Origin of the sequence: Pseudoduganella sp. UC29_71, assembly GCF_042693265.1 — a bacterium.
Classification (GTDB): Bacteria; Pseudomonadota; Gammaproteobacteria; order Burkholderiales; family Burkholderiaceae_D; genus Rugamonas.
The window spans coordinates 1,476,670-1,592,012 of the sequence record NZ_CP170549.1 but is presented as its reverse complement, the minus strand read 5'-3'; the positions used below and the strand labels follow the sequence as shown (position 1 = coordinate 1,592,012).

The 115,343-nt window shown below is 67.0% G+C and carries 71 protein-coding genes and 5 pseudogenes (2 of these 76 only partly in view); 29 read left to right on the top strand and 47 right to left on the bottom strand.

All coding sequences use genetic code 11. The features are described 5' to 3' along the window. Positions 1 to 574 carry the 3' portion of a family 43 glycosylhydrolase gene (locus tag ACFJI2_RS07035; RefSeq protein ID WP_377704358.1) on the top strand. It extends 470 nt beyond the left edge of the window, so 574 of the gene's 1,044 nt are visible here — the last part of the coding sequence; its start codon lies off the left edge, out of view; its stop codon occupies positions 572 to 574. Here the strand turns inward: ACFJI2_RS07035 and ACFJI2_RS07030 are convergent. The 7 genes and pseudogenes from ACFJI2_RS07030 to ACFJI2_RS07000 form a co-directional block, all read right to left on the bottom strand. Continuing rightward, positions 553 to 2,943 (bottom strand): glycoside hydrolase family 127 protein, encoded by a 2,391-nt coding sequence (locus ACFJI2_RS07030; RefSeq protein WP_377704357.1) that lies wholly within the window; start codon positions 2,941 to 2,943, stop codon positions 553 to 555. The two genes, ACFJI2_RS07035 and ACFJI2_RS07030, sit on opposite strands and share 22 nt — an antisense overlap. A gap of 13 nt (positions 2,944 to 2,956) precedes the next feature. Next, on the bottom strand, positions 2,957 to 5,707 hold the full coding sequence (locus ACFJI2_RS07025) for a heparinase II/III family protein (RefSeq protein ID WP_377704356.1): 2,751 nt from the start codon (positions 5,705 to 5,707) through the stop codon (positions 2,957 to 2,959). Positions 5,708 to 5,720: 13 nt separating this feature from the next. Beyond that, positions 5,721 to 8,540 carry a TonB-dependent receptor domain-containing protein gene (locus ACFJI2_RS07020; RefSeq protein ID WP_377704355.1) on the bottom strand — a complete coding sequence of 940 codons (2,820 nt, stop codon included), beginning with the start codon at positions 8,538 to 8,540 and terminating at the stop codon, positions 5,721 to 5,723. Positions 8,541 to 8,597: 57 nt separating this feature from the next. After that, a complete protein-coding gene (locus tag ACFJI2_RS07015; protein WP_377704354.1) occupies positions 8,598 to 10,994 on the bottom strand; it encodes a hypothetical protein in 2,397 nt (798 codons plus the stop codon). Between the two features lie 76 nt (positions 10,995 to 11,070). Next, positions 11,071 to 12,022: pseudogene (locus ACFJI2_RS07010) on the bottom strand (LacI family DNA-binding transcriptional regulator). Positions 12,023 to 12,203: 181 nt separating this feature from the next. Continuing rightward, positions 12,204 to 15,359: a glycoside hydrolase family 2 TIM barrel-domain containing protein gene (locus tag ACFJI2_RS07005; RefSeq protein ID WP_377704353.1), complete on the bottom strand. Its 3,156-nt coding sequence runs from the start codon at positions 15,357 to 15,359 to the stop codon at positions 12,204 to 12,206. Between the two features lie 84 nt (positions 15,360 to 15,443). Further along, entirely contained in the window at positions 15,444 to 18,392 is a 2,949-nt protein-coding gene (locus ACFJI2_RS07000) for a TonB-dependent receptor (protein ID WP_377704352.1), read from the bottom strand. A gap of 274 nt (positions 18,393 to 18,666) precedes the next feature. On the opposite strand from ACFJI2_RS07000, the gene ACFJI2_RS06995 reads away from it, so the two are divergent. From ACFJI2_RS06995 to ACFJI2_RS06980, 4 genes are all read left to right on the top strand, one after another. Continuing rightward, entirely contained in the window at positions 18,667 to 20,841 is a 2,175-nt protein-coding gene (locus ACFJI2_RS06995) for a LamG-like jellyroll fold domain-containing protein (protein WP_377704351.1), read from the top strand. A gap of 251 nt (positions 20,842 to 21,092) precedes the next feature. Beyond that, positions 21,093 to 25,826, top strand: a complete 4,734-nt coding sequence (locus tag ACFJI2_RS06990) for a discoidin domain-containing protein (RefSeq protein WP_377704350.1) — start codon at positions 21,093 to 21,095, stop codon at positions 25,824 to 25,826. Between the two features lie 11 nt (positions 25,827 to 25,837). Further along, positions 25,838 to 26,530 carry an NF038129 family PEP-CTERM protein gene (locus tag ACFJI2_RS06985; protein ID WP_377704349.1) on the top strand — a complete coding sequence of 231 codons (693 nt, stop codon included), beginning with the start codon at positions 25,838 to 25,840 and terminating at the stop codon, positions 26,528 to 26,530. Positions 26,531 to 26,778: 248 nt separating this feature from the next. Then, positions 26,779 to 28,302, top strand: a complete 1,524-nt coding sequence (locus ACFJI2_RS06980; RefSeq protein ID WP_377705806.1) for a S8 family serine peptidase — start codon at positions 26,779 to 26,781, stop codon at positions 28,300 to 28,302. Between the two features lie 80 nt (positions 28,303 to 28,382). Here the strand turns inward: ACFJI2_RS06980 and ACFJI2_RS06975 are convergent, their stop codons facing one another. Continuing rightward, a complete protein-coding gene (locus ACFJI2_RS06975) occupies positions 28,383 to 29,351 on the bottom strand; it encodes an AEC family transporter (protein ID WP_377704348.1) in 969 nt (322 codons plus the stop codon). A 135-nt stretch (positions 29,352 to 29,486) separates the two neighbouring features. On the opposite strand from ACFJI2_RS06975, the gene ACFJI2_RS06970 reads away from it, so the two are divergent. After that, complete coding sequence (locus tag ACFJI2_RS06970; protein WP_377704347.1) at positions 29,487 to 30,416, top strand: cupin-like domain-containing protein; 930 nt, start codon at positions 29,487 to 29,489, stop codon at positions 30,414 to 30,416. Between the two features lie 11 nt (positions 30,417 to 30,427). Here ACFJI2_RS06970 and ACFJI2_RS06965 read toward each other — a convergent pair. From ACFJI2_RS06965 to ACFJI2_RS06950, 4 genes and pseudogenes are all read right to left on the bottom strand, one after another. Further along, positions 30,428 to 32,008 (bottom strand): annotated as a pseudogene (locus ACFJI2_RS06965) (Na/Pi cotransporter family protein); the annotation flags it as partial. Between the two features lie 133 nt (positions 32,009 to 32,141). Further along, a complete protein-coding gene (locus tag ACFJI2_RS06960; protein WP_377704346.1) occupies positions 32,142 to 32,639 on the bottom strand; it encodes a TPM domain-containing protein in 498 nt (165 codons plus the stop codon). Positions 32,640 to 32,641: 2 nt separating this feature from the next. After that, a pseudogene (locus ACFJI2_RS06955) lies at positions 32,642 to 33,587 on the bottom strand (TPM domain-containing protein). 1 nt (position 33,588) lies between these two features. After that, the gene (locus tag ACFJI2_RS06950) at positions 33,589 to 34,200 is read right to left on the bottom strand and encodes a LemA family protein (RefSeq protein ID WP_377704345.1); all 612 of its coding nucleotides are present in this window, start codon (positions 34,198 to 34,200) and stop codon (positions 33,589 to 33,591) included. Positions 34,201 to 34,410: 210 nt separating this feature from the next. Between ACFJI2_RS06950 and ACFJI2_RS06945 the strand changes: the two genes are divergently transcribed. From ACFJI2_RS06945 to ACFJI2_RS06935, 3 genes are all read left to right on the top strand, one after another. Beyond that, entirely contained in the window at positions 34,411 to 36,654 is a 2,244-nt protein-coding gene (locus tag ACFJI2_RS06945; protein WP_377704344.1) for a carbohydrate-binding protein, read from the top strand. Between the two features lie 12 nt (positions 36,655 to 36,666). Then, on the top strand, positions 36,667 to 37,188 hold the full coding sequence (locus ACFJI2_RS06940; RefSeq protein ID WP_377704343.1) for a hypothetical protein: 522 nt from the start codon (positions 36,667 to 36,669) through the stop codon (positions 37,186 to 37,188). Between the two features lie 108 nt (positions 37,189 to 37,296). Continuing rightward, a complete protein-coding gene (locus ACFJI2_RS06935; protein ID WP_377704342.1) occupies positions 37,297 to 37,935 on the top strand; it encodes a hypothetical protein in 639 nt (212 codons plus the stop codon). 103 nt (positions 37,936 to 38,038) lie between these two features. Here the strand turns inward: ACFJI2_RS06935 and ACFJI2_RS06930 are convergent, their stop codons facing one another. The 4 genes from ACFJI2_RS06930 to ACFJI2_RS06915 form a co-directional block, all read right to left on the bottom strand. Beyond that, positions 38,039 to 38,458, bottom strand: coding sequence for a DoxX family protein (locus tag ACFJI2_RS06930; RefSeq protein WP_377704341.1), 420 nt, complete (start codon positions 38,456 to 38,458; stop codon positions 38,039 to 38,041). 174 nt (positions 38,459 to 38,632) lie between these two features. After that, positions 38,633 to 39,727 (bottom strand): S41 family peptidase, encoded by a 1,095-nt coding sequence (locus tag ACFJI2_RS06925; RefSeq protein WP_377704340.1) that lies wholly within the window; start codon positions 39,725 to 39,727, stop codon positions 38,633 to 38,635. A 19-nt stretch (positions 39,728 to 39,746) separates the two neighbouring features. Beyond that, complete coding sequence (locus ACFJI2_RS06920; protein WP_377704339.1) at positions 39,747 to 40,499, bottom strand: LytR/AlgR family response regulator transcription factor; 753 nt, start codon at positions 40,497 to 40,499, stop codon at positions 39,747 to 39,749. Continuing rightward, positions 40,496 to 41,527 carry a sensor histidine kinase gene (locus ACFJI2_RS06915; protein ID WP_377704338.1) on the bottom strand — a complete coding sequence of 344 codons (1,032 nt, stop codon included), beginning with the start codon at positions 41,525 to 41,527 and terminating at the stop codon, positions 40,496 to 40,498. The genes ACFJI2_RS06920 and ACFJI2_RS06915 overlap by 4 nt, the downstream gene beginning before the upstream one ends. Before the next feature lie 388 nt (positions 41,528 to 41,915). Between ACFJI2_RS06915 and ACFJI2_RS06910 the strand changes: the two are divergent. After that, positions 41,916 to 42,379: pseudogene (locus ACFJI2_RS06910) on the top strand (transposase); the annotation flags it as partial. A gap of 120 nt (positions 42,380 to 42,499) precedes the next feature. On the opposite strand, the gene ACFJI2_RS06905 reads toward ACFJI2_RS06910, so the two are convergent. After that, positions 42,500 to 42,898, bottom strand: a complete 399-nt coding sequence (locus tag ACFJI2_RS06905) for a VOC family protein (RefSeq protein WP_377704337.1) — start codon at positions 42,896 to 42,898, stop codon at positions 42,500 to 42,502. 241 nt (positions 42,899 to 43,139) lie between these two features. Between ACFJI2_RS06905 and ACFJI2_RS06900 the strand changes: the two genes are divergently transcribed. Beyond that, positions 43,140 to 44,474: an MFS transporter gene (locus tag ACFJI2_RS06900; RefSeq protein WP_107871570.1), complete on the top strand. Its 1,335-nt coding sequence runs from the start codon at positions 43,140 to 43,142 to the stop codon at positions 44,472 to 44,474. Between the two features lie 188 nt (positions 44,475 to 44,662). On the opposite strand, the gene ACFJI2_RS06895 is transcribed toward ACFJI2_RS06900, so the two are convergent. From ACFJI2_RS06895 to ACFJI2_RS06870, 6 genes are all read right to left on the bottom strand, one after another. After that, positions 44,663 to 46,198 carry a tryptophan halogenase family protein gene (locus tag ACFJI2_RS06895; RefSeq protein WP_377704336.1) on the bottom strand — a complete coding sequence of 512 codons (1,536 nt, stop codon included), beginning with the start codon at positions 46,196 to 46,198 and terminating at the stop codon, positions 44,663 to 44,665. A 1-nt stretch (position 46,199) separates the two neighbouring features. After that, positions 46,200 to 49,076 (bottom strand): TIM-barrel domain-containing protein, encoded by a 2,877-nt coding sequence (locus ACFJI2_RS06890; protein WP_377704335.1) that lies wholly within the window; start codon positions 49,074 to 49,076, stop codon positions 46,200 to 46,202. 13 nt (positions 49,077 to 49,089) lie between these two features. Beyond that, on the bottom strand, positions 49,090 to 50,763 hold the full coding sequence (locus ACFJI2_RS06885) for a DUF5597 domain-containing protein (RefSeq protein WP_377704334.1): 1,674 nt from the start codon (positions 50,761 to 50,763) through the stop codon (positions 49,090 to 49,092). 105 nt (positions 50,764 to 50,868) lie between these two features. After that, the gene (locus tag ACFJI2_RS06880) at positions 50,869 to 53,853 is read right to left on the bottom strand and encodes a TonB-dependent receptor (protein ID WP_377704333.1); all 2,985 of its coding nucleotides are present in this window, start codon (positions 53,851 to 53,853) and stop codon (positions 50,869 to 50,871) included. Positions 53,854 to 54,069: 216 nt separating this feature from the next. Further along, the gene (locus tag ACFJI2_RS06875; protein ID WP_377704332.1) at positions 54,070 to 55,728 is read right to left on the bottom strand and encodes an alpha-L-fucosidase; all 1,659 of its coding nucleotides are present in this window, start codon (positions 55,726 to 55,728) and stop codon (positions 54,070 to 54,072) included. A 52-nt stretch (positions 55,729 to 55,780) separates the two neighbouring features. Further along, positions 55,781 to 57,274: a tryptophan halogenase family protein gene (locus tag ACFJI2_RS06870; RefSeq protein WP_377704331.1), complete on the bottom strand. Its 1,494-nt coding sequence runs from the start codon at positions 57,272 to 57,274 to the stop codon at positions 55,781 to 55,783. Positions 57,275 to 57,445: 171 nt separating this feature from the next. Here ACFJI2_RS06870 and ACFJI2_RS06865 point away from each other — a divergent pair, with 171 nt between their 5' ends. Further along, positions 57,446 to 59,551, top strand: coding sequence for a glycoside hydrolase family 2 TIM barrel-domain containing protein (locus tag ACFJI2_RS06865; RefSeq protein ID WP_377704330.1), 2,106 nt, complete (start codon positions 57,446 to 57,448; stop codon positions 59,549 to 59,551). Between the two features lie 108 nt (positions 59,552 to 59,659). On the opposite strand, the gene ACFJI2_RS06860 is transcribed toward ACFJI2_RS06865, so the two are convergent. Continuing rightward, positions 59,660 to 61,225, bottom strand: a complete 1,566-nt coding sequence (locus tag ACFJI2_RS06860; protein WP_377704329.1) for a beta-xylosidase — start codon at positions 61,223 to 61,225, stop codon at positions 59,660 to 59,662. A gap of 190 nt (positions 61,226 to 61,415) precedes the next feature. On the opposite strand from ACFJI2_RS06860, the gene ACFJI2_RS06855 reads away from it, so the two are divergent. Genes ACFJI2_RS06855 through ACFJI2_RS06845 form a run of 3 tightly spaced genes read left to right on the top strand, consistent with a single transcriptional unit; the run spans position 61,416 to position 66,365 of the window. Next, complete coding sequence (locus tag ACFJI2_RS06855; protein WP_377704328.1) at positions 61,416 to 62,339, top strand: alpha/beta hydrolase; 924 nt, start codon at positions 61,416 to 61,418, stop codon at positions 62,337 to 62,339. Between the two features lie 31 nt (positions 62,340 to 62,370). Continuing rightward, positions 62,371 to 64,740 carry a TIM-barrel domain-containing protein gene (locus tag ACFJI2_RS06850; protein WP_377704327.1) on the top strand — a complete coding sequence of 790 codons (2,370 nt, stop codon included), beginning with the start codon at positions 62,371 to 62,373 and terminating at the stop codon, positions 64,738 to 64,740. Continuing rightward, on the top strand, positions 64,740 to 66,365 hold the full coding sequence (locus ACFJI2_RS06845) for a family 43 glycosylhydrolase (protein WP_377704326.1): 1,626 nt from the start codon (positions 64,740 to 64,742) through the stop codon (positions 66,363 to 66,365). The genes ACFJI2_RS06850 and ACFJI2_RS06845 overlap by 1 nt, the downstream gene beginning before the upstream one ends. A gap of 35 nt (positions 66,366 to 66,400) precedes the next feature. Here the strand turns inward: ACFJI2_RS06845 and ACFJI2_RS06840 are convergent, their stop codons facing one another. Further along, positions 66,401 to 67,321 (bottom strand): galactose-1-epimerase, encoded by a 921-nt coding sequence (locus ACFJI2_RS06840; RefSeq protein ID WP_377704325.1) that lies wholly within the window; start codon positions 67,319 to 67,321, stop codon positions 66,401 to 66,403. A 238-nt stretch (positions 67,322 to 67,559) separates the two neighbouring features. Between ACFJI2_RS06840 and ACFJI2_RS06835 the strand changes: the two genes are divergently transcribed. Both ACFJI2_RS06835 and ACFJI2_RS06830 read left to right on the top strand, forming a co-directional pair. Continuing rightward, the gene (locus tag ACFJI2_RS06835) at positions 67,560 to 69,236 is read left to right on the top strand and encodes a sodium/solute symporter (protein ID WP_132138628.1); all 1,677 of its coding nucleotides are present in this window, start codon (positions 67,560 to 67,562) and stop codon (positions 69,234 to 69,236) included. A 46-nt stretch (positions 69,237 to 69,282) separates the two neighbouring features. Continuing rightward, on the top strand, positions 69,283 to 70,320 hold the full coding sequence (locus ACFJI2_RS06830; RefSeq protein ID WP_377704324.1) for an ABC transporter substrate-binding protein: 1,038 nt from the start codon (positions 69,283 to 69,285) through the stop codon (positions 70,318 to 70,320). 91 nt (positions 70,321 to 70,411) lie between these two features. Here the strand turns inward: ACFJI2_RS06830 and ACFJI2_RS06825 are convergent, their stop codons facing one another. The 8 genes from ACFJI2_RS06825 to ACFJI2_RS06790 all read right to left on the bottom strand — a co-directional run bounded on the left by ACFJI2_RS06825 (position 70,412) and on the right by ACFJI2_RS06790 (position 82,544). Continuing rightward, on the bottom strand, positions 70,412 to 71,626 hold the full coding sequence (locus ACFJI2_RS06825; protein ID WP_377704323.1) for a XylR family transcriptional regulator: 1,215 nt from the start codon (positions 71,624 to 71,626) through the stop codon (positions 70,412 to 70,414). Positions 71,627 to 71,678: 52 nt separating this feature from the next. Next, positions 71,679 to 72,275 (bottom strand): PEP-CTERM sorting domain-containing protein, encoded by a 597-nt coding sequence (locus ACFJI2_RS06820; protein ID WP_377704322.1) that lies wholly within the window; start codon positions 72,273 to 72,275, stop codon positions 71,679 to 71,681. A 17-nt stretch (positions 72,276 to 72,292) separates the two neighbouring features. Beyond that, on the bottom strand, positions 72,293 to 74,770 hold the full coding sequence (locus tag ACFJI2_RS06815; protein WP_377704321.1) for a cellulose binding domain-containing protein: 2,478 nt from the start codon (positions 74,768 to 74,770) through the stop codon (positions 72,293 to 72,295). Positions 74,771 to 75,021: 251 nt separating this feature from the next. Beyond that, positions 75,022 to 76,236: a helix-turn-helix domain-containing protein gene (locus ACFJI2_RS06810; protein ID WP_377704320.1), complete on the bottom strand. Its 1,215-nt coding sequence runs from the start codon at positions 76,234 to 76,236 to the stop codon at positions 75,022 to 75,024. Between the two features lie 114 nt (positions 76,237 to 76,350). Next, complete coding sequence (locus ACFJI2_RS06805; protein ID WP_377704319.1) at positions 76,351 to 77,559, bottom strand: cation:proton antiporter; 1,209 nt, start codon at positions 77,557 to 77,559, stop codon at positions 76,351 to 76,353. A 10-nt stretch (positions 77,560 to 77,569) separates the two neighbouring features. Further along, on the bottom strand, positions 77,570 to 79,852 hold the full coding sequence (locus ACFJI2_RS06800; RefSeq protein ID WP_377704318.1) for a glycoside hydrolase family 3 C-terminal domain-containing protein: 2,283 nt from the start codon (positions 79,850 to 79,852) through the stop codon (positions 77,570 to 77,572). Then, the gene (locus tag ACFJI2_RS06795) at positions 79,849 to 81,117 is read right to left on the bottom strand and encodes an acyltransferase family protein (protein WP_377704317.1); all 1,269 of its coding nucleotides are present in this window, start codon (positions 81,115 to 81,117) and stop codon (positions 79,849 to 79,851) included. Before ACFJI2_RS06795 ends, ACFJI2_RS06800 begins: the two co-directional genes overlap by 4 nt. Before the next feature lie 14 nt (positions 81,118 to 81,131). Then, positions 81,132 to 82,544: a cellulase family glycosylhydrolase gene (locus tag ACFJI2_RS06790; RefSeq protein ID WP_377704316.1), complete on the bottom strand. Its 1,413-nt coding sequence runs from the start codon at positions 82,542 to 82,544 to the stop codon at positions 81,132 to 81,134. Positions 82,545 to 82,800: 256 nt separating this feature from the next. On the opposite strand from ACFJI2_RS06790, the gene ACFJI2_RS06785 reads away from it, so the two are divergent. Further along, the gene (locus tag ACFJI2_RS06785) at positions 82,801 to 84,963 is read left to right on the top strand and encodes a beta-galactosidase (protein ID WP_377704315.1); all 2,163 of its coding nucleotides are present in this window, start codon (positions 82,801 to 82,803) and stop codon (positions 84,961 to 84,963) included. A 32-nt stretch (positions 84,964 to 84,995) separates the two neighbouring features. On the opposite strand, the gene ACFJI2_RS06780 is transcribed toward ACFJI2_RS06785, so the two are convergent. From ACFJI2_RS06780 to ACFJI2_RS06770, 3 genes are all read right to left on the bottom strand, one after another. Further along, positions 84,996 to 86,000: an alpha/beta hydrolase gene (locus ACFJI2_RS06780; RefSeq protein ID WP_377704314.1), complete on the bottom strand. Its 1,005-nt coding sequence runs from the start codon at positions 85,998 to 86,000 to the stop codon at positions 84,996 to 84,998. Further along, positions 85,997 to 88,048: a glycoside hydrolase family 97 protein gene (locus tag ACFJI2_RS06775; protein ID WP_377704313.1), complete on the bottom strand. Its 2,052-nt coding sequence runs from the start codon at positions 88,046 to 88,048 to the stop codon at positions 85,997 to 85,999. The genes ACFJI2_RS06780 and ACFJI2_RS06775 overlap by 4 nt, the downstream gene beginning before the upstream one ends. Before the next feature lie 85 nt (positions 88,049 to 88,133). After that, on the bottom strand, positions 88,134 to 89,450 hold the full coding sequence (locus tag ACFJI2_RS06770) for a GDSL-type esterase/lipase family protein (protein ID WP_377704312.1): 1,317 nt from the start codon (positions 89,448 to 89,450) through the stop codon (positions 88,134 to 88,136). Positions 89,451 to 89,668: 218 nt separating this feature from the next. Between ACFJI2_RS06770 and ACFJI2_RS06765 the strand changes: the two genes are divergently transcribed. Both ACFJI2_RS06765 and ACFJI2_RS06760 read left to right on the top strand, forming a co-directional pair. Further along, positions 89,669 to 91,426 carry an alpha-L-fucosidase gene (locus tag ACFJI2_RS06765; protein ID WP_377704311.1) on the top strand — a complete coding sequence of 586 codons (1,758 nt, stop codon included), beginning with the start codon at positions 89,669 to 89,671 and terminating at the stop codon, positions 91,424 to 91,426. Positions 91,427 to 91,478: 52 nt separating this feature from the next. Beyond that, a complete protein-coding gene (locus tag ACFJI2_RS06760; protein ID WP_377704310.1) occupies positions 91,479 to 94,400 on the top strand; it encodes a TIM-barrel domain-containing protein in 2,922 nt (973 codons plus the stop codon). Between the two features lie 16 nt (positions 94,401 to 94,416). Here ACFJI2_RS06760 and ACFJI2_RS06755 read toward each other — a convergent pair whose 3' ends face one another. After that, positions 94,417 to 94,791: an L-rhamnose mutarotase gene (locus ACFJI2_RS06755; RefSeq protein WP_377704309.1), complete on the bottom strand. Its 375-nt coding sequence runs from the start codon at positions 94,789 to 94,791 to the stop codon at positions 94,417 to 94,419. 115 nt (positions 94,792 to 94,906) lie between these two features. Between ACFJI2_RS06755 and ACFJI2_RS06750 the strand changes: the two genes are divergently transcribed. Next, the gene (locus ACFJI2_RS06750; RefSeq protein WP_377704308.1) at positions 94,907 to 95,824 is read left to right on the top strand and encodes an FCD domain-containing protein; all 918 of its coding nucleotides are present in this window, start codon (positions 94,907 to 94,909) and stop codon (positions 95,822 to 95,824) included. Here ACFJI2_RS06750 and ACFJI2_RS06745 read toward each other — a convergent pair. Genes ACFJI2_RS06745 through ACFJI2_RS06720 form a run of 6 tightly spaced genes read right to left on the bottom strand, consistent with a single transcriptional unit; the run spans position 95,808 to position 101,411 of the window. Next, positions 95,808 to 96,572: an SDR family NAD(P)-dependent oxidoreductase gene (locus ACFJI2_RS06745; protein ID WP_377704307.1), complete on the bottom strand. Its 765-nt coding sequence runs from the start codon at positions 96,570 to 96,572 to the stop codon at positions 95,808 to 95,810. The genes ACFJI2_RS06750 and ACFJI2_RS06745 overlap by 17 nt on opposite strands. Continuing rightward, the gene (gene fucP / locus ACFJI2_RS06740) at positions 96,565 to 97,866 is read right to left on the bottom strand and encodes an L-fucose:H+ symporter permease (RefSeq protein ID WP_377704306.1); all 1,302 of its coding nucleotides are present in this window, start codon (positions 97,864 to 97,866) and stop codon (positions 96,565 to 96,567) included. The genes ACFJI2_RS06745 and fucP overlap by 8 nt, the downstream gene beginning before the upstream one ends. 53 nt (positions 97,867 to 97,919) lie before the next feature. Then, complete coding sequence (locus tag ACFJI2_RS06735) at positions 97,920 to 98,786, bottom strand: fumarylacetoacetate hydrolase family protein (protein WP_377704305.1); 867 nt, start codon at positions 98,784 to 98,786, stop codon at positions 97,920 to 97,922. A 54-nt stretch (positions 98,787 to 98,840) separates the two neighbouring features. Next, entirely contained in the window at positions 98,841 to 99,854 is a 1,014-nt protein-coding gene (locus tag ACFJI2_RS06730; protein ID WP_377704304.1) for an aldo/keto reductase, read from the bottom strand. Position 99,855: 1 nt separating this feature from the next. Further along, positions 99,856 to 101,076: a UxaA family hydrolase gene (locus tag ACFJI2_RS06725; RefSeq protein WP_377704303.1), complete on the bottom strand. Its 1,221-nt coding sequence runs from the start codon at positions 101,074 to 101,076 to the stop codon at positions 99,856 to 99,858. Continuing rightward, the gene (locus tag ACFJI2_RS06720) at positions 101,073 to 101,411 is read right to left on the bottom strand and encodes a UxaA family hydrolase (protein WP_377704302.1); all 339 of its coding nucleotides are present in this window, start codon (positions 101,409 to 101,411) and stop codon (positions 101,073 to 101,075) included. The genes ACFJI2_RS06725 and ACFJI2_RS06720 overlap by 4 nt, the downstream gene beginning before the upstream one ends. A 184-nt stretch (positions 101,412 to 101,595) precedes the next feature. Between ACFJI2_RS06720 and ACFJI2_RS06715 the strand changes: the two genes are divergently transcribed. The 6 genes and pseudogenes from ACFJI2_RS06715 (at position 101,596) to ACFJI2_RS06690 (ending at position 110,552) form a co-directional block, all read left to right on the top strand. Continuing rightward, entirely contained in the window at positions 101,596 to 102,606 is a 1,011-nt protein-coding gene (locus tag ACFJI2_RS06715) for a zinc-binding alcohol dehydrogenase family protein (RefSeq protein WP_377705805.1), read from the top strand. A 1-nt stretch (position 102,607) separates the two neighbouring features. Further along, on the top strand, positions 102,608 to 103,771 hold the full coding sequence (locus ACFJI2_RS06710; protein ID WP_377704301.1) for a mannitol dehydrogenase family protein: 1,164 nt from the start codon (positions 102,608 to 102,610) through the stop codon (positions 103,769 to 103,771). Continuing rightward, positions 103,768 to 104,614, top strand: a pseudogene (locus ACFJI2_RS06705) (amidohydrolase family protein). Before ACFJI2_RS06710 ends, ACFJI2_RS06705 begins: the two are co-directional and overlap by 4 nt. Beyond that, positions 104,611 to 105,309 carry a FadR/GntR family transcriptional regulator gene (locus ACFJI2_RS06700; protein WP_377704300.1) on the top strand — a complete coding sequence of 233 codons (699 nt, stop codon included), beginning with the start codon at positions 104,611 to 104,613 and terminating at the stop codon, positions 105,307 to 105,309. Before ACFJI2_RS06705 ends, ACFJI2_RS06700 begins: the two are co-directional and overlap by 4 nt. A 48-nt stretch (positions 105,310 to 105,357) precedes the next feature. Beyond that, on the top strand, positions 105,358 to 108,030 hold the full coding sequence (locus ACFJI2_RS06695) for a glycoside hydrolase family 2 TIM barrel-domain containing protein (protein ID WP_377704299.1): 2,673 nt from the start codon (positions 105,358 to 105,360) through the stop codon (positions 108,028 to 108,030). 41 nt (positions 108,031 to 108,071) lie between these two features. After that, positions 108,072 to 110,552: a glycoside hydrolase N-terminal domain-containing protein gene (locus tag ACFJI2_RS06690; protein WP_377704298.1), complete on the top strand. Its 2,481-nt coding sequence runs from the start codon at positions 108,072 to 108,074 to the stop codon at positions 110,550 to 110,552. Positions 110,553 to 110,577: 25 nt separating this feature from the next. On the opposite strand, the gene ACFJI2_RS06685 is transcribed toward ACFJI2_RS06690, so the two are convergent. The 3 genes from ACFJI2_RS06685 to ACFJI2_RS06675 form a co-directional block, all read right to left on the bottom strand. After that, positions 110,578 to 111,582 (bottom strand): alpha/beta fold hydrolase, encoded by a 1,005-nt coding sequence (locus tag ACFJI2_RS06685; RefSeq protein ID WP_377704297.1) that lies wholly within the window; start codon positions 111,580 to 111,582, stop codon positions 110,578 to 110,580. A gap of 14 nt (positions 111,583 to 111,596) precedes the next feature. Beyond that, positions 111,597 to 111,968 (bottom strand): DsrE family protein, encoded by a 372-nt coding sequence (locus ACFJI2_RS06680; RefSeq protein WP_377704296.1) that lies wholly within the window; start codon positions 111,966 to 111,968, stop codon positions 111,597 to 111,599. A gap of 95 nt (positions 111,969 to 112,063) precedes the next feature. Continuing rightward, complete coding sequence (locus ACFJI2_RS06675; RefSeq protein ID WP_377704295.1) at positions 112,064 to 112,999, bottom strand: LysR family transcriptional regulator; 936 nt, start codon at positions 112,997 to 112,999, stop codon at positions 112,064 to 112,066. A gap of 131 nt (positions 113,000 to 113,130) precedes the next feature. Here ACFJI2_RS06675 and ACFJI2_RS06670 point away from each other — a divergent pair, with 131 nt between their 5' ends. Both ACFJI2_RS06670 and ACFJI2_RS06665 read left to right on the top strand, forming a co-directional pair. Beyond that, the gene (locus ACFJI2_RS06670; RefSeq protein WP_377704294.1) at positions 113,131 to 114,060 is read left to right on the top strand and encodes a pyridoxamine 5'-phosphate oxidase family protein; all 930 of its coding nucleotides are present in this window, start codon (positions 113,131 to 113,133) and stop codon (positions 114,058 to 114,060) included. A 10-nt stretch (positions 114,061 to 114,070) separates the two neighbouring features. Further along, positions 114,071 to 115,081: a PDR/VanB family oxidoreductase gene (locus ACFJI2_RS06665; RefSeq protein ID WP_377704293.1), complete on the top strand. Its 1,011-nt coding sequence runs from the start codon at positions 114,071 to 114,073 to the stop codon at positions 115,079 to 115,081. A 35-nt stretch (positions 115,082 to 115,116) separates the two neighbouring features. Here the strand turns inward: ACFJI2_RS06665 and ACFJI2_RS06660 are convergent, their stop codons facing one another. Beyond that, positions 115,117 to 115,343, bottom strand: partial view of a glycoside hydrolase family 105 protein gene (locus ACFJI2_RS06660; RefSeq protein ID WP_377704292.1) — the final stretch only. Its footprint extends 1,195 nt past the window's final position; 227 of the gene's 1,422 nt are visible here — the last part of the coding sequence; its start codon lies off the right edge, out of view; its stop codon occupies positions 115,117 to 115,119.

Below are 115,343 nucleotides of genomic sequence, written 5' to 3'. Positions count from 1 at the left end.
CTTCGAGCACAAGGGCAAGCGCTACTTCGTGTGGGTGCAGTGCTGCCGCACGCCGAACGAGCCGATGAACACCAGCATCTACATGGCGGAAATGAACTCCCCATCCACCATCACCGGCAAGACCGTGCTGCTGACGCGGCCCGAATATGCGTGGGAGAAGGTCAAGCACGCGGTGAACGAAGCGCCGGCGGTGCTGGTCCGCAACGGCAAGGTTTTCCTCACCTATTCGGCCAGCGCCACCGACGCCAGCTACGCGCTCGGCATGCTGACGGCGGACGCGGATGCAGACCTGCTGGACCCGGCCTCCTGGAAGAAGTCGGCCGAGCCGGTGTTCAAGTCCAGCGCGGCCAACAGCCAGTACGGCCCGGGCCACAATAGCTTCACCACCACGCCGGACGGCAAGACCGACATCCTGGTCTACCACGCGCGCAACTACCGCGACATCCAGGGCGACTCGCTGTACGACCCGAACCGCCACACGCGCGCGCAGGTGATCAAATGGAAAGCCGACGGTAGCCCGGACTTCGGCGAGCCGGTGCCGGACCGGCGGCGCTACGCCACGCGCACGCCGTAGACCGACGGTCCCCGGGTTCCCGGCTGCGGCGCCAGCCTGACCCGGATGCTGGCCTTGCCGCTGGTGAGCGCCTGCGGAATGGCATAGCGGGCCTCGAAAAAGTCGCCCTCCTTCTCACGGTTCAACCTTTGGGTGGCCAGCAGCTTGCCGTCCACGCTGATGTCCAGCATGCCGCGCTCGGCCTCTCCCCAATACGTGACATACAAGGCCAGCGGCCGCGCGCTGCTGCGCAGGTCCGCCTCGATAAAGCCGCCGCCGGACTTGATCAGCCGTCCCTTGCGGCCCCGATAAGGGGTGGTTTCGGTGCGCGCATCGGCGTAGCGGTGGGCCGCTTCCGAGGCCTCGTCGCCGGGCAGCAGCTGATCCAGCGTGCCGGCCGCCAGCGCGGCGCGCTCCGCCGCCAGGCGCGCACGGCGGCGCGCCTCGGCCGGCCAGGCAGCCGGCGTGAAAAACGGGAAATAGACCGCCGTGCGCCGGTCCCACAGGCTGTAGTAGGGGCGCAGCGTGAGCGCGGCGCCCGCCGTCCGGCTCAGCACGAAGCCGCCGTCGCCGCGCGCCCGCAGCAGTTCGGGGCCGGCGCCGGCAGCGGCCACCACCGGCGGCGCCTGGTCCGGCAGCAGCGGCTCGCCGCCGCTGCCCAAGTCTGCGGCGAGCAGCAGCGGACCGTGGAAGAAGGCGCGCACCTGCGGATTGTCCGGCGCCGCTTCCTGCCGCACGGCCATCGGCAAGCTAAGTTCGACGCGGTCGCCGGGCTGGAAAGCGCGCGTCACGCTGGCATAGCCGGCCTCCAGCGCCAGCGGCACGTGCTGTCCGTTCAGCTTCAACGCGGGACGGCCGCACCAGCCGGGGATGCGCAGCTTCAGCGTCACCGGCGGCGTGGCCGATGCCGCCTCGATCACGATCGACTCGCCGTGCGGGAAGCGCGTCGTCAGCGCAAAGCGCCCGGCGCCCGGCCAGTCCGCCACGGATGGGATGTACTCGTTCACGTACAGCGTCTTGCCGTCGCTGCTTTCCCAATAGATGGAGTCGCCGTGCTTGGCGTGCGCCTCCATGCCCGAGCCCATGCAGCACCAGAACTGGTTCTGCGGCTCCGACCAGACCCGCTTCGCCCCCGCCATCATCGGCGCCATGTAGGCGAACATGCCGCTGCCCGGATGCTGCGCGGCGAGCGTGTGGTTGATGTGGGCGCGCTCGTAAAAGTCGAACCACGACGCCTGCGGCTCCCACTGGAACAGGTGGCGCGTCATCTTGAGCATATTGTAGGTGGAGCAGTGCTCGCAGGTCTGGTCCGTGATGTAGTGCGACAGCCGGCCTTTCGGATAGAACCACTCGCGGTCGCCGTTGCCGCCGTTGACGTAGCTGCGGCCGGCCGTGACGGCGCGCCAGAAGAAGCGCGTCGCGGCGGCGTTGTCCTCGCCGCCGCCCACTTCGTACAGCCGGGCCGCCGCCACATACTTGGGGATTTCGGTATTGGAATGCAGCTTGTCCAGCTCATCGCGCTCCGCCGCCACCGGGCGGAAAGTCTTGTCATGCCGCAGGCGGCGCGCCAGCGCGAGCCAGCGCCGCTCGCCGCTCCTGGCGTACAGTTCGGCGATGGCTTCCTGCAGGCCGCCGTACTCGCAGTCCAGCACCAACTGGGTCTGCGCCTCGTCCAGGCGTGCGAACACGCGCTCGAGATAGCCCGCCATGCCCAGCGCCACCTGCAGCGCCTGCCCGTTGCCCAGCAGCGCGTGCGCCTCCAGCAATCCCGCCAGCTGCTTGTGGATGTTGTACAGGGGCGCCCAGCCGCCATTGAGGTTGCCGAAGCGCGGATCGATTTTCCCGGCCATCACGTCGTCGAACAGGGACTTGCCGTCGGCCAGCACGCGCTCGTCCAGCCGCCGGCCCAGCGCCGCCACGTAGCCGTCGGCGGACTGCGCCTGGCAGCTGGCCAGCTCGGCGACGATGTAGTCCGCGCGGCGCTTGCACTCGGCATCCCCGGTCTGCGCGTGCATCAGCGACAGCGCGCTCAGGTAGTGGCCCAGCGTGTGGCCGGCGATGGTGTCGCTCTCCCAGCCGCCATACACCTCGGCCCTGGGCGCCAGGCCCGCATTCTCGCGAAAGCGCGCCAGCAGCCGGTCCGGCTCCAGCGACAGCAGGAACTTCAGGTTGGCGTTCACGGCACTCAGCCAGGGGGAAGGAGTAAGCCGCACCTGCGCCAGCGGCAGCGCGCGCACCCGGACCGCCGGCGCGCCCTCGCCTGCCCCGGCAGCGTCCCCCGCCGCCGCCCCGGCCACCGCAGGCCACAGACACAGCGCGCCGGAGCGCTTCAGCACCCGGCGGCGCCCTTCTGAAAATGGTTGTTTCAACGATGGTTGATTCGTGCTCATGCTTGCTCCCTGATCAGTGTATCTGCGCCGCAGCCATGGCGGGCATGTCGTAGATCCGCATGGCGCGGCCCTGGACCTTGACTGCGCGGCCCGCGACGCGCACCAGGCGCTCGCCGATGCGCAGTGCGAGCACGCCCGGCCAGCCTTCGGCAGGCAGCTGCAGGCGCGCGGCATGGCTGGCCGTGTAGTGCCAGTGTCCGCCGCTTTGCCACAGTGCGGCCGAAGCACCGGCGCTGGCCGCTGCAATCGCAGCGCCGTGTGCCGCCACTTCGCGGCCATGGCCCAGGAACAGGAAGTCCAGCGCACCGCCCCTCATGGCCGCGATGCCGTAGCGGCCCACCAGGCGCAGGCCGTCGTGCATGAACGCCACGCCGTCGCCGTCATTGGACATGATCGTCTGTTGCCGCCCGCCCGCCGCCGTGACGCGCAGGGCCACCGAATGCCCGCCGCCAGACGCCAGTTCCTCCACCCCCAGCACGCTGCCGGGCGCGCCGTCGCGCACTGCCTCCAGCACGGCGGTGAACGGGCGCGACCACGCCTCCCCCGTCTGGCGTATCACCAGCGTCGGCAGCGGCGCGCGTTCCACCTCCGCCGGCAGCAGGCCGGGCGTCCACGCGGTTGACGGCGGCGCCAGCACCGAGAAGAACTCGCGCTGCCGGCCGCCCTGCAGCCAGGCCGTCATGGCCACGCTGCGGTCCGGCAATTGCAGCTCGAAGCGGGCGCGCAGCGGCCGTTCCGACTTCAGCGATGCGCGCCCGCTCCAGTAGTCATATCCGAACAGGTCGCCGTCGGCGAAGGCCAGCCGCTGCGACGGCGCCGTGGGCAGCGTTTGCCCGTCCGCGCCGATAAAGCGCATGGACTGGCCCAGGTTGTGGTAGATGTAGTCGTGATACTTGTCCTTGCCGTCGCGGCGGCGCGAACGGAATATGTCCACGAAATAGCCGTGCTTGTCGTCCAGCCTTACCGTGCCAAGCACACGGCGCTGGTCGGCGCCGGTGGCCGGCTCCACGAAGGACACGTCCGAGAACGTGGCCAGCGGGAAGGCGGACGCGGCCCCGCTTCCCGGCTGCGGGTAGACGGCGTCCAGCGCAAACGGATGGTCGGTCTTCATGGATGGATAGGTCGATGCGCCGTCCACCACCACGGTGTTATGCGCCGGGAACTGCGCGTAGTACTGCAAATGGTCGTTCTGCAGATAGCCCGAGCCACGGCCGCTTTCCGGCGCCAGGCTCAGGCCCTGCGCGAACAGCTCCATGGCGATGCCGTTGGCATGCGCGTGGTTGCCCGCCGACGCCGCCTGCGAGATCACCAGCGCCTTGTCGCGCGCGTCGGCGCCCAGGTAGCCGTTGCGCTGCACCAGCCAGCTGGCGTTGGGCGCGTGGAAGGTGGGCGTCTGGTAAGCGCGCGCGTCTCCGGCGCGCAGGGCAGCCAGCAGCGCGCCCCAGGCCTGCGCCTCCTCGCTGCGGCCTTGGCGCTGCGCGCGGGCTTGCAGCTTCTCCACCGCGCCGGTGCGCACGGGCTCGTAGCGCGTGTCGCCGAAGCCCACCATGCGGCCGTTGGGCAGCAGGTACTGCGGCAAGGCCCTGGCCGCGTGCTCCAGCACCGGCATCTTCGGCAGCAGGTCGATGCCGAACACCCGTTCCAGCATCTCCAGGCACTCCAGGTAGTCGTTCACCACGTTGAGCGAATAACCGGGGGACTCGTTCCACATGCCGGTCTTGCCGTCGTAGCCGTAGTCCAGCAGCCGCTGCAAGGACCACTGCCGCATGCCGCTGCCATCGACCACGGCGCGCACATAGTGGCCCGAACCATTCCCGTCCGCATACTGCGCGTCAGGCTCCAGCACGGCGGCGATCTGCAGTACGAAGCGCGCCTTGATCAGGTTCCAGTTGTTCCAGGGGACGCCGTTGGCAAGAATCAAGTCCGCCCATTTTTTCAGCGCTGCGTCGTACATGCCCACCTTGGCCGGCGCCCTGCCCTGCGCATAAGCGCGCAGCAGGTCGTAGCACTCCGCCAGCGGCCCCACGATATCCTCGTGTATCACCTCGTACGACTGCAGCCCGGCGATCGTGCCGTCGTGCGCGCGGTTCAGGTCCACTGGCGGCTCGCGGTAGTACATGCCGCTCACATAGGTATCGAAGATATCGTAGGCGAAGCGGGCGTAGGCTTCGTCGCCGGTCTGCCAGTACACATGGGCCGCGTCGCGCGCCAGCTGCGCGATGCGCATATTGATGGACTCGACGATGCGGCCGGTCTTGGCCTGCGGCACCCATTCCCACGGCTGTCCCGCCGCCTTGCTCTGCAGGTACAGCAGATCGTTTTCGCCCATATAGGGCTTCACGTCTTCCAGCTTGGGCGTGGCGTAGGCCGTGGCCGTGTCGCGCCCGCCGGTGAAACGCACCGTGGGCACCGGCGCCTGGCCTTCCGCGTGGTGGTACAGGCTATCCTTGATGAACACCTGCGTATGCCTGCCCTGCCAGTACATCTGCAGCCGCGACACAATCCAGGCCGGGTCGCTGCGGTGCCGCTCGACATAGGGCAGCACGCGCGCCTTCAGCGCAGCGACGGCCGTCCCGTTCCCGCGCCCGGTCCCGCTCTCGGTCCCGGCCTCGGCCTCGGCCTGCAGCAGGCGCGGCTGCCGCGCCGCCGGCTGCGCGGCAGCCGTCGCCGCGAGGTCCTGCGCGTGTAGCGCCGCTGCCGCCCCCCAGCACGCGGCGGCAACCGCCGCCGCCGCAATCCGGCTCCGCTTTCTCAGCACGATCATCGCGTCTCCCGCCTCAGAAGCGCATGTTCGCGCTAACGAAGAAGGTGCGCGGCGCATTGGTCTGCACCGTCACCAGCGCATTCGGATACTGGGCGATGAACTGGTCCTGCGTCATGCCGGCCGGCAGCGAGCCAAGCTGGCCGATCTGGGTGGCGTTGCGGTTGTTGAGCAGGTTGTTCACATTGAAGTCCAGCCGGATCTTGTCGGTGACGTTGTAGTACAAGCCCATGTCCGCCAGCTTGTTGGCCGGCAGGTAGCTGGTGGCGGCGGTCGAGGTCGGGCGTTTGCCGATGAAACGGAAGCGCAGGTAGCCGCCGAAATCGTCGAAGTCCGCGTTCAGCGTGCCGTTGTACGTCACGTGGTTGGACCGTTCCTGCGGGCCGGAGGTGTACACCGCCACGTCCGGACGCGGGTCCACGCCGGCCGGGCAAGCCTGCAGCGTGCCGCCGCAGCCGCTGGCCCACGAGGCCGCGCTCAGTGCCTTGCTCTTGTTCAGCGTCAGCACGTTGCGCAGGCCCAGCCAGCTCAGCAGGCGCAGCTTGTTGTCCAGCTCAATGCCGTAAGAATTGAAGTGGCTGTAGATCGGGGGACGCACATACTGCGTCACGCCGTCGGCCAGGCGGCCGTAGCTGGTCACGCCCACTTTGTCCAGGTCCACATAGTACGGCGTCGCCTCGATGCTGAAGCCCCTGGTGGCATAGCGGTAGCCGATTTCGGCCTGCTTCACGATGGGCCGGATGTCCGGGTTCAGCGCCGCCACCTTCCACTGCTCGTCGTAGGCGTTCCAGAAGCCGTCGCCGTTCTTCTGCCCGTAGGTGTAGCGCGCGTGGATGCCGCTGCGCGGGCCGAGGATGTAGTTCACCGCACCGGTGTACTGCACATAGTGGATGCGCTTGTCGAAATTGATGGCCGACGTGGACGACGACACGGCGTACAGGTTGTCGTAGATGGTCAGCGGATTGCCGTCGAAGCCGCCGAAGCTGCGGCTGGCCGCGCCCGGATTGGTGACATAGCGGTTGTTGGTGCCGCTGAAGCTGTAGCTGGTGAAGCGCGCGCCGAAGTCCAGCAGCAGCTTGTCCTTTTCATAGGTCAGGCCCAGCAGCGGCGACACCTCGCGGGTGTGCACGTTCTCCATCACCGTGCCCACGCTGCTGCCGGCCGTGCTGCCGATGGAGCCGAAGCCGTTCGGGTTGGTGAGCTGGTAAGTCACCGGGCTGGCGGCCTGCGTGGTGAAGCTGACGTCGTAGGTGGTGGGGTTGTTCTGCAATCCCATCAGGCCCTGGCCGCCGTTCAGCGAGTCGCGCGTGAAGTGTATCCAGGCCAGGTAGGCGCCGCCGGTGACGGTCAGCTTGCCGTTGTCCCCGAAGTCCAGCGTCTTGTTGGCGGTGAACAGGTTCAGCATGTCGTCGCTGCGGATCTTGTTGTTCAAGGCGCTCACGGTCACCATCAGGTTGTTCGAACCGATGGGCGAATTGGCCTGGATCGAGCTATTGGGCAGCAAGTTCGGCGTGGTGCTCTGGATGCAGGTGCCGGAACAGGCTGCGCCCGTGGCCGCGCTGGCGGCCGTGCGCTGGTTCACGCGCACCACCACCTGGCCGGTCAGGCGGTCCTTGATGGTGAAATAGCCCGGCGTGGTGCTCAAGCCGGCCAGCGCGGTGCCGATGCCGGTGTAGTTGGCGCCGTTCGTGGCCGACTGGTAGCCGATGCCTTCGGCTTCCGAGTGGTGGATCTGGTTGCTCTGGTAGCGCATGTTGTTGGCGATTTTCCAGCCGTTGCCGAAATCATGGTCCAGCTTCAGGCCGAGGGCGTGCGTCTTGCTGTGCGCGTACTCCTGCGGGTCCCACCAGTCGGTGCGGCCATCCACGCCGGACCGGATGGCATGGGCCAGGTCGCCGCTCGGCAGGAAATTGGCGCTGCGGCCGAACGGCGTGTCGAACTGCACGGGGTCCCAGCCGTGCGCCATGGGACGCACGATGTCGAGGAAGCCCACGTGGTCGTCCAGCAGCTTGGCCGACACCGTCACCGTGCCGCTGCCCCAGCCGCTGTTGTAACGCTTGCTGATATTGCCCTTCAGCTGGCCGCCGCGGTTCGGCGGATCGGGAATGTCGCGGTAGCCGTAGCTGCGGCGGTAGTCGCCGCCGATCGACCAGCCCAGAGTCCGGTCCTCGTTCCGGCTGCCGAAGTAGAAGTCGTATTTCTGGTACAGATTGCCCGGATGGTCGGTGTTCTCCACGCCCAGACGCACGCCGATCAAGCCGCCCGGATCGGTGAGGCCGTTCTTGGACAGGTAGTTGAACAGGCCCGCCGGCGCGTTAGGGCCGGTAACGGCGGCCGAGCCGCCGCGCACGGCCTGCACGCTCTTGGTGGTGGCGTCCACGCGCAGGAACATATCGGGCGAGAAGTTGGAAAACAGCCCGCCGATGACCGGCAGGCCGTCCTCCATCAGCGCGTTCCAGTAATAGCCCACCGTGCCGGCGCTGGTGCCGTTGGAGATGCCGCGCGTCGATACCGTGTTGCGCGATTCGCCGGCGTCCGAGGTAACAACCACGCCGGGAATTTCCGTCAGCAAGTCGGCCGGGCTGACCGGCGCCACGGCGCGCATGCGCTCCTCGTCCACGGTCGATACCGAGATCGCGGCCTTCTCGGCCGAGGTGTCGCGCAGCACGCCGGTGACAACCACCACGGCGGCCTTGGCGGCGTCTTCCGCATCGGCCCTGGAGGCTTTCTTCACGGTGCCGGACGTGTTCGCCGGCGCTTCCTGCGCATATGCGGCGCAACCGAATGCCAGCAAGCCCACCCCGGCCGCGATGGCGGTCTTCTTCAAATGTTTCATGTTCCGTCTCCTTTATAGGTCAAGTTATCGATAACAATTTCGATCAAAAAAAATGGGTCAGTCATCCCCAAAATAAAATACGGCAGTGCTGCGCGGGCTCACGCGCCAGGCGCTTGCACCAGCCGGCACGGCGGCGCCGCTTGCCAGCTCCTTCACGGGCCGGGCGCGCGCAGGCAACGGCAGTTCGAAGGTCTGGTCGCTGCTGCTGTTCATGGCGATCAGGTAGGGGCCGTAGCGCAGCTGGTAATAGTCCGCCCTGCCCGCGTAGGCATTGTCTTCGCCCGGCATATAGACCGAACCGGACGGCAGCCTGGCCACCGGCTGGCGTTCGCCTGCGGTCCACACGCTGCCGTCGTCCGGAGAACGGATCGAAAAGCGCGTACCGTTGATGTGCGGGTTATCCGGACGGGTGAAATACAGGCCGCTGGGCTGGTACTCCTGCCGGTCCAGCGCCACCGTGGCAACGCGGTCCGTGACCGGCGTCACGTAATGCACGCGCGCCAGGCCGGAAATGCCGTAATTGGCGCGCCAGTACAGCGAGGCGTACAGCACTTCCTTGCCATGCTTCAGCGCCAGCACGCCGTTTTCCTCGTCCGCGAACACGAAGTCCGGCTGCCCTTCGCTCATCGGCAGGCGGTGCGGCTGGCGCGGCAAGGCCTGCATCGCCTCGTATTCTGCAATCACATCCACCATGCCCAGCGTCGCGCGCAGCGTGTTCGTCTCCAGCATATGCGCTACGCTGGGAAAGAACTGGCGCTCGTCCAGCATCTGCTGCGCATAGCCCACCAGGTAAGGGTCGCCGGTGGTTACGGCCACTTGCAGCGGCGAGGCGTCCCATGAAGGCTTCTGCGCGTACATCACATCGCTCGGGGCATAGACATCACGCCAGCCGATCGCCGCTTCCAGGCGCATGGCGCGCTGTCCCGCCACGTCCCAGTGCGGATAGCGGAACCAGCTGCGCGCGCGGGCGATAGCCACCAGTTGGGCGCGGATGCGGGCGTCGCCAGGCTGGCCCGGCGCGGGGCGCGTCGCCTCGTAGATTTTCGCGGCCCAGTCCAGCACCTCACCGTAGCCGCCCACATAGCCCAGCTCCTTGGTCAGCCCTTTGCCGGTGGTCTCGAAATAATTGCGCGGCACCGAGAACTTGGCGTCCGCCTCGGCCACCGCATAGGTGAACTCGCCCTTCTCGTTCAGGCTGCCGGCCCAGGGCTCCAGGCCCATGGACTGGTAAAACAGCGGCAGCAGGCTGGCGCGCGGCTGCGCCTTGGCGCTGCCGATGGCGGCCAGCCCTTCGTTGTTGTACCAGATGCCGAACAAATCCTTGATCATGGACTGGTTGGTGTACAGGCGGCGGTTGCGCTTGTTCCAAGCCAGGCTGTCTGCGAACATGGTTTCCAGCGCATGGCGGCGCGTAACGGTGCCCCCGGCGGCGGCGCGCACTTCGCCATCCAGCTCGGCTTGCAGCTGCGCGGCCGTCGCTTGCAGCGCTTCGCCCACCAGGCCGAAGCCGAACCAGCCTTCGTTCGGGGTGGCCTTGTCGTAGTAGGCGATGCGCGGGTTCTGCTGGTAACTCGCCCACAAGGCATCCAATCCGGCTACGATGGCGTCCAGGCTCCTGCGCTGGCGATAACCCTCGCTCCACGGCGTGTTGTAGGTCTTGGCCAGAAAGGCGATTTCGAGCTGGCTGGGGGGCTGCTTACGGCTCCACAGCTGCCGCACCTGCGCGTCCACGCGCTGGCGCACCGTGGCCAGCACGGCTTCCCCCGCGCCGCCCTCGGGCGGTAGCGCCGCGGTGCGCGCAGCGGGTGCGCGGCCTTCAACGGCGTCTTCGGGCACCATGGCTTCGCGGTGCACGATCAGCGCATAGAAGGGGCGCGAAGGCTCGCTCATCGGCTTCTGGAAGCGGGCGAAATCGCTGCCGTAGCGCCAGATCGGCCCGGTCGCGCGCAGCCGGCAGGATATCTCGTCCTTGCCCTTAGTCAGCGCCAGCGGCAATGGATGGGTAAGGTAGTGGAAGCGGCCCGGCGCCGCCGGGTACTTGCCGCCCTGGTCGAGGATGTCGACGTCGCTGAGCTGGCGGTAGCCCAGCTGCTTGCCGTCGCAGTACAGCGTGGCTTGGTTGGCGTTCACGTCTTCGCCCCACATGCGTACGCTCAGGTAGTTCTGGCCCGTGCCTTCCACGCGCAGCTTGAACCAGGCCTCGCCGCCGCGCCAGTCGTCCCTGGCCAGCGGCAGGAAGACGCGCGCGCTCTGCCCCATCGCCCCGGCCTTCACGCTGCTCTTTACCGCCCGCAGGCCGTGCGCCTGTTCCGAGCCCGCATCGCCGAAACGCAGCAGGTCGATGGGTGGTGAAGCAGCAGCGGCAGCAGCAGCGGCAGCGGTTGCGCCAGGCCCCGCGAGCACGCCGGCAATGGCGCCCATGAACCATGCGGCGCGGCGAATCGGTATCGGCATCCTGTCTCCGTATGATCGTGTTATCGATAACAACAGAGTCTAGAAGGGTGGCATGAGGATGTCAAGAAAAAAAAGATTAGTCGCCGACGGCAGCGGCGGATTCGCGCGTGACCAGCGTAAACGGCAGCAGCTTGTGCTGCACCAGCGCCGGTTCGCCCGCGCGGCGGCGGCGGATCTGCTCCACCAGCAGGTCCACGGCGGCGCGCGCCATGTCGCCGATGGGCTGGTGGATGGTGGTCAGTTCCGGCCACACCGTGGTGGCCACCGGCGTATCGTCGAAACCGCAGATGGTGAGCTGCTCGGGCACCAGCAGGTGCATGCCGTGCGCCACGGCCATGGCGCCGGCGGCCATATCGTCGTTGCTGGCGAAGATGGCGGTCGGGCGCGTGGGCTGGGCCAGCAGCTGGCGCGCCGCGTCCAGGCCGGAACGGTAGGTAAAACAGGCCGGGCGCCACGCGCTCCGGGCGTACCGGCAGGCCCGCTTCGGCCATCGCGTCCTGGTAGGCCTTGTAGCGCAGCTGGGCCGGCGTGTGCTTCGGGTCGCCCTGGATGAAGGCGATGTCCTTGTGCCCCAGCGACAGCAGGTGCCGCATCATGGCGTAAGCGCCCTCATAGTCGTCGATGCGCACGGCCGACACGCCGGCCACCGGGCGGCCGGTTGCAATGGCCACGGTCGGCATGCCGATCTCGTCGAGCTGCTTGAGGGCGGAACGGGAGTCGCACAGCGGCGGCGGCACCAGGATGCCGTCCGCCCCGCTGGCGATCAGCTTGGCGATGGCGCTGCGCTGGCTGCGCAGGTCTTCGCAGCGCTCCAGGATCAGCTGGCCGCCGCTCTGGCTGCACTGGTCCATGGCGCCGACCAGGAAGGCGCTCATATAGGCCGAGCTGGGATTGCTGTACAACAGCCCCACGCCCAGCGTGCCGATGCGCGCGGCGCGGGCGGCCGTGTTGACCTGGTAGTTCAGCGACTCGATGGCCGCCGTCACCTTTTCCCGCGTGATATCCGAGACGTGGGTGTTGCCGTTCATGACGCGGGACACCGTCATGGCGGACACGCCGGCAACGCGGGCCACATCGTAGATGGTGGCGCCGCTGTTGCCGCGTTCAACTCGCTTGGCTGGTTTCGCTGGTTTCGCTGGTTTCGCTACAGGTGCCATTGTCCCTTGTTGCCGATCTTGGTAGGAAAGCTACCATTATAGCCGTCCGCCGTCATTTGTAGCTGCCCGGCGTGACCGTGAAACTGTAGCTGGCCGGCTCCAGTTTGATGCGGTACTTCTGGTGCGCGCGGCCGTCCAGGCTCCAGCCCGTGTCGCCGCCCACGCCGATCTGCGCCAGGTCCACCAGCAGCGAGCCGTCGCCGTGCGGCGCGATCTCGGAGCTCTTCCACGCGCCGCGCGGGCGCAGGTACAAGTCCTCGTACGGGAAGGCCAGCGCATTGATGGACAGCGGCTGCGCGCCCTCCACTTTCAGGCCCTTGCCCTGCCCGTCCAGCAGCGCCAGCCAGCGCACGCCGGTCTTGTTGCCGCTTTCCTGCGGACGGATGTAGCCATGGTACTGGTCCGCCAGCTTGCCTTCGTACAGGCCCAGGGGATAGCCGGTGTAGCGGTCCGCGTAGGACTCCTGCGGGCCGCGGCCATACCACTTCACCTGCGCCAGCCGCGCCGGCTGGTCAAAGCGCAGGCCCAGGCGCAGCGGGTCCGGCAGGTCGTCGCGCAGCGGCGTGAAGGCCGCCTTCACGCGCAGGGCGCCGCCGGCCGACAGCGCGTACTCGGTTTCCCAGTGCGCCGCGCCGGCGCCGAAGCTGTACAGCACCTTCACGCTGGCGGCGCCCACCGTCACGGCGCGCACGTTGCGCTGCTCGGTGAACTTCTTCCACACCGCGTGGGTCTTCTCGACGCCGGTGCCTTCGTCGTTGTCGTTCAGGCCGCGCCAGAAATTCGGCGTGCCGCCGCTGAGCAGCGGCTGGCCCGCCGCGCTGTAGTTCACCTTGCCGGTCAGCGCGTCGATCTTCAGTTCGGCGCCGCCCGCCGAGATGGTGATGGTGTCGCCGCTGCGCACCGGCTTGGCCGAAGCACCGGCAGCACCGGCAGCGGCAGCCCTGGCGGCGGGCGCCAGCACGAACTGCGACCAGCCGGCCACGCTGTGCGCCGCCACGCCGGGCGTGGAGGCGCCCTTGTAGCGCGCCTGTACCGTCAGCACCGACTCGACGCCGGCCGCGCGCTTCAGCATGGGCAGCTTGATCGGCAAGGTCTGCCTGCCGCCGGCCGCCACGCGCACGCCGTCCAGCGCGCCCTGCGCCACCGGCACGCCGTCGTTGGCGATGGTCCAGACGAATTCCAGCTCCGACAGGTCCTTGAAGTCGTAGCGGTTCACCACCGTGATCTTGCCGGACTGGGGATCGCCCTCGAACACCACCGGCGAATAGACCTTCTGCAGTTCGTAGTATTCCGGGTCCGGCGTGCGGTCCGAGCGCACCACGCCGTCGCCCACCACGCTGTTGTCGCCGTGGCCGGGATTGACGTCGAAGCCGGAAGCCCAGTAGCTGCGGCCCTTCTCGTCTTTCGCGTAGACGCTCTGGTCCACCCAGTCCCACACGAAGCCGCCCTGCAGCTTCTTGTGCGCGCGGATCACCTGCCAGTAGTCCTCCAGGTTGCCCAGCGAGTTGCCCATGGCGTGCGCGTACTCGCACTGTATCATCGGCTGCTTGTAGCGCGGGTCCTGCGCATAGTCGGCCATCTTCTCGATGTCGTCGTACATGGGCGCGTAGATGTCGACATAATCGTTGGGCGCGTGCTCCTCTCCCAGCGTGCCGTGGCCCAGGTAGCTCACCAGGCGGGTCGGATCGTTCCGGCGTATCCACTGCGCGGCGTTCTCGAAATTGGGGCCGGTGCCGGCCTCGTTCCCCAGCGACCAGAAGATGACGGACGGATGGTTGCGGTCGCGCTGCACCATGCGCGACACGCGGTCCAGGTGGGCCGCCTTCCAGTGCGGCTTATAGCCCAGCTGGATGGTTTCGCGCTTGCCGGGGCCGGCCTTGTCGCCCGCCTCCATGTAGCCGTGGGTTTCAATGTTGGCTTCGTCGAACACGTACATGCCGTATTCGTCGGCCAGGTCATACCAGCGCGGATCGTTCGGATAGTGCGAGGTGCGCACGGCGTTCACGTTGGCCTGCTTCATCAGCTCCATGTCCTTGCGCATGGACTCCATCGACATGACGCGGTAAGTGACCGGATCATGCTCGTGGCGGTTCACGCCCTTGATCATCACGCGCTTGCCGTTCACCTGCACTTCGCCGTCCTTGATCTCCACGGTGCGGAAGCCAATCTTGCGCGAAGCAGCCGAGACCAGCGCGCCGTCCGCGCCACGGTACTCCACCACCATGCGGTACAGGTTCGGCGTCTCCGCCGACCAAGCTTTCACGTTGCGGATCACGCCCTTGACCGGCGCCGCGCGGCCGTCGGCAATGGCGCCCTTCCCGGTCAGCACGGCGCGCTCGCCATCGTACACGGTGACGGCGATTTCGCCTTTGGCCGGCAGGCCGGCCATGTCGGCCTGCAACGAGAATTCGCCGTCGGCGTAGCGCTGCTTGTCGAGCAAGGCCGTCACGGTGAAGTCGCGCAGGCGCGACTTCGGCTCGGCGTAGACGTAGACGCTGCGCTCGATGCCGGACACGCGCCAGAAGTCCTGGTCTTCCAGGTAGGAGCCGTCGGCCCAGCGGTACACCTCGATGGCGATGGTGTTCCTGCCCGGCTTGACGTAGCGGCTCAGCTCAAACTCGGCCGGCAGCTTGGAGTCCTCCGAATAGCCCACCTTCTGGCCGTTCACCCACACATAGTAGGCCGCGCCGGCCGCGCCGATGTGCAGGAACACGTCGCGCCCGTTCCAGTCGGCCGGCACCTCGAAGTCGCGCCGGTAGGAACCCACCTCGTTCATGCCGTGCGGGATGAACGGCTCGTTCATCGGGAACGGATACTGGATGTTGGTAAACACCGGCAGGCCGTAGCCCTGCGCCTGCATCATGCCCGGCACCTGGATGGACTTCCAGGCGCTGACGTCGAAGCCCGGCTCGTAGAAGCGCACCGGGCGCACGTCCGGGTTGGGCGAATAGGCAAAGGCCCAGGCGCCGTCCAGCGAGCGGTAGTACTTCGATGCCGCCATGTCCCCCCGTATCGCCTGCTCGCGCGTTTCGAAGTTGAAGAAGGTGGTCTTCATCGGCTCGCGGTTCACCGCGAAGACTTCGGGCTGTTCCCATTCGGCCGCCGCTTGGGCCGGGCCTGGAGCCGGAGCCTGCGCCGCAGCCAGCGGCGCCAGGGAGGAAGACAGCATCATGACGGCGAGGGAGATCGGGCTTAGTTTCTTGGACATGGATTCTTATTCAAATAGTTCAAGTAAAGAATGGATGGAGGGCCGCAGCCGTCCATCCATTCGCGCGCTCAGCAAGTCAGGATATCACTGACCGAACTTGTAACGCAGGGCCAGGCTGTAGGTGCGGCCATTGCCGTAGTGCTGCAGCTCGATGCCGGTTTTGTGGTCCGGCTCGCCGATGTAGCGGTGCAGCGCCTTGTTGGTGATGTTGTTGGCGTTGAACGACAGCGTCAGGTTGTCGGCGATCTCGTAGTTGATCGAACCGTCCAGGATGCCGTAGGCGTCGATCGAGCGGCTGTCGATCGGGTTGACCGCCACGTCGTTAAACAGCGACATCGAACGCCACGTGTAGACCAGGCGGCCCGACAGCTTCTTGTCCTCGTACATGCCGGAGATGCTGTAGTTGTGCTTGGACTGGAACGGCTGCGGCATGCTCACCACGTTCGGCGCGGCGGCGGTGCCGAAGTTGATCGGATTGGAAGTCTTCACGTAGGTGTACGAGCCGGCCACGCCGAAGTTCTTCAGGATGCCTTCCGCACCGTCGAAGAAGAACTGGCCTGCCACTTCCACGCCGCGGGCGTAGCCCTTCTCGGCGTTGACGCGCTTGCTCACCGAGTACTGGCCGCCGGTGCAGCCGTTGGCGGGACCGGTGTAGGGACCGGCCACCGCAGGGTCCAGCGTCTGGCACGAGATCAGCGAATTGAAGAAGCCATCGATCTCCTTGTCGAACACGGCGAGCGACGCGTAGTTGGTCTTGCTGAAGTAGTGTTCCAGCGAGATGTCGTAGCTGTCCGCCACCAGCGGACGCAGGTCCGGATTGCCGACGCTGGCGGTGCCGTTGGAGGTGTTCACGCCGCTGATGGACGGATTCAGGTCGCCCAGGCCGGCGCGGGTCATGCCGCGGCCGTAGGCAAAGCGCACCAGCTGCTCCTTGGTGATGTCGTAGGAAGCGTTGAACGACGGCAGCGCGTTGGTGTAGTTGCTCTTGCCGACCACGTCCACCAGGGAGCCGTTCAGGCCGGGAGCGCGCGCCACGGCGGTGCCGGAGGTGCGCACCACGCGCACGCCGACGTTACCCTTGAGGCGGTCGTCCATGGCCGAGAATTCGCCCACCAGGTAGCCGGCCAGCGTGTTCTCTTCGATGAAGCGGCGGTCGCCGGCGATTTCAGGATAGGCGCCGTCCGGCGCGATGCCCGCTTTCGGGAAGGCGGTCTGCACGCCGTTGCCCAGCAGCGCATCCGGCGAATACACCGCGAAGCCGCCGGCGTAGCCGGCCGCGCCGTCCATGAAGTTGGTGGGCGCCTGCTGGATCACGCCGGGCATGGACGAAGCGTAGATCGCGTTCGAGCGGTTGGCCGTCAGCGGCAGGCCGTCGGTGGTCAGCGGCTTGCCGGCGAAGCGGTAGTTCTTGTACAGGCTCTCCATGTGGGCGTAGCGGGTGCCGAACTTGAGCTTGTTGAACGGACCGGCGTCCAGGCTGTACGCGCCGCTCAGGGCGGTGGCGTGGCCGCTGTCGTCCCAGCGCTGGTTGGTGCCGTTGTCATAGGAACGGAACACGAAGTTGGCCGGGTCGCCCAGGTCCGGACCGGTGAAGGTGAGCTGGTGCGGCGCGCCGTCGGCGAGGCGGTTGGTGGACCACAGCTTGCCGGGCGCCGAGTCCATCATCACGGAGCGGTTGTCCTGGGTCTTGTCGGATTTGATGTAGGAGAAGTCGGCCTTCAGCGACAGGTCCGCAGTCGGGCTCCACTCCACGCCGGCCGCGCCGACCCAGGTGGTGTAAGGCGTGTGCTCGTCGCCGCCCAGGCTGGTGACGGCCGAATTCAGGAAGCTGCCGCCCAGCACGCGCTTGTTGACCAGCACATCGTCGCTGCCGCCGTTGATGTTGCGGTTGGCCAGCGACTCGGTGTAGTTGAACGGCGTGGTCTGCAGGTTCTGCACGTTGCCGCCGTCCACCGAATTCAGGCCGCGGTAGTTCTGGTGGTACAGGTAGTACAGGTAGTTGGCTTCGCCGTAGAAGCGCAGGGTGTTGCTGACGCGGTAGTCCGCCGCCAGGTTAAGGCCCTTGCGCTCGCGCATGATGGTTTCCTGGAACACGTTGCTGGTCAGGCCCGTGCCGGACATGACATTGCTGGCCTGCTCGGCGGTCAGTCCGGCCAGGTTGGGCTGGTTGGCGCCGGTGGTGCCGACATTGTCCAGGAAGCTGATGTCGTTGCGGCCCACATAGGCGGACATCGGCAGGAAGGGGCTGTTGGCGGTGTTGGCCGCGGCGCGGGTGGCGTATTCGGCACTGTCGGCGCGCACCGCGCGTTTCAGGCTGCCGCCACGGTTGGCCGGGTTGTTGTCGGAACGGCCGGTGCTCTTCTGGTACACCGCCGCGCCCATCACGCCGATGCGGCTACCGCCGCCCAGGTCGAAGCGGTTGGCGCCCATGACGAAGATTTCGGGATCGGTCTTCTTGGCCAGGTCGTTGTTGCGCAGGTTGATCGAGGCGGCGAAGGTCGGTCCCTTGAAATCGCTCGGGTTGCGGTTGCGGATGTTCACCAGGCCGCCGATGCCGCCTTCGATGTGTTCGGCCGACGGGTTCTTGTACACGTCCACGCCGGCGATCATGCCCGGAATCGCGCTTTCGATATTGAACTCGCGTCCGCCGGCGGTGTTGAACGCGCGGCCGTTGATCTGCGACGCGGTCTGGTTGCTCAGGCCGCGGATGGTCAGGCCGGAACCGGCGCCCACCGGCGAGGCGCCCTCGCCGCCGTAGCGGTAGCCCTGCACGCCGGGGATGCGGGTCAGCGTTTCAGCCACGTTCAGGTCGGGCAGCTTGCCGATGTCTTCGGCGGTGATGGAATCCACCACTTCCATCGTGTCGCGCTTGATGGCCACCGAGGAACGGGCGCTGGCGCGGATGCCGGTCACCACCACGGTGCTATCCTGGGCCAGCGCGCACGGCGCCACGAACAGTCCCTGTGCCACCGCCAGCGCCAATGCGGAAATCGGCAGCGAGTGTTGCAATGCATTCGTCCCTTGCTTCTTCATTTCTGTCTCCAATTATTCTAATTTCACGCTTTACAGCGCGTGTTTTGACTTGGTCAGTCCCTCGTTCCTGCTCTATTTATGCTTGCTACCGCGCACTCAAGTTATCGATAACAGGAACGATGGTAGCACAGAAAATTTCCAGCAGCTATCCCAAATCGATATGCATTTTTAACGAAAAGCTATACGTGATTCCACAATCGGCTACCTAGAATGATCCGGCGCATGAACGCGCGCCACAAATTGTTATCGATAACAAATCCTTAGGAGACAATAGATGACGAAACTGGAATCCGCAGCAACGCAGCACGGCCACGCCGACCTCTCGCGCCGCACCTTCCTCTACAGCCTGGGTGCCCTGGCGCTGGCCGGCTGCGGCGGCTCGGCCTTCGATACGCAGCCGCAATCCGCCTCGCCCCGCCTGCTGGCCGGCGGCGGCGGTTTCGTCCATCCCGGCCTGCTGCACACCCAGGCCGACTTCGACCGCATGGTGCTGAAATACAACACCCAGCCCTGGAAAGGCAGCTGGGACAAGCTGATCGCCAATTCCCACGCCCAGCTCGGCTACGTGCCGCAGCCGCAAGCGATTGTCTACCGCGGCTACGACGGCGTGCATCCCGAGAACTACGTCAGGCTGTTCAACGACGTTGCCGCCGCCTACGCCTGCGCGCTGCGCTGGAAAATCTCGGGGGACAGCGCCTACGCCGACAAGGCGGTGCAGATCATGAACGCCTGGTCCTCCACGCTCACCGGCATCAGCGGCACCACGGATGCCCAGCTCGCCGCCGGCATCTACGGCTACGAGTTCGCCAACGCCGGCGAAATCATGCGCACTTACAGCGGCTGGGCGGCAACCGACTTCGCCGCCTTCCAGAACATGATGCGCAACATCTTCTATCCGATCAACCACGACTTCCTGGTGCGCCACAACAACACCGAAGTCACGCACTACTGGGCCAACTGGGACCTGTGCAACATGGCCTCCATCATGGCCACCGGCGTGCTGTGCGACGACCAGGCCCTGTTCGACGAAGCCGTCGCCTACTTCAAGAACGGCGCCGGCAACGGCGCCATCGGCCAGGCGGTGTACTACATGCACCCCGGCTACCTGGGCCAGTGGCAGGAAACGGGACGCGACCAGGGCCACAACACGCTCGGCATCGCGCTGATGGGCGCCATCTGCGAAATGGCCTGGAACCAGGGCGTGGACCTGTACGGCTACGACAACAACCGCTTCCTGGCTGGCGCCGAGTACGTCGCCAAGGGCAACCTGATCGAGTCCGGCACCAGCTACTACAGCGTGCCCTACGTCACCTACGACAACGTGGACAATGTGAACCAGACCGCGTTCTCCGCCACCGGCATCGGCAATCCGCGGCCCTGCTGGGCGCTGGTCTACAACCACTACGTGAACCGCAAGGGCCTGGCCGCGCCCTACTCCAGACAGTTCGCGCTGCTGGTGCAGCCGGAAGGCGGCGGCGGCAACTACAGCCCCAATAGCGGCGGCTACGACCAGCTGGGCTACGGCACCCTGACCTGCGGCCTGGACGCCATCGCCAGCGGCGCCGCGCCCAGCGGCCTCACCGCCTACGTCAGCGGCGGCGCGGTGGTGCTGTCCTGGTGGGGCAGCGCCTACGCCACCGGCTACACCGTCCGCCGCGCCACCGTGGCCGGCGGCCCCTATACCACGGTGGCCAGCAACATCACCGACCTGCTCAGCTACACCGACAGCGGCCTGGCCGCCGGCAACTATTACTACGTCGTCACCGCCAGCACGCCGGCCGGCACCACCGCGCCGTCGAACGAGGCGCGCGCCATCACCGGCACGCCGCTGCACACCTACCTGCCCTTCGACGCCGGCAGCGGCGCCAGCGCCGCCGACGCCAGCGGCAACGGGCATCCGGGCACGCTGGCCGGGGGCGCCAGCTGGGTGGCGGGCAAGAAGGCCAACGCGGTGGCCCTCGACGGCAGCAGCGGCTACGTCAGCCTGCCGGCCAGCCTGATGGCGGACGTGGGCGACTTCACCATCGCCGCCTGGGTCTACTGGAACGCGGCGCGCAACTGGGAGCGCATCTTCGACTTCGGTTCCGGCGTGGGCGGGTACATGATGCTGACGGCGCGCGCCAACAGCGGCAAGCTGCGCTTCGCCATGACGGTCAACGGCGGCAACGGCGAGCGCACCATCGAAGGGGCTGCCGCGCTGCCTACGGCGCAATGGGTGCACGTGGCCGTCACGCTGTCGGGCAGGAACGCCACGCTGTACGTGAACGGCGCCGTCTCGGGCAGCAACGCCGACATGTTCCTGGCCCCGTTCCGCCTGGGCGCCACCACCCGGAACTGGATCGGCCGCTCGCAATATCCGGACCCGTACTTCAACGGAAAAATCGACGATTTCCGTATCTACCGGGGCGCGCTCAGCGCCTCGGCGGTGGCTGCGCTGATGACCGCGTGAGCGCGCCGAGTTATCGATAACCGCTACTGAACCGTTGCAGGCCGACAAAAAAGGCATACGTCAGGCCTGCAACAATTGGATAGAATTGGCCTCAATCCGCATGAGACCGGCCGCCTGACGTAGAAACTGCGTCTTTTTTATCGGCGACATTTGTTATCGATAACTTTCAGGTAGCCACCGGCAGACGCCGGCAGCTCGGTCGCGGATTCGTTTCACCCACAACAACTTATAACGAGACAGGGAAGCAAACAATGAACAGAGTTCAATCCCGGGGCGCGCCCACGCCCGCCCGCATCGCCGCCATGCTGTTTTCGCTGGGCCTGATCGGCACGCTGCTGCCGCAGGGCGCCTACGGCGCCGACACCATCGAAACCCTGGCCACCGCCTACCAGCCCACCATCAACGAAACCATCGACGCCAGCGGCTTCAAGCACCCCGGCGTGGGCCTGACGAAGGACATGCTGGAGAACGTGCGCGCGCAGGTGCTGGCGCAGAAGGAACCGTGGAACACGCACTTCAACGCCATGCTGCTGTCATCCGCCGCGTCGAAAACCGTCGTCTCCAGCAACCAGGGCAGCGACCCCACCAAGCCCGGCAGCCTGGCTTTCAGCAGCCAGGGCTTCAACTCGAAATTCATTGCGGACGGCCTGAAGGCCTACACCCAGGCCCTGCTCTACTACATCACCGGCGACGAAACCTACCGCGCCAACGCCATGCGCATCCTGCGCATCTGGGCGCAGATGGACCCGGCGCAATACGTCTACTTCGTGGACTCCCACATCCACACCGGCATACCGCTCAGCCGCATGGTGGCCGCCGCCGAAATCATGCGCTACACCAGCTGCCAGACGCCGGCGCTGGAATGGACCGCGCAGGACACGGCCAGCTTCTCCACCAACCTGATCAACCCGGTCATCGAGACCTTCCAGCATACCAACTACCGCTTCATGAACCAGCACCTGTATCCGCTGCTGGGCGCCATGTCGGGCTACATCTTCACCGGCAACCGGCCGCGCTACAACGAGGGCGTGGAGTGGTTCACCGTGAACCGCACCGCCGAGGACCAGGGCCAGAACGGCGCCATCAAGGCGCTGTTCCGCCTGGTGGAGAAGAACGACCTGACCGGCGAAGCCGTGACCCCGGTGGTGCAGCACGTGGAAATGGGCCGCGACCAGGCCCACGGCGGCGGCGACATCACCAACGCCGGCATCCTGGCGCGCCTGCTCAACGCGCAGGACACCAAGGTCGATCCGGCCACCGGCACCGCCTCCACCGCGGCGGACGCGGTCGGCCCGTACGAATTCCTGAACGACCGCATCCTGGACGCGGCCGACTTCTTCGGCCGCTACATGACCGGCTACGACACGCCCTGGGTGCCCACCGCCTCGCACACCGACGCCAACGGCGTGCCCACCGTGGTGTACCGCGAAATCGCGGGCGGCTACCGGGGCCGCATGTTCTCCAGCCTGTGGGAACCCTACTACTATTACAAGTACGTCAAAGGCGTGGACGTCGCCCAGCGCGCGCCCTACCTCAGCCACATGTTCGCGCTGCGCACCAGCTACAACTGGGACGGCGTGGACGGCGGCGGCGACTACTGGCTGTTCATTCCCACTGCGGCGGCCGACGCCGAAGGCAGCCAGCTGCTGATCAAGCCCATCACCGACCCTTACCGCGAAGTGGAAGACCGCTTCACGGTGCTGGAAGGCGACGTGACGCCGATGCAGGACGAAACCGCATCCTACCTGCAGGTCAACACCACGGCCGAGGGCGCGAAACTGGCCGTGGTGGGCTACGGCCACGGCTCGAAAAACATCGCCTTCAAGATCCGCACCAACGGCGTGGCCTCGCTGGAGACCTTCGACGAAACCGTGGCGCTGCCGGACACCAAGGGCCAGTGGCGCTACATCAACTACACGCTGGACGCCTACCACGGCCTGAGCGACGTGCAGTACCTGACCATCAAGGGCACCGGCACCCGCGTGGACATCGACCACATCAACGTCCAGGGCGGCACCTTCACCGCTCCCGTGTTCACCGATGGCGACGCGGACCTGAGCCTGGTCACCTACGCCAGTTCCAGCGCCGCCATCAACCACAGCTTCGCCGCCACCGACGCCGGCGCGGGCGACGTGCTGACCTACCAGGCCGACAACCTGCCAGCCGGCGCCACCTTCGACACGGCCACCGGCGCGTTCTCGTGGCTGCCGGCGCAGGCGGGTACCTATTCCTTCATCATCACCACCTCGGACGGCACCACCGTCACCAGCAAGGTGGTGAAGATCACCGTGACCGCCGACCGCGAGTCGGCCATCGCCGCCGTGAACGCGGCCTTCAAGGCGGGCACGCTGTACGTGGCCTCCACGCTGGACGCCTACAACGCCGCCTACGCCGACACGGCGGCCGCCGCCGGCAGCGCCACCGACGCGCTGTTCCAGCAAAAGCTGGCGGCGCTGAACAGCGCCGTGCAGGGCCTGCAGGAACTGAGCCCGCTGCTGCCGGATGGCAGCATGAACTACCGCAGCATGTTCACGGCCTCCACCTTCGGCACCGCCGTGCCGCTGTTGATGGACAACACGCCGACCAGCTGGTCCACCGCGCCGGGCACCTACGCGCCGAACCTGGCCCACATCATGGACTTCGGCCCGGACTTCAAGGCCTCGGCCTCCACCTTCCAGATGCAGGTGCGCGCCAGCTTCCCCGAGCGCATCGGCGGCGTAGCCATGTTCGGTTCCGACGACAGCGAGAACTGGACCCGCCTCACGCCCGGCCTGACCGTGATCTCGGACGACATGCAAACCCTGCCGGTGCAGGACGACCTGAAGAACCGGCGCTTCCGCTTCTTCAAGCTGCAGATGGTGCAGCCGACCTACTCCATCCTGGAAGTGGGCGAGTTCCGCATCTTCGGCCAGCGCTACGAAACGGTGAACAAGATCAGTGCCGTGTCCATCAGCTCCGCGCAAAGCCTGAAAAAGCGCATCGTGCCGGGCAACACGGTGAAGCTGGCCTTCCAGTCGCGGGAGGCGATCAACAGCGTCAACGTGCTGGTGCAGGGCCAGCCCGCCACGGTCACCACGGCGGACAACCTGAACTGGACCGCCACCTGGGTGGCCGCCGCCAACGCGCCGTCCGGCCCCGTGAAGTTCGTCATCAACTACAAGACGGCGGCCGGCGTGGACGCCGAACCCACGCTGTTTACCACGGACGACAGTTCGCTGTTCATCTCGGACCAGACCGGCCTGATCGACCCGGTCAGCACCACCAGCCTGAGCGACTCCAGCGGCAGGAACCAGGCCGACGTGCTGGCGCAGGCCAATCTGCTGCTGGACAACAACCTGGGCACCTTCACGGACTTCCGCGTCAACGGTTCGGGCAACGGCGGCTGGCTCAAGTTCGACTTCAAGGGCGGCGGCCAGGCCACGCTGAACCGCGTGGAAGTGATCGGCCGCCAGGACCAGTATGCGAGCCGCATCAACGGCACCGTGGTGCAGGGCTCGAACGACAACAGCACCTGGGACACCCTCACCCCCGCCACCAGCGGCTCGTCCGACTGGCAGACGCTGAAGGTCAGCAGCCTGCAGCCCTACCGCTACATCCGCGTGGTGAACGGCAACGCCTGGTACGGCAATATGGCCGAGGTGCGCCTGTACGGCGCGGTGGAATCGGTGAACATGATCTCCACCGCGTCCATCTCCTCGGCGCAGGCGCTGCGCACGCGCATTGTGCCGGGCAACACCGTCAAGGTGGCGTTCACGGCCAAGGAAGCCATCAACAACGTCAGCGCCGCGATCCAGGGCGTGCCGGCCACAGTGGCCACCACCGATAACGTGAACTACACCGCTACCGCCGTGCTGCCGCAAGGCACGCCGGCCGGCCCCGTGGGCTTCGCCATCAACTACAAGACCAGCACCGGCAAGGACGGCTACCCGAACACGGCCACCACCGACGGCACCCTGCTGACCCTGGTGGACGAGGCGGACACGATCAAGAACGTGACCGGCATCGCCACGCTGATCGATTCCACCGTCAACCGGCCCGCCGCCACCACGCTGTCCATCACCAACTCGCTGTTCGACAGCAACCTGGGCACCAGCTCGGACTACCGCACCGGCAGCAACAACTCCGGCGTCGGCAGCTATATCACGTTCGACTTCAAGGCCGGCAACCAGGCCACGCTGACCGGCGTGGAACTGGCGGCGCGGCAGGACCAGGCGGCCCGCGCCAAAGGCACCGTGGTCCAGGGCTCGAACGACAACGCCAGCTGGACCACGCTGACCACGCCGGCGGTCACCACGCAGGACTGGCAGACCCTGCCCGTGAGCGGCGGCGCGCCGTTCCGCTACATCCGCGTCTACAACGGCGGCACCTGGTTCGGCAACCTGGCCGAAGTGCGCTTCCACGGCACCGTGCAGGGCGCGGACGCCACGGCGCCCACCACGGTCGCCAACGCCCCCGCCGAGCCGGTGAGCCAGGACACCACCGTCACTTTCAGCGCCACCGACACCGGTTCCGGCGTGGCCGCCACCTATTACAAGGTGAACGGCGGCGCGCAGCAGACCGGCGCCTCGGTGCTGCTGGCGGCCGGCGCCAGCTACACCCTTACCTACTGGAGCGTGGACAAGGCCGGCAACACGGAAGCGGCGCGCACGCTGACGCTGAAAATCGGCCCGCCGGACGTGAGCGCCAGCGTGCAGATGACGCAGCAGGGCGCCACCCTGAACCGCGCCACCGGCAAATACGTGGGCAGCGTCACGCTCACCAACACCGGCGGCGCGGCGCTCAGCGGCCCACTGCAGCTCAAGCTGAACGGCCTGACCGCCGGCCTCACGCTGGACAACGCCAGCGGCATGGACGGCGGCGCGCCCTACGTCACCCTGGCCGGGCCGCTGAACGCCGGCGCCACCGTCAGTGTGCCGCTGACCTTCACCAATCCGGCCCGCAGCGTGGTGGCGTACACGCCCGCGCTCTACAAAGGCAATTTCTAAGGAACCCCATCATGACCCCAATCCACTACGGCGCCCGCGCGTTCTCAGCCCGCTCTGCCCGCCCTGCCCTTTCCGCCCTTGCCGCCCTGTTGCGCAAGGCCATCCGGCAACTGACCGTGCCGCTGGCCGTGGCGCTGGCCATCGCGCTGACGCTGGCGGCCGGCAGCGGCGCGGCCCGCGCCAGCACGGTCCACGTCGCCATCGACACCGCCGGCTTCGGCGCGGCCAGCGGCTACCTGGACATGCAGCTCAGCGCCAGCGCCGGCGTGCCGCTGGCCACGGCGGCGGTGACCAATATGACGGGCTTCGGCGCGCTGGACCTGAACTACGGCTGGACAGCGGTGGCCGGCGGCTTCCAGTTCCGCAACGACACCTCCAACTACCTGTCCCACACCGCCGTCTTCGGCGGCGTGCTGTCCTTCGACCTGACCTTCGACGGCGCCTACGACCCGCTCACCAGCTACGTGTCGCACTTCGTGGTCTCGGCCTTCGACGACAGCTTTGCCCCGCTCGGCGCCTACAACCCGGTCAGCCTGGCCCTGGCCGACTTCAGCTGGACGCCGGCGCGGACAGCCTCCGGCGCCGGCAGCATCGGCATGGCCGTGTCCGATCCGGGCGTGGCGGTGGTGCCCGAGCCGGCCAGCCTGCTGCTGCTCGGCGCCGGCCTGGCCGCCATGGCGCTGTCCCTGCGGCGCCGCGCCTGAGGTCGTCCGCCCCGCCCCCCCCCCGCCCCGGTACTCAGCCCCGGCGGGCCGCCGGGGCGCCGGGGCACCACCTGTTGTTTTTATCTTGAACTTGCTGACAATCATGATTGACCGTCAATTGACGGATGACTAAGATCGGTTGCCATACGCCTCAGCCACGGGCGGTTCGATCAATCATTCAGCCATGGGACGGTCATATGTTCTTAGCCAAAAATAGCGAGCCAAGCGCAGTATTCGCAGTGAGCCTGATGGCAGCGGCCATCAGCGGCGGCATCGCCGCCAACGCGGCCGCAGCCGCGCAGCCGGACAATGTGCGCGTCATCGTTGCCTTCAAAAAGGGCGCGCAGGCGAACGGCAAGGCAGCCATTGCCGCCGCCAAAGGCAGCATCAAGGAAGACCTGGCCGCCATCGACGCCGCCGCCGCCGAAGTGCCGGCCAAGGCGCTGAACGGCCTGCGCAACAATCCGCATATCGAGTTCGTGGAAGAGGACGGCCGGCGCAAGCTGCTGGCCACCAGCACGCCGTCCACCGGCGCGCCCTACCTGGCCGGCCAATTGGTGCCCTACGGCATCCCCATGGTGCAGGCCGACCAGCTGCCCGACACCTACGCCGGCAACCGCACCGTCTGCATTATCGATTCGGGCATCGACCGCGCGCATGAAGACCTGTCCGGCAACAACCTGAGCGGCCAGACCAACCCCGGCACCGGCCCCTGGTACACCGACGAAAATCACCACGGCACCCATGTGGCGGGCACCATCGCCGCCATCAACAACGCCGGCACCGGCGTGGTGGGCGTGAACGCCAACCGCCAGCTCAAGCTGCACATCATCAAGGTGTTCGGCCCCGAGGAGTGGGCCTACACCTCCACCCTGATCGCAGCCGCCAACAAGTGCGGCGACGCCGGCGCCAACATCATCAGCATGTCGCTCGGCGGCGACGTGCCCAGCCGCGCCGAGGAACGCGTGTTCGACGCGCTGGCCAAGAAGGGCGTGCTGTCGATCGCCGCCGCCGGCAACGACGGCAACGACGTCCAGTCCTACCCGGCCGGCTACCCCAGCGTGATGTCGGTGGCGGCGCTGGACCAGAACAAGAAAATTGCCGACTTCTCGCAATTCACGCCGAAAGTGGAAATCGCCGCGCCGGGCGTGCAAGTGCTGTCCACCGTGCCCATGGGCCAGGGCCGCGACTCCTACCTGAAAGTGGGCGCCACCACCTATGCGCCGGGCGGCATGGACGGCACGCCGGCGGGCACCGTCACCGCGCCGTTGGCCTCGTTCGGCCTGGGCGACCAGGTGAATCCGGCCATGGCGGGCAAGGTCTGCCTGATCGCGCGCGGCAGCATCACCTTCGGCGTGAAAGTGGCCAACTGCCAGGCCAGCGGCGGCGTGGGCGCGGTGGTCTACAACAACGCGCCGGAGGAGTTCAGCGGCACGCTGGGCGGGGTAGCCACCACCATCCCGTCGGTCACGGCGTCGGGCGTGGAAGGCGCCGCCCTGCTGGGGCAGCTGGGCCAGAGCGCGACGATAGACGTCAAGGCCACCAACTACGCGCTGTTCAACGGCACCTCGATGGCCACGCCGCACGTATCCGCCGTGGCGGCGCTGGTGTGGAGCTACTTCCCAAGCTGCACGGCGAACCAGATCCGCACCACGCTGGACAAGTCGGCGCAGGACCTGGGCGCGGCGGGACGCGACGTGTACTACGGCTATGGCCTGGTGCAGGCCAAGGCGGCGTATGACCGCATCCGCACCATGGGCTGCGCCAACTAAGCAATCCGGCAAGGCACCGCAGCCCGTGCTGCGGTGCTTGCTGCGGTGCGTGCGGCGGTGCGTCCTCGGCGCGCCTGCTGCTACGCCAGGCGCGCCAGCAGCCAGAGCAGCGCGCTGAGGGTGGCGAAGGAGCCGACGGTGGCCAGCACCAGGGCGGCGGCGCTGCGCTCGGCAAAGCCGTAAGGCAGCGCCAGGATGGGGTAGATGCTCATCATCGGCATGGCGGCCATCAGGATGGCGGCGTTGCGCAGGTCCGGCGCCAGCGGCGCCATGCCCAGCAGCGGCAGGCAGGCCAGCGCCAGCGCTACCGCCAGCGGATGCATCACCAGCTTGCCCAGCGCGATGGGCGCCACCTTCAGCGCCACGCCGCGCATCGGCAAGCCCACCAGCGTGCCGCCGATGACGAACACCGCCAGCGCCCCGCTGGTCTGCGCGAACATGGTGATGCTGCGCCCCAGCGGCGCCGGCAGCGGCAGCTCCAGCAGCGACACCGCCAGCCCCGCCAGCAGCGCCACCACCAGCGGATTGCGCGCCAGCTGCCACAAGGTGGCCTTCAGCGCCGGCAGCCAGCTGCCCTTGCCGCCCTCCCCGGCCTGCTGCACGCTGGTCTCCAGCAAGATCAGCAACAGCGGCAGCATCACCACGTTCTCCACCACCACGTTCAGCGCCAGCGACGTGGTGGCCGCCGACGGCAGCGCCAGCAGCAGGATGGGGTAGCCGATAAAGCTGCTGTTCGAGCTGCACATGCCCATGGCGTGCAGCAGCGCCTGCTGGTGGCTCAGCCCCGCCAGCTTGCGGCCCACGGCATAGGCGCCGCCCAGCATCGCCAGCGCGCCGGCCGTGTAGGCCAGCAGGTAGCCGGGCACGATGATGTCGGCGATATGGCGCTGGGCGATGGCGTTGAACACCAGCGCCGGCAAGGCCAGCTTGATGACGAACTTGCCGAACGTGAGCAGGTCCGCCCTGGCGAACAGGCCGGCGCGCGTGGTGGCGTAACCGAAGAAAATGATGATGTAGATCGGGCTGACGATGGCAAGGATGGCAAGCATGCAGGGCGGTGGTATCAGTGGGCAGCCCGCCATTATCCCACGCGGCCGCCAGCCGCGCCTGGCGCAGGGCTGGAACATCGCCGCCGCATGGGGTATGCTGTGCCCCCGCCTGAACCGATGCCAACGATAGCAACGATGTCTAAAGAGAAAAAGCTGCCGCCGCTGGCGGCGTCGCGCCCCACGTCGCCGGACGACGTGGCGGCCCGCAAGCTGGAGCGCGAGCACAAGGACGCGCTGGTGCGCGGCGTTACGTCCATCGACGCCATGCGCCAGGCCATCAAGCGCGCCGCGCGCACCCTGCCGGCGATCACCGAAGTGCCGCGCCTGGGCGCGCTGGACGCGAAAGCCTTCCGCGCCCGCGCCGCGCAGGGCCTGCCCTTCCTGATCACAGGCCTGGTCGGCAAATGGCCGCTGTCCGCCCTCACCCCGGCCACGCTGCGCGAGCGCTTCAGCCACCTGCCGGTGCGCGCGCGGGTGGGCGACTACATCAACACCGCCTTCGCGCCGGACCGCGCCATGCAGGACATGTCCATGCTGGAGTACCTGGAACTGGTGGACGCGGGCACGCATGCCCTGCCGCCCTACCTGGGCAACCTGGAGCTGCGCGAGTTGAACAGCCTGTGCCACTGGCCCGGCTACCTGGGCAAAATGGGACCGCCGCGCTTCTGGATCGGCCCCGCCGGCACGGTGACGCCGCTGCATTGCGACTACGACGACAACATCTTCGCGCAGATCTGGGGCAGCAAGCGCATCTTCCTGTCGCCGCCCCACCACGATGAATTCCTCTACCCGAGCGAGGCCAACGCCATCCTGTTCGGCTCCCCGTTCGATCCGGAGGCGCCGGACTACGGGAAGTTCCCGCTGGCGCGCCAGGCCAGCATGGTGGAAGTGATCGTCACCCCGGGCGACATGCTGTACGTGCCGGCCGGCTGGTATCACCAGGTGCGCGCGCTGACTTTCTCGCTCTCGTCCAACCGCTGGGCCAGGGGACTGCCGTTCGCGCTGAACGGCGACCCGGCCTTGCTGCGCGGGCCGAGCTCCCCGGCCGTCTCCAGCGCGGCGTAGGCGGCCGAGCAGATGTGCGAGTGGATGCGCTTGAGGTCGCGCAGGATGTCGATGTGCAGCGAGCTGGTTTCGATGCTCTCCACGCGCCCTTCCTTCAGGCGCGCGATATGGTTCTCGGAGGCGGCGAACTCCAGCTCGCGGATGCGCGATTTCTCGCTCAGCAGCCGGCGCGCCGATTTCAGGTCGCCGGACAGGAAGATGGTCATGGCCAGCCGCAGGTTGTCGCGCACCACGCGGTGAAACTCCTGCAGCTCGCGCGCGCCTTCGGCCGAGAACTGCAGCTGGCGCTTGATCTTCTTGCTGGCCAGCTCCATCAGGTTCTTGTCGATGATGTCGCCGATGTGCTCCAGGTTGATGGCCAGGCTGAGCACCTCCAGCGCGCGCCGCGCCTCGGCTTCCTCCAGCGCGCCGTGCGTCACGTTGATCACGTACAGCTTCACCGCTTCGTGCAGGCGGTCCACCGCGTTGTCCTTCTGGCTCACTTCGCTCACCAGCTTGCGGTCGTTGGTCAGGATGGCCGTCATGGTCTGCTCCAGCATGGTGTCCACGATGTCGCCCATGCGCAGCGTTTCGCGCGCGGCGCAGGCCAGCGCCACCGACGGCGTGTCGTTCACGCCTTCACCCAGGTACAGCGGCACCGACAGGTCGGTGGCCGTTTTCACGTCGGGCAGGAAGCGCTCCAGCAGGCGCGCGAACGCCCCCAGCGGCAGGATGAACAGCAGCGCCATCACGATATTGAACAGCGCATGGAAGTCGGCCGCCAGGCGCACCGGGTTCGGGTCCACGGCCTGGATCAGCCGGACCACGGGATCGAGCAGCGGCAGGAATAGCGCGCAGCCAACGACGCGGTTGACCAGGTTCCCCACCGGCAGGCGGCGGTGCGCCGGGTTGGTGCTGGCGGCGCCCTCGAGCAGCGGATTGAGCGCGCTGCCCAGGTTGGCGCCCAGCACCAGCGCCAGCGCCGCCACCGGCGTGACGAACTGGGACGCGGCCAGCGACATGGTCAGCAGGATGATGGCCACGCTGGAGTGCGCGGCCCAGGCCAGCGCCGCGCCGATCAGCAGCGCCAGAGGCGGCTCGCCAGTGACGGCGGAAAACAGTTCGCGCACGCCGGGCGCATGCTCGGCCGGCGCCAGGCTGTCGAGCAGCAGGTGCAGCGACAGCAGCATCAGCCCCAGGCCGATGGCCACGCGGCCCAGGTCCTTGACGATGGTGCGGGTGCCGCGCTTGAACGCGGCCACGCCCAAAATGAGCAGCACCGGGGCGAAGGCGGAGGAGTCGAAGGACAGCAGCTGGACGATGAGCGTGGTGCCGACATTGGCGCCCAGCATGACGGCCAGCGCCGGGACCAGGCCCACCAGGCCGGAGGCGGCAAAAGAGCCCAGCATCAAGGCGGTGGCGGTGCTGCTTTGCAGTATGGCCGTCACGCCCACGCCGGCGGCGAAGGCGCGGTAGCGGCTCTGCAGTATCATGCCCAGGAAGCGGCGGATCTTGCTCCCGAATGCGCGCACGATGCCGCTATGCACCATGTGCAAGCCCCACAGCAGCAGCGCAACGCCGCCCAGCAAGTCCAGCAACACCTTCACGCCCATCGTCGCCCTCCAGCCTCTGGTCCAGTCGCGTCCAGCCGCCCCACGGCAAAGCACGCCGGTCTCTGAATACTACACCGATAGCCAGCGAAGAAGTTGCGAATCCCCAACAGTGGCGGCCTGTGTCAAAGCAGGGTCAGAGCAGCGTCACCTCGTTCGGCAGCTCGTCCACGTCGCCGCCGCCGCGCGGCAGGTGGCGCCGCAGCTCGGCCGACACCGCGGCAATGCCGCGCAGCGCGCCCGCGCCGTAGTCGCCGGCAGCGAAATCGCGCTCCATGTCCGCCGCGATGCGCTGCCAGGTCTGCTGGCCGGCGGCGGCGTGGATGCCCCGGTCGGCCACGATCTCGATGGCATGGTCGGCGTGCAGCACGTAGATCAGCACGCCGCTGTTTTCTTCGGTGTCCCACACGCGCAGGTCGGAGAACACTGCCAGCGCGCGCTCGCGCGGCGCCATCCCGGCCAGCAGCTGCGCCGGTTCCAGCGCGGGTTCGATGACGAAACGGATCTCGCCCCGGTGCCCCAGTTCGGATTCGGCGATCGCGGCCGTGATGGCCTGCAGCGAGGCCGGCGGAAAATGCCGCCGCACCGCTGCGCGCGTGGTGAACAGATGCCGCAGGAAGCGCCCCATGTCCATGGCTACCACCGCCCCGACGCGCCGCCGCCGCCAAAGCCGCCGCCACCGCCGCCCCAGCCTCCACCTCCGCCGCCAAAGCCGCCCCCGCCCCCGCCACCACCACCGCCGCCGAAGCCGCCGCCCAGGCCGCCCAAGCCCCCCAGGCCGCCCCCGCCTATCCAGCCGCCGCGCCCGCGCCCCGCGCCCATGCCGCCGCTCAGCAGCGTGAACAGGAAAGCGATGCCGCCGGCCAGCGCCGCCGCCAGCACACCGGCCATCAGGAAGGCGCCAACGCCGATCACGCCGCCGGTGACGGCCGCGCCAAGAAACCGTCCCAGCACTGCGCGCAGCACGCCGCCCAGCACCACGGCGCCCACCAGCGCCACCGGCAGCATCTGGCCCAGCCCGCCCAACTGCGGCGCCCGCCCGGCCTGCCCGGCCCGGCTGCCTTGCCCCGCCTGCGCGGCCGGCGCCGGCAATGGCTCGCCATCGATTACCTTCATCATGCTATCCAGCCCGGCAGCGATGCCGCCGTAAAAGTCCCCCGCTGCGAAAGCGCGGCGTGATCGCCTCCTCGATGATGCGCCTGCTGGTCGCGTCGTTCAGCGCCCCCTCCAGCCCGTAGCCGACTTCGATGCGCAGCGCCCGGTCGTCCTTGGCCACGATCAGGATCGCGCCGTCATCCACCTTCTTGCGCCCGATCTTCCACTGTTCGGCCACCCGTATCGCATACTGCTCTATCGGCTCCGGCTGGGTGCTCGGCACGATGAGCACCGCAATCTGGCTCCCTTTGCGTTGCTCAAAAGCACGCAATGTTGCCTCCAGCCGGGCAATTTGCGCCGCGTCGAGTGTCGAAGTGAGATCGGTCACGGGCCGGTTCAGCGCCGGCACGGCGGCCGGCTGCTGCGCCCACGCGCCCTGCGCGCACGCCAGCAGCAAGCCGATCAGCCAAAGGCGGAGCGCGCCCATATCATTTACCCGGCAGCGGCTTGGGCGCGTCGAAATTGACAGCCGGCGGCGTGGAAATGGCGCGCTCGTTTTCCACCGTGAAGTTGGGCTTCACGCTATGGCCGAACATCTTCGCCACCAGGTTGGTCGGGAAGGAACGCACGGTCACGTTATAGTCCTGCACGGCCTTGATATAGCGGTTGCGCGCCACCGCGATGCGGTTCTCCGTGCCCTCCAGCTGCGCCTGCAAGTCGCGAAAGCCCGCGTCCGCCTTCAGCTGCGGATAGTTTTCGCTCACGGCAATGAGCTTGGACAGCGCGCCGGTCAATTGCCCCTGCGCCTGCTGGAAGCGCGCAAACGCAGCCGGATCGTTCAGCAGCTCCGGCGTCACCTGGATGGCGCCCGCCCGCGAGCGCGCCTCGGCCACCTGCGTGAGCACCTCCTTCTCGTGCGCCGCATACCCCTTCACCGTGTTCACCAGATTGGGCACCAGGTCGGCCCGCCGCTGGTACTGGTTCACCACCTCCGACCAGCTGGCCTTCACCTGCTCGTCGCCGGACTGCAAGGTGTTGTAGCCGCAGCCGTTCAACAGCAGCGTCGCCGCCAGCATCAACACTATCCCCAAGCTGCGCATATGCCCTCCGTGGCTTTCATGGTTGAGCCCAGTTTATACGCATGTCCCGCGCGGCGGCGCATGACAGGCCGGCCGACGCATTTACAACGGCTTTGCTCGACTTGTTGAGCGATTGCGTTTGCGCCCGCCCCGCATGAACTTTTTGCAAACTATTTGCAGTACCTTTGCCAGCGCAGGCGCAAAAATACATCCACAAAGGGAGACAAAACCATGCTTCGAAAAGCTACAGCCTCGTCCGCAACCTACCTGATGCTCGCACTGCTGGCCATGGCCGGCAGCGCACAGGCCGTCATCACCTCGCCCGGCAAGCAGATAGAAAACCTCAACCGCGGCGCCGTCGCCATCAAGTCGCCGGCAGGGGTGTTCATCAGCTGGCGCCAGCTGGCCGGCGACGCGGCGGGCACCACCTTCAATGTGTACCGCAACGGCAGCAAGCTCAACGCCACCCCGCTCGACGCCCTCAACTACACCGACGCGGCCGGCACCACGGCCGGCAGCTACGCGGTGCGCGCCGTGGTCGGCGGCGTGGAGCAGCCGGCTTTCGAAGCAGGCGCCACCTGGGCCAACGCCTACAAGTCCATCCCGGTGCAGGTCCCGGCCGGCGGCACGACGCCGGCCGGCGAAGCCTACACCTACGAGATCAACGACGGTTCAACCGCCGACCTGGACGGCGACGGCACCTACGAAATCATCATCAAGTGGCAGCCCACCAACGCCAAGGACAATTCGCAGTCCGGCTACACCGGCAACACCTACCTGGACGCCTACAAGCTGGACGGCACGCGCATGTGGCGCATCGACCTGGGCAAGAACATCCGCGCCGGCGCCCACTACACCACCTTCCTCGCCTATGACTTCGACGGCGACGGCCAGGCCGAGGTCATGGCCAAGACCGCCGACGGCACCGTGGACGGCCAGGGCGTGGTGATCGGCTCGGCCACGGCGGACCACCGCAACACGGCCGGCTACATCCTCACCGGCCCCGAGTTCCTCACCGTGTTCAACGGCCTGAGCGGCGCCGCCATGAAGACCGTGAACTACCTGCCCGCGCGCGGCACCGTCTCCTCGTGGGGCGACAACTACGGCAACCGCGTGGACCGCTTCCTGGGCGGCGTGGCCAACCTGGACGGCAACCGCCCCAGCGCCATCTTCTCGCGCGGCTACTACACGCGCGCCGTGATCGCCGCCTGGGACTGGCGCGACGGCGCCCTCACCAGCCGCTGGGTGTTCGACACCGACGTCGCCGGCGCCGCGGCGCGCGGCCAGGGCGCGCACTGGTTCGCCACCGGCGACGTGGACGGCGACGGCAAGGACGACATCGTCTACGGCGCGGCCACCATAGACAGCTACGGCCAGCTGAAATACGCCACCGGCCTGGGCCACGGCGATGCCCTGCACTTCGGCAAACTCGATCCGAACCGTCCCGGCCTGCAGTACTACATGGTGCACGAAACGCCAGCCGTCTACGGCGCCACCGGCTCCGGCATGCACGACGCAGCCACAGGCGCGCTGATCTGGGGCGCCAGCGGTTCCAATGCGGACGTCGGGCGCGGCGTATGCTTCGACATCGACCCAAATTACGAAGGCGAGGAATGCTGGGCCAGCCGGGGCGGCTTCCGCACCGCCACCGGCGCCCTGATCAACAGCACCGCGCCCACCGCCTATATGAACTTCGCCGCCTGGTGGGACGGCGACCTGCTGCGCGAACCGATGGGCAGCACCTCGATCGACAAGTTCGACCCCGTGACCCGCACCGGCAGCAAGATCGTGGACGCCGCGCTCAACGGCGCCGCCTCCAACAACGGCACCAAGGCCACGCCGGTTCTGACGGCCGACCTGTTCGGCGACTGGCGCGAGGAGGTCATCTGGCGCAACGCCGCCAATACGGAGCTGCAGATCTACAGCACCACGATACCGACCGCCACCCGCATCAACACGCTGATGCACAACCCGCAGTACCGCAGCCAGGTGGCGGCCCAGAACGCCGGCTACAACCAGCCGCCGCACCCGAGCTTCTACCTGGGCGCCGGCGCCACGTCGTTCCCGCAGGACCCGGTGCACATCCCGTATGACGGCACCGGCACGGTGCAGGGCGAAACCGCCATCGTGGGCGGCGGCACGGCCGCCAGGACCGACCGCGCAGGCTACCGCGGCACCGGCTTCCTCACCTTCCCCGCCACCGGCGGCAGCGCGGAATTCGGCCGCATCAACGGCGGCGCCGGCGGCGTCAAGACCATCACCATCCGCTACGCCAACGGCAACCCCACGCCGCGCACCGGCGTGCTGAAAGTGAACGGCGTATCGCAAGCCATCACCTTCAAGATCACCGGCAGCTGGACCACCTGGACCACCATGACCGCCACCGTCAACCTCGCCGCCGGCAGCAACAACACGCTGCGCTTCGAGTCCACCGGCCAGAGCCTGGCCAATATCGACGAACTGCTCGTCCCCTGACCTGGAGAAGAAATGAAAAAGCTTTACACCTTATTCGCCCTGGCGCTCACGCTGTTCTCGCAGTCTGCGCTGGCCGCCCACATCGGCTGGTACCAGCTCGACGCCACCTGGCGCGACGGCCAGTTCAACGGCCAGTTCTACTACGACAGCAGTTCGCCCTACGGCATTACGCAAATCGCCGGCACGCTGGTGGACCTGGCCCAGACCACCACCATCAACAAGGTGTGGAACCTGGAGAACGCGCAGCCTGAATCCTGGGTCTTCCTGGCCAACACCAACCCGTCGGTGCTGGGCGAGCAGGACGCCGGCTTCTACCTGACCCTGGTGGACCTGGGCGACACGCTGTCGCTCGACACCACCGGCGCCAACGGCCTGTTCGACTGGAGCAACGACGCCTTCTATACCCCGGCGCAGCTGGACGACTCGCCGCTGCAGTCCTTCGCCATCAACGCCATTCCGGTTCCGGGCACGGCGCTGCTGGTGGCGGCGGGCCTGCTGGCGATGCGCCCGGCGCGCCGGCGCAAGCAGCCATAAGGAAGATACCGCGAGGAAGGGACCGTGGCGGCGCCCGCGCCGGATCTGGCGCCGCCAAAAATGTTATTATTTGATAACTATCTCGTCCACCTTCCAGGGAAATGAACCATGCGCTTCTACTTTCTCCATAACGACAAAATGCTCACCACACCGGCCTCGCAAGGAGGCTGCGGTGTGACCGACCAGGAGATCCGCGAGATCACCGTGTGGCAGAACAATATGGACTACAAGTTCGAACTGCACCTGGAAAACCACGGCCCCTACGTCTACATCTTCCCCGACGGACGCAGGGCCGGCCAGAAGAACATGCCGCGCTACAGCTTCGGCGGCGGCCGCGTGAGCACCTTCGACAGCGACGACTCGCTCACCGCCGGCATCCGCGCCGACGTGCGCGCGGTGGTCGACAACAACCTGGCGCTGTTCGCCCGCATCCACGAACGCTTCTACGGCCAGGGCGGCGTCCCCAAGCAAATGGCGGATCGGGACGACGGCCCCAAGCACGCCTACTTCGTGTGCAACAACCCTGAATGCAGCGGCAAGAACCGGCCCGTGACGGTCGAATTTTCCAGCGCGGCGGAATTGCGGCGGGAGATCAAGGTATCGCACTCCCACAATATCAACAGCGCCGAATACCCCGTCATCCGCTGCCCCAAGAAGACGTGCGGCTGGAGCATGGAGCTGGTGGAAAAACTGGACGCGCCCGATATCGGGACGCCCAGCAAGGACACGATCCGGTTCGGCGCCTAGCATGCTGAAGACGCTGCTCGCGCTGGCCTGCCTCGGCATGGGACGGCGACAGCCCCCACCAAGGCCATGGACGCCTTCCTCGCAGAGTGACGGTGACGCTGGGCTAGTTGAAGCGCCCCGCCGCCCCGCCCAGGCTATAGCGGCCCGCGCCCAGCAGGGCCACGGCCAGCGCGCCGGCCAGGTACATCGCTTGCAGCTCCAGCGCCCAGCCGCCGGTGTCGTTGCGCGTGAAGATCTGGCCCATGTGCACCAGCAGCACCGCCACCACCATATTGATCGCCACCACCAGCGCGGCCGGGCGCGTAAAGACCCCCACCAATATCATCAGCGGCGCCAGCACCTCGCCCACATACACCAGGTAGCCCAGTGCAGGCGGCAGGCCGGCCTTGGCCAGCATGCCGGTAATGAAGCCGACGCCGCCCGCGATCTTCGCAGCGCCGTGGAACAACAACAGAATCGCCAGCGTCGCGCGCAAAAGCAGCTTGCCTGCGTCGTCCATGCCGGTACGGCTTGCGGTTTGCATGATGTTCTCCTTGTCGAAGCTTGAGGTGCTAATCAGGCCATTCTGAAAATGCCCTCCAGCAGAACCAGCGCGACACGCTTCGGCCCCGCGCCAATCAGCATTGCTCTGGTCTGGCGAAGTCTATCACCGAAGGCGCATGCTGGCGCGGCAGGCTGTTGACTGAGCTATATGCGATTAACGCTCTCCCCGGAGGATATAGACTGGCTTCTCTGTTTCTCCCTTCTCCGCCATGGCGAGATGGCGTTGCAGTTCCGTGCGCTCTTTATCGTCCTTTGCGGATAACGCCAGGTTGCGCAGGATGGCGACATGTGCCGTCTGCAGCGCCTGCGCCGCAGGCACGGCGATGTCCGGTTTCACGCCGACGTGTTCCCAGTTGGTCTTGGTGACGAAGTTGGTCGTGCGCGAGGTCGGGATCGCGACAGCAATGTCGTTCCCTACGCTGTACCAGCCAACGGGATTGGAACCTCCGCCGGTGGTCTCCCCGATCAGCGTTCCGCGCTTCTGCACCTGCATGCCATACGCGAAATCCTCCCCGCCCGAAAACGTGCGCGCCGAGGTCAGCACGTACACGGGCTTGTCGTAACGCTGTGCGACCGTCGGCACCGTCCAGTACTGCTGCGTCGTATTCTCCGGGCGATTATAGATGTCAATCAGGTGCCGCTCGTCGCCGAGCGGGAAGAAATGGCTCATCAGATAGGCCACGCTGGCCGGGCTCCCGCCACCGTTGCGGCGCAGGTCAATGATCAACGCATCCGTCCCCGCCATGAGCAGCATCGCCGCCGTATATGCCTGAGCGACGAACTCGGGTCCTCCGAAGGCGCGCAGCTCTATGTAGCCGACGTTGCCGGGCAGGCGTTCGATTTTCTGGATCTCATAACCCCGCCGTGCGCTCCGCTCGCGCCATTCTTCCATCTTGGCGCGGCTGGGCAAGTCGGAGGTACCGCTGAATTCACGAAAACCTTCGAAAACCCCGGCGCCGAAATGTTTGTCGCCGCTGAATTCGCGCAAGTCCTTCGCCAATGCCTCACTGAGCGCTTGCGCGCTGGCGGCGGACGCATAGCCTCCTTTCGCCTGTTTGCTTGCAATCGCAAGGCCCACACGTTCGGCCACGGCGGGCTCAATGTAATTCGCGTTCATTTTCGCTTTCAACGTCTGCACAATCGCAGCGCGATCGGACTCGGTCAACGGGGCGACGTCGGCCGCGAAGGCGGGAATCGACAACAACATGCTCAACATCAAGCCGGCAACAAACTTCTTTTTACACGACATACATTCCCTCCTGGTTGGACTACGAATCTGATCTTGCTTCGAGCTGTTGCAGTGCTGCCGCCAGGGCAGGCATATAGGTGCGGCTGGCGCGCAAGACACTGCCGTCGCGCATGCGCAGCAGCGCATCGCGGTTGGTGAGTGAGCGCAGTTCGGCGATCATGTCCAGCCGCACGATGGACGAGCGGTGCACGCGGTGGAATTGGGACGGATCGAGCTGCGTCGCCAGGTTGTGCAGGCGTTCGCGCACCAGCCACGTCTTGCCGTTGGCATGCAGGGTGGCATAATCACCGTCCGCCTCGATCCGTTCAACTTCGGCCACCGGCACCAGCACGGTGCGCGAACCGACCCGCACGCTGAACGTACGCGCCAGCGGCGCCGACGCCACGGCGGCACGCCCACGGCCGCGGTACGGGAATGCCTGCTGCGCGCGGTCGAGAGCTTCGTCGAAGCGTTCGTCATCCACAGGCTTGAGCAGGTAATCGAGTGCGGCCAGTTCGAAGGCTTGCACGGCGAAGCTGTCGTAGGCCGTGAGCAGGATCGCCATCGGCCGCTGCGCCGGTGGCAGCGCGGCCAGCACCTCCAGGCCGCTCTGCCCCGGCATCTCCACATCGACAAACACCAGGTCGGGCTTCAGCGTTACGATCCCTTGGTAAGCGCTGGCGCCGTCCCCGAATTCGCCCACCAGCGCGAACCCAGCGTGGCGCGCAAGCCTGACTTTGACCGCCAGCCGCGCCAGCGGCTCGTCGTCGGCAATCACCACCCGGATCGTCATGCCGCCTCCATGCCGCGCCGTGGCAGCGCAATGCGTACGTGGAAGCGCCCGTCCGCGCCCCATTCCGCGTCCACCTGCTGATTCGTGCCGTACAAGCGGCGCAGGCGTTCCCGGACGTTGGACAGGCCGATGCCGCTCCCCTCTTGCGGCCGCCGCTGGCCGTCGTTCCGCACGTCGATCAAGAGACGCTCGCCATCGCGCTCGACCAGAATGTCGAGCAGGCCGGGACTGGCCAGCGGTGCGATGCCGTGACGGATCGCGTTCTCCACCAGTGGTTGCAGGATCAGGTAAGGCACGACGCTGTCCAGCAGGTCGGGGCCGACCTTCATCGTCAGGCGCAGGCGTTCGCCGAGGCGCGCCTTTTCGATGGCGAGGTAGGCGTCGAGCAGGGCCAGTTCATCGGCCAGCGCATGCTCGTGGCCGCCGTCATGCGCCAGGGTGGCACGCAGAAAGTCGGACAGCGACGCCAGCATGCGGTTGGCCTCCCGGTTGGCCTGGGCCGACACCAGCGCCGACACCGCATTCAGGGAGTTGAACAGGAAGTGTGGATTAACCTGCAGGCGCAGCGCGTGCAACTCGGCATCGCGCGCGGCGCCTTGCGCCTGGGCCAGATGCAATCGCAGCTGCTGCAGCGACAGGTAATAGGCCGCCACCGCGTGGACCGCACAAAAGGCGATCAGCGCCAGCCAGCAGCTATCCAGTCCCCGCGCCAGCCTGCCCCATTGATAGCCGGTTTCCATGCCGAGCGCGATCCCGAACCGCTGCCCCAGCAGGGCGTTCGTAATGGCCATGGCATAGGTGATCACCAGCAGTATCAATCCCATGCGCAGCCAGGACCAATCGCGACGCCACATGGCCCGCTGAAGCAGCGTCAATGGAATAAGCCACAACAGGCAGGCGACCAGGAACAGCGTACGAAAGGCTACGATATAGTGATCACTGACGGCGGGCAGGCCCAGAATGACCATGCAGGCTGACACCGGCAGTGCGGCCAGCACAGGAACGAGCAAAGGGGTTTCGACTTTCACGCGGGGTTTCCAGAAGTGCAATTCTGCAATTCTAGCGTTTCAATCACCCAACGAATAGAAAGCAATGCACGCATGGAAGGTCCAGAGGTACGAAAGCCCCCACCTTAGACAATGGCCTGGCGGCGGTCGAGTCAATTGCGGCGACCCGTGCATATCTTGCGGCCCAGTCGGTCGGAGATTGGGGTAAGGACATGCGAGCCAATGCGGCTTTGGGTTTAGGATCAGCGTGATTTGGTAACCACGAACGTCTGAACTAGCGGAACTCGGTCGCCAGCACGCAGGACAGTATCCTTCCTGAATTGAAAATTCACGAATTGTCAGGTAATCCCCCCTGAAAAGAAACGCGTTTAGAAGTAGAATTTTCTATTAAGCAATTGGAAGGTTCTACATGAAGAAGTCCCGTTTTACCGACAGCCAGATCATGGCCATCATCAAGCAAGCCGAGAGCGGCACGCCGGTGCCGGAGTTATGCCGCGAGCACGGCATGAGCGCAGCCACGTTCTACAAGTGGCGAGCCAAGTATGGCGGCATGGACGCCTCGCTGATGGCGCGCATGAAGGAGTTGGAAGAAGAAAACCGGCACCTGAAGAAGATGTACGTCGAGGAAAAACTCAAAGCTGAAGTCGTCGCCGAGGCCATCTTAAAAAAGTGGTAAGCCCGTCACGCCGTCGCGAGATGGCGCAACGGGCAGTCGCTGAGCGCGGCATGAGCGTGCGTGTGGCTTGCCTGGCCTTCGGTATCAGCCAGACATGCTACCGTTACCGGCCCAAATTATCGGCAGAAAACGAGGAGATAGCGGACTGGCTGGTCAGGTTGACGCACAACCAGCGCAACTGGGGCTTCGGCTTGTGTTGCCCCGGCAAAAAATGCGCAAATTCTCACCCATCAATCCAACGTCCGGTAGCTGCTCCGGCTGTGCCGACAGGTTGTCTGCCCCTGCACTCTGATGCGGGTTGCTAGTGCGGTCCCCGCTTATTCTTCCGGCGCCGTCCAGACCAGGTTCCACAGGTGGCCGTCAATGTCCTCGAAGCCCTGGTCATACATGAAACCATGGTCCTCCGGCGGATGCGGTGTGCGGCCGCCGGCGGCAATGGCTTTGGCGATGATGGTATCGACTTCCTCCCGGCTTTCGCAGCTCAGGCAGATGACGATTTCATTGGCTTCCTTCGCCTGCGCGACGGGCTTGCCGATCAGGGACTGGAAGAACGGCTCGGTCGTCAGCATGGCCTGGATGGTGTCGCCGGCGATGTTCATGAACGCTGCGTTCTCGCCGCTGAAGCGGTCGCTGAAAGTAAAGCCGAGCGCGGAGAAGAAGGCTTTGGACTTGTTCAGGTCCTTCACGGGCAAGTTGAGGATGATCTGGTTTTTCATGGCATTTTCCTTGGTTAGGGTGAAGTCGGCAGTCGATGCTACATCCCTACGACGGACGGCGGCACGCAAAATAGACACGCTGCCGAAAATTCTCTCAGCAGGCAATGAAATTGCAGCAAACCTGCGTTTTTGTTTGACTTTAAGGAAAGTCTCTCGCTATCATGAAAACGTTTTCAAGAAATGTGAAAACGTTTTCAAAACCGATCATAAAGAAGTTAACGAGCAGCAACGGAGACACGCAATGCCACCAACTCGCCCCACTACCTCGCCGCTGCTATGGGTGCCCACAGGTTACTTCACCATGGCGCTGGCCTACGTGATGCTGACCAGCGTCAGTTCCATCATGTTCAAGAACCTGGGCATGGACAATGGCCAGGCGGCCGGCTATTCGAGCCTGCTGATCTTCGCCTACACGATCAAGCCCCTGTTCGCCCCCTTCGTCGATATGTACCGCACCAAGAAGTTCTTCGTGCTGTCCACCCAGCTGCTGCTGGCGCTCGGCTTTGGCGCCATCGCGCTGGCCATGGCGCTGCCCGGCGCGCTGGTGCTGCTGATGGTGATGTTCGTGCTGATGTCGTTCATCGGCGCCACCCAGGACATCGCCAGCGACGGCGTCTACGTCACCTCGCTCGATGCGCGCAGCCAGTCGCTGTACTGCGGCATCCAGAGCCTGTCCTGGAACGTCGGCCCCATCGTCGCCTCGGGCGGCCTGGTCTACCTGTCCGGCCGCCTGCACGCGGACGTGTTCGGCCATGACCCCAAGACCTTCGGCCCCGAGTGGATGGATGCCTGGCGCATCATCTTCATCATCGTGGCCGTGCTCACGCTGCTGATGATGGCCTGGCACGTGCGCGTGATGCCGGATGGCGCCCGCGCGCCGGACACGCCCTCCTCCGCAGCCGAAGCGCGCCGCATCCTGGTGGACGCCTTCCGCACGCTGTTCGCCAAGCGCGGCGTGTGGCTGATGATCGCCTTCGCCTTCCTGTTCCGCCTGAGCGTGGGCTTCCTGGAAAAGATCGGCCCCTTCTTCATGGTGGACCCGGTGGCCAAGGGCGGCCTGGGGCTGACCAACGAGCAGCTGGGCATCATCTACGGCACCTACGGCCTGGCGGCCGTGCTGCTGGGCTCTTTGCTGGGCGGCTGGTTCGTGGCACGGCGCGGCCTGAAAGCCACGCTGTTTACGCTGTGCTGCGCCATCAACATCCCCAACGCCACCTTCCTGGTGATGAGCGTCTACCAGCCTGACAGCGTGCTCGCCATCAGCGCCGGCGTGGTGATCGAGAAGTTCTTCTTCGGCTTCGGCGCGGTGGGCTTCATGATCTACCTGATGCAGCAGCTGGCACCGGGCAAGTATGCCACCACCCATTACGCCTTCGGCACCGGCCTGATGGGCCTGTGCGGCATGGTCACCGGCGTGTTGAGCGGCTATCTGCAGGAGATGATGGGCTACGTGACCTACTTTGTGTTCGTGATGGTTGCCACCATCCCCTCCTTCATCGTCTGCTGGAAGGCGCCGTTCTACCACGACGACGGCACGCCGGAACCGGCCAGCGCGGCGCAGACCGCAGCAACCTGACCGGTTCCCGCCCGGCATGCATGGCGCCACCCAGGAGTGGTGGCGTCGTCATGGCGGCCAAAATAGCAGCAGGATTGGGCAAGAAAATCCGCGTTGAGGGAGGCGAGGAGTTTGGCGACGCGCTGGTGGCGAGGCCACTCAAACATGCAAGATGCCATGGCGCAGCATGGCCGCCAGGTTGGCCAGGCTCAGGCGGCCAGCCCTGACAGGAGTGGCTCGGCGGCCAGCTGGCTGACGTAGGCGCCGTGGTCCGGCATGGCCTGAATGGCGCGGGAGATGGTGTCGCGCACGCGGTCGAAATGGGTGCGCAGCGCCTGCAGGTCCATCAGGTCGATGAGCGGATCGTAGGTCTTGGGCGTGATGCCCAGCCCGGCCATGATAGAGATGTGGGACGACACCTGGAAGCCTTCCGGATCATAGATGGCCACGCGGCCCGTTTCGCGGAACAGCTCGATCTGGTGCAGCAGCGTGTCCGGCACCGGCATGGCGGCGCAGTAGCGCCAGAACGCCGAGTCGTCCCGCTGCGTGATCTTGTAGTGCATGACGATGAAGTCGCGCACCGACTCGTAGCGCTGCGACACCAGCCGGTTGAACTCGTCCGCCAGCGCGGGCTGGAAGTCGCGGTCCGGGAAGTGCTGCAGCAGCCAGCCCACCGAGTTTTCGATGATGTTGATGCTGGTCGATTCGAGCGGCTCCAGGAAGCCGCTGGACAGGCCGATGGCCACGCAGTTCTTAATCCAGGATTTGCGGCGGCGGCCCGTGGTAAAGCGCAGCTGGCGCGGCTCGTCGAGCGCGCGGCCGTCCAGGCCGGCGAGCAGCACGCGCGATGCTTCCTCGTCCGACGTGAACCCATTGCAGTACACGTAGCCGTTGCCGGTGCGGTGCTGCAGCGGAATGCGCCAGGTCCAGCCGGCGCTTTGCGCAGTCGAGCGCGTGTACGGCGTGAGCGGCTCCACCCTTGCGCACGGCACGGCCTGCGCGCTGTTACAGGGCAGCATGGCGCTCCAGTCGTCATAGCCGGCCTGGTAGACGCCTTCGATCAGCAGTCCCCGAAAGCCCGAGCAATCGATGAACAGGTCGCCCTCGACCCGGCTGCCATCGCGCAGCCTGACGGCGGTGATGACGCCGGTCTCCGGATGCTGCTCCGCCGCCGTGATCATGCCTTCGATGCGCGCCACACCGCGCTGCATCGCGTAGTCGCGCAAATAGGCCGCGTACAGCCCGGCGTCGAAGTGATAGGCGTAGCTGAAGGCGTTGGTAACGGCGGGCTGGTCGCCGTAAGGCTCCACGAAGCGGTTGGCCCGCCCCATGGCCGTTGCCGCCGACCAGTCCTCGTAGGTTGGCATGTCCTTGAACTCGCGCGCTAGCCGCAGCCAGTACATATACGGCGAGCGGTTTTCGATGGAGGGGCCGAAATCGCCGAAGCCGTGGAAGAAGCGGTTGCCCACGTGGCCCCAGTCCTTGAACTCGATGCCGAGCTTGAAGGTGGCCTTGGTCTTCCTGGCGAAATCGGCCGGGTCCAGGCCGAGCGCGCGGTTGTAGTAAGCGATGGTGGGCAGCGTCGCCTCGCCCACGCCCACCGTGCCGATTTCCGGCGACTCCACCAGCACGATCTCGCAGGCCTTGCCCAGCCTGAGCGCCAGCGGCGCAGCCGTCATCCAACCGGCGGTGCCGCCGCCGACGATGACAATTTTGCGGATGGCCCGGCCGCGTCCCTGGTCCATATTATTTCCCCTTCACGGTAATGGCTTTGCCTTCGTAGCTGATCACATGCTGCGCGTCGTCCAGCGCCTGCGACGTGGACATGCCGGGCTTGATGAAGCGCACGCGGAACTCGCGCCTGGCCACCATGCCCTTGTACTGCCCGGCCCGCGCGCCTATGGTGACGGTGCCGGTCTTGTCGTTGTAGCTGAGCGGGATGCGGCTGAATTCACCGCGCGCATAGGCGTTGGTCACGCCGTCGTCCTCGTACAGGCTGAAACTGCCGTCGGCGCCGGTGTAGACGTTGAGCGTGAGCGGCGCGTCCGGGCGCTCGTCCACGTACTGCGTCACTGGCCCCATCGGCAGGATGGCGCCGGCCTTCACCAGCACCGGAATACGGCCGTAGGGCGCCTTCACGGTGACGGATGCGCCTCCCTTGTGCACCTCGCCGGTGTCGAAGTCGTACCAGGACGTGCCTTTCGGCATATACACGCTGCGCTCGCGCGCGCCGTACACGTGCACCGGCGCCACCATCAGGCTGTGGCCGAACAGGTACTGGTCCTTGATGTCCTTCACCTTGTCGTCGGCCGGGAAGTCCATCACCAGGCCGCGCATGATGGTGCCGGAGTTGTGGTGCGTGTCCGACGCGGTGGCGTATATGTAGGGCATCAGGCGGTAGCGCAGCTTGTCGTACCAGACCATGGAGTCGCGCATCTCCGAACCTTCCGGGGAGATGATGTGGATCTCGCGCTTGACCACTTCGCCGTGCGAACGGAACAGCGGGCTGAAGGCGCCGAACTGGAACCAGCGCAGATTCAGCTCCTGCCATTCCTTCAGGTCTTCCGGCTTGATCTGCGCCGCGCCGGTGCTGCGGTTTTCCTGCGCCGAGCCGATGTCGCCGCTCTGGAAGCGCTCTTCCTGGGCGTAGCCGCCGATGTCGTGCGTCCAGTTCGGAATGCCGGACATGGAGAAGTTCACGCCCGCCGAAATCTGGTCGTACAGGTTGTTCCAGCGCGCCACCGTGTCGCCGCTCCACACCGCAACCGAGTTGCGCTGAATGCCGGCGAAGCCGGAACGCGACAGGATGAACTGGCGCGTGTCCGGCTGGTCGCGCCGCAGGCCGTCTATCATGGCCTGGCTGTGCACCAGGCTGTAAGGGTTGAAGGTGACTTCGCCGGCACCGTACACGGTTGGCCCGATCAGCTGCTTGAAGTCCTCCGGGCGCGAGTTGGACTGCACATCCGCCTCGCTGTTGTCCATCCACCAGGCGTCGAAGCCCAGGTCCACCAGCTTGGTCTTGAGCTGGCGGTAGTAGATGTCGCGCGCCTCCTGGGTGTACGGGTCGTAGTGGCTGTTCCTGTAGCCGGGGCCGACCCAGTCCAGCGCGCCGTTCTCGACGTTTTTGGTCCACATATGGCCCTTGGCTGCGAACTCCTTGTAGTTGTCGGTGTTGGCGTAGAACTTGCCCCACACCGACAGCATGATGCGGGCGTTGTTCTTGTGGACCTCGTCCACCATGGCCTTGGGATCGGGGAAGCGCGTCTTGTCGAAGTCATGCGTACCCCAGCCGTCCTGCGGCCAGTAGAACCAGTCCTGCACGATGGCGTCCAGCGGCCAGCCGCGCTTGCGGTGCTCGCGCACCACGTCCAGCAGCTGCTCCTGGGTCTCGTAGCGCTGGCGCGACTGCCAGTAGCCGTAAGCCCATTTCGGCATCATCGGCGCCTGGCCCGTCAGGTGGCGGTAGCCGGCGATGACCTTGTCGATGCTGTCGGCACTGATGACGTGGTAGTTGATGGCCTCGGCCACCTCGGACGACATGGTCAGCGAATGGCGCTCGGCGTCGGGCAGCGGATCGTTGTGGGTGATGGCCACCATGCCGCCGGAGGGCTTCCACTCCAGGTGCAGCTTCACCGGCTTGTCCCTGGCGAAGTTGACTTCGAAGTTCTGGTACCACGGGTTCCAGCCCTGGCGCCACACGTCCAGCACCTGCTTGCCGTCCAGCGTCAGCGTGGCGTAGTCGGACGAGTACAGCTGCATCTTGTGCACGCCCGGCTTGTCGGTGCTGAGGGTGGCGTCCCAAACCACCTTCACGTCCTTCAGCTCCTTCAGGTCGCCCAATTCCTTGGGCCAGTTCTCGGCCACGTCCTTCAGGTATTGGTAGGCGATGTCCTTCTCGTGGCGGGTGAGCATCAGCTTGCCGCCCACGTAGTAGCGGGCCGTGAGGCCGCCGGCCTTGCCTTCGTCATCCACCAGCTTCAGGTCGCGTCCCATGGGGCCATAGGGCTTCGGGTCGCCGAAGCGCGAGATGGCGTTGTTGTCCCATAACAGGCCGTAGTTCTTGTCCGATACCAGGAAGGGCACCGCCACGTCCATATTGTGCTGGGCCAGCAGCACGTCCTCGCCGTTCAGGTTCATCTGGCCGTTCTGATGCTGGCCCAGGCCGTAGTAGGCGTCCCGCGTGCCGTGGTTGAAGCCCTCGGTGATGGCGACAAAGGGCTTGCCGCCCGCCGTGACGGGCGCGATCTCCTCCGCCGCCTGCCTGAGGAAGACCTTGCCCCTGGCGTCGGCGAATTGCACGTAGCCGTTCGCCAGCGACACGGTGGCCGAGATCCGCCCGGCCTTCAGCGTGACTGCCTTGCCCTTTTCGGCCACGGTGAACTTGCAGGCGCACGGCGCGGCTACCGTCATCAGCGACGGCGTCAGGTGCTTGCCCGGCTGGTCCACCTTGACGACGTGGATGATGTTGTCCTGCATGACTTCCAGCCGCACTTCCCTGGCCGGCCCCTGGTCCGGGCGCACCACCAGGCCGGTGGCGGTATTTTCAAAACTGGCGCCGTGGGCCGTGCCCCACGCTGCCAGCACCAGCCACGCGGCGGTGCTCAATTTCGGTGTGATCTGCATTGTTTTCCTGCTTTCAGTGGGTGCGCATACGAATTTTCAGGACCGTGGGTGTGGCGGGCAGGTTGATGCCCCAGTCGGTCTGGTCGCCGTTCCAGTTGCGTTCCATGACCCATTTTCCGGCGGCGTCGAAGCGCCCTTCCTCCACGCGCGCATACATGGAAGGCTTGCCAGCGTTGGCGCCGCTGCCCTCGAAGGCGAGGCGCACGCGCTGGCCGACGACGATGAATTCGTTGTCGCCTGTCTGCGCCAGCGCCGCGCCGCCGTTGGGCGATTCGGTGCCGGCCGGGTAATCCTGCTGGTCCGCCTTGCCGTCACCTTTGACGTCCACCACGTTCCCGAACTGCCACTGGCGGAAGGATGCGGTCACTTTCCAGTCCTTCAGCGCCACGCTCTGCGGCGTGCGCTCGTCGCTTTCGGCGATGCCGTGGGTGCGCCCTTCCAGCGACCACCTGGCCCACAGCTGCGCCATGGGGCGGAAGGCCGCGAAGACGCGGCCGAAAGGCTCGACCATGGTCTTGTCGCTGGCCTTGGAACCGAGCGGGTAGTTGCTGTACTCCGCGTAGTCGATGCCGAACGGCGCCACGCCGATGGCGCCACGTCCCAGGATCTGGTAGATGTAGCGCGCGTAGCCCGGCGCGTTGCCCATTTCGGGCACGAACAGCGCGTTGTCGGGGCGCTGGAACAGCGCCAGCGTGGCGCCCAGCTTGGCCGATTCCGGCATATACAGGTCCGGCCCGGCAACGTCGATGTGCGGCGCGGCGGCCTTGTAGATGTCGATCACGTCGTAGGTCGGGCCGCCGCTGGCGAAATTGCCCTTCCACGGCGCCATGGGCTCAAGCGGATCGCGCAGCGCATTGTTGACGAACATCGGCAGGTCGTACACCGCCCTCCCCGCCTTGGCGATCTGCTCGATGTAGCTGGCGACGGCCCAGGCGTGGAAGTACTCGTCCGCGTAGGGGCCGTACACTTCGGACCAGCTGCCGCTGGGCGCGCCGGCAACGGACGGCGGCGCCTTCTTGCGTGCCAGCACGGCGGTCGGCACCGGCTGGCGGAACGCCGCCTCGCCGGCGGGACCGAAGTCGCGCACGGTGCCGTAGGTGCCCACCTCGTTCTCCACTTGCACCATGATCACGGTGCGATGGGCCTCGTCTATCTTCTTCAGGTGCGCCATCAGCGCGGTGAAGGCGCGCGTGTCGGCCTTCAGCGTCTGCTCGCCCAGCGGCGAGAGGCAGTAGCTATTCTTGCCGTCCTTGCCTATCATGCGCGGGAAGCGCTCGTTGTTGAAGCGCACCCATTCCGGCGCGTACTGCGGGCCGGTGTTCTTCCAGGTGCCGAACCACAGCAGCACCAGGCGCACCTTGTGCTGGCGCGCCTGCGCCAGCAGCGTATCGACGTAGCTGAAATCGAACTTGCCCTCGGCCGGTTCGAACTGCTCCCACGCCACGGGGATCTCCAGCGTGTTGGCGTGCGCGTCCTTCACGGCGGCCCAGACCTTGTCCAGCGCCCCCGGGTAATTGCTCGAATTGTGCGCCTGTGCGCCCAGCATGGTGTAAGGCTGGCCATCAACGATGAGCGCGTGGCGCCCGTCTTTCTGGACCAGGTGGGGAATCGGAACGGCGGTACCGGCCAGCGCCGGGGGCAAGGCCAGCGCGCACAGCACGGCAAGGAGGTTGGCGGTTTTCTTCATGGGCTCTTGAAAAATTGGCGAAGCAAGCGAAACAAGCAAAGCAAGCGCACGGGCCTCCCGCAACCTGCGGCGATTGCGGGAGGCCCTGCTGCGGACTGCCTACCCTCAGAACGAGTAGCGCGCCTGCAGCGTGAAGCGGCGGCCGGTGAAGAAGGCCGAGCGGTCCTTCAGGCCGATACCCTGCTGCATATACTGCTTGTACAGCGCGTTGGTCAGGTTTTGCGCTTCAAAGGCCACGCTGAAGTTGTCGCTCACCTTGTAATGCACGCCCATGTCAAGCTGGCCGTACGCGCCGCCCCAGGTCGGCAGGGCGTAGTTCACCGAGTAGCCCTGGCCGAAGTTCGGGCTGTCCGGATTGCGGTCGATACCGTCGTTGCTGGCGGTGCCGTAGGCGTTGGCCGCCTGCAGGTACTTGCCGCGCCAGGTATAAGCCAAGCGGGTGGACAGCGGTCCCTGGTCGTACAGCAGCGCCAGGTTGTAGGCGTTCTTCGACATGCCCACCATCGGCAGGCCGCCCAGCACATGGCCGTCCGTGTCGCAACCGGCCAGGTCGCGCGCCAGGTTGGCGTCCATGGTGTCCTTCGGCGTGCACCAGCTGCGGGTGACCGGCGAGCCCAGGTTCATGCGGCTGTCGATGTAGGTGTAGTTGCCCGACACGCCGAAGCCGGCCAGCAAGCCTGGCAGCTTGTCGAAGTACTGCTGGTAGCCGATCTCCACGCCGCGCGCACGGCCCGTGGCGCCATTGACCTGCGACGTGATCAGGAAGTCATGCGGCTGGCCGGCGGTATCGTTCAGGCGGTAAGTCGAGGTCTGGCCGATGATGATGTCCTTCAGCCGCTTGTTGAACATCGACACCGTGAACGAGCTGCTGCGGCCGAAGTAGTATTCGCCGGTCAGGTCGAAGTTGTTCGACAACACCGGGCGCAGCATCGGATTGCCCCGGGCCGTACCCTGGTACGCAATCGAGTCGAGAATCGACTGGTTGGTTACCGGGTCCTGGTGCGTGTTGACCTTCTGCTCCAGCGTGGTGTAGGCCTGCATCTGGTAGAAGTCCGGCCGGGTCATCCCTTTCGAGAAGGCGGCGCGGAATTGCAGCTCGTTGCCGGCCTTCATGCGCAGGTTCAGGCTAGGCAGGACGTTGGTGTAGCCATTGTCGAAGGTCTGCCTGTCCGACTGCTTAGGAATCGACGGTACGTCCGGCCGCTGCGTGGTCGGCGGATTGAACAGCGTGTAGCCTTCTGCCGTCGACGTGGTGCGCACCACGCGCACGCCCACGTTGCCGTCCACCGGATACGGCAGCGCGTTCTCGAAAGCGAACCGAAGCTGGGCAAACGCCGCCTTGGTCTCTTCGTGCTGCACGTTCAGGCCCTTGTCGTCGCCATACGGCGCGGGGGTCCAGTTCACCGAGCAAGGCGCTTTGCAGACCAGCTGGGTATAGCCGTGCAGCTTTTCAAAGCCCTGCGGCGGCGCGCCCTGCGACCAGGACAGGTCCGGCGCCACGAACTGCGGCGGCGTCGGCATTTTGCCGTTGAAGAAGTTGCTGAAGGTCTGCGGGGAGGTGCCGCCGGCAAAGCGCGGGTCGCTCAGGTAGGCAAGCTTGCTCAGGGGCTGCCACGAATCGCCCACTGCCCATGGCTGCGAAATCTGCGCCCATTCGGTATCGTGCGTGGAGCGCGTTTGCGCGTCGCGGTCGGTGAAGCGCACGCCGAAACGCAGGTCCTGCAGCACCGGGCTGTCGAAAATGAACTTGGCGTCGAGGCGGGCTGCGGTCTGGGTCGCCTTGGCCTGGTCGCGGTGCTCCTGGGCGAAACCCCAATAGTAGTTGGCAGGGTTGGCCAAATACGCGCGGTCCGAATCGTCGAAGGTGAAACGCGACGGCGACGTGCTCAGGTCCAGCGTCTCCTTGGGCATGTAGCCGCCCAGGCCGACGGTGTTGTCAAAGCCGGTCGTGGTGGCCTTGATGTGCTGCAGGTCGGAGCGGAACACCCATTGGTCGCTGGCACGCCAGGTCAGGTTCCAGGCAACGTCGCGGGTATCGGCTTCGCGGCCGACGGCGCGCGTATTGGTGCCGAAGCCCACGCCGGGTTCGCTCGGCGCGCGCAGCACGCCTGTCAGCAGCGCGCCCTTGTCGTCGAAGGTGGCGCCCGGATCGAGCGTGATGGTGGATGGGTTGGCCGACTGGAACAGCGACGCTTCGGTCGTGTCCATCTGGTACTTCGACTTGAAGTAGGTCAGCGAGGAAGCCCAGGCATCCTTCTTCCACTGCAGCGCGCCGTACAGGCCCTGGCGGTCGCGATCGAAGTCGCCCCGGTTCCAAGAGCCGCCGGCCGGAATCCAGCGCAGCTTGCCGCTGTTGTCGCCCACCACGGCGTTGGTGCGGGGGATGTAGGGCGACACGGACAGGCCATCGCTGCGCGTCTTGATGCGCGAGCGGGCCACGTCGATCAGCGCGCCGATCTGGCCGATGCCGGTGTCCCACCGGTCCGAGATCAGGCCGGAGAACGACGGCGCCACCTCGCCGCGCAGCTGCGAGCGGGTCGCTTCCACCGAAATGGCGCCCTTGCGTCCCTTGAAGTCGAACGGCATCGCCGTGCGCAGGTTCACCAGGCCGCCGACGGCGCCCTCGATCTGCTCTGCGGAAGGGCTTTTGTAGACATCCACGCCCGCCATCAGCTCCGGCGGCACGTCTTCAAAACTCAGCGAGCGGCCGCCGTTGGCGGAGAAGGAATCGCGGCCATTCAGTTCGGAGCGCACATAGCTCATGCCGCGGATCGACACGCCGGTGCCTTCGGCCGCGAAGCGCATGATGCCGTCGCCCACGCCTTGCTGCGGGTCGGAGCGGTTCATGGTGCGGTCGATCGTCACGCCCGGCATGCGCTGCAGCACCTCGGTCACCGACTTGTCCGGCAGCTTGCCCATGTCGTCGGCCACGATCGAGTCAACGATTTCGTCCGCGTCCTGTTTGCGTTTCTGGGCCGACTCCAGCGCAGCGCGCTGCCCCACCACGACTACCGTGCTGCCGTTGCCGTTGCCCTTGCCGGTGTTCTCGCCAGCCGGTGCCGATTGCGCCCAGGCGGCGCCGCTTGCCATGAGTGCAATCTGGGCCACGCCCATTGCGATCGCTGTTTTTCTAAAGTTTTTCAATTTGCTTGTCCCTATTTATTTTAGCGTCTGATCGCCGTAGCAGCGGTCGTGTAACCGTGATGGCGATGATTCATTGTGCGGCCCGGCAGGCGCAGCCGCAATTGTGAAATTCACCAATACAACAAACAAAAAGCCGCATTTGCCGCGCGGCCTGCAGCCTGTTCAGGTGATCTTCAGTGCGCTGGCATAGGCCAGCGCGGGCGGGTTGGCGGGCAGCGTCACCTGCAAGCCCTGCGCGGTCTGGCGGAAGGCCAGCGCCTGGCCGCTGCCCACCAGTTCCACGCGCGCCACCGGGCGCTTCAGGTGCGCGCTGCCGCTGGCCATGGACGCGATGGACAGCTGGCCGCTGTCCGGCCAGCCCATGGCGAAGGCGTACACCGCCTCGCCCTTGGCGGTGAAGCGGATGTCGGCCGCCGAGTAGGGCTTGTTCTTGCCCTCGTTGAAGCCCGCGCCCGACATCGGCGCGCCAGCCTCCTGCGCCACCGGCCCTTCTCCGTACACGGCCCACGGCCGGGTGTCGTAGATGCCTTCGCTGTTCACGGCCATCCAGCGGCCGATTTCCTCGACAATGGCGCGCTCCTGCTCGTCGATGGTGCCGTTGCCGCGCACCGGTACGCTCAGCAGCAGGTTGCCGTTCTTGCTCACCACGTCGATCAGCGTGTGCACCACCGTGCGCGCGCTCTTGTAGGCCTTGTTGTCATAGACACGGCGGTCGTAATGCCAGCTGCCGATGCAGGTGCAGGTCTGCCATGGCAGCGGCTCAATCTTGTTGCTCTGGCCACGTTCGATGTCCAGCACCATGCTGCGGCGCTGCTGCTCGTTGAGGATCTTGCCGTTCACGACAGCCTCCAGCTTGCCCTTGCGGGCGATGCTGCGGTTGTACATGTGCGCGGCCAGGCGCAGGCCGACGTCGCTGAACGGCCACAAGGGCAGCACGGTGTCGTCGTAATACACCATGTCCGGATCGTAGGAATCGATCAGGTCGCGCGTGCGGGCGAAGAATTTGTCGCAGTAAGCCTGGTCGGGTATCGAGGCGCCGCCGCCCCAGTGCCACTGTTCGTGGTGCACGCCGCCGTCGCCATCGGCCTTGCTCAGCGGGTGGTTCTGCGCGTATAGCGCCTGCGGGTCCAGCCCTTCCCACCAGGCGCCCTTGCCGTCGGCCCGGGCCAGCTTGCCGTCATAGGGTATGCCGGCGTAGGGGCCGCTCCTGTCGGCGCGCTGCGCGGTCTCGTACCAGGTCCACGCGTGGGCCGCGTGCACGCTCACGCCGAAGCGCAGGCCGTGGGCTCGCGCAGCCTTGCTCCAGCCGCCGATCAGGTCCTTGCGCGGCCCCATCTTCATGGCGTTCCACTGCGGCTGGTGGCGGCTGTTGTACAAGTCGAAGTTGTCGTGGTGGTTGGCCAGCGCCATGAAGTACCGGGCGCCGGCCTGCTTGTAGAGCGCCATCAGGGCGTCCGGGTCCCATTGTTCGGCCTTCCACCGGCGGATCACGTCCTTGAAGCCGACCTTGGACGGATGGCCGTACTTCTGGACGTGGTAGCGGTAGACGTCGCTGCCCTCCTCGTACATCAAGCGGCCGTACCAGTCGCCGAACTCCGGCTCGCACTGCGGTCCCCAGTGCGCCCAGATGCCGAATTTGGCGTTGCGGAACCAGTCGGGGGTCTGGTACTTCACCAGCGAATTCCAGTCCGGCGAAAAGGGGCCGGCGGCGATGGCGCCCGGCGCCGCCTGGGTCAGCTCGTCGGCCGCGCGCGCAACATGGGACAGGGCCACGGCCGGAACGGCGGCGCCCAGGTGCTTCAACAGCTCTCTGCGTTTCATTGCGTCTCCTTGAATTATTGTGTGCAGCTTTAGCGCATTAGCGCATTAGCGATTAACGTCCCAGCACGCTGCGCAGGTAGGCGTCATGCGTGGGCATGGCCGCCACCACGGCGGCAATGCTGTCGCGCCGTTGCCGCAGCGCCTGGCGCACCGCATCGGGCGCCAGTTCGCGCAGCGCGGGATCGGCGCGCTCCGGCCAGTGGTCCATGCCAGCGTGAATCGCCAGCCAGCTGGTGGCGTCGAAGCCCTCGTCGCTGTACTGGTGCAGCGCGCCGGCCTGGCGCCACGCGTGGATCTTGAAGGCCAGGGTTTCGGGCAGCTCCATCGACGCCATCGCCCGCCACAGCTTGCTGTCGCGGCGGCCCGTCAGGCAGTAGTGCAGGATGACGAAGTCGCGCACGCGCTCGAACTGGCGCACCATGGCGGCGTTGTAGTCCGCCACCGCCGGCGCCGCAGGGGCCGCGCCGGGCAGCAGCAGTTCGATCAGCCGTCCCAGGCCGCTCTGCACCAGGAAGATGCTGGTCGATTCCAGCGGTTCCAGGAAGCCGGACGACAAGCCCAGCGCCACCACGTTGTGCACCCAGAAGCGCTCGCGGTGGCCGGTGGTGAAGCGCAGCAGGCGCGGCTCGCCCAGCGCAGGCGCGTCCATCTGCTGCAGCAGCTGCGCGCGGGCGCGCTCCTCGTCGATATAGCGGCTGGCGAACACATGGCCATGGCCGGTGCGGTTGCTCAGCGGGATGCGCCAGGCCCATCCCGCCTCCAGTGCGGTGGCGCGCGTGTACGGCGCCAGGTCTGGGCCGCTGCGCTCGGATGGGCAGGCCCAGGCCCGGTCGACCGGCAGCCAGTGGCTGAAATCGACAAACGGCTCGTCCAGCGCGCCGCCCAGCAGCAGCGACGCGAAGCCGGAGCAGTCGATGAACAGGTCGCCGGCCACCGTGCGTCCGTCCCCCAGCAGCAGCTGGCCCACGCCGCCGTCGGCGCGGCGCGCCACCTCGACTATGCGGCCCTCGGTGCGGCGCACGCCGCGCTTGAGCGCCAGCGCGCGCAGGAAGCCGGCGTACAGCACGGCGTCGAAATGGTAGGCGTAATTGAAGAACTGCTCGCGCTCGGGCGGCACCTGGAAGCGGCCCTGGCTGGCCATCACGCTGGGCAGGCACTGCTCGCCCAGCGCCCCCAGGCTGCCGCTGCCGAGCCGGCGGTGCTGGCCCCACAGCGCCTGCGGGCCGGCCAGCGCCCCCAGGTCGCCGAAGGTATGGAAGTAGCGCTCGCCCTGCGTGCGCCAGTCGCAGAATTCGATGCCCAGCTTGTAGGTGCCGTTGGTGGCGCGCAGGAACTCGGCCTCGTCGACGCCTAGTATCTTGTGGAAGGCACGGATGGAGGGAAAGGTCGCCTCGCCCACGCCGATAATGCCGATTTCTTCCGACTCCACCAGCTCCACCGTGCTGGCCGGCAGCGCCGTGGCCAGCGCCGTGGCGGCCATCCAGCCGGCCGCCCCTCCGCCTACGACAACGATGCGCTTGTACGCGCTGTGCTGTGCCGCTTCCATATATCCCCCACTATCGGTCAGTATGGCAAAGCATTGTGCTGGCAGGGCCGGGGCGCGGCAATTGTGAAATTCGTTAAACAGGCGAACGAAATCCGCCAGCCGCCCGTGCCGCAATTGCAACGCGCGGGCCGGACGCGGAGAATGGCGGCACACCACGAGGAAGGGAGCAGCATGACGGTACCGGGACAAGCATGGCGATGGATCTTTACGGCGGCGCTGCTGGCGCCCGGCGCAGCGCATTCGCAGCCGCAGCCGCGCGGCATTACGCCGCTGGATGCGGACTGGCAGTTCCGCAAGGCGGATACGCCCGGCTGGCAAGCAGTCACGCTGCCCCACAGCGCGGACACCGGTGATGCCGGCGCGTCTGGCGCGGTCGGCGCGGCCGATACCAGAGGCGCCGGCGCGCAGCCCTACCGGGGCCTGCTCCATTACCGGCGCGTGCTGGACCTGCCCGCCAAACCGCAGGCGGGCCGCCGCCACTACCTGGAGTTCGACGGCGCCATGCTGGTAACGGAAGTGCGCGTCAACGGCCGCGACGCCGGGCGCCACGCGGGCGGATTCGCGCGCTTCCGCTTCGACGTCACGCCGCTGCTCAAGCCGGGCCGCAACGATATCGAAGTCAGCGTGGACAACGCGCCCGACGCCAACGTGGCGCCACTGGGCGGCGACTACACGATGTGCGGCGGCCTGTACCGGCCGGCGCGCCTGGTCAGCACCGCAGACGTGCACTTCGACATGCTGGACTACGGTGGCCCCGGCGTCTACTTCAGGGCCGGCGGCGTGACGCCGGAACGCGCCGCGCTGGCCTGGACCGCACGCGTGGCCAACGACCGCGCCGCCCCCGTGCGCGCCACCGTCACCACCCGGCTGCGCGACGCCGGGCGGCGCGTGGTGGCCACCGCGCGCAGGACCGTCACCCTGCCGCCGCGCAGCGTGACCGCCGTCGCCCTGGACAGCGTGCTGGCCGCGCCCCGCCTGTGGCAAGGCGTGCGCGATCCCTACCTGTACACCAGCGAGGCCGAGGTGAGCGTCGCGAATGGCAAGGGCGCCGGTCCGGCCGCCGGCGCGGCCAGCACGCCATCGCGCACGCTCGACCGGTTGTCGTTCCAGGCCGGCATCCGCGACATCCGCCTGGACCCCGACCGCGGCCTGCTGCTGAACGGCGCGCCCTACTCCGTGCACGGCGTAAACGTGCACCAGACCTCCCTGCCCGGCAAAGGCCCGGCCGTGTCGGACGCCGACATCGACGCCGACTACCGCATCCTGGCGGACCTGGGCGTGACCGGCCTGCGCTACGCCCACTACCAGCACCCGCAGCGCGCCTACGAGCTGGCGGACCGTTACGGCTGGCTGGTGTGGACCGAAGTGCCGCTCACCGCCTCGGTCAGCGGCAGCGCAGCGTTCCAGGCCAACAGCGTGCAGCAGCTGCGCGAGCTGATACGCCAGAACAGCAACCACCCATCGGTGCTGGCCTGGGGCCTGGGCAACGAGATCTACCAGGTGGACGCGGCCAGCGCGCGCGTACTGGCGCTGCTGCAGCGCATGGCGCACAAGGAGGATGGCAGCCGCCCTACCGCCTACGCCAACTGCTGCGCGCCGATCGACGGCCCGCAGGCGTCGCACACGGACGCGGTGGGTTCGAACGTCTACTACGGCTGGTATGACGGCGAATTCGCCGACCTCGGCCCCTTCCTGGACCGCAACCGCGCGCGCCGTCCCGGCACGGCGCTCTCCGTCAGCGAATACGGCGCGGGCGGCAGCGCGCTGCAGCAGGAAGACCCGCCGCGCCGCCCCAAGCCGGACGCGCGCTGGCATCCGGAGCAGTACCAGGCGCTGTACCACGAAGCCGCCTGGCCCCAGTTGGCGGCGCGGCCATGGCTGTGGGCCAATTTCATCTGGGTGGGGTTCGACTTCCCGTCCGCCGGCCGCAACGAAGGCGACAGCCCGGGCTTCAACGACAAGGGCCTGGTGAGCTTCGACCGGCGCGTGAAAAAGGATGCGTACTACTGGTACCAGGCCAACTGGAGCAGCCGGCCCATGGCGCACATCGCCTCGCGCCGCCTGACGCAGCGGCAGGCGGCCGAGGTGGAAGTGAAGGTGTACAGCAACCAGGCCAGCGCCAGCCTGCGCGTGAACGGCGTGGAGCTGGGCCAGCAGCCCGTGACGGGCCGCATGGCCCGGTGGCAGGTACGGCTGGCCGAAGGCGCCAACCGTATCGAGGTGGCGGCGGGCAGCGCCGCCGACAGCGTGGAGTGGCACTACTCGCCGCAGCGCTAGCGCGCAGGGCGTGCTGGAAGCAGGCCGGAAGGACACCCTGCGGCGCCGTCCCGGCCTCCCGGCGCGCGCCGCAAGCAAGCCGGCCGGCATCTGCGGCGCGGCCCGGGATCAGGGCTTGGCCAGCGGCTCCAGCGTGACCAGCACCACGTCGTTGGCGCGCATCGGCACGGCGACGTCGAGGGCGCCATTGTTGCCGACGGTGACCGTGCGGTCCGACTCCGGGGCGTCCTTCGTCAGCGCATGCAGCTGCTCCACCTGCGCCGGCGTCAGTTCCTTGGGCGCGCCCATCTCGATATAGGCGGTGTAGGCGTCGTTGGCCTTGAAGCCGGTGCGGCGCACCTGCAAGCGATACTTGCCGGCCCTGGCGTGGCGGAACTGCACCGCCAGCGGCGCCGATTCGGCCGCCGGCACCACGCGGCTGTAGAACGAGCGGTTGCTGACCTTCTGCTCCGGCTGCTGGAAGTCCCACACCACCGCCCGCAGCGCGGCGCCGTCCGTGGCCGCCATCACCTGCGCGTCCTTCACGGGAATCTCCTTGCCGCTCAGCGCGTGCAGATACTTGTAGCTGAAGTAGGCACTCTTGCGGATGCCTTGCGGGTTCATCAGGCCGAAGCCGCCTTCAAACGGCTTGGTGGGCGGCCCGGGTTCCTCGAACAGGTCGGTGTAGGTCCAATAGCTCATGCCCTGCGCCAGCCCTTTGCTGCCCTGCAGCTTGCTCAGGATGTAGGGCGCGCTGATATAGGAATCATGCACCAGGTCGCGCGGCGTGTAGCTGGTGCTCCACTCGGTGAAGTACAGCGGCAGCTTGGGGAACTTCGACGCGGCGATCTGTTCGCGCACGCGGCGCACGTCGCCGACGATGGCGTCCGGCGACGGCGACAGCTTGGTGTCGTCCACGCCCTTTTCGTCCAGGAAGCCGCTGTCCACGCCGTAGGTGTGCGTGGTGACAAAGTCCACCGGCGCGCCGCTCTTGTCCATGTAGTCGAGGAATTCGGGCACCCACGCCGCGCCCGCAGTGGACGGGCCGCCCACACGCAGGGCCGGGTCGATGGCCTTGATGGTCTTGGCCGTCAGGTCGTACAGCTCGAAATAGGCCTTCTGGTCGGCGCGCTCCCAGAAGCCGTCCAGGTTCGGCTCGTTCCACACTTCGAAGTACCAGCTGCGCACCTCCTCCTTGCCGTAGCGCTGTTCGATGTGGTTGACGAAGGCCGTGATCAGGTCCTTCCAGCCGGCGTGCTCGGGGTGAGAGGTGTTGCCTTCCCAGTAGAAGATCTTGTTCTTCGAGGTGGCCAGCGCCTCGGGCGTGAAGCCCAGTTCCACGAAGGGCTTGATGTTGCGGGCCAGGAGCTTGTCGTACAGCTCGTCGAGCCGGGTCCAGTCGTACACCAGCTGGCCGTTCTCCTTGCGCACGGTCTTGAGCACGTCGTGGAAGACGGCGTGGAAACGGATGTAGCGGAAGCCCGTTTCATCGGTGAGCGTCTTCAGCTGCGCCATGCTGTCGTCGCGGATCAGTGTGCCCGGATAGTCGGAGCCGATGGACAAATCGAAGAAGCGGTCCAGCGGCGCGCTGGCCTTGGCCGCATCCAGCACGACCTGGCGCGGCGGCGCGGCGGCGGCCGTGATGGAAAAGGCCGCGCCGATCAGGGCGAGGCAGGTGCGTGGTGCATGTTTCATTCGTTCGGACTCCCCTGTTTTCACTAGTGAAGCGGATGCTATCACCATCGTTTTGGCTCAGGCATGGCGCCGGTGGCGCTTACGGCAAATCGTTCGCCGGGTCGGTGATTTTCATAATTGCCGGTGCATGGGGAGTCTGTGAAGATGCAATGCTGGATCACTTGCCCAACAAAGATAAAGGAAGACAACCATGCGATCATGGATCATGGCCCTGCTGTCGCTGGCCACCGCCGGCGCCCTCGCCCAAACCAGCGTCGTGGCGCTCTGGCCAGACGGCTTGCCCAAGCTTGCGGCGCCGGCCAAGCCGCAAGCCAGGCCGCAAGCCGGCCCGGAGCGCCTGGAGGGTGAACGCATCGGCAACGTCACCGAACCCACGCTCACGGTGTACCCCGCCTCCTACGACCGCCCCGCCGGCACGGCCGTCATCATCTGCCCCGGCGGCGGTTACGAATTCCTGTCCTTTACGCGCGAGGGCCACCAGTACGCGCAGTGGCTGTCCAACCTGGGCGTGACAGCCTTCGTGCTGAAGAGCCGCCTGTCCGGCTACGGCCACCCTGCGCCCTTGCAGGACGTGCTGCGCGCGGTGCGCCTGGTGCGCTCGCAGGCGGCGAAGTACGGCGTGGCGCCGGACCGCATCGGCGTCATGGGCAGCTCGGCCGGCGGCCACCTGGCCGCCAGCGCCTCCACCCTGTACGACAACCCCGCCGGGCGCGCCGGCGACGCGCTCGACGCGGTCAGCGCGCGCCCCGATTTCGCCATGCTGATGTACCCCGTCATTTCGATGGAGGCACCGGTCACGCACCAGGGCTCGCGCAACGCCCTGCTGGGCGCCACGCCGCCGCAGCAGCTGGTGGAGCTGATGTCGGTCCAGAAGCAGGTCACCTCCTCCACGCCGCCCACCTTGCTGATCCACTCGCAGGACGACGACGTGGTGCCGGCCGAGAACAGCATCCAGTACTTCCAGGCGCTGACGCGCGCCCACGTGCCGGCCGAGCTGTACATCTTCGAACATGGCGGCCACGGCATGGCCATGCGCGCCGGCCAGGGCAACGCCTCGGACTGGCCGCGCCGCGCCGAGGAATGGCTGCGCGCACGCAAGCTGATCGTTCAATAACGCAAACAATAATTCAAACGCAGGAGAAAAGATGAAACCGCATCACAAGCGCACCGCCCTGGCCGTGTCGATTTCCATGATGATGGCCGCAGGCCACGCAGCGGCGGCGGCAGCGACAGCAGCGGCAACGGCGGCGCCCCTGGCCACCCTGGACCGCAACGGCGCCTGGGTCTCGGTGCAAGCCTACGGCCCCAACGTGGTCCACGTCACCATCGCGGCCGAGAAGGCGGAAGCGCTCAAGGCGCCCGGCTACGGCATCCTGCCCGGCAATGCCGACAACGCCGCCTTCCGCCACACCGGCGGCCAGGACGGCGACACCTTCGCCTCAGCGGCCCTGACCCTGCGCGTGGCGCCGGCGCCGGCGCCGCAAGTGCCCACCACGGCGCAGAAGTACTTCGCGCCGCAGCTGGCGCCGGTGGCCCTGCAAGTGAAGAACGCCAGGGGCGAGACGGTGCTGGACATGACAGGCTGGGACCTGGCGCCGCAAACCGTCAACACCGAAAAGACCTACCAGGCCAGCGCCACCTTCAGCGCGCCGGCCGGCGAGCATTACTACGGCATGGGCCAGAACCAGGAATCGACCGGCCCGCTCGACCTGCGCGGCCGCGTGCTCGACTGCAAGCACTGGTACGACGCGCCGGCCGGCGAAACCGTGTGCGTGCCCTTCATGGTGTCCTCCAAGGGCTACGGCATCGTGTGGGACAATCCTTCCGCCACCCGCTTCATCGCCGGCGTGAACGGCCGCACGTCCTTCCAGTCCAATGTGGGCGAGCGCGTGAGCTTCTTCGTCATCACCGGCAGCACGCCGGAGGAAATCTACTCGGGCTACGCGCGCGTGACCGGCAAGACACCGATCCCGCCGAAAGCGGCCTTCGGCCTGATCCAGTCCAAGGCGCGCTATGACAGCCAGCAGGAAGTGCTGCGCGTGGCGAACACCTACCGCCAGAAGAAATACCCGCTCGACATCATGGTGGTGGACTGGTTCTACTGGACGCGCATGGGCCAGCTGGACATCGACCCGGCCCAGTTCCCGGACCCGGTAGCCATGAACAAGGAGCTGCACGGCCTGGGCATGCAGTCGATCATTTCGGTCTGGCCGCGCTTCGAAACGGCTGGCCGCTACTTCAACGAGCTTGACGCGAAAGGCTATCTGCTCAAGGACAAGGACGGCAAGACCGTGGACGGCCTGCCGTTCCGCTCCGACCGCACCGGCGGCCTGATCGACTCCACCAACCCGGCCGCGCGCCAGTGGTTCTGGGAGCGCGTGCGCGACAACGTCCTGTCCAAGGGCTTCGACTATCCGTGGCTGGACGAGACCGAACCGGACCTGGTGCCGGACGGCTTCTTCTACGCCATCGGTTCCGGCGACCGCTACCGCAACCTGTTCCCGCTGCTGCACGTGCAGGGCGTGGCCGACGGCATGCGCGCCTGGAAGCCCAACAAGCGGGCGCTGATCCTGTCGCGCGCCGCCTACCTCGGCTCGCAGCGCAGCGGCGCCCTGTTCTGGTCCTCCGACATCAGCCCTTCATGGGAAGCGCTGGCGCGCCAGATCCCCACCGGCCTGAATATGACGGCCTCCGGCATCGCCTACTGGGGCAACGACATCGGCGGCTGGCAATGGCTGCCGCAATCCACCCAGGCCACCGGCAAGCCGCTGGTGGACCCGGCCGGCGCCGCCGCCACCATCGGCCAGAACCACGACTATCCGGAACTGCTCACGCGCTGGTTCCAGTACGGCACCTTCCTGCCCACCCTGCGCCTGCACGGCGACCGCAAGCACGCCGAGATCTGGGAATTCGGCCAGCAGGCCGAAGCCATCATGGCCCGGTACGACCGCCTGCGCTACCAGCTGATCCCCTACATCTACAGCCAGGCCAAGGCCACCTGGGACAGCGGCGCGCCCTTCATGCGGCCGCTGTGGATGGACTTCCCGCACGACGCCAACGTGGCCGACATCGGCACCCAGTACATGTTCGGCCCGGCCTTCCTGGTGGCGCCCGTCACCCGGCAGGGCCAGACCGAGAAGGATGTCTACCTGCCGGCCGGCAGCGACTGGTACAACTTCTGGACCAACGAAAAGCTGGCCGGCGGCCGCTGGGTGAAAGTGGCGGCGCCGATCGACCAGATGCCGGTGTTCGTGAAGGCCGGTTCCATCGTGCCGTTCGGTGCGGAGATCCAGTCCACGGCCAGCAAGCAGGCCATCGCCGAGCTGCGCGTCTATCCGGGCAAGGACGGCGCTTTCGCGCTGTATGACGACGACGGCGTGTCCTACGACTATGAAAAAGGCAAGGGCACCCAGGTCCGCCTGCAGTGGAACGACAGCGCCGGCCGCCTGAGCGTGAGCGGCGACGCCGAGCTGGCGCGCAAGGCGCCGGAACTGGTCAAGGTGGTGGGCAAATAATGGCGGACCAGCCCCAGCAAGCCGGCCGGCGCGCGTTGTTCAAGCTGGCCGTGGCCGGCGCGGGCGCGGCCGCCGTGCCGTTCGCGGCCGGCGCAGCCACCACGGCTGCCCCGGCGGCCGCGCCGCCCCCCGCCTACGGCATCGAAGGCCAGCGCAAGGCCGATCTCGGCAACGGCACCTTCCTCAACCCCATCCTCTCCGGCGACCATCCCGATCCCACCATCCTGAAGGACGGCGACGACTACTACATGACGTTTTCGTCCTTCTTCTCCTATCCGGGCGTGGTGATCTGGCACTCGCGCGACCTGGTCAACTGGGCGCCCGTGTGCGCCGCGCTCAGCCAGCCGCTCGGCTCGGTGTGGGCCATGGATCTGGTCAAGCACCGGGGCCGCTACTACATCTACATTCCGGCCAATCCGGACAAGCAAAGCTCCATCTTCGTCATCCACGCCGACCATATCCGGGGACCGTGGAGCGCGCCGGTGGACCTGAAGATCCCCGGCTGCATCGATCCCGGCCACGCCGTGGGCGAGGACGGCAAGCGCTACCTGTTTGTGAACGGCGTGCGCCGCATCGCCCTCACGGACGACGGCCTGGCCACCGCCGGCCAGCTCGAACACGTCTACGACCCGTGGCGCTACCCGGAAAACTGGGTGGTGGAGATGTATGCGCCGGAAGGCCCCAAGCTGTTCCGGCGCGGCGACTGGTTTTACCTGGTGTCCGCCGTGGGCGGCACTTCCGGCCCGCCCACCAGCCACATGGTGACGGTGGCGCGCTCGCGCTCCATCCACGGCCCTTGGGAGAACTGCCCGCACAACCCCATCGTGCGCACGCAGAGCGCGGACGAGCCGTGGTGGTCGCGCGGCCACGCCAGCGTGGTCGAAGGGCCGGGCGGCGACTGGTGGATGGTCTACCACGGCTACGAGAACGGCTTTCGCACGCTGGGCCGGCAAACCCTGCTCGAACCCGTCGAGTGGACCAGCGACGGCTGGTTCCGCGCCAAGGGCGGCACCCTGGCGCGGCCGCTGCCCAAGCCCAAAGGCGGACGCCCGGGGCCGGCCGGGCAGGCGCTGTCCGACGACTTCTCGTCCAACAAGTTCGGCGTGCAATGGAGCTTCTTCGATCCGGCGCCCGACGAAATGCAGCGCGCACGCTACGACGGCGGCGGGCTGGTCATCAAGGGCAAGGGCAGCTCGGCGGGCGACTGTTCGCCGCTCACCTGCATCGTGGGCGACCGCGACTACGAAGCCTCGGTGGTGCTGGACCTGTCCGGCGGGGTGCAGGCCGGCTTGCTGCTGCACTACAACCGGCGCGGCTTCTGCGGCATCGGCTTCAGCGAGGAGCAGATGTTCACCTACCACTACGGCGACGAGCAAAGCTGGATGCGCGAGCAGACCGCAGGCGGCACCGTGCACCTGAAAGCGGTCAACCGCGCCAACGTCGTCACCTTCCACTACTCGCGCGACGGCCGGCGGTGGACCCGGCACCCGTGGCAGATGGAGGTGTCCGGCTTCCACCACAACGTGTTCGGCGGCTTCCTGAGCCTGAACGTGGGCGTGTACTGCGCCGGCAAGGGCGAGGCCAGGCTGCGCCAGTTCCGCTATCGCGGCCTGCCGCCCGCCTGATCCCGCAGCCCCGCTGCAGCCTTCCCCTTGCAGCCCTACTCCTGCAGCGACAAGCGGTAGACCGTGGTCTGCCGGTACACCTTCCCCGGCTGCAGCACCACCTGCGGCCAGGCTGCGCTGGCCAGGTTGGGCCGGGCGCTGGCGTCCAGGCCGAAGCCGCCCGGTCCCAGGCTCAGGCCCAGGTCCAGGCTGCCCGCAGGGCGCGGCCCGCCCTGCTCCGGCGCGGCCGCGCCGCGCTTGCCGACGCAAAACTGCAGCGCCGCCTCCGTGGTGTACATCTGCAGGCAGCGCCCGGAGCCGGGATCGACCACCTGCGCCACCTCGCGCAATGCGCCCTGCCCGCCGGTGTAGTGGTTGCGCACGAAAAAGCAGTGGCCGAAGCCGCCGGCCTTGTCGATCTGGCTGTCCGGCCAGTTCAGGCGCGGGCCGATGGGGGCCGGCTGGCGGAAGTCGAACGGCGTGCCGCCCACCGTGGCCACGCCCACCGGCTGGCCGGCGGCGTCGATTTCCACGTAATAGTCCGCGTCGATGCGCAGCATGTGGTCGCCCACGTCGCCGGCGCCGCCGTTCAGGTTGAAGCAGTGCTGCGGATTGGTTTCCAGCGCGGCCGGCGCGCAAGCTTCGGCGCGGTAGTCGATGGTCAGGCTGCCGTCGTCGCCGAGGCGGTAGTCGAGCCGGTAATCGATGCGTTCACCCGCTGCGGCCTGCTGCGCCGTACGCAGCATCACCACGCCGCCGCCGGCCTGACTGCCGCGCCACATGGCAGGGACGGCGACGCCGGCGCGGCCGGCCAGCAGCACGTCGGCCATGCGGCCGTAGCGGTCGGGCGTGCGCCACGAGCGCAGGGAGCCGCCGCGTTCACTGATCGTCACCGCCATGTCGCCAGCGTTTTTGAGCGTAAACAAGCGGTAATCGTCCGGCTCCGCCAGGGTGCCGGGAATGGAATTGGTCATCATTGAATTGCGGAGCTTCCTGATCAAGAACGGCACCACGCCATTCTGCAATCCCCCGCAGGGCGCATCAATTACGAAAATCACCAAGCGGCGGAACGATTCTGGCCAAGCGCCCCGCAAAGGCGTTTACGGCGCTGCTTATTGGGCAATAATGCGAGCGCAGCGGGTAAAAACGGCCGCAGCCAGCGCAGCCGCGAAGCCGGCCGCCCGCCAAGAGACAACCCTTCACTGTGAGCATTGCATGAGCACTTTTTCAACCGTCGACCTGATCGTCTTCCTCTTTTATTTTGTCCTGGTGGCCGGCTACGGCATCTGGGTCTACCGCCGCAAGCAAGCCGGCTCCGGCTCGGCCTCGCATGACTACTTCCTGGCCGAAGGTTCCCTCAGCTGGTGGGCCATCGGCGCTTCGCTGATCGCCTCCAACATCTCCGCCGAGCAGTTCATCGGCATGAGCGGCTCCGGCTACAAGATCGGCATGGCCATCGCCGTGTATGAACTGATGGCCGCCGCCACGCTGGTGATCGTGGCCGTGTTCTTCATGCCGGTCTACCTGAAAAACCGCATCTACACCATGCCGCAATTCCTGGAGCAGCGCTACGGCAAGGCCGTGGCCACCACCATGGCGCTGTTCTGGCTCGGCCTGTACGTGGTGGTCAACCTGACCTCCATCCTCTACCTGGGCGCGCTGGCCATCAGCAGCCTGTCCGGCATCGCCCTGCTGCCCTGCATGCTGTTCCTGGCCGTGTTCGCCGCCATCATCACCCTGGGCGGCATGAAGGTGATCGGCTACACCGACGTGATCCAGGTGACCTGCCTGGTGGTGGGCGGCCTGGTGACGACCTGGCTGGCGCTGGACATGGTGGCCGGACTGGCCGGCAAGCACGGCGCGGTGGCGGGCTTCTCGGAACTGTTCGTGCGCGCCGGCGGCCACTTCGACATGGTGCTCAAGCGCGACAACCCGAACTATATGGACTTGCCCGGCCTGTCGGTGCTGATCGGCGGCATGTGGATCGTCAACCTGAACTACTGGGGCTGCAACCAGTACATCACGCAGCGCGCGCTGGGCGCCGACCTGCCGACCGCGCGCAAGGGCCTGCTGTTCGCGGCCTTCCTGAAGCTGCTGATGCCGGTGATCGTGGTGCTGCCCGGCATCGCCGCCTACGTGCTGGACAAATCCGGCGTGCTGGGCAACGCCATGCAGCAGGGCGGCGAAATCAATCCGGACCGCGCCTACCCTATCCTGCTGAACCTGCTGCCTTCGGGCCTGAAGGGCATCGCCTTCGCCGCGCTGACCGCCGCGGTGGTCGCTTCGCTGGCCGGCAAGGCCAACAGCATCGCCACCATTTTCACGCTGGACCTGTACAAGAAGAACGTCAACAAGCAAGCCAGCGAACAGCGCATGGTGTGGATCGGCCGCGTGAGCGTGGTGGTGGCCATGGCGCTGGCCGTGTTCATCGCGCCGATGCTGGGCATCGACAAGAAAGGCGGCTTCCAGTACATCCAGGAATACACCGGCTTCGTCTCGCCCGGCATCCTGGCCATGTTCCTGATGGGCTTCTTCTGGAAGAAAACCACCGCCGGCGCGGCCATGTTCGCCACCGTGGGCGGCCTGGCCGGCTCCATCGTGCTCAAGTTCCTGCCGGGGATGATGGACCTGTCCTTCCTGATCCCGATCGGCTTCGCCAAGGCGACCGAGGCGGGCGTGGCCGAAATTCCCTTCCTGGACCGCATGTTCATCGTGTTCTTCTTCGTCGTGGCCGGCATGGTGCTGATCAGCAAAATGGCCGAAGCCAAACGCGAGGGCACCGTCAAGCACCTGCACGTGGATACCGCGCTATTCCGCGTGGACGGCGCCTTCGCGCTGGGCTCGGCGGTCATCGGCGTGGCCCTGGCCACCATCTACGGCGCCTGGTGGTAAGGCGCCCGATGGCAAGCGCGGCGCAACACTGCGGCCGGCTGGCATCATGAACAAGCTCCGCAGGGCGCTGCTGGCCGGCGCCCTCCTCGCGGCGGCCGGCGCCCCTGCGCTGGCCGCCGCGCCGCTGGTCATCGGCTTCGCGCAGGCCGGCGGCGACAGCGCCTGGCGCAACGCCAACAGCGCCTCCATCAAGGCAGCCGCCGCCCTCGACGGCATTACCCTCAAATTCACCGACGCCGGCCCCGGCCCCGACAGCCAGGCCCGGCAGATCGCTGCCCTCCGTTCCTTCATCGCGCAGAAAGTCGACCTGATCGCGTTTGCGCCGTCGGCCGACGCGGGCTGGACGGCGGTGCTGCGCGAAGCGAAAGCGGCCGGCATCCCGGTGATCGTCACCGGCCATGCGCTGGCGCCGGCCGAGATCGACCTGTACGCGGCCTTCCTGGGCTCGGATTACGCCGAGCAGGGCCGGCGCGCCGGCCGCTGGCTGGCGGCCCGTGCCGCCGCACCCGGCGCCGCGCCGCATATCGCAGCGCTGCATGGCCCCGCGTCCGGTATCGCCGCGCCGCGCAGCGCCGAACTGCATAGCGCGACCGAACTCCGCATCGCCGAACTGCAGGGCGCGCCGGATGCGCCGGCCACGCTCGCGCGCAGCAAGGGCTTCGCGCAGGCGATTGCCGCCCATCCCCGGCTCAGGCTGATGCAGACGCAAAGCGGCGCCTCGTCGCGCGCCGGCGGCAGGCAAGCCATGGCCGCCTGGCTGAAGGCCGGCCAGCGCATCGACGCGCTGTACGCGCACAGCGACGAGCTGGCCCTGGGCGCCATCGACGCCATCGAGGAAGCCGGCCTGAAGCCGGGGCGGGATGTGGTGGTGATATCCATCGGCGGCTCGCGCGGCGCGTTCGAGGCCATGGCGGCCGGCAAACTCAGCGCAACTGTGGAAAGCAGCCCGCTGCTGGGGCCGCAATTGATGGAGCTGGCGCGCGACGTGGCCGCCGGCCGCCGCGTGCCTAAATGGGTTGCAACGGCCGAGGCCCTGTTCCCTGCCGGCGCCGCAGCCGACGAACTGGCGCGGCGCCGCTACTGACCCGGGTCCGGGCCTCATCCGGGCCGCACCCGGGCGCTACCTTGGGCGTATCCGGGCCGGATGAGTCCTGCCTGCCCCGGACCACCGCGCCTCAGGCCGCCGCTTCGGCCCCGGCCCCTGTCTCGCCCAGCGCGCGGTCGCGGTAGGCGCGCGGGGTGCAGCCCAGTTCGCGCTTGAACACCAGGTGCATGTATTGCGTGGACGTGAAGCCGCAGCCCAGCGCCACGTCGGCGATGCTGCGCTCGCCGCACTCCAGCCCGGCCTTGGCCGCGTCGAGCTTGAAGCGCAAGATCACGTCGTGCACGCTGCAGCCCAGTTCCTGGCGGAAGTAAGCTTCCAGCGACGAGCGCGACACGCCCACGTATTCGGCCACCTGGTGGGTCTTGATGCCCTGGCAGGCGTACTGGCGGATGAAATGGCGCGCCCGCATCACGTGCGGATGCTTGACCGGCTGGTGCTGGCTGGAGGCGAACACATTGATGCCGGCCGGCGGCACCTGGATGCGGGTGCCGCCCAGGCGCACGCCGTGCAGCATCTGGTCCAGCAGGTGGGCCGCCGTGCGCCCCATTTCCTGCGCGCCCTGGATGACCGAGCTGAGCGGGATACGGGTCAGCATGCGCACCAGCGGGTCGTTGTCGATGCCGATCAGCGCCACCTGCTCCGGCACTTCGATGCCGGCGATGGTGCAGGCCTGCAGCAGCTGGCGCGCGCGCGCGTCGGTCACGCCGATGATGCCGATCGGCTTGGGCAGGCTGCGCAGCCAGGCGATCTGGCCCTGCACCGCCTCGTCCCACGACGAGGCGCTGGTTTCGCAGCCACGGAAAATCTCGCCTTCCATCTGGTCTTCCTGCATCAGGCTCAGGAAGGCGTTCTCGCGCTCCTGCGCCCAGCGGTTCTCCCTGGCCTTGGGCAGGCTGAACATGGCGAAGCGGTGCAGGCCTACGTCGATCAGGTGGTCGCGCGCCAGCTTGATGAGCTTGAAGTTGTCGGTCGCCACGTAAGGCACGCCGCGCGGGTAGTCGGCCTCGTCGGCATAGGAGCCGCCCACCGCCACCACCGGCACGCTGCAGCGCGACAGCGCCGCCGCCACGGCCGGATCGTCGAAATCGGCAATGATGCCGTCGCCCTGCCAGCGCTCGATGCCGGCCAGGCGCAGGCGGAAATCCTCCTCCAGGAACAGGTCCCAGGCCGCGCGCGTGCTGCCCAGGTAGGCCGCGATACCAGCCGTGATTTCGCGGTCGAAGCTCTTGTTGGCGTTGAACAGCAGGGCAATCCGATGGGTCTTCGTCTTCTTGTAAGGCATCATGATCTTGTCTCCGGTCTGTATTTTTTTGTCAGCAGGATCTGCGCCGCTGCTGCTATATGGCCTTGCGCGCGCGCCGCCGGGTCCAGCCCAGGGCCGCCGCGCCCAGCCCCAGCAGCGCCAGGCTGCCCGGCTCGGGCACCGCCGCGCCGCGGCTGAAGGACAGGTCGTCCATCACGAACCAGCCCTTGTCGCGCGTGATGCTCAGGCGCGCCACATTGCTGAACGCGGCCGGGATGAAGGCATAGCTGGAACCGATGGCGACATTGCCGGTGCTGCCGATCAGCTGGTTGGCGCTGTCGAAGGCGCTGATGTTGACCCAGCTGGCCTTGGAACCATTGGTATCGGGCGTGGCGAACCAGGCGCCGCCGAAGCTGAACGGATCGGCGCTGGAAATGCCCAGGTTGTTCACGCCGAAGCCGTTGGCCAGGAAGTTGGCGCCCGAGTGCGCGCCATTGCCGTAGCCGGCCACGGCGGTGTCGCCCAGGTACCAGCTGCTGCTCCAGCTCAGGCCGGCGTATGGGTTGTTGGCGGCGATGCTGGCCAGCTTGCCGCCGGCGTTCAGGTTGTCGAAATTGACGACGGTGGCCTGGGCCGCCGACGCGGCCAGCAAGGCGGCACCGGCGATGAAACCGGACAGAAATTTATTCATGGGATGTGCTTTCGTATTCACTTGCAAACGTCGCCGGAGAAAGTGGGAACCGATTCGCCGCTCACCACAATGCCGAGCGATACCGTGCTGCCCGGCCAGATGTTGGTGTTCCAGCTCTCGGTGGCGGTGGCGGTGTAGGTCGGCGAGGCGCCGGTGACGGCGGCGTTCCACCAGCTGTTCACCGTCGAGTTGTCGCCATACGTCCAGCTCACGCTCCAGCCGTTGATGACGGTCGAACGGTTGTTGGTGATGCGCACATCGGCAATGTGGCCGCCCGCCCAGGACGCGGTGATCACGTACTCGCACTTGTTGGGCGGCTGCGGCGGCGCCGTGCCCGGGATGGCCGGCGTCACGGCCACGTCGCCGTCCGCCGCCACCGCGCCGTACACCACGCCGCGCCCCATGGAACTCATGTAGACGGTGCCGAAGGTGTTCAGGTCGCCGGTCAGGCGCGGGTCGGGACCGACGCCGCCGTACTGGTGCGCATCGTCGTTCAAGCGTACCCAGGTGGCGCCCTGGTCGGTCGAACGCAGCATGCCGCGCGCCGCGCCCACCGTGCCCCACATATAGAGCGTGGGGTAGCTCACGCCAGGCGCGGCCTTGCCCAGGCCGACCGCAGAGCAGCCGCTGACGGTGCCGATCTTGGTGAAGCTGGCGCCGCTGTCGGTGGTGTGGGCCAGCCCGCTGGGCAGGCAGACCCAGACGTCGCCCTCTATCCCCGGCGTGGGCGCGACGAATTTCCAGCCGCCCAGGCCCGGGCTGCCCTGCGGCGCGAAGGACGCGCCGCCGTCATTGCTGACCAGCATGCGGCCGTTGCCGTTGTCGTAGACGTAGAACTTGAGCGGATTGACGGTGTCGGCCACCGGGCGCGCATCGGCCAGGTTCAAGCCGTTCACCACGCTCCAGCTGGCGCCGAAGTTGACGGAGCGGTAGGTGGCCGAGGATTTCTCGGGCGCGTGCAGCAGCACCTGCCCGTCCGCCGACATGGCCAGGTTGCCGGCCGTGCCGCTGGCCGTTGCGGCCTTGGTCCAGCTGGCGCCGCTGTTGGTGGAGTAATACAGTTGCGCGCCCACGCGCGCCATCACGCGGCCGTCCACGCTGGCGGCCAGGCCCGTGGTGGTACCCATGGCGGGCGCGTGGCGCACGCCGTACTGCGCAGGCCCATTCTGGATGAAGCCGTCATAGTCGCCGATGGCGGTCGCCAGCTGCCCGTTGGGCAGGCTGATCGCCGCGAACACGCCGGTCTCTTCCAGTCCCGCCGCCTCGAAGTTCCAGGTGGTGGATGGCGCGTCGATATTGGTGGTGCGGAACACGCCATTGCCGGACACCACCCAGGCCGACCGGGTGTCGAAGGGATCGAACTTCACGTCGGCAGCCCAGTGGATCGAGCCGGTGTGTATCCAGTCCATGCCCTTGGCATCGATCGCCAGCGGGCGCGCCATCACGTTGGACCAGCTGCGGCCCGCGTCGCGCGAAGTGTAGACCTGGTCGCCAAAACCGGCGCCCTGCGGATACCAGACGTTGGTGGTGGCCAGCACCAGGTGCAGCGGGTCGGCCGGGTCCATGCTGATGCCGCCGAACGGCCCGTTCATGCCGGCCGGCGTGATATTGGTCCAGTTGCCGCCGGCCGCGTCGTATTCCCACACCTGGCCCTGGTTCATGGCTTCCAGCTCGGTGGGATGGGGACCGGCGCCGTTGGCGTAGGTGATGTACAGTTTGCCTTCCGGCGAGAGCACGGCGCGCTGCGGCATCAGGCCGCCCGGGCCGCCTTCGACCGGCTCGAAGCTGGCGCCGCCGTCATAGCTGAAATACAGGTTGGGGCCGGCCGCGTCCATGCGCGACACGCCGATGAACAGGCGCTGGGCGCTTCCGCCGTCCACGCTGGCGGGGTCCGGCAGCACAAAACTCACGCCGTTGTCGTTCGGCGTTGCCGTCACCGGGAAGCCGGCCAGGCGGTTCCATGTCGCGCCGGCATCGGTGCTCTTGAACAGGCCGTCGCGCCGGGTGCCCGCGTACAGCACCTTGCTGTCGCCCGGGTCCACTTGCAGGCGCTCGCCGTTGCCGCGTCCCATGCCATTGCCGTGCACCTTGAATTGCGCGGTGGTGTCGATAATATCGAAAGTGCGGCCATAATCGGTGGAACGCAGAATGGCGCTTTTACCGGCATTCAAATATGCGGTGCCGGCCATTAAATATACATTGGCGGCATTTTTCGGATCGACCGCAATCGACTCCACGCCCATGAAACCCGCGCTTTCCTCCGGCAGCCAGTCCTGCAATGGTATCCAGCGCTCGCGCGGGGCATCCCAGCGATAAGCGCCGCCCACGTCGGTGCGCATATAGATGACGCCGCGCTCGGATTTGCTTGGAATAACCCCCGTCACATAGCCGCCGCCGCCCATGGCCACCGTGTCCCATTTATAGGTTTCGGCGTGGGCGGCAGGCGCCAGCAATATGGTTGCGGCGAGCAGCGCGCAAAGCGGTTTTAAAACCATGGCCCCCTCTTTCTGTTTTCTATATATACCGGACGATGACCAGTCCGCAGCCGGGCGCCTTATGGCGGCGCCTCGGCGGACAACGTGGGATGGCTGCGCTCCGGACCGGACGGTCCGGCGCAGGAGGCTGGTAGCGGAAGCTAAGCCACGAGCCCAGCTTATGGTTCAGAGAGGAAGATCGATAACGCGCGCAGGGGAATTTCTACCACTATGCAGAATTTGCGATTACTCTGCAGGGAGTGCAAGCGCGGCTAGTCCGGTGTGTCGGAAGTGGGACAGGATGCCTCGGGCAGGCGCTCGGCAGGGTTGCCCTGCTGGGTGGCGAGGGAGCGGAAGGCCTTCGGCGTGCAGCCGTATTCTTCCTTGAACAGCTTGTTGAAATAGGACACGTTCGCATAGCCGACCGAATAAGCGATCTCCGCCACCGCCGCGCTGCTGTTTTCCGCCAGCAGCCTGGCCGCTTCCGTCAGCCGCAGTTTATTCAGGTAGCTGGTAAACGTCATGCCGAGTTCTGTTTTCAGCACCTCATTGACTTTATTCCGGTTGGCGCCGGTCGAGGAAACCACGCATTCCAGGTCCAATTCGGTATTCGTATAATTGGTGGCGATAAAGCGCAGCACCGTGGCCTTTTCTTTATCCTTGTACGGCTCCAGGGTTAATTGCCGGTATGCGACCAGCGGCAAATCCTTCTTCATTTTAAAATCCAGGCTGGCGGTCAGCGCGCGCGAATGGGCGCGGAAAAACCAGACGCCGAATACGCTCCAGCCGCCCAGCAAGCACAGCGCCAGGCCCCAGATATAGCGATAATCGCGGCCATGCAGCACCACTTCGCTGATTTCAACGCGCGACTCCAGATTGCGCCGGCTATTGGCACTGCTGCCGAACACGATCTTCAGTGCCTTGTCCAGCTTGTAGCCCTGGTCGGACAGGTCCAGCTTCATGTTATGCAGCCACCACTCGGGGACGACGAGCCGCGTCAGGTCGAGCGCAACCGGCACGCCGCGCGCGTTGCAAGAAAAGAAACTCCCCGACGGGCGGTAGGTGAGCGGCTTGCCCAGCGTGGAAACTTTCTCGTCGAACGTGGCCAGGATCAGCGCCATCGAGCCGGCCGGCGCGCACTTGGCATTGAAGGTGACGCTGCTGTATTTCGACCAGTCCACCACGACGGGATGCCCCTTGCCGTCGTCCAGCGTCAGTTCGGCCGAGGCGAAGGGATAGCGCGCCACTTCCGTGAGCGTGTAGTCGAAACGCAGGAGCTCGCGCTTGGGGTCGAGAATGTGGATGGTGGAGGTGCCGCCGTCGGCCACGTCCGTATAGCCGGCGTAGTGCCAGTGGACGCCATCCCGGGATGCCGGCAACAGCGACAACGAGGGGTAGCTCAGGTAGATGCAGACTACCGCCAGCAGCGCGTCGGCAAACAACAGCAAGGCGACGGCCTGCAGCACTTTCTTATAGAACTCTTGCATTATGGTCAGGTCGGTTGAACTTATCTCAGCGCGCACCTCTGTCGGGTACGCTGACGCCATCATAACAGTTCAACCGCCCCCTATTGGTTTCCTTAGGGCAAGGGGGGCGCCGGCTCAGGAACTGGCTTGCCGCAGCAGGCCGGCATGCGCCGCGCGGTTCAGCCTGGGGTGCACCACCGGCACGGTCAGCATGGTGCTGGCGCAGGCCATCAGCAGCAGCGCGGTAAAGGTTTCGTTGGTGATGATCTGCTTGTCGAGCAGGATGTTGGCGAAAATGATCTCGATCAGCCCCTTGGTCTGCAGCAGCCAGCCGATGATGGACGCCTCGCCCTGCTTCCACTTGAGCACCTTGCCGGCCAGGCGCGCGCCGGCCAGCTTGCCGCCCACCGACGCCAGCAGCATCAGCCCGGCCGCGAAGAACACCGGATAACTGCCGATGTCCCACTGCGTGCGCAAGCCCGTGCTGAGGAAGAACACCGGCATCAGCACCAGCAGGATGTGCTTGAACAGCATGTCCAGCTTGCGCTGCTCGAACCAGTCCGCGTCCATCACCACGCCGGCCAGGAAGGCGCCCACCATATAGTGCAGGCCGGCCCAGTCGGCGCCGAAGCTGCACAGCGCCAGCCAGATCAGGGACACATACCAGCGGTCCATCTCGGGCAGCCTGAGCATCAGGCGCCGGAACGCCAGCGTGAGCACCGCGAACGCGAGCAGGAAGCCGGCCTGGCGCCCTACCCGCTCCCAGTCCAGCAGGATCACGGCCAACACGCCCCAGATGGCCACGTCGTCCAGGCTGGCGTAGCGCAGGATGCGCTGGCCCATGGGCTGGCGCAGCATCTCCAGCTTTTCCATCAGCAGCACCAGCACCGGCAGCGCGGTCACCGCGCAAGCCATGCCGATGCCGAGCAGGAATTGCCAGTCCTTGCCCCTGGCGCCTATCCAGCCCGGATAGCCCAGCAACAGCAAGGCCGCGCCGCAGCCGCACAGCAGCGGCACGCCCAGCGCGAGACCGGCCGTGGCGGCGCTTTCGCGGCGGTACTGCCACACTTTTTTCAGGTCCAGCTCGATGCCGGCGATCATCACGAACAGCATCACCGCCCACCAGGCGATACCGTTGAGCGACTGCATCACCGGCGGCGTGAAGATGAATTTGTGATACTCGGGAAACGCCGCGCCCAGCACGCCGGGGCCAAGCAACACCCCGCCGATGATCTGCACGATGACCAGCGGCGCGAAATAGTCGGTCTTGCCCAAGCGCCACAGCAGGTAAGGCGCCGTGAAGATCAGCAGCATGGCGAGCAGGAAAATTTCCGTCGTATTCACAATCGCTCTCCTAGCGGCCTGCGCCGCGCAGCGGTTTGCCGTTCACGTCGTAGCTGGCCGCCTCCAGGTGCACCACGGTACTGGCGGCCTTGCTGCCCGCCGCCTCGGCGGCCTGGGCGGCGTCGGCGGCCAGGATCACCTTGTAGTCGCCCTTGGCCACTTTCCAGGTCTTGCTGGCCGAGTCATAGTCCGCCAGCAGGCGCGGGTCCACCGTGACCGTGGCCTTGACGGCTGCGCCCGGTTTCACGTCCACTTTCTGGAAGCCGGCCAGGCGGCGCGGCGCTTCCCAGCGCGCGCCGAGCGGCGCCACGTAGACCTGGGCCACTTCCTTGCCCGCCACCTTGCCCACGTTCTTCACCGTGAACGAGGCCTGCAGCACGCCGTCCTTGACGGCGGCGCTCAGGCCGGACAGCGAAAACTCGGTGTACGACAGGCCATGGCCGAACGGGAACAGCGGCGTCAGGCCCTTCAGGTCGAACCACTTGTAGCCGACCGCCGCGCCCTCGTGGTAATCGACGTCGAAGCGCCTGTCGGCCACCTCGGGGAAGCCGTCCAGCGCCGGACGGGGCAGCTGCGCCTCCGAGGCCGGGAAGGTAGCCGGCAAATGCCCGGACGGATTGACCTCGCCGAACAGCACGCCGGCGATCGCTTCGCCGCCCTCGCTGCCCGGATACCACGCCTCCAGCACCGCCGGCACCTTGGCCAGCCAGGGCATGGTCACGGGGCCGCCGGTCTCCAGCACCACCACGGTTTTGGCGTTGGCCGCCGCCACCGCCGCGATCAGCACATCCTGCTTGTCCGGCAGGGCCAGGTTGGGCATGTCGAAGCCTTCGCCGGTCCACTGCGTGGCGAACACCACCACCACGTCGCTCTCGCGCGCAAGCCTGGCGGCGGCGGCCGGATCGCTGCCGTCGTTATACGCCACCATCGCCTTCGGCAGGCGCTGCTGGATGGCCTTGAGCGGCGACGACGGGTAGTACATGACCGGGCCGGGCCAGGTCTTGGGCAGCAGGCCGGGCACCGCGTTGCCGCCAGCCGGATACACCAGCGAGGAGCCGCCGCCGGCCAGCACGCCCTTGTCCGCATAGCCGCCGATCACGGCCACGCGCTTGACGGCCTTGTTCAGCGGCAGCACGCCGGCGCTGTTCTTGAGCAGCACCATGCCCTCCTGCGCATCTTTCTTCGACACGGCAGCGTGCGCCTTGAAGTCGATGGTGTGCGCGGCCGGCGCCACCGGATGGTCCACCACGCCGTGCTCGAACATGGCGTGCAGGATGCGGCGCGCCATGTCGTCCAGGCGCGCCTGCGGCACCCAGCCGTTCAGCACCGCTTCCTTGAGCGGCGGGCCGAAGTAGTCGGACAGGTCGAACGGCATGCCGGACTGCTGGTCCAAGCCGGCGTTGGCGGCCGGCGCCGTGCTGTGCACCGCGCCCCAGTCCGACATCACCCAGCCCTTGAAGCCCCAGTCCTGCTTCAGCACTTCGGTCAGCAGATAGCTGCTCTCGCAGCCGTACACGCCGTTGACGCGGTTGTAGGAGCACATCACCGAGCCGGGATTGCCATCCTCGTTCGCGATCTGCAGCGCCAGCAGGTCCGACATGCGCGCCGAGCGGTCGTCTATCTTCACGTTCAGCGTGGTGCGGCCGCTCTCCTGGTCGTTCAGGGCGAAGTGCTTGAGCGTGGAGACGATGCGGTTGGACTGGATGCCCTTGATCTGCGCGCCCACCATCTTGCCCGCCAGCAGAGGGTCCTCGCCGCCGTACTCGAAGTTGCGGCCGTTGCGCGGCTCGCGCATCAGGTTCACGCCGCCGGCCAGCATCACGTTGAAGCCGTAGGCGCGCGCTTCGGCGCCTATCATGGCGCCGCCATCGTAGGCGGTCTGCAAGTCCCAGGTGGCGGCCGTGTTCAGGCCGGACGGCAGCGCCGTGCCGGGGCGCGCGTCGGGACCGGCCTGGCTGGCCACGCCCACGCCGGCGTCGGTCTCCCACAGGTGCGGAATGCCCAGGCGCGGCACGCCGTAGATGAAGCCGGCCGATTGCTTGTGCGCTTCGGCCGGACGCTTGGTCTTCTTGGCGTCCATGTCGGCGCCCAGGTAGCCGTAGACCAGCTTCAGTTTCTCGTCCAGGGTCATGGCGCCGACCGCCAGGCCGGCGCGTTCGGCCGCGCCCAGCTGCGCGTTCATCCAGGGCTGGGAAGCCGGCGCGGCCGGGGCGCTCGCTTCCGTGGCCAGCGCGCTGCCGCAGCAGATGGCCACCGCGGCCGACAGGACACTGATCTGTTTTTTGAATCTCATGGTTGATTCCATTGCTGTTGATTATCGAGTAAAAATCGGGTGAAAATCGGGTGAAAATCGGGTGAAAAAAGGTGGGGCGGCCGGAGCCGCCCCCAAGCTGCCGTCAGGCAGCGGACACAACGGACTACGCGGTGTACTCGGGCCGCATCGGTGCGGCGCGCCAGCAAAACACGGGACAGCCAGGCGCGCACCGGCCTGTCGTACCAGCGCGACAGGGCCAGTGCCAGCAGCGTCACGCCGCAGAACAGAGCGGCGGCGGCGGCCCACAGCGCGGCCCTGGACGGATGCGTCTGCCAGTTCCAGTGCGCAAAGATGTAAATGAACGGGTAATGCACGATATAGACCGGATAGGACAATTCCCCGGCCAGGCGCACCAGCAGGCCCGCCGGCCGGCCCGCCTGGCCGGGCGCGTCCTCGCCCACCGCCGCAGCACCGGCCGCCAGCACCAGCGGGAACAGCACGATCACGCACGCCGCCTCGTACAGCCAGGTGTAGCGGCCCATCGCCGGGGCGCAAAACGCGGCCAGCAGCACCAGCGACAGCACGGCAAACGGATACGGCAGCACTATGCGCAGGCGCAGCCGGTAGACCAGCAGCCCCAACAGGAACGGGCAGGCCAGCCGCACCGGCGCCACCCAGAAGTGGCCCCAGCCCCAGCCATAGCCCAGGTTGCCCAGGTGGTATGCCGTCCCCAGCAGGGCCAGCGCGCTGGCGGCGCACAGGACGAGGTGCAGCTTGCGTCCCAGCCGCGGCGCGAACAGCGCGAACAGCAGGTTGGCGATGTACTCCTGGAACAGCGTCCACGACGGGCCGTTCACCGAATGGGTCTCGCCGAAATAATTGGGCAGCGTCGGCGTGGGCAGGAGCAGCAGGCTCAGGCCGAACGTCAGCCACAGCATGCCGGGCGAGAGCGCGGCGCCGATGCCCTGGGCGCCGCCGGCGTAGGGATCGAGCAGATAGCCGAGCATGCCCGCCACCATGGCCGCCACCACCATGGGGTGCAGCCGGATCAGCCGGCGCAGGAAAAATTCCGTGCGCGTGAGCTGCGGGCCGTGCCGGCCGTCCGCCGGCGCCAGGCGCGCGTCGTAGGCATGGCCCAGGATAAAGCCGGACAAGGCAAAGAAGAAGTCCACTGCGAGAAAGGTGTGCCGCATGGGGTTGGCCTCCAGCGAGGGCACCAGCATTTCCCAGATATGGAACATGAGCACGCTGAACGCGGCGGTTCCGCGCAAGCCGTCCAACACATGAAAATGCCGCTGCGTCATGGTCTGCCCCGCCCTTACCTGGCCGCGTTGACGATGGTGCCGATCACGTCCGGGTAGGCCTGGGTGCCGTCCGCCCGGTTGAACAGGCCGGACTGGTGGTTGGCCGGGTAGCCGTTGTCCCAGTACATCGGCACCACGCCGCGCGTATAGGCGGCGCGCGTGATGTACTGGTCCCAGTATTTGCGGTAGGTGCCGGGCGCGTCGTAATCGCTGCGCAGGCTGGCGGCGTACTCGCCCAGCACGACAGGCACGCCCTTGTCGATGAAGCCGGCCTTCATTTTCTGGAACTGGCCGTCGGTGTAGGACTCGTTGGCCCAGCCCGACGGGTTGGCGGCCTGGCCCCACTTCCAGGCCGTGCTGCTGGTGTCGAGCGTGAAGTCGAAGGGATCGTAATAATGCACTTCCATCATCAGGCGATCGGCGACCCAGTCGCTGGGCATGGCGGCGTTGCAGCTGATGGCATTGTCGATGTTGGTGTTGTAGGCCTGCACCACCAGGTGCCGGCTGGCGTTGTTGCCGCCGGTGCCGCGCACGGCCGTGATGAAAGCCTGGTTGAAGCCCTTCTGCACCGAGCAGTACTCGGCCGTCGGCGGATTGTAGTTCCCGTCCACCATCACCTCGTTGGTGCCGGCAAACAGCAAGGTATCGTCGTGGTTCTTGAAGTTGTTGGCGATCTGGGTCCAGAACTTGGCCAGCCTGGCGTTGGCCGCGCTCTGCTGCGCATAGGTGGGCTGCATCCAGCCGCCGTCCCAGTGGATATTGATCATGGCGACCAGGCCGGCATTGTGCGCGTAGTTCACCACCTCGGCGACGCGGTCCATCCACTGCGGGCTGATGTTGTCGCTGGCGTCCGCGTACTGCTTCCACGATACCGGGATGCGCATGCTCTTGAAGCCGGCGGCCTTGACGCCGTCGAACAGCGCCTGGCTGGCTCTCGCGTTGCCCCAGCCCGTTTCATTGAAATTGGTGCTGCCCCAAACGTAGGCGCCGCCGGTTGCTTCCAGCGAGTTGCCCAGGTTCCAGCCGGGCGACATCTGGGCCGACAGCTGCATGCTGGTGAGGTTGCGCATCACGCCCACGCGCACCGCCCTGGCGGCGCCCGAATTGTAGCTGCCGCTGCCTGCGCTGAACTTCACCCAGTACCAGTAGGCCGTGCCAGGCGCCGCGCTGCTGTCGGTGTAGCTGGTGGCGGACTTGTTCAGCACCGCCACGCGGCTGCGGCCGCTGGCGTCGGTATCGGTGTCGCGGTAGATCTGCACGCCGCTCACGGCGCCGCTGGCGGTCCAGTTCAGCTGGACGCCGCCGGCCGTGCCGGACGCCGTCAGGCACACCGTGACGCCGCCGCCGCTGCCGCAACTCTGGGCCTGCGCCCACGGCGCCGCACAGGCACCGGCAGCCAGCAACACCTTGACCAATACTGTTTTCATCTTCTCCGCCTTTCGTTTGGGTTCGGGCTCCGGCGTCTCCTCCGGGCTCGGGCAGCGATATCGACCCTATTGTGGAAGCAGCGCGGGTGCGCCGCAATTGCAAAATCCGCTAAGGGCAAACATGAAATTGCGCAGGGCGCGGCGCGTGGGTGGACAAATCATTAGCCGCGCCGGTCATTTTCATAATTGCGCGGAGGCGTTGCGCATGGCCACAATCGGCGTCAGCCAGATCGTCCATCCATCCGAAGGAAACAGAATGCCTAAACGAACCGTGCGAACCGCGCGAACCGCGCGAACCCCGCTCTCGTACGCCATCTCCTGCGTGCTCGCCGCCGCGCTGCATGCGCCGGCGGCCGCGCAAACAACGCCGGCTGCGCCGCCGGAATTCCCCACCGTGCTGTATGGCGCGGCCTACTATCACGAATACATGCCCTACGAGCGGCTGGACAAGGACATCGCCATGATGAAAGCCGCCGGCTTCAACGTGGTGCGCCTGGGCGAATCGACGTGGAGCTTGTGGGAACCAGAGGACGGCCGCTTCGAGTACGCCTGGATGGACCGCGTGATCGATGCCATGGGCAAGGCCGGCATCAAGGTCATCATGGGCACGCCGACCTATTCGATCCCGGCCTGGATGGCCAGGCAGAACCCGGAGATCCTGGCGCAGAAGTTCAACGGCGTGAAAAACAGCTACGGCATGCGCCAGAACATGAATACCGACTCGGCGGCCTACCGCTTCTACGCCGAACGCCTGATCCGCAAGATCGCCGCGCGCTACAAGGACCATCCCAACGTCATCGGCTGGCAAGTGGACAACGAGACCGGCACCTATGGCGCCGCCAACGACGATGTGTTCGTGCGCTTCCAGCACTATCTCGAAAAGAAGTTCGGCACGCCGGAAAACCTGAGCGAGGCCTGGTTCCTGAACTACTGGGGCCAGAACCTGCACAGCTGGGTGGACCTGCCGCGCCCGGACGGCGCGCAGAGCACCGGCTACAAGCTGGAGTGGTCGCGCTGGGGCCAGATGCGGGTGACCGATTTCCTGACCTGGCAGGCCAGGCTGATACGCGAGTGCGCTTCGCCGCGCCAGTTCGTCACGCACGATTTCGCCGGCTCGCTGCACGCCGACGTGAACGAAGTGGCGGTCGCGCGGGCACTCGACATGCCGGCGGTGAACATCTACCACTGGGGCCAGCGCGAGTACTACAACGGCGCCGCCCAGACCCTGGACGCCGACTTCACCCGCTCGCTCAAGCGCGGCAACTTCCTGGTCACCGAGACCAATGCGCAGAGCACCGACTGGAGCTCGTCGTTCCAATATCCGCCATATGACGGCCAGTTCCGCCAGGACGTCTACACCCACCTGGCCAACGGCGCCAACATGGTCGAATACTGGCACTGGGCGTCGGTGCACGCGAACCAAGAAACGTACTGGAAAGGCGTGCTGTCGCACGACCTGGAACCGAACCGCGCTTATGCCGAAATGAGCCGCACTGGCCGCGAGCTGCAGAAGATAGGCCCGCGCCTGGTGAACCTGAAGCTGCACAGCGACGTGGCCATCCTGTGGAGCCGCGATTCGCTCAATGCCATCAACGACATGCCGTTCGCCAAAGAGTCGCAATGGGGCGGCGCCGGCACCAGGGCGGACTACGGCTCGCAGGTGCGCCAGATCCACCGCCAGCTGTACGACATGAACGTGAGCACCGACTTCGTGTTCGACGACACCCAGGATTTCTCGGCCTACAAGCTGCTGGTGGTGCCTTCGCTGTACGTGGCCGACGACGCGCTGCTCAAGCGCATTTCGGACTACGCGCGCAAGGGCGGCCACGTGGTGATGGCCTTCAAGAGCGGCTTTGCGAACGAAAACGCCGCCGTGCGCTGGACCATGGCGCCCGGCCCGCTGCGCGAGGCGCTCGGCTTCCACTACCAGGAATTTTCCAACCTGGCGCAGCCGCTGGCCCTGAAGGGCGATCCCTTCCAGGCCGGCGCGGACAACAAGGTGCAGCACTGGGCCGAGTTCCTGGAGCTGGACACGGCCAAGGCGCTGGCCTGGTATGACCACGCCTTCTTCGGCCGCTGGCCCGCCATCACGTCCAACCGGTTCGGCGCGGGCAAGGTGGTGTATGAAGGCACCTATCTGTCGGACAAGCTGCAGAAGGCGGTGCTGCAGTCCTCGCTGCAGGAGCTGGGGCTAACGGGACCGGAGCAGCAGTTGCCGGCCAGCGTGAAGACGCGTAGCGGCACCAACGGCTTCAAGCGCGCGGTGCACTACTACTTCAACTACTCCGGTTCGGAAGTGAGCTTCAGCTACCCGCGCAAGCCCGGCACCCATCTGCTGGCGGGCCGGCGCGTCGCCGCCGGGGAAAAGCTGACGCTGGGGCCGTGGGACGTGGCCATCATCGAGGAAGACGGCAAGTAGGCTGGCAGGTAAATAGGCAGCGGCAGGCCGCCTCAGCGGGGCGGCAGGCGGAAGATGCGCTGGGCGAAGTGGTACAGGTTTTCCGCCCAGCTGTCGCGGTCGTGGCCATATTCATCCACGTTCCACACGTGCGCGATGCCTTGCTGCGCGAGGTGGCGGTGCACACCCTGCGACACCGATATCAGCCCGTCCTTGCTGCCGCACGACAGGTATAGCAGCGCCAGCCGGGAGCGCGCCTGGCCGGGGTCCGGCAGCAGTTCGGCGCCGCTGCGGGTGTTGGGCGCCGGCGAGAAGCCCGCCACCCAGGCGAAGGTGTCCAGATGGCCCAGGCCAAAGTTCAGCGCCTGGCCGCCGCCCATGGACAGGCCCGCGATCGCACGCTGGCGGGCGCCGGCGGCGGTGGGATAGCGGCTCTCGACCGCCGGGATCAGCGTCGCCAGCAGTTCGTTTTCGAACCGGGCGAAGCCTTCCGCGTGCGCGGAAGTGAACATGCGGTCGGCCGGCGGCGGCCGGTCGTCGGGCAGCGCGCGGCCGTTCGGCATCACGACGATCATGGGCACTGCCTTGCCGGCAGCGATCAGCTGGTCCAGGATGGCCTGGGCGCGCACATAGCCGCGCCACTCGTCCTGGTTGCCGCCGATGCCGTGCAGCAGATACAGCACCGGATAGCGGCCGTCCTGCGAATAGCCGGGCGGCAGATAGACGCTGGCCTTGCGGCGCGTACCGGTGACGGGGGAATCGTAGCTCAATTCTTCCACCCTGCCCTGCGGCGCGTTGGGTTGCGTGTCCGCGAAGCCGGCCGGCGGCGGCGCGAAGACGCGCACATCGTCCGGCGCCAGCACCACCGGCCGCGCAAAATTGGCGCGCGCCTCCCGCGCGCCGTCGTCCTGCGCCGCAGCGCTGCCGCAGCCAAGCAGCGTCAGGCTGAGCACCATGGTGCCAAGCGCCATCTTGCTGAGCGCCATCGTGCCGGGCGCCATCGTGCTGCGCGCCATGGTGCCGGGCGACGGCGCGCTGAGCGACCTGGCGCGCATCATGGCTTGGCCGCCTGGCGGCCGGTTCCGTCTGCGGATACGGTCGGCAGCACGGGCGACAGCACCACCACCGCACCGCCCGACCCCGCCAGCGCCAGCCTGATGCTGCTTTTCGCCGTCGCCTGCATTTCGCTAGTCTTCAATTGGTTCACATCCTTCCCGTCTTGCAGGATCTCGGCACGGTAAGTCACCCCGCCCTGCACAAAGGACAGCGGCACATCCAGCGTGCGCGCGCTCTCGTTGGTCATGGCGCCAATGTACCACCTGTCGCCCTTCCTGCGGGCGGTAACGATGTACTGGCCGATGTCGCCCTGGACCACGCGGGTCTCGTCCCAGGTGGTGGGCACCTTGCCGATGAAGGCCGCGCCGTCCGCCCAGCTGCCGTCGGCGTTCCTGTAGGCGTCCGGACTATCGGCCACCATGGCCAGCGGCGAATCGTACACCACATACATGGCCACCGCCTGGCCGCGCGTCGTCTGCACGAAGGGCCGGGTGGAACGGATCTGCGCCGGGAACTGCTGCGGCGGCAGCGAACGGAAGCCGCCGGGCGTGTAATCGATCGGCCCCAGTATCATGCGCGTAAACGGCAGCGTCACATTGTGGGTCGCGGTGATGCGCTTGCTCCACTTGTTGTACTCGGCGCCCAGCACGCCTTCCTGCGTCATATAGTTCGGATAGGTGCGCAGCAGGCCGTCCGGCGGGTAAGCGCCATGCAGGTTCACCATCAGGCGCTGCGCGGCGGCCTTGCCCAACAGCTTGTGATAGAAGCCGACCATGTCCTGATCGTTGCGGTCCATGAAGTCAACCTTGATGCCCTTGATACCCCAGGAACTGTACAAGGCCAGCGCATCGTCCATTTGCCGGTCGAGCTGCTTCCACTGCAGCCAGACCCACACGCCGATCCCCTTTTCGCGCGCGTACGCGACGATGCCGGGCATGTCCATCTGCGCAACCGGCCGCAGCACGTTGGCCTGCGTCGGCGTTTCCGCACTGCCCTCGTACCAGCCCTCGTCGATGAGGATGTAGTCCAGGCCCAGCGAGGCGGCGAAATCGATATAGGCGCGGTAGGTGGCCGTGTTTACGCCGGCGCCGGGAATGCCGGCCGCCCAGCCGTTCCACCAGTCCCACGCAGCCTTGCCGGGCTTGATCCAGCTGGTGTCGGCGATGGCGGACGCACTGCCGAGCGTCGGGATCAGGCTGGACGCCGTCAATCCACCCGGCGTATCGGCCAGCATCACCACGCGCCAAGGCGTGGCCAGCGGCGCTTGCGCCAGCGAGGCGCGCACGGCGGGCCGGGACCAGGACGCATCCTGACCGTCGTGGGGCAGCGGCGACAGGGACACCTGCACGCCCAAGCCGCCTTCGCCACGGCCGCTGTAGTAGGCGCCGGCGTAACCGCGCTTGTCCGCCTCGGCGATGGCCAGGGTGGTCTGCTTCACGCCGGTCTTGCACACCAGGGGCGCGTCAAACAGGTGGGCGGGCCGGATGGCCGACGCGGGCACGGCGTCGAACTCGCCCTCGTGTGAGTTCTCGTAGCGCCCGGGATTGAAGCCCCAGCACTTGTAGTCGGCCGGGAAATGGAAACCGGTGGCCTCGCCGGTAATCTCGACATCCTTGTCCTGTGCCTGCTGCGGCAGCACGTAGCGGATCGCAATGCCGTCGTCGTAGGCCCGCGCGATGACATTGACCTTGACAGGCGAGCGCTTGCCGGCCAGCTGCAATTCAACCTGGCTGTAGCGGTCGGCCACGCTGGCGGCCTTGCCGGCAACCGGCCGGTAGACGTCGTTGACGCTCTTGCGCTCCACGCCGCTCACTTGCAGCGTGCCGCCGTCCAGCGGACCGAGGCTGGTGGCCAGGCCGAGCGGGGACGGCGAGATCACGGTCACGCCATCGCGGCTGACGGAATAGGCGAGCTTGCCGTCGCGGGCAATCAGCTCCACCCGCGTGCGCTGGTCGGGAGAGACGGCCACGTAGGACGGCTGCGCGTGGGACGGCGCGGATACGGCAAGGGCAAGTGCCGCGGCGGCGGCACGGAGGGGTGTGTAATGCATGGCTTCTCCTGGCAATGGCTATTTGAGCAGTTGTTCGATATCGGGTCGGCGCCGGTGAAGCGCGCGCATGATGTTCCTCTTGGGCTTACTCCGACATTAATTTCTTCAGGCCCGGCGCCAGCTCGCGCGCCCAGATTTCATAGCCCTTCTCGCCCGGATGCAGCAAGTCGGGCATGACCTCGCGCGGCAGCGTGCCGTCCGCGTTCAGCATGGCGGCGTTCAGGTCCGCAAAGAACACTTGCCGTCCGTCCGCGTAGCCGGCGATGATCTGGTTGACGCGCTCATTGAGGCGGCGCAGCGATCCCGTCGGCTGTTCCTCGCGCGGAAAAATCGCCAGCAGCAGCACCTTGGTGCCAGGCAGGCGGCGCCGCAGTTCGCCAATGATGGCCTGGACGCCGGCGGCCGTGGCCTCGGGTTCGTCCTGCCGGTCGCCCGCGTTGTTGGTGCCGATCATGAGCACCGCAACCTTGGGCGCGATGCCGTCGATCTCGCCGTGCTGCAAGCGCCACAGCACGTTTTCCGTATGGTCGCCGCCAAAGCCCAGCGCGACGGCGTTGTAGCGCTCGTAGTAGCGCTTCCATACCGGCAGGCCCGCTTTTTCCCAGCCCTCGGTGATGGAATCGCCAATGAAGACGAGTTCGGGATTCCAGCCCGCTTCCTTGAGCTTGACCAGCTCCGCGAGCTTTTGCTCATGGCGCGCTTCCCACTTGCCCAATGCCCAGGCGTGCGTCAGCGGCGCGGGGGTGGCGGCCACCGTGCGGTAATCGGGGCATGCCGCGTTCGGCTTGCCATGGCGGACCAGCTGGATGTTAGCCACCGCCACTTCGCCCGCGCCGCTGCCTTCCAGCGCGAACGGCATGGTCACCTTGCTGAAGTCGTCCCGCGCGCGGGCGAAGCACGACAGCGGGAACGACAGGCGCTGCCAGCCCTTGCCCTGCAGCGCGCGGCCCGGCAGCACATAGGCCACCTTGCGCTCGCACTCCGGCCCGCAGCGCATCTTGAAGTAGATGCCGCCGTCGGACAGCTCGCTGACGTGGAGGTCGAATTCCAGCGTGCCGCCGTCGAGAAACGGGCGCAGATCGAGCGGCGCGCCGCCGTCCAGGCGCAGGCTGGCAAACCAGGCGTCCTTCCAGCGCAGGGTGAGCGCCCCCGGCCGGCCCGCGGCCGGTCCCGCACTGGCGCCCACCATGCCCTTGGGCGCGTGCGAGCCGGCGGGCTTGGGCAGGGTCAGCGCGTCGCCCTGCAAGACCTGTTCGGGACCTTCAAATCCGGCCACCGTCACGTGCCACGACGGCAGCGGCCTGCCCGCGTACAGGGAAATGGCGCGTTCCCCCGCAGCCTGGCAGGAAAGCGCCCAGGCCGACAGGAACACGGCGGAGATCAATCGTCTGCCTTGGTTCATCTGCGAGCTTGTTGTGTGGTGGATGGCCGATTGTGCGGGCCGCCCACAGGCAGTGCAATTATGAAAACGGCCAACCGCTGAAACGAAATTCCACACCACCGCGAAGTTATCGATAACATGCCATCCATATGTATCATATATATCTAAAACATCAGGCATTCTTTCGGTATATCATGTGGCATGCATGGGTCCTCCAATTAACACTTCCCGAAAAATCAATGTCCGCCCCAGTCCACTCGCTGTGCCGCCGCTTGGCCCTGTTCGCCGCACTCGGCGCCGCCCTCCCTGTCCGCGCCGAACTGCCGCCGATGCCGCCAATGCCACCGATACCCGCGCCCCTGGCGCCGGACAGCGTGCCCATGGCGGACTCCGGTTCCGCTCCCGAGGTGGCGCTGGACTTGCCGATTACGCCCGGGCCGTTCCTGCCGACCTGGGAATCCATCGAGAAAAATTATCCCGGCACGCCCGACTGGCTGCGCGACGCCAAGTTCGGCATCTGGGTGCACTTCGGGCCGCAAGCCGCCGGCGCCAGCGGCGACTGGTATGCGCGCAGGCTGTACGACGGCAAGACGCCGGCCTACAGCAACCACCTGGCGCGCTACGGCCACCCCGCCGAATCCGGCTACAAGGAGGTGCTGCGCGACTGGAACCCCGTCAAGCTCGACCCGGCAAAGCTCACCGCCATCTACAAGGACGCCGGCGCGCGCTTCCTTATCGTGCAAGGCGTCCACCACGACAATTTCGACTTGTGGGACTCGCGCTACCAGCCCTGGAATTCGACGCGCATCGGCCCCCGGCGCGACCTGGTCGGCGAGTGGGCCAAGGCGGCCAAGGCCGCCGGCATGCGCTACGGCGTGGCGTTCCACCACGAGTATTCCTGGTGGTGGTGGCAGACCGCGTTCGGCAGCGATAAGCAGGGTGCGCTGGCCGGCGTTCCCTACGACGGCCGGCTGACGGCGGCCGACGGCAAGGGCAAATGGTGGGAAGGCCTCGATCCGCGCCTGCTCTACAACGTGGACCTGCGCGAATACCAGGGTGTGGCCAAGGCGGCGGAGTCGCCCTGGAATCCGCCGCCGGCGGGGCTGTTCGGCCGCCACGCCGCTTACGGCAACTGGTACGCCACCCGCTGGGCGCTGCGCATCATGGACGTGGTGGAGCGCTACGATCCGGACTTCATCTATACCGACGGCACCGGCCCCCAGCCGTTCAGCGGCAGCCATACCGGCACCGGCACGAAGAACGACGCCACGCAGCGCGTGGTGGCGGACTTCTACAACCGTGCGCTGAAGACGCGCGGCCGGGTGGACACGTTCAGCATCATCAAGTTCCGCCCCAAGACCAACGGCACGGTCAATACCGAAGAAGGCACCATCCCGGCCGACATCAAGACCGACCAGGCCTGGATCGCCGAGGTGCCGGTGGGCGACTGGTACTACGCGCCGGGCTTCACCTACGACGCGGGCAGCGCCATCCGCTACATCCTGGAACAGGTCTCGCGCGACGGCAACGCCGCCATCTGCATTTCGCCGCTGCCCGACGGTGCACTGGACGAAGGCAGCACGCGCATGCTCAAGGAAATCGGCGCCTGGATGGCGCTGAACGGGCGCGGCATCTATGGCAGCAAGGCCTGGGTCCGGCTCGGCGAAGGCGAGCATGGCGCGCTGCGCACCCTGCCCGGCCATGCGCTCGGAAAGCGCCAGGCCGAGTTCAAGTTCGGCCCGCATGATTTCCGCTTCACGGTCGGCAAGGACGGCTCCCTGTACGCCTTCACGCTCGCCGTGCCGGAGCCGGGCAGCGAACTCAGGATCGTGTCCCTCGGCGCCGCAGCCAAGCTGCTCGGCAAGCCGGTAAGTTCCGTCACGCTGCTCGGCCACCAGGGGGCGCCGCTGAAGTGGCGGCAGCAGGACGATGCCCTGGTCATCTCCGTTCCGGCCGCCATGCCGTTCGCCAGCGCCGTCGCGTTCAATATCCAGTAGCCGGCGCGCCGGCCCCACTGTCCACTTTTTCATCCACGGACCAAGGAAAAAAATGGGAAAACTTCCCCCGCTATCAGCAGTTGCGCAGTTCGCCGTTCTCGCCGTTCTCGCCGGCAGGGCTGACGCCAGGCCGCCCTCCGGCCTCGACGCCAACAGCCACCAGGTGCAGCTCGCGGCGCCAGCCGCGTCCTTCTCGTATGCCCCGATAGAGCACGGCGTGCAGGTGCGCGTCGGCGGAGTGACCAAGAACGTGATTTTCTACGGCCCTGCAACGGTGCGCGTCAACACCACGCTGGCCGGCAATTTCTGGCGTCATCCGAGCATCGTCGTCACCGGCAAGCCCGCCGCCGTCGCCTTCAAGACGCGCGACGGCGACGGCACGCTGACGCTGGAAAGCAAGCTGCTGCACATCGTCATCGACAAGGCCACCGGCGCCATCACTTTCAAGGACGCCAAGGGCAAGGTCTATACGCAGGAGAACAGGGCCGCCCCGCAGACGCTGAAACGGATCGAAGTGGCCGGCGCGCCGAGCTACGAGGCGCAGAACACCTTCACGCTCAAGCCCGACGAAGCGATCTACGGCTTCGGCTTCGTGGGCGAAGGCGAGATCAACCGCCGCAACAAGGAACTGCTGCTGGTGCAGACCAACATCGGCATCATCATCCCGGTCATGATGTCGTCCGAACGCTACGGCATCCTGTGGGACACCTATTCCAAGATGCGCTTCAAGGACGGCCCCGAGGGCGCTTCGCTGTGGGCCGAAAGCGCGCCGGGCGGGGTGGATTACTACTTCATGGCCGGGGCCACGCAGGACGGCGTGGTCGCCGCCTACCGCAGCCTCACGGGCGCGGCGCCGATGTATCCCAAGCAGGCCTTCGGCCTTTTCATGAGCAAGGAGCGCTACGAAACGCAGGCCCGCCTGCTGGAGGTGGCGCAGACTTTCCGCAAGGAGCAGTTCCCGCTCGACTACATCGTGCAGGACTGGCAGTACTGGGGCAGCGACAAGGACGGCAGCTGGAGCGGCATGACCTGGAACCGCGAGCGCTTTCCCGACCCGAAAGGCCTGACGAAAAGCCTGCACGGCATGAACCTCAAGCTGATGGTGTCCATCTGGCCCTCGATCGGCAACGACACGGCGCTGGCCAGGGAACTCGACCAGCACGGCCTGCGCTTCGAACCGCTGCACTGGATTTCCAAGCAGGCCCGCATCTATGACGCCTTCAGCCCCGAGGGCCGCAAGATCTACTTCAAGCATGTCAAGCAGGGCCTGCTCGACGCCGGGGTGGACGCGCTGTGGATGGACGGCACCGAGGTGGAAGTGGGCACGGCAGCGCACAGCGCCGCCGACAACGAGCGCGACATCAAGGGGCTGGGCGCCAACGCGCTGGGCGACTTCACGCGCTACCTCAACCCCTATTCGCTGATGACCACCCTGGGCACCTACGAGGGCCAGCGCGCCACCAGCGCGCAGCGCGTCTTCACGCTGACACGCTCGGCCTGGGCCGGCGCGCAGCGCACGGCCGCCGCCTCCTGGTCCGGCGACACGCGGGCCAGCTGGAAAACCCTGCAGGAGCAGATCAACGGCGGCGTGAACGTCACCGTCACCGGCACCCCCTACTGGACCCAGGACACGGCCGGCTTCTTCGTCGACGACTTCCCCGGCGGGGAAAAGAACGCCTCCTACCGCGAACTGTACGCGCGCTGGCTGCAATATGCCGCCTTCAACCCTATCATGCGCATCCACGGCACCAGCGTCGAGCGCGAGCCCTACATCTTCAAGCAGTCGGACCCGGAGATGTACAAGGCCCTGCGCGACGCCGTCGACCTGCGCTACCGGCTGCTGCCCTATATCTACAGCCTGAGCTGGAAAGTGACGCATGACGGCTACACGCTGATGCGTCCACTGGCGATGGATTTCCCGGACGACCGCGCCGTCCACAACATCAACGACGCCTTCCAGTTCGGCCCGTCCTTCCTGGTCCATCCGGTGACGCGCCAGATGTACCGCATGCCGCCGCCACCGGCCGCCACCATCCCCGCCACCGCGCTGCGCACGCCGGACGGCAAGCCGGGACTGGCCGGGCAGTATTTCGAGGGCCGCAGTTTCGAATCGCCGAAAGGCCGGACGGTGGACGCCACCATCGACTTCCAGTGGCCAGGCCCGCCGCTGGCGGACATTCCGGCGGGACTGGCCAGCCTGGAGAACTTCTCCGCGCGCTGGACCGGCTTTATCGTGGCGCCGGAGGACGGCGAGTACGAACTGGGTGTCGAAGGCGACGACGGCTTCCGCCTGCTCATCGACGGCAAGCTTGCGGTGGAGGATTGGAAGAACGGCGGCAGGCGCTATGCCGGCACCCGCGTCAGCTTGAAGCAGGGCCAGCGCGTGCCGGTGACGCTGGAGTATTTCCAGGGCCTGTCGGACCGCAACCTGCGGCTGGCGTGGCGCACTCCGTCGCAAATCGCCAACGCGGCAACGGATGCAGGCACGCCGCCGGACACCACGATGCGGACCTATCTGCCGGCGGGCTCCGACTGGTACGACTTCTGGACCCACGAACGCTACGCCGGCGGCACGACGGTGAGCAAGGACGTGCCGCTCGATGTCTTCCCGCTGTACGTGCGCGCCGGCGCCATCGTGCCCATGGGGCCGGTGCTCCAGTACGCGACCGAGCAGCCGGATGCGCCTTACGAGATCCGCATCTACCCCGGCGCCGACGGCAAATTCACCGTCTACGAGGACGACAACGAAACCTACGGCTATGAGAAGGGACGCTACGCCACCTATGAACTGAGCTGGAACGACGCCGCCCGGTCCCTCAGCGTGAGCGCGCGCAAGGGCAGCTACCCGGGACTGGTCGAGACGCGCAAGCTGAACCTCGTCCTTGCCGGCCCGGCGAACGGCAGCGCAATCGGGCCGGCCGGCGGCGCCAGGTCCATCACCTACACGGGCCGGCCGGTTGAGGTGAAGTTCTAGGCACGGCCTAGTCCTCCTAATCCATGTGGAACACTGGGCGCATCATCGCCCAGTGCTCGCCTTCGGCCCGGCTCGCCAGCGGCACCTGGCACGGGGCGCAGAAGGTCCACCAGCGCCGGGTCTCGGGGTCGGCCGCCACGGCGCGCATGTCGGCCTCGAAATCGCTGCCGTGGTACTCCCAGTAGCCGAACAGCAGGTTCTCCGGCTCGCGCAGGAATATCGTGTAGTTGCGCACGTTGGCCTCGGCCAGCGTGGCCAGCACCTGCGGCCACACGGCGGCATGCAAGGCCTTGTATTCGTCGATCCTGGCGGGATCTATCCCGATCACCATGCCCATGCGTTCCTTGCTTTCCATGCTTTCCATGCTTTCCATGCTTTCCTTGCTTTCCATGCTTTCTCCCTGTTACAGCCGATAAAAAGGCGCCGCCGCCTCACGCGGCGGCGCGCCGTGGTGTATGCTATCTATTCAGTACATATTCAGTACATACCATCCAACGCTCCAAACAATGGCCAAGCTTCCCATCACCACACGGCGCAGTATCAACCTGCTGCTGGACTACGCCGCCAAGCACATGAAAGTCGGCGACCCGCTGCCCACCGAGATGCGGATGACCGAGATCGTCGAAAGCAGCCGCACCGCCGTGCGCAGCGCGCTGGCCTACCTGGCCGCGCACGGGCTGATCGCCGGCATGAAACAGCGCCACCTGCTGCGCAAGCCGAGGCCGAACGACTATTTCGACGTGTCCGAACTGCACAGCGCCACCGAGCAGCTGCAGCAGGTGCTGATGGAGCGCATCTACGAGCGCGACCTGCCGCCGGGGGCCGAATTCACCGAGGTCGAGCTGTCGCGCGCGGCCGGGGTGAGCACCATCGCCGTGCGCGAATTCCTGATCGGCTTCGCGCGCAATGGCCTGATCGAAAAGAATCCGCGCGGCAGCTGGCGCCTGTGCGCCTTCGACACCAAGTATGCCGAAGAGCTGGGCGAAGTACGCGAAATGTTCGAGCTGAAGGCGATCGAGCGCATTGCCGCGCTGCCGCCGGACGACCCGGCCTTCGCGCGCCTGCACGACCTGCTGGCGCGCCACGAGGCGCTGGGCAAGGAGCCCGCCGAGCGCCACGCGGAATTTCCCGCGCTGGACCGGGAGTTCCATACGTTCCTGATCGGACTGCTGGACAACCGCTTCGCCAACAGCCTGAACGACGTGGTGTCGATGGTGTACCACTACCACTACCAGTGGGACAAGCGCGACGAGATTCCGCGCAACCAGTACGCGGTGCAGGAGCACCTGGCCATCCTGCGCCCGCTGGCCAAGGGCGACATCGCGGCCGCGCTGGCGGCCATGCGCACCCACCTGCGCTCGTCGCGCTCCACCATGCTCAGCGCCCTGCACCAGCGGGAAGGCATGGTCAGGCGTTCAGCGTGATGAAGCCGCCGTCGATCGGATAGTCGCTGCCGGTGATGAAGGAAGCCTCGTCGCTGCACAGGTACAGCGCCAGCGCCGCCACTTCCTCCGGCCGCGCCATCCTGCCGATCGGCTGCGTCTTCGACAGGCGCTCGAACATCTCCGCTTCCTTGCCGGGGTAGTTACGGGCCAGGAAACCGTCGACGAAGGGCGTGTGCACGCGCCCGGGCGAGATCGAGTTGCAGCGTATGCCGTCCTGCAGATAGTCCTTGGCCACCGACAGCGTCATGGCCATCACCGCGCCCTTGGCGGCGGAATAGGCAAAGCGCTCGGGCACCGCCACCCAGGCCGCCACCGAGGCCATGTTGAGGATCACGCCGCCGCCGTTGGCCTGCAAGCGAGGAATGGCGGCGTGCAGGCAGTTGTAGGCGCCCTTCACGTTGACGCCGATGACGCGGTCGAAATCCTCCTCGCCGGTGTTGCCGGCCTTGCCGACGTGCGCCACGCCGGCGTTGTTGATCAGGATGCCGAGCGGGCCGATGGCCTCGAAGCAGGCGTGCACGTCGGCCTGGCGCGTCACGTCGCAGGCATGCGCGGCGGCCTGGCCGCCCTCTTCCCGGATGTCGCGCGCCACCTGCGCGCACGTGGCCTCGCCGATGTCCAGGATGTGGACCAATGCGCCCCGGCGCGCGAACAGCATGGCGGTCGCCTTGCCGATGCCGCTGCCGCCGCCGGTGACGACGGCTGTCTTGCCCTTCAGTTCAAACATGTGCAATGCTCCCTGGCGAAGTGGCGGCCGCCGCCGGCTGCGCCTCCCGCAGCACTGCCCGCGCAAACCAGGCGACCACGAGGAAACACAGCAAAGGCGCGGCGTAGCCGTATTGAAGATTGTGCGTCGCGTCGCTGATGAAGCCGAACAGCAGCGGCAGCACGGCGCCGCCGACGATGGCCATGATGATCAGGCTGCTGCCCATCGCCGTATCGGCGCCCGCGTTGCCGATGCCGAGCGAAAAAATGGTGGGGAACATGATGGACATGAAAAACGCGATGCCGATCACGGCCGCCAGGCTGGCCATGCCGCTGCTGAACATGGCCACGGCGCACAGCGCCGCGCTGGCCAGCGCATACGCCAGCAGCAGGCGCGCCGGCGCGATGTATTTCATCAAACAGGTGCCGGCAAAGCGGCCGGCCACGAAGGCGCTGCCGCAACCCCAGCCCAGGTAGTCCGCCGCCGCGACCTGGGACACGCCGGCCGCCTTGCCGGCGTACAGGATAAAGAAGCTGAACACGCACACCTGCGCGCCCACATAGAAGAACTGGGCGATCACGGCGCGCCGGATCGGCGCCCGCCGCAGCGCGCGCATGATCGCGCCCTTCGCGGGCGCGGCGTGAGGCAGGTGCGCGGCGCCGACGGCGGGCAGCTTGAGGAAGAAGAAGACCGCCGCGATGGCCATGATGACCAGCGCGATGGCGAGGTAAGGCCCCTTGACGCTGGCCGCTTCGGCCGCCAGCACCGCCTGGCGCGCGCTGTCGGACATGGCCTGCAGCTGCGCGTCGCTGGCGCCGTCCACCAGGATCAGGCGCGCGCCGGCGATGGGCGCCAGCGTGACGGCCAGGCCGTTGAACGACTGCGCCAGGTTCAGGCGCTGGGTGGCGCGCTCCGGACGGCCCAGCAGCGTGATATAGGGATTGGCCGCCGTTTCCAGCACGGTCAGGCCGCAGGCGATGACGAACAGCGCACCCAGGAAGTACACATAGCGCTGCGTGTCGGCGGCGGGAATGAACAGCAGCGCGCCGGCGGCGAACAGCGCCAGGCCGCACAGCATGGCGTTCTGGTAGCCGGCCTTGCGGATCAGCAGGCCGGCCGGCAGCGCCATCACGAAATAGGCGATGAACACGGCCGAATCGACCAGCGCCGACTGCAGCACGGTCAGGCTGAACGATTTCCTCAGGTGCGGGATCAGGATAGGATCGAGATTATGGACGAAGCCCCACATGAAAAACAGCGAGGTGATCATCACGAAGGCAAACTTGTAGGTCTGCCGGGGGTTCTGTTCTGTCATTGCCAGGTGTCTCCATATGCGGCGCCGCTTTTTTGGTCTTGCGCCTGTGCTCTTCAGCCGTCGATCAGCTCCGGGTTCCACGCGTGCACGGTCTGGTCCTGCTGGCCTAGGCCCTCGATGCCCAACGCCATCCGGTCGCCCGGCCGCAGGTAGACGGGATCGGGCTTCTGGCCCAGGCCCACGCCGGGCGGCGTGCCGGTGCTGATGATGTCGCCCGGATTGAGCGTCATGAAGCGGCTGATGTAGCTGACCAGGTGGGCCACCGAGAACACCATGGTGCGCGTGTTGCCGGTCTGGTAGCGCTTGCCGTTCACGTCCAGCCACATGGCCAGGTTCTGCGGATCGGGCACTTCATCGGCGGTGACCAGCCAGGGGCCGACCGGACCGAAAGTGTCGCAGCCCTTGCCCTTGTCCCACTGGCCGCCGCGCTCAAGCTGGTACTCGCGCTCGGACAGGTCGTTGACCACGCAATAGCCGGCCACATGGTCAAGCGCGTTCCCGATCTCCACGTAGCGCGCGCGGGTGCCGATCACCACGCCCAGTTCCACCTCCCAGTCGCTCTTGACGGAGCCGCGCGGCAGCACCACCGGGTCGTTGCAGCCGATGATGGCGCTGGTGGCCTTGGTAAACAGCACCGGCTCGGACGGCACCTCCATGCCCGATTCGGCCGCGTGGTCCGAATAATTCAGGCCCACGCAAATCAATTTTCCGATGTCGGCCACGATGGGGGCGAAGCGCACCGGCCCGGCCACCAGCGGCAGCGTGTCCGGATCGATGGAAGCCAGCCGGTCCAGGCTGGCCCTGCCCAGGCAGGCCGAGGTCAGGTCCGGCAGCACGCCGGACAGGTCGCGCACCATGCCTTGGGCGTCGCACAGGCCGGGTTTTTCGTTGCCCTTGGGGCCAAAGCGTAGCAATTTCATTTCATTCCTTCACACGTCACGTCAAAAAAATCGGCAGCAGCGGAACGGCGGGCGTCACGTCCCCAGCGGGATCGGCGCGCGGCGGTCGATCAGCCCGCGCTGCGCCAGCGTGTCCCATAGCGCCGCGGGCAGCGGCTGCGCGAACCATGCCGCGTTCTGGCGCAGCTGCGCCACGCTTTGCGCGCCGGGGATGCAGGACACCACCGCCGGGTGGGCCATGGGGAACTGCAACGCGGCCGCCTGCAGCGACGCGCCGGCATGGGCGCACACCGCCGCCATGGCATCGACACGCGAGACGATGTGCGCCGGCGCGTCCTCGTAGTTGAATTTCCTGTTGCCCGCCAGGATGCCGGAGTTGAACGGCCCGCCGATCACGATGCCGATGCCGCGCTGCGCGCAGCGTTCCAGCAGCGGCTCCAGCGCGCCCTGTTCCAGCAAGGTGTAGCGGCCGGCCAGCAGCGCGCAATCGAGGTCGCAGGCGTCCATGGCGTCGGCCACCGCCTGCCATTCGTTGACGCCCAGGCCGATGGCGCCCACGCTGCCCTCGCCGCGCAGCTGCTCCAGCGCGCGCAAGCCGCCGCCGCGCGTCAGCTGCTCCCAGTAGTGCGCGTGCAGCCCGCCATGGGTGGCGCGGCCGATGTCGTGCACGTACAGGATGTCGACGCGGTCCATGCCCAGGCGCTGCAGGCTGTCCTCGTGCGAGCGCTTGACGCCGTCGTAGCTGTAGTCGTAGTGCGGCCGGAACGGCAGCGGCTCGGCCCAGCCGGATTCGCCGGGCCGCACGTGCGGGTCCGGCAGCATCAGCCGCCCCACCTTGGTGCTGAGCACATAGCTGGCGCGCGGCCGCGCGCGCAGCGCCGCGCCCAGGCGCCGCTCGGACAGCGTATAGCCGTAGTACGGCGCGGTGTCGAAGTAGCGCACGCCCAGGTCCCAGGCCGCATCGACGATGGCGCGCGCCTCGGCGTCGCCGACGGCTTGGTACAGGCCGCCCAGCTGCGCGCAGCCCAGTCCCATGCTGCTCAGCGAAATGTCGCGGCGCGGCAGCTTGCGCAGGTCGCCGGCCTGCATGCTAGGCCGCCTTCAGCGGAAAGCATCCGGGGCCGGACGCCTCGAACTGCTTGTAGGTCAGGATGAACTCCTGGTGTCCCAGCGCCTCCGAGCAGCTTTGCTCGCCGTTGGCCACGCGCGCCACCAGCTCCACGATCTCGGCGCCCACCTGCTCCAGCGTCGCTTTGCCGGCCAGGATGCGTCCGGCGTTGACGTCCATGTCTTCGGACAGGCGCTGGTAGGTGGCCGGGTTGGCGCACACCTTGATCACCGGCGCGATCGCCGAGCCGACCACCGAGCCGCGCCCGGTGGTAAACAGCGTGAGGTGGGCGCCGCAGGCGATCAGCTCCACGATCTCGGCGTTGTCGGAAATATTCGGGAAGCCGAAGCGCACTTCCCCGTCCGGCACGACGTCCAGCAGATACAGGCCGCCGGCTTCGGGCTGGTCGCCCGGCTTGAGGATGCCGCTGATCGGCGAGGCACCGCTCTTGGCGTAGGCGCCGAGCGACTTTTCCTCCTGCGTTGTCAGGCCGCCGTCGGCGTTGCCGGGCGCGAAGCTGCCGTGCCCCAGCACGGTGTAGTAGCGTGCCGCCTTGTTCACGCAGGCAACGATGGCCTCGCCCAGTTCCGGCGTCGCGGCGCGCCGCTTCATGTGGAACTCGCAGCCCACCAGCTCCCCGGTCTCTTCAAAGATGCAGGCAGCGCCGGCCGCCACCAGCCGGTCGAACGCCACGCCGACGGCGGGATTGGCCGTGATGCCGCTGGTGCTGTCGGAGCCGCCGCAGATGGTGGCCACCACCAGTTCATCGATCCGCATCGGCACGCGCTGCTGCTGCGCCAGCGATTCGCGCGCCCAGCGCACCCATTCGATGCCGTCGGCCACGCTGGTGCGGGTGCCGCTGTTCTGCTGGATGGTGATGGTGTGCACCGGCCGGCCGCTGGCCGCCGCTTCCTCCTCCAGCCCGCGCCGGTTGAAGCTCTCGCAGCCCAGCGACACGATCAGCGCGGCGCCCACGTTGGGATGCGTGACCAGGCGCTTCATCATGCGGTCGGCGTAGTCGTTGGGGTAGCAGCCGGGGAAGCCGATCAGGTGCACTTCCTGTCCGGGAAAGGCGTTCACGATCAGGCGCGCCACGTGGTGCGCGCATTCGACGGTGTAGGCAACGGCGACCACGTTGCGGATGCCCTTGCGGCCGTCGGCGCGCGGATATCCCGACAGGGCCGGCATGGAGGCGGTGCTCATTGATGGGTGCTCCCGATGAAGGAATGGGCGTCGGACGCCAGGGTGTAAGTGGGGATGTAATCGCTGGCCAGGTTGTGCGTGTGCAGCATGGCGCCCGGCGCCACGTCGGCCGTGGCGGTGCCGATGATGGCGCCGTAACGCAGCACCTTGTCACCCGCCTTGAGCGCGCCGCGCGCGACCTTGTAGCCGAGCGGGATGTCTTCAGGCAGGATGACGGCGGCGCCGTCGATCTCCAGGGCCTCGCCCGCCTGCAGCGGCGTACGGGCAATCAGGCAATTGTCTTCGGGCGACATCAGTAGCAGGCGTGGCGCTGCGGGCGCCTGGGCGTTAAGCATGGGGCTTCCTTCCTGGTCTATGCGAGGGCTTCTGTTTTTAATATATACCAAACCTATGACGCGGTGGGATAAAAATGCAAATCAATCAAAAACATAATCGGAGTAGCAAAATTTACACTCGTTTGTATGCGATATATGCGATACACTGGGTACCATGCTTACCATCCCATCGGAAAATCCCATGATGAAAACCGTTGTCTGCCAGTCCCCCGGCGAGCTGCAGCTGGTGGACCGCCCGCTGCCGCAGGCCGCCGCCGGCGAGGTGCTGCTGCGCGTGCGCCGCATCGGGCTGTGCGGCACCGACATGCATATCTTCCGGGGCACCCAGCCCTTCCTCCAGTATCCCCGCGTGATGGGGCACGAGCTGTCGGGCGAAGTGGCCAGCGCGCCCGAGGGCAGCAGCCTGGCGCCAGGCGACCAGGTGTACGTGATGCCCTACCTGTCCTGCGGCGCCTGCGTCGCCTGCCGCCAGGGCAAGACCAATTGCTGCACCAATATCCAGGTGCTGGGCGTGCACCGCGACGGCGGCATGGCCGAATACCTGGCGCTGCCCGAGCGCTTCGTGTTCAAGACCGACGGCATTTCCCTCGACGACGCCGCCATGCTGGAATTCCTGGCCATCGGCGCCCACGCGGTGCGGCGCGGCGGCGTGCGCCCCGGCCTGAAAGTGCTGGTGGTGGGCGCAGGCCCGATCGGCATCGCCGCCGCCCTGTTCTCCAGGCTGAAGGGCGGCAGCGTGACGGTGCTGGACGCGCGCCTGGACCGCCTGGCGTTCTGCCGCAGCGCGCTCGGCATCGCGCAGACCGTGCAGGTGGCTGCGGACGACAAGAGCCGCCTGGCGGAGCTGAGCGATGGAGAGTTCTTCGACGTGGTGTTCGACGCCACCGGCAACGTAAAGGCGATGGAGCGCGGCCTGGAATTCGTGGCGCACGGCGGCACCTATGTGCTGGTGTCGATCGTGCCGGACCGCATTTCCTTTGCCGACCCCGAATTCCACAAGCGCGAAACCAGCCTGCTGGGCAGCCGCAACGCCACCGCCGAAGACTTCAGCGCAGTGCTGGCCGCGATGAAGGCCGGCCTGGTGCCCACCGGCCTGATGAACACCCACCGCACCACCCTGGCCGGCTTCGTGGACGTGCTGCCGCAGTGGATGGACCCGGCCGCCGGCGTCATCAAAGCCATCGTGGAGGTATGAGGTGGCTGCCCTCCCGTCTTCCCCGATACTGCAATTCGGCACCAGCCGCTTCCTGCAGGCGCATGTGGACCTGTTCGTCCACCAGGCGCTGGAGCAGGAGCAGGCGCTGGGCCGCGTCACCGTGGTGCAAACCACCGGCAGCGCCGCTAGTGCGCAGCGCCTGGCCGCCTTCAACGCGCCGGGAGGCTACCCGGTACGCATACGCGGGCGCGAGGACGGCGCGGTGGTGGACCGGGAACACCGCGTCACCGCCATCGAAGCCGGGTTGCACGCGGACCGGGACTGGGCCACCATTTGCGAGCTGGGCGCCACCTCGGTGCAGGTGATCATCTCGAACACCGGCGACCGGGGCTACGAGCTGTGCGCCGTGGACGGCCCCTCGCTGCTGGACGGCGCGGCCGCGCCGCGCAGCTTCCCCGCCAAGCTGCTGGTGCTGCTGCACCGGCGCTACCTGCGCGGCGCGGCACCCCTGACGCTGTACCCGTGCGAACTGGTGGCCAACAACGGCGCCGTGCTGCGCGACGTGGTGCGCAAGCTGGCGCTCGCATGGAAGCTGGACAACAGCTTCATCGTGTACCTGAGCATGACCTGCGTGTGGATCAATTCGCTGGTCGACCGCATCGTCTCCGAGGCGATCGATCCGGCCGGCGCGGTCGCCGAGCCTTACGCCATCTGGGTGATCGAAGCAAAAAGGAGGATGGTGCTGCCATGCGTCCATCCGCACATCGTCGTCACCGACCGGCTGGAACCCTACGAGCGGCGCAAGCTGTTCCTGCTGAACGCGGGCCACACTTTCCTGGCCGAGCACTGGCTGGCGTACCGGCGGCCGAAGGACGAGACGGTGCTGCAGGCCATGTCCGATCCCGCCCTGCGCGCGGAACTGGAAGCGCTTTGGGAGGAGGAAGTGCTGCCCGTGTTCGACCAGCTGGGCGAGGCCGGCACCGCCAGGACCTACCTGGCGCAGGTGCGCGACCGCTTCTGCAATCCTTTCCTGGCGCACCGGCTGGCCGACATCGCGCAGAACCACGAGGAAAAGAAGCGCCGCCGCCTGCTGCCCGTGGTGGCGCTGGCCAATGAACTGGGCTTGACGCTGCCGCAGCCGCGCCTGCGCGCAGCGCTCCAGCTGGCGGCGGCGCGCCATCATTCCGGCGCAGGCATGCCATGACGCGCATCGACGCCCACCAGCATTTCTGGCAGCTTGCCGCGCGCGCCGGCGCCTGGCCGCCTGCGGAGCTGGCCCCCATCTACCGCGACTTCTACCCGGACGACCTGGCCGCCCTGCTGGCGCAAAAACGGCGTGGCCGCCACCGTGCTGGTGCAATCCCTGCCCAGCGAGGCGGACACCCGCTTCATGCTGGAGCTGGTGGACCGCCACAGCTTCATTGCCGCCGTGGTGGGCTGGACCGACCTGAAGGCCAGCGGCGCGCCCGAGCGCATCGCCGCCCTTGCCACCCATCCAAAGCTGCGCGGCCTGCGGCCCATGCTGCAGGACCTGGACGACGACGGCTGGATCGACGATCCCGCCCTGGCGCCGGCGGTGGAAGCCATGCAGCGCCACGGGCTGCGCCTGGACGCGCTGGTGCTGCCGCGCCACCTGCAGCCGCTGCTGGCCTTCGCGCGCCGCTACCCCGGCCTGCCCATCGTGATCGACCACCTGGCCAAGCCGGCCATGGGCGGCGCTCCCGATGCGCAGTGGCTGAACGACATGGACCGCCTGGCGGCCGAGCCGCAGGTGCACTGCAAGCTGTCCGGCATGGTCACCGATGCCGGCCCGGGCTGGACGGTGGCGCAGCTGGCGCCGTACGCGCGCCATGTGCTGCAGGTGTTCGGGCCGGAGCGCGTGATGTGGGGCAGCGACTGGCCGGTACTGCGGCTGGCGGCCGACTACACGGCATGGATGGAGGCTAGCGAGGCCCTGCTGGCGCACCTGCCCCCGGCGCAGCGGGACGCGGTATTCGGCCTGAACGCGCGGCGTTTTTACGGCATCGCGCAGGCGGGAACGCCATGAGCGGCGTGCAGGCACAGTCCGAGCGCACGGCCGAACCCCGCATGTACCGCGTGGTGGCGGAGCGGATACAGGAACTGATCCGGGAACAGCGGATGGAGCCCGGCGCGCGCCTGCCTTCCGAGCGGGAGCTGGCCGCCGCGCTGCAGGTGAGCCGGGCCTCGCTGCGCGAAGGGCTCATTGCGCTGGAACTGGGCGGCGTGGTGGAGGTGCGCAGCGGTTCAGGCGTGTACGTCAGCGCGCGCCCGGCGTCCCAGGCGGATGTGCCGGAAGGCGGGCCGGGACCGTTCGAGGTGCTCTCCGCCCGCAACCTGATAGAGACCGAGGCGGCGGCGATGGCGGCAAGGAACGCATCCCCGGCGGCGCTGCAGGCGATCTTGGCGGCCGTGCTGGAAATGGAGCGCAGCCACGAAGACCGGTCCAGCAATGAACAGGCGGACCGCAATTTTCATCTGGCGATTGCGCACGCCACCGGCAACGCGGCGCTGGTTGGCGTGGTGGACTACCTTTGGCGCCAGCGCAACAGCCTGTGGCACCGGCTGAAGGAACTGTACCGCACCGAGGAGCTGCGCCTGTCGACCTTGCGGGACCACCGCGCGATTCTCGAAGCCATCGCCACGCGCGACGGCCCCGCCGCCCGCAGGGCCATGCGCTTGCACCTGGAGCGCGTGACCCGCACGTTCGCCGGCGGCGCCTGAGCGCCCTGCCCGTCCCTCCGCTTGCCCCACTCACCAAGGAATAAAAGAATGAGCAGCAACCCCATCCCGCTTGCACGCATTGGCGCTGCGCTGCGTTTCAGCCCGCCGCTGCGCCGGCCACTGCTGCTTCGCGCGCTACTCCTGCTGACAGGCCTGGCGCTGGCCTTGCTCGGCGGCGCGGCGCGCGCGGCCCCGGAACCGCGCGAAATCGTCGAGATGAACCGCGCCTGGCAGTTCACGCTGGGCGACCCGAAAGGCGCGATGGACGCCGCTTTCGACGACAGCCAGTGGGACCATGCGCACCTGCCGCACTCTTTCAGCATCCCGTATTTCCTCGGCACCCGCTTTTACGTGGGCTACGGCTGGTACCGCAAAACGATAGACGTGCCGGCAACCTGGCGCGGCAAGCGCCTGAACCTGGAGTTCGACGGCGTGTTCCAGGACGCGGAGATCTATGTCAACGGACAAGCCGCGGGCCGCCACCGGGGCGGCTATACCGGCTTCAGCATCGATATCACGCCGCACGTGCGGACCGGCGCCAATACCCTCGCGGTACGGGTCAACAACCTGTGGGACGCCAGGCTGTCGCCACGCGCCGGCGAGCACGTCTTCTCGGGCGGCATCTACCGCGACGTGCGGCTGGTGGTCACCGAGCCGGTGCGCGTGAGCTGGTACGGCACTTTCGTGCGAACGCCGCAGGTGTCGAAGCAGCGCGCCACGCTGGCCATGGAGACCGAAATCGCCAACGCCTCCGCGCAGGCGCGCCCGGTGCTGCTGGTGTCCAAGGTCTACAGCCCGTCCGGCCGGCTGGTCGCCAGCGCCAGCAGCCGGCGCACCGTGCCGGCCGGCGGCAGCGCCACCATCCGCCAGGCGCCGCCGCCCGTCGCCGGGCCGGCGTTGTGGCGCCCGGCCAGCCCGGCGATGTACAGCCTGCGCAGTGAGGTCTATGTCGACGGCAAGCTGGCCGACACCTACACCACGCCGTTCGGCATCCGCTCCATCGAGTGGACTGCGGACCGAGGTTTCTCCCTGAACGGCGAACATCTTTACCTGGTGGGCGCCAATGTGCACCAGGACCAGGCCGGCTGGGGCGACGCCGTGACGCGCACGGGCGCACGGCGCGACGTGAAGCTGATCAAGGACGCTGGCTTCAACTTCATTCGCGGCTCGCACTATCCGCACTCTCCGGCCTTCAGCCAGGCCACCGACGAACTGGGCGTGCTGTTCTGGTCCGAGGCGCCGTTCTGGGGCACAGGCAGCTTCAGCACGGACCTCGGCTGGACCGCGAGCGCCTACCCGCCCAAGCCCGAGGACCGCGCGGAATTCGAGGACAGCGTGCTGGCGCAAAGCGCGGAGATGATACGCATCCACCGCAACCACCCGAGCATCATCGTCTGGAGCAATGGCAACGAGACCTTCTTCAGCGCGCCGGAAGCCATGGGCGCGCTGCGCGAGTTCACCAAGCGCCAGGTGGCCCTGATGCGCAAGCTCGATCCATCCCGGCCAGTGGCCATTGGCGGCGCGCAGCGCGGCGATATCGACAAGCTGGGCGACATCGCCGGCTACAACGGCGACGGCGCCGCGCTGTACCTCAACCCCGGCGTGGCCAGCATGGTCTCCGAGTACGGCTCCACGATAGCCGACCGCCCCGGCGCCTACGAGCCCGGATGGGGCAACCTGAGCGACCCACCCGACCAGCGCGGCAGCAGCGCCGCCTATCCGTGGCGCTACAAGTGGCGCAGCGGCGAAGCGATCTGGGCGGGCTTCGACCACGGTTCCATCGCCTCGATAGAATTCGGTTCTATGGGCATGATCGACTACTTCCGCATCCCGAAGCGCCAGTACTACTGGTACCGCAACCAGTACGCAGGCGTTCCGCCGCCCGTCTGGCCTGTGCCGGGCGTGCCCGCGCGCCTGGACCTGAGCGCCGACAAGACCACCATCCAGGGCACCCAGGGACATGACGACGTGCACCTGCTGGTGACCGTGAAGGACAAGGACGGGCGCGCGCTGAGCGAATCGCCGGACGTGCGGCTGGACATCGAAAGCGGTCCGGGCGCGTTCCCGACCGGCCGCAGCATCACCTTCTCCAGGCAGTCGCTGGTGGCGATCCGCGACGGCCAGGCCGCCATCAGCTTCCGCTCCTACTATGCGGGCAAGACGCGCATCCGCGCCACTTCCCCCGGCATGGCAGGCGCCGTGATCGAGATCGATACCATCGGTCCCGATCCCTACATTGAAGGCAGCAGTCCGCTGGCCAAGCCCATGGCGGTAGCCGCGTATCTGCCGGCCGCGCAGCGCGGCAAGGAAGCGGCCGCCGTCAACGTCAGCCTTAACCGCCCCACGTCAGCCAGCGCCGCCATTGTGGGCAGCTCGGCGCGGCTGGCGAACGATGGCCTGGACAGCACCGCGTGGGAATCCACGGCCGAGCAAGCCACGTGGTCGGTCGACCTGGAAAACATTTACGATGTGCACAGCATCGGCATCGACGGGCCGGCGCCCGGCTCCGCCTTCGTGGTCGAGTCGTCGCTGGACCGGCTGGTCTGGTCGCCGGTGGTCCAGTCCGGCGCGGGGACAGGACCGGCGTCCGGCAAGTACGTACTGACCGGCTTCGCCGCTCCGGTCAAGGCGCGCTTCATGCGCATCCGCTTCGAGCGCTTGCCGCCGGGCGCGGCCGCCGTGGTGAAAGAATTCGAAGTGTACGCCGTGCCGGCCAACTGACACGCGCGCCCTCCCCATCCAACCACTGACAGGAATCTGTAATGAACCCCATACGCACTGCGCTGGCCGCGCTGGTCGCGACTTTGGCAGGCGCGCTGGCAAGCACGCCTGCCGCCGCCGGCGCCCCGGATGCGCTGACCCTGCACTACGACAAGCCGGCGGCCGTGTGGACCGACGCCCTCCCCATCGGCAACGGCAGGCTGGGCGCCATGGTGTTCGGCCGCCCCGAGCAGGAACTGCTGCAGCTGAACGAAGCCACGCTGTGGAGCGGCGGGCCGGTGGGCAGCAACATCAACCCGGGCGCTTTCGAAGCGCTCGGCCAGGTGCGCCGCGCGCTCAGCGGCGCCGACTACGACTCCGCCTACGCGCTGGCGCGCAAGATGCAGGGCCGCTACACGGAAAGCTATCTGCCGCTGGGCGACCTGCTGATCCGGCAGGACCTGCAAGGTGCCGCCACTGCCGGCTACCGGCGCGAGCTGAACATCCGCGACGGCATCGCCACCACCAGCTTCACCGCCAACGGCGTGCAGTACCGGCGCGAAGTGTTCGCCTCCGCCCCGGACCAGGTGATCGTGGTGCGCCTCTCCGCGGACCAGCCGCGCGCGCTCAACCTGGCGCTGGAAACCCGCAGCCAGCTGCGCGCCGACGCCGTGGCGGCAGACGCCATGCTGTCGTTGCGCGGCAAGGCGCCGGCCCATGTCGTTCCCAGCTATGTCAAGTCCGACACCGACCCCGTGGTGCAGGACGATCCGGCCGGCTGCAAGGGCATGCGCTACGAGCTGCTCGTCAAGCCGATGGCGACCGACGGCACGCTGACGGCACAGGACGGCCGCCTGCAAGTGGACGGCGCGACGGAAGTGGTGCTGCTGCTGTCGGCGGCAACCAGCTTCGCAGGCTTCGACCGCTGCCCGGACAGTGCCGGCCAGGACCAGCACGCGCTGGCCGCCGGCCACCTGGAACGCGCGGCGCAGCGCGGCTACGCGGCCCTGCGCGCTGCGCACGTCGCAGACTTCCGCCACTATTTCGACCGCGTGTCGCTGGAACTCGGCCAGGGCCAGCCAGAGCGCAACGCCGTTCCCACCGACCGCCGCCTGGCCGACTACACGGCCGGCCAGTCCGATCCCGGCCTGGAAGCGCTGTACGCGCAGTTCGGCCGCTACCTGCTGATCTCCTCCTCGCGCACCAAGGACGCCCCGGCCAACCTGCAAGGCATCTGGAACCAGCATGTGCGTCCGCCGTGGAGCAGCAACTACACCACCAACATCAACGTGCAGATGAACTACTGGCCGGTTGAAAGCGCCAATCTGGGCGAGCTGTTCTCGCCCATGAACGACTTGATCCGCAACCTGTCCGTCACCGGCAAGGAAACGGCCGCGTCGTTCTACCACGCCCCCGGCTGGGTGGTGCACCACAACTCGGACATCTGGGCCGCCAGCAACCCGGTGGGCGATTTCGGCAAGGGCGATCCCAAATGGGCCAACTGGTCGATGGGCAGCGCGTGGCTGACGCGCCACCTGTGGGAACACTACCAGTTCACCGGCGACCGCGCCTTCCTGAAGGAGTCCTATCCGGTGATGAGGGACGCGGCCCGCTTCCTGCTCGCCTGGCTGCAGCCCGACGCGCAAGGCCGCCTGGTCACGGCGCCGTCCACCTCCCCGGAAAACGCCTTCCGCTACGGCGACGGCAAGACCGGCATCGTCAGCGTCGCCTCCACCATGGATATGGCGATCGCCCGCGACCTGTTCGCCAACCTGGAGGCGGCCGGCCAGGTGCTGGACACCGACCAAGCGTTCCGCGCGGAAGTGAAGGCCGCCGCGCAAAAGCTGTTCCCCTTCCAGATAGGCGCGAAGGGCCAGCTGCTCGAGTGGTACCAGGACTTCGACGAGGTGGAACCGCATCACCGCCATGTGTCCCACCTGTATGCGCTGCACCCGGCGCGCATCATTTCGCCGCTGGCCACGCCGGAGCTGGCCAAGGCCGCCCGCCGCACGCTGGAACTGCGCGGCGACGAGGGCACGGGCTGGAGCCTGGCGTGGAAGGTGAACTTCTGGGCGCGCCTGCTGGACGGCGACCGCGCCTATAAACTGTTCCGAGACCTGCTGCGCCTGACCAGGGAAGGCGACTCGCACGGCGGCGCCTACGCCAACCTGTTCGACGCCCATCCGCCGTTCCAGATCGACGGCAACTTCGCCGGCACGGCCGGCGTGATCGAGATGCTGCTGCAAAGCCAGAACAATGAGCTGCACCTGCTGCCCGCGCTGCCCGCCGCGTGGCGCGACGGCAAAGCGGCAGGCCTGGTCGGGCGCGGCAACTACGTGGTGGGCCTGACCTGGAAAGACGGCAGCCTGCTGGACGCGCGTATCGAGGCCCGCCAGGGCGGCCTGTGCGTGCTCCGCACGGCGGCGCCGGTGACGGTGGACGGCGTCCAGGCCCGCAGCCGGCGCAGCGCCATCGGCTACACCCTGGCCTTCAGCGCGGCCAAGGGGAAAACTTACCTCGTGCGGCGCGCCGCGCAGCGCTGAGCGCCGCGCGGCTGCAGGGCCTGGCCTATTTTCCGGCTTTCACGGCGCGGGCCAGGAAGGTGCGCATCAGGCCGCCGATGGCGGCGCTGTCCTCTTCCAGCGCGAAGTGCCCGGTGTCCAGCAGATGCAGCTCGGCTTTCGGCAAGTCCCGCAGGTAGGGATGGGCGCCGGCGGGCGGGAAGATCTTGTCGTTTTTGCCCCAGACGATCAGCATCGGCGGCTGGTGCTTGCGGAAGTAGGCCTGCCATTCCGGGTAGTGGCCCGGATTGCTGCCGTAGCTGTAGAACATCTCCAGCTGGATGTCCTTGTTGCCGGGACGGTCCATATAGGCCTGGTCGACGGTCCACGCGTCGGGGCTGATGCGCTGCACGTCGCGCACGCCTTCGGTGTATTGCCACTTGGTGGCGGGCAGTTCGAACAGCGGACGAAGCTTGGCGCCGTTGGCCTCGGATTTGTCGGCCCAGAAGGCCTTGGCCGGCACCCAGAATTCGTTGTCGATGCCTTCGTTGTAGGCGTTGCCGTTCTGGACCACGATGGCGGTCACGCGCTCGGGGTGGGCCGCCGCCATGCGGAAGCCGATCGGCGCGCCGTAGTCCTGCACGTACAGCGCGTAGCGCGACACGCCGACCGCTTGCGTGAACTTGTCCACCACGCTGGCCAGGTTGTCGAAGCTGTAGGTGAACTTGTCCATGGGCGGCATGTCGCTCTGGCCGTAGCCGGGGTAGTCCGGCGCGATCACGTGGTAGCGGTCCGCCAGCAGCGGGATCAGGTTGCGGAACATTTGCGACGACGTGGGGAAACCGTGCAGCAGCAACAGCGTCGGCGCATCCTTCGGTCCCGCCTCGCGGTAGAAGATGTTCACGCCGTCGACCTTGACGGTGCGGTAGCTGACGGCAGCGGTACTGGCGACGTTGGCGGCCGCCCTGGTGGCTGCCGGTGCTGGTGCTGCAGGTGCTGCATAAGCGCCATGCACCAGCGCGGCCAGGCTGAGCGCCGCAGCGGCGCGGCGGAGGATGCGATTGGTTTCCACGGTATCCCCCGGTCTCAGAAAGTGAAGACGGTGTAGCCGTCGGCCGAGATCTGCGCGATGCTGGGCAGTCCCGAAGTGCCGGGCACGCTGTTGTCGGTGATCAGGTCGAAGCCGGCTTTCTCCGCTTCCTCGCGGGCGCCGAACACGTCGGCACAGCCGCAGGAGATGCCCACCACTTTGTCTTCCACCGCTTGGTACAGCGCGTGGATGGGATGGCTGTCCGCCGCCAGCACGCCGGGCCAGCGGGTGCCGGTGCCCTGGAAGTAGATGCCCACCTCGGTGCCCTTCTGCTTGAAGTCGTAGGCGGCGGCCAGGCCGTTGAACATGCGGCCCAGGGCCTCTTCGCCGGCTTTGGGATCGGACAGGATGATGATGGCTGCTTTCATGGTGGTTCCCCTTGGTTGGTCGTTCAGCCCGCCGCGTCGTGCAGCGGATGAATCCATTCTAGGCATGAGCAACTGCGAGAGAAACCGTGCTGGAATCAATTGATTATTTCGCTGCGAGTAACAGCCAGCGGCACGTTCAGGTGCGGATGCGCGCGCAGGTGCTCCGCCAGCAGGTCGATGAAATTGCGCACCTTGGACGAACCGAACTTGCTTTCCCGGTGCAGCACATGCACCGGCCAGGGCGCCTCCTCGTACTCGGCCAGGATGATTTTCAGCCGCCCGTCGCGCAGCTGGTCAGCGATCTGGTAGGACAGCAAACGGCAGATGCCCAGCCCGACCACCGCCGCATCGATAGCCGAATCGTTGCTGGTGACCATCAGGCGCGGCTTCATGCGCACCATGGTGGGGTCGTCCACGGCGCCGAACTTCCACTCCACGCGCGGCGAAATGCCGCTGGCCGCGATGATGGTGTGGCGCAGCAGGTCGGCCGGGTGCTGGGGCACGCCATTCTTCGCCAGGTATTCCGGCGAGGCGCACAGCACCCGCCGCACCTGCCCCACCCTCAGCGCCTTCAGGCTGGAATCGGGCAGGTGGCCGATGCGCACCGCCACGTCGATGCCCTCGTCCACCAGGTTGACCACGCGGTCCAGGAAATAGGCCGACACCTCCACTTCCGGATATTTCTCCAGGAAGCGCACGATGCACGGCATGATGAAGGACTTGCCGAACAGCACGGAGGCCGTCACCGACAGATTGCCCTTGGGGGCCGAATTCACGCCGGCCGCCGCCTCGTTGGCCTCGGCAATGCTGGCCAGGATGTTGCGGCTGTCGTCCATATAGCGCCGCCCCGCCTCCGTCATGCGCACATTGCGCGTGGTGCGCAGCAGCAGCTTGACGCCGAGCTGCTCCTCCAGCGCCGACACGGCGCGGGTAATTGCCGCCGGCGACAGGTCCAGCCGCCGCGCCGCCGCAGCGAAACTTTCCTCTTCCCCCACAGCGACGAAGACATTCATCAGGTGGACTTGATCCATTCCTTACTCCAAGCGAAATAGTGATTTGCGTGCGACGCCCATTCTTGTTTAACGGATTATTTCGCACAATAGCATCATCGGCAATCACTGAATTGCTCCGGAAGTCAGCTTCTTACCAAAGGGAGAGCGAAATGAAGGACCACAACAGCTTCCACGCCGGCGAACGCGCGGTGCAGCAAAACGCCGGCGAGACCGCCATCGCGGACCGCAACATCGCGGTGCTGACGGACACCGTCATCGCCGGCGCCCGCCCCTTCATCGCCAAGCAGTTCATGGTGGCGCTGGGCAGCGTGGACCCGGCAGGCCGCGTGTGGGCCTCGCTGGTGTTCGGCAAACCCGGCTTCCTGCACACCGACAGCGGCAGCAGCATCGCGATCGACCTGCCGGACAAGGAGCGCGACCATTCCGATCCGGTATGGGCCAATATCGCCGAACAGCCGGACCTGGGCATGCTGTTCATCGAGCTGGGCTCGCGGCGCCGCTACCGCGTGAACGGGACCGTGCAGCGCCTGGACGGGCGCGGCGCCGAAGTGGCCATCCGCGAGGCCTATCCGAACTGCCCCAAGTACATCCAGCGCCGCCACCTGCGCCAGCTGGGTGAACCTGCGCTGCCGGTGCAGACGGCGCACGGCACGGTATTGCGCGGCACGGTGGAAGGCATCGTCAGGCAGGCCGACACGGTGTTCGTGGCCAGCCGCCACGCCGGCAGCGGCGCGGACGCCTCGCACCGGGGCGGCGCGCCGGGCTTCGTGAAGGTGGTGGACGACACCACCTTGCGCATCCCCGACTACCACGGCAACAGCCTGTTCAACACGCTGGGCAATTTCACGGCCGACCCGCACGCCGGCCTGTGCATCCCGGACTTTGCGCACGGCCAGCTGCTGCAGCTGACCGGCACCGCGTCGGTGCAGTGGGACCAGGATGACCCGGACAACGAGACCGGCGGCACGCGGCGCTACTGGGAGTTCAAGGTGGAGCAATGGATACTGCGCGACACGCCGCAGCAGCTGGAATGGGAGTACCTGGATGCCTCCCCGTTCAACCCGGCGCCGTCAGCCTGAGGCCGCGACCATGAACCATATCATCGCCAGCGTGGCCGCGCACAGCGCCGCCGTCAAGGAATTCCAGATCCGCCGCAAGGACGGCGCGCCGCTGCCGGACTGGCAGCCCGGCGCGCACATCGTGCTGCGCTTCACGGCGGCCGACGGCAGCACCTTCGAGAACCACTATTCGCTGGTCGGTGCGCCGGGCGCAGCGCACGTCTACCGCATCGCCGTGCAGCGCGAGGAACACGGCAAAGGCGGCTCGCGCTGCCTGCACGACGAGTTCGGCCCCGGCAGCGAAGTCGAGATGAGCGGACCGTTCAACAGCTTCCCGCTGCAAGCGCCCGCACCGCTGCCGGCGGCCAAGGACGCAGCGGCGGCAAGCCGGGCGGCGGCTGAGGCAAAAGCCGCCGCGCCGCGCGTGCTGCTGATCGCGGGCGGGATCGGCATCACGCCGCTGGTGTCCATGGCGCACGCACTGGCGGCGCAGCAGCGGCCGTTCGAACTGCACTATCTGGCCCGCAGCGCGGACCGGCTGGTACTGCTGGACGAGTTGCGCGCCTTGCCGCATGCCACCATCTGGCTGCACGTGTCGCAGGAAGGCAGGCGCGCCGACCTGGAGGCGCTGCTGGGCACCCACCGCGCCGGCGACAGCTTCTACGCCTGCGGCCCGGCGGCGCTGCTGCAAAGCCTGGCCGACACCGGCGCGCGGCTGGGCTGGCCCGCCGCCGCCATGCACGTCGAGAGCTTCGGCCCGCGCGCGCAGCAGGACGACGCCCCGCTCACGGTGGAACTGTCGCTGTCGCAGATGACGATAGAAGTAGCGCCCGGCACGCCGATCCTGGAGGCGCTGATCGCGGCCGACGTCTTCGTATCCTACGAATGCAAGCGCGGAGAATGCGGCAGCTGCTACACGCCGGTGCTGGAAGGCCAGCCGCTGCACCGCGACGTGTGCCTGACACCGGCCATGCGCAGCGCAGGCATGTGCACCTGCGTGTCGTGGGCGGCCGCGCCCGGGCGCCTGGTGCTGGAGCTGTAGGCGCGGCCGGGCGATGCGGCTTGGTTGCCGGGCGCTTAGCGCACGCCCTGGTACATCAGGCCGCTGTCATTGAGGCCGAACTTGAACTTCTTGTTCATCTCGATGATCTCCGCGCCGGCCAGCAGCGCCGGGCCGTAGCCGTGGGCCGCTTTCACGCTGGTTGGACGGTAGGAATAGAACGCCGGGTCGAACGCCATGCCGGTGCCGACGCAGATGCCTTCGATCTGGCCGTTGGCGGTGACCTTGCTGGCCACCGCGTTCC

What these genes read in the sequence shown, in the direction of transcription:
- ACFJI2_RS07030 (WP_377704357.1), bottom strand. Translation starts at nt 2,943, where the DNA reads ATGAGCACGAATCAACCATCGTTGAAACAACCATTTTCAGAAGGGCGC.
- ACFJI2_RS07025 (WP_377704356.1), bottom strand. Translation starts at nt 5,707, where the DNA reads ATGATCGTGCTGAGAAAGCGGAGCCGGATTGCGGCGGCGGCGGTTGCC.
- ACFJI2_RS07020 (WP_377704355.1), bottom strand. Translation starts at nt 8,540, where the DNA reads ATGAAACATTTGAAGAAGACCGCCATCGCGGCCGGGGTGGGCTTGCTG.
- ACFJI2_RS07015 (WP_377704354.1), bottom strand. Translation starts at nt 10,994, where the DNA reads ATGCCGATACCGATTCGCCGCGCCGCATGGTTCATGGGCGCCATTGCC.
- ACFJI2_RS07005 (WP_377704353.1), bottom strand. Translation starts at nt 15,359, where the DNA reads ATGTCCAAGAAACTAAGCCCGATCTCCCTCGCCGTCATGATGCTGTCT.
- ACFJI2_RS07000 (WP_377704352.1), bottom strand. Translation starts at nt 18,392, where the DNA reads ATGAAGAAGCAAGGGACGAATGCATTGCAACACTCGCTGCCGATTTCC.
- ACFJI2_RS06995 (WP_377704351.1), top strand. Translation starts at nt 18,667, where the DNA reads ATGACGAAACTGGAATCCGCAGCAACGCAGCACGGCCACGCCGACCTC.
- ACFJI2_RS06990 (WP_377704350.1), top strand. Translation starts at nt 21,093, where the DNA reads ATGAACAGAGTTCAATCCCGGGGCGCGCCCACGCCCGCCCGCATCGCC.
- ACFJI2_RS06985 (WP_377704349.1), top strand. Translation starts at nt 25,838, where the DNA reads ATGACCCCAATCCACTACGGCGCCCGCGCGTTCTCAGCCCGCTCTGCC.
- ACFJI2_RS06980 (WP_377705806.1), top strand. Translation starts at nt 26,779, where the DNA reads ATGGCAGCGGCCATCAGCGGCGGCATCGCCGCCAACGCGGCCGCAGCC.
- ACFJI2_RS06975 (WP_377704348.1), bottom strand. Translation starts at nt 29,351, where the DNA reads ATGCTTGCCATCCTTGCCATCGTCAGCCCGATCTACATCATCATTTTC.
- ACFJI2_RS06970 (WP_377704347.1), top strand. Translation starts at nt 29,487, where the DNA reads ATGTCTAAAGAGAAAAAGCTGCCGCCGCTGGCGGCGTCGCGCCCCACG.
- ACFJI2_RS06960 (WP_377704346.1), bottom strand. Translation starts at nt 32,639, where the DNA reads ATGGACATGGGGCGCTTCCTGCGGCATCTGTTCACCACGCGCGCAGCG.
- ACFJI2_RS06950 (WP_377704345.1), bottom strand. Translation starts at nt 34,200, where the DNA reads ATGCGCAGCTTGGGGATAGTGTTGATGCTGGCGGCGACGCTGCTGTTG.
- ACFJI2_RS06945 (WP_377704344.1), top strand. Translation starts at nt 34,411, where the DNA reads ATGCTTCGAAAAGCTACAGCCTCGTCCGCAACCTACCTGATGCTCGCA.
- ACFJI2_RS06940 (WP_377704343.1), top strand. Translation starts at nt 36,667, where the DNA reads ATGAAAAAGCTTTACACCTTATTCGCCCTGGCGCTCACGCTGTTCTCG.
- ACFJI2_RS06935 (WP_377704342.1), top strand. Translation starts at nt 37,297, where the DNA reads ATGCGCTTCTACTTTCTCCATAACGACAAAATGCTCACCACACCGGCC.
- ACFJI2_RS06930 (WP_377704341.1), bottom strand. Translation starts at nt 38,458, where the DNA reads ATGCAAACCGCAAGCCGTACCGGCATGGACGACGCAGGCAAGCTGCTT.
- ACFJI2_RS06925 (WP_377704340.1), bottom strand. Translation starts at nt 39,727, where the DNA reads ATGTCGTGTAAAAAGAAGTTTGTTGCCGGCTTGATGTTGAGCATGTTG.
- ACFJI2_RS06920 (WP_377704339.1), bottom strand. Translation starts at nt 40,499, where the DNA reads ATGACGATCCGGGTGGTGATTGCCGACGACGAGCCGCTGGCGCGGCTG.
- ACFJI2_RS06905 (WP_377704337.1), bottom strand. Translation starts at nt 42,898, where the DNA reads ATGAAAAACCAGATCATCCTCAACTTGCCCGTGAAGGACCTGAACAAG.
- ACFJI2_RS06900 (WP_107871570.1), top strand. Translation starts at nt 43,140, where the DNA reads ATGCCACCAACTCGCCCCACTACCTCGCCGCTGCTATGGGTGCCCACA.
- ACFJI2_RS06895 (WP_377704336.1), bottom strand. Translation starts at nt 46,198, where the DNA reads ATGGACCAGGGACGCGGCCGGGCCATCCGCAAAATTGTCATCGTCGGC.
- ACFJI2_RS06890 (WP_377704335.1), bottom strand. Translation starts at nt 49,076, where the DNA reads ATGCAGATCACACCGAAATTGAGCACCGCCGCGTGGCTGGTGCTGGCA.
- ACFJI2_RS06885 (WP_377704334.1), bottom strand. Translation starts at nt 50,763, where the DNA reads ATGAAGAAAACCGCCAACCTCCTTGCCGTGCTGTGCGCGCTGGCCTTG.
- ACFJI2_RS06880 (WP_377704333.1), bottom strand. Translation starts at nt 53,853, where the DNA reads ATGGCAAGCGGCGCCGCCTGGGCGCAATCGGCACCGGCTGGCGAGAAC.
- ACFJI2_RS06875 (WP_377704332.1), bottom strand. Translation starts at nt 55,728, where the DNA reads ATGAAACGCAGAGAGCTGTTGAAGCACCTGGGCGCCGCCGTTCCGGCC.
- ACFJI2_RS06870 (WP_377704331.1), bottom strand. Translation starts at nt 57,274, where the DNA reads ATGGAAGCGGCACAGCACAGCGCGTACAAGCGCATCGTTGTCGTAGGC.
- ACFJI2_RS06865 (WP_377704330.1), top strand. Translation starts at nt 57,446, where the DNA reads ATGACGGTACCGGGACAAGCATGGCGATGGATCTTTACGGCGGCGCTG.
- ACFJI2_RS06860 (WP_377704329.1), bottom strand. Translation starts at nt 61,225, where the DNA reads ATGAAACATGCACCACGCACCTGCCTCGCCCTGATCGGCGCGGCCTTT.
- ACFJI2_RS06855 (WP_377704328.1), top strand. Translation starts at nt 61,416, where the DNA reads ATGCGATCATGGATCATGGCCCTGCTGTCGCTGGCCACCGCCGGCGCC.
- ACFJI2_RS06850 (WP_377704327.1), top strand. Translation starts at nt 62,371, where the DNA reads ATGAAACCGCATCACAAGCGCACCGCCCTGGCCGTGTCGATTTCCATG.
- ACFJI2_RS06845 (WP_377704326.1), top strand. Translation starts at nt 64,740, where the DNA reads ATGGCGGACCAGCCCCAGCAAGCCGGCCGGCGCGCGTTGTTCAAGCTG.
- ACFJI2_RS06840 (WP_377704325.1), bottom strand. Translation starts at nt 67,321, where the DNA reads ATGATGACCAATTCCATTCCCGGCACCCTGGCGGAGCCGGACGATTAC.
- ACFJI2_RS06835 (WP_132138628.1), top strand. Translation starts at nt 67,560, where the DNA reads ATGAGCACTTTTTCAACCGTCGACCTGATCGTCTTCCTCTTTTATTTT.
- ACFJI2_RS06830 (WP_377704324.1), top strand. Translation starts at nt 69,283, where the DNA reads ATGAACAAGCTCCGCAGGGCGCTGCTGGCCGGCGCCCTCCTCGCGGCG.
- ACFJI2_RS06825 (WP_377704323.1), bottom strand. Translation starts at nt 71,626, where the DNA reads ATGATGCCTTACAAGAAGACGAAGACCCATCGGATTGCCCTGCTGTTC.
- ACFJI2_RS06820 (WP_377704322.1), bottom strand. Translation starts at nt 72,275, where the DNA reads ATGAATAAATTTCTGTCCGGTTTCATCGCCGGTGCCGCCTTGCTGGCC.
- ACFJI2_RS06815 (WP_377704321.1), bottom strand. Translation starts at nt 74,770, where the DNA reads ATGGTTTTAAAACCGCTTTGCGCGCTGCTCGCCGCAACCATATTGCTG.
- ACFJI2_RS06810 (WP_377704320.1), bottom strand. Translation starts at nt 76,236, where the DNA reads ATGCAAGAGTTCTATAAGAAAGTGCTGCAGGCCGTCGCCTTGCTGTTG.
- ACFJI2_RS06800 (WP_377704318.1), bottom strand. Translation starts at nt 79,852, where the DNA reads ATGAGATTCAAAAAACAGATCAGTGTCCTGTCGGCCGCGGTGGCCATC.
- ACFJI2_RS06795 (WP_377704317.1), bottom strand. Translation starts at nt 81,117, where the DNA reads ATGACGCAGCGGCATTTTCATGTGTTGGACGGCTTGCGCGGAACCGCC.
- ACFJI2_RS06790 (WP_377704316.1), bottom strand. Translation starts at nt 82,544, where the DNA reads ATGAAAACAGTATTGGTCAAGGTGTTGCTGGCTGCCGGTGCCTGTGCG.
- ACFJI2_RS06785 (WP_377704315.1), top strand. Translation starts at nt 82,801, where the DNA reads ATGCCTAAACGAACCGTGCGAACCGCGCGAACCGCGCGAACCCCGCTC.
- ACFJI2_RS06780 (WP_377704314.1), bottom strand. Translation starts at nt 86,000, where the DNA reads ATGATGCGCGCCAGGTCGCTCAGCGCGCCGTCGCCCGGCACCATGGCG.
- ACFJI2_RS06775 (WP_377704313.1), bottom strand. Translation starts at nt 88,048, where the DNA reads ATGCATTACACACCCCTCCGTGCCGCCGCCGCGGCACTTGCCCTTGCC.
- ACFJI2_RS06770 (WP_377704312.1), bottom strand. Translation starts at nt 89,450, where the DNA reads ATGAACCAAGGCAGACGATTGATCTCCGCCGTGTTCCTGTCGGCCTGG.
- ACFJI2_RS06765 (WP_377704311.1), top strand. Translation starts at nt 89,669, where the DNA reads ATGTCCGCCCCAGTCCACTCGCTGTGCCGCCGCTTGGCCCTGTTCGCC.
- ACFJI2_RS06760 (WP_377704310.1), top strand. Translation starts at nt 91,479, where the DNA reads ATGGGAAAACTTCCCCCGCTATCAGCAGTTGCGCAGTTCGCCGTTCTC.
- ACFJI2_RS06755 (WP_377704309.1), bottom strand. Translation starts at nt 94,791, where the DNA reads ATGGAAAGCAAGGAAAGCATGGAAAGCATGGAAAGCATGGAAAGCAAG.
- ACFJI2_RS06750 (WP_377704308.1), top strand. Translation starts at nt 94,907, where the DNA reads ATGGCCAAGCTTCCCATCACCACACGGCGCAGTATCAACCTGCTGCTG.
- ACFJI2_RS06745 (WP_377704307.1), bottom strand. Translation starts at nt 96,572, where the DNA reads ATGTTTGAACTGAAGGGCAAGACAGCCGTCGTCACCGGCGGCGGCAGC.
- fucP (WP_377704306.1), bottom strand. Translation starts at nt 97,866, where the DNA reads ATGACAGAACAGAACCCCCGGCAGACCTACAAGTTTGCCTTCGTGATG.
- ACFJI2_RS06735 (WP_377704305.1), bottom strand. Translation starts at nt 98,786, where the DNA reads ATGAAATTGCTACGCTTTGGCCCCAAGGGCAACGAAAAACCCGGCCTG.
- ACFJI2_RS06730 (WP_377704304.1), bottom strand. Translation starts at nt 99,854, where the DNA reads ATGCAGGCCGGCGACCTGCGCAAGCTGCCGCGCCGCGACATTTCGCTG.
- ACFJI2_RS06725 (WP_377704303.1), bottom strand. Translation starts at nt 101,076, where the DNA reads ATGAGCACCGCCTCCATGCCGGCCCTGTCGGGATATCCGCGCGCCGAC.
- ACFJI2_RS06720 (WP_377704302.1), bottom strand. Translation starts at nt 101,411, where the DNA reads ATGCTTAACGCCCAGGCGCCCGCAGCGCCACGCCTGCTACTGATGTCG.
- ACFJI2_RS06715 (WP_377705805.1), top strand. Translation starts at nt 101,596, where the DNA reads ATGAAAACCGTTGTCTGCCAGTCCCCCGGCGAGCTGCAGCTGGTGGAC.
- ACFJI2_RS06700 (WP_377704300.1), top strand. Translation starts at nt 104,611, where the DNA reads ATGAGCGGCGTGCAGGCACAGTCCGAGCGCACGGCCGAACCCCGCATG.
- ACFJI2_RS06695 (WP_377704299.1), top strand. Translation starts at nt 105,358, where the DNA reads ATGAGCAGCAACCCCATCCCGCTTGCACGCATTGGCGCTGCGCTGCGT.
- ACFJI2_RS06690 (WP_377704298.1), top strand. Translation starts at nt 108,072, where the DNA reads ATGAACCCCATACGCACTGCGCTGGCCGCGCTGGTCGCGACTTTGGCA.
- ACFJI2_RS06680 (WP_377704296.1), bottom strand. Translation starts at nt 111,968, where the DNA reads ATGAAAGCAGCCATCATCATCCTGTCCGATCCCAAAGCCGGCGAAGAG.
- ACFJI2_RS06675 (WP_377704295.1), bottom strand. Translation starts at nt 112,999, where the DNA reads ATGGATCAAGTCCACCTGATGAATGTCTTCGTCGCTGTGGGGGAAGAG.
- ACFJI2_RS06670 (WP_377704294.1), top strand. Translation starts at nt 113,131, where the DNA reads ATGAAGGACCACAACAGCTTCCACGCCGGCGAACGCGCGGTGCAGCAA.
- ACFJI2_RS06665 (WP_377704293.1), top strand. Translation starts at nt 114,071, where the DNA reads ATGAACCATATCATCGCCAGCGTGGCCGCGCACAGCGCCGCCGTCAAG.